This window comes from Leptospira congkakensis (assembly GCF_004770265.1).
In the GTDB taxonomy this organism is placed as follows: Bacteria; Spirochaetota; Leptospiria; order Leptospirales; family Leptospiraceae; genus Leptospira_A; species Leptospira_A congkakensis.
Map to the genome: position 1 here is coordinate 115,344 of NZ_RQGQ01000004.1, position 115,343 is coordinate 230,686.

Genomic DNA, 115,343 nt, shown 5'->3' on the forward strand with positions numbered 1-115,343 from the left:
AAATTCGATTGCCTATAGTATTTTTGATCTAAGCCCGTTGAAAGAAGTGGAAGAGTTGCGTTTGATCAATTCAGAAATCAGGGATAAAAACAAACTCATTGAAAAACAAAAATTAGAATTGGAAATGGCGTTTGAAAATTTAAAACGAACCCAAGAACAATTGATCCAATCTGAAAAACTTGCTGCCTTAGGTCAGTTAATTGCAGGTATTGCGCACGAAATCAATAATCCCATTGGTGCCGTGAAAGCATCCAATCAAAATATGTTGGATTGGCAAAAACGGTATGGGCTTGCCTCCCAACTATTTCGGGAAGCCATTTTATCAGTTCCTGTTTTGGAACAGAAAATTCTAAAAACGATTCTTGGCAACTTAGACCAACCCATAGAGTTTTATACAGGGAAAGAGGAACGTCTTCGTAAAAAAAGAAATAAAGAAGTGTTTCTTGCCAATGGATTTTTACCGGCTTTGGCAGAAGAACTTTCTGATATCTGGGTGGATTTAGGAATCGGAGAGATTGATCCTAGTTATTTACCTTTATTCCATTCTCATTATATAAAAGTATTTTTAGACTATTTGTCTTTGGAGATCCAATTTCAAAGAAACACTCGTTCCATCCAATTGGCTGTGGATCGAATTTCAAAAATCATGTACGCTCTCAAAAACTTTTCACGTTTTGATGCCAATGGTAAAAAAAATAGAGCCTCCATTCCTGAAACCATTGAAACGGTTCTTACCATTTACCAAAGCCAATTGAAACGTGGAATCAGTTTAATCAAAAACTTTGATCCTGTAGAACCTATTGATTGTTATCCGGAAGATTTGTTACATGTTTGGACCAATTTAATTTATAACGCACTGCAAGCTATGTCGTTTGTTGGGGAATTGGAAATTTCAGTAAAAGACAATCAGGAAGAAATTCTTGTTTCCTTTAAAGATTCGGGAGTGGGGATTCCAAAAGAAATAGAATCAAAAATTTTTGAACCATTTTTTACCACAAAACCTCCTGGCGAAGGGAGTGGGCTTGGACTGGATATTGTGAACAAAATTATAAAACGACATGGAGGAAGGATTGAACTATCTTCCGTTCCAGGAGAGACAATCTTTATGATTTACCTTCCCAAAAAAAATTAGGTCCTCATAGCATTGGAGATCATAGCGATGAGTTCTCCTTCATCCCAAGGTTTTTTCAAACAAGTAATGGGTCCAATTTCAGAATCCAAATCTTCAATTGATTTTTGATCAGCGAAACCTGTTACGATTACTTTCTCAATCTCTGGATAGGAATAATGTACTTTTCGTAAAAATTCATCTCCATTCATTCCTGGCATAGACCAATCAGAGATGATGATGGAAACAGAACATCCTTCTTCTTCTAGTTCTTTGAGTAAATCCCAAGCTTCTTTGGCATTGTCAGCCGTAAGGTATTTATATTTTTCTCCGAAATGTTGTCTGACTTGTGACTTCATACTCAGTAGGATGATGGTTTCATCATCTACAAAGAGAATGGCTTTTTTTTTATTTTTAGTCTCAGTCACAGTTGTCACAGGGGATTGTTATACCTGTTCCTTATTGAATTGCAAGTAAATCTTGCCAAATTCTTCCATTTTCTATTCTTGTAGCATATGACATCTTATCCCAATCTTCTCTCCCCTTTATCACTAGGATTCACTACACTTCGGAATCGAACCATTATGGGCTCTATGCACACAGGCTTAGAAGAGGCTCCCAACGGGTATGAACGTATGGCTGCATTTTATGGAGAAAGAGCCAAGGGTGGAGTGGCGCTGATTGTTACAGGAGGGATTGCTCCGAATGAAGCTGGGCGAGTTTCTCGTGGTGGCGGAGTTATGGATACGGAAGAAGAGGCAAAACACCACCGAGTGGTGACTGAGGCTGTCCACAAAGAAGGTGGAAAGATCGCCATGCAAATCCTTCATACGGGAAGGTATGGTTACCATGATAAAATTGTAGGGGCATCCAACCTCAGAGCTCCCATCAATATGTTCAAACCTCATCCTCTCACGGAAGAAGAAATCCATCAAACCATCGAAGACTTTGCCCGTTGTTCGGAACTGGCGAAGTTAGCTGGATATGATGGTGTTGAAATTATGGGGAGTGAGGGTTATCTCATCAACCAATTCATTGCCAAACGTACAAACAACCGAACAGACGATTGGGGTGGAAGTTTTGAAAACCGTATTAAGTTTCCTATTGAGATTATCAAAGCGGTTCGCAAACGAGTGGGAACAGATTTTATCATCATTTACCGTTTGTCTATGTTAGATCTTGTTGAAGATGGTGGTAACATTGACGAAGTTCTGATTCTTGCCAAAGAAATTGAAAAAGCAGGAGCCACTATCATCAATACGGGAATCGGTTGGCATGAAGCTCGGATTCCGACCATTGCGATGATGGTACCAAGAGCTGCTTTTACTTGGGTCACTGCCAGAGTGAAAGGACATGTAAACATTCCTCTTGTAACTTCGAACCGTATCAACACTCCAGAAATTGCAGAGTCAGTTCTCGCTGCCGGAGATGCTGATTTAGTATCTATGGCAAGACCCTTCCTTGCTGATTCTGCATTTGTTAACAAAGCAGCAGCAGGTAAATCACAAGAGATCAATACTTGTATCGCTTGTAACCAAGCATGTCTCGATCATATCTTCCAAGGAAAAATTTGTAGTTGTTTGGTGAATCCAAGAGCTTGTCATGAAACTGATCTTATCATTACCAAAACATCCAAACCAAAAAAAGTAGCGGTTGTGGGTGCAGGTCCCGGTGGAATGGCTTGTTCTACAACTCTTGCTGAACGCGGACATTCTGTAACATTGTTTGATGCCGGACCTGAACTTGGAGGTCAATTAAACATTGCTCGTCGGATTCCAGGGAAAGAAGAATTCAAAGAAACCATTCGTTATTTTGGTGAGATGGTAAAAAAACATGGAGTGGATCTCAAACTCAATACTTTTGTATCAGCTGAAGACCTCATCAAACAAGGATTCGATGAGGTGGTTCTTGCAACTGGAGTCATTCCTCGTATCCCTGAAATTCCTGGAATTAGTGGAGCCAATGTATTAAGTTATGTGGATGTGGTTTTAAAAGGAAAACCGGTTGGGAAACGAGCTGTTGTGATGGGTGCTGGTGGGATAGGGTTTGATGTGAGTCTTTTACTAACCGATGCGGGCCATGATTTTACCAAAGAGAATTATTTAAAGGAGTGGGGAATCAACCAAAACATCACAAAGGATGGGGGACTCAGTGTAAAAGACACTCCTCATTCTGGTCGAGAAGTGACCATGTTAAAACGTTCCAATAGTAAATTTGGAGCCACTCTTGGAAAAACAACGGGTTGGATTCATAAAACCTCACTGGAAGATAGGAAGGTGACTCAAATCTCAGGGGTTACTTATAAATCCATCGAAGCTGATGGAATTGTCATCGAAGTAAAAGGGGAATCTAGAAAAATTCCATGTGATACGGTTGTTGTTTGCGCAGGACAAGATCCCAATCGAACATTACTGGCACCTTTGGAATCAGCAAAAATTCCTGTGCATTTGATTGGTGGGGCAGACCTCGCTTCCGAACTAGATGCCAAACGTGCGATTGACCAAGGGACAAGACTCGCCGTAACCATTTAGAATCTTTATGAGTACAAAACGTCCGCTGAAAATTTCCGTAAAGAATTCTGAATTTCAGATCCTTATGGCACTGCGGACTAACCGTTCCAAACGAAGCCAGGAAAACGAAGTGTTTGTGGAAGGAACGGAGAACATCAAACAATTGATTGCTGCTCGTTGGCAAATCACAAGGATTTTGTTTCGGGACGGGGTGAAGTTATCCAATTGGGGAGAATCCGTTTTACAGGCATATCCTTCTGCGAAACAGGTAGAGGTTTCTCTCGATTTGTACATTGAACTTTCAGAAAAAGAAAACCCTTCTGAGTTAATTGTTACAGCAAAAATTCGGAAGTTTGAATTTTCTGATTTAAAATTGGAAAAAAACAGTAAGCCGTTTTATCTACTTTTTGATCGGCCGAGTGATTTGGGAAACTTTGGGTCGATCCTAAGGTCAGCAGATGCTTTTTCTGTGGATGCTGTTTTTGTTTTGGGGCATGCAATCGATGTTTATGATCCAAAGGTCATCCGCTCAAGTCTCGGAAGTGTATTTCATACAAAGTTATTATTCATTGAATCTCTTTCTGTTTTAGAAACATTTATCCAAAAAGAAAAAGAACGCTCTGGACTTCTAGTGGTAGGAAGTGATTCTACAGGCGAACATTCGTTAGCAGAGAAGGTTTTGAATTCTCCAATCCTTATCATTTTAGGAAATGAAGCCAAAGGGATGAGTGTTCATTTACAATCCCTTTGTGACTCCATCTTTAAAATTCCCATGAATGGAGTTGTGAATTCGCTGAATGTATCGGCAGCCGGTTCCATTTTGCTCTGGGAAGTGGCAAAGAACCGGAATTAGTTTTTAGTTTAAAAATCTAACGGCAAGTTGCAATCGATCCATCTGGGTTGTATTTTACACTCGCTCCTGAAGTGAATTGGATGTACTTAACTCCGTCCACACAAACCTCATCATAACCAAAATACTTTGCGCAACCACGGGAGATGGTTCCGCATCCGACAAAAAAGAAACTAAATAGGAGTAGGATTCGTATCGGTTTAAGTGGTTTCACTTGAGACTCCTTGGTTGGCAAATAGTCCGTTCCAAATCTCTTCTAGATGCGAAATATGCGCAGTGAGTTGGTTTCTATGATACAGGACTGTGTTCAATTTTTTTAAGTTATGAAGTGATTTTGGCAAGTGGTATAGAATTTCTTTTGTTTGGATGGTTTGGTTTTCTAGGTCAATGAGTTTGAATTTTTTTAGTTTAGAAAATATGGATTCCAATTGGTTATGGAAAATTTCCGCTCTCAGTTCGGAGGCAAGAGTGATTTCTGGAAATGAAACTTCAATTTGTTTTTTGAGTTTGATCAACAATTCGACAAACTGATCCTTTTTGATTTTGGTTTCTTTCCCGAATTTTAATAGGATAAAGGAAGTTAGGTTCCCTAAGGTAACAGTATAGTTTTTGCCTAATTTATCAGCCACAAGACGCACCACTTGGTCCGCCGTTAAGTCTGAATCAAATTGAAATGGTTTGCCATATTTAATATATAGTTTTGTTTTTTCATAAGAGAGGTGATCGTAGGTCAGAGTAAAACTATTAAAATTAAGTTTTTCTATTTTAGTTTTTATATAATAGGCTCCTCGTTTCACTTGGTTTAAAAAACCGTCATGGTTGTAGGTTCCTTCTGGAAACATAAATAAATTTCGTCCTTTTTTGATATGGGTGACTAGGTCATTCCATTCGCTATCTACTTTGTCTCTTAACTCTCCCTTTTTGATGAGTTCTCTTGTGTTGTCACGAAACGGACGTTTGATGGGAACTGCACCTATATAACGGAGTAGTATGGGGATTATTTTCGTAGCATCGATGAATCGAAAGATCCATTTGACGATTCCTTTGGCTCGGAATTCTTTTTGTAAAAATCCTGGTTCTAAAATGTCTTCTCTGGCGGGAATGATCATTTTAGTTTTTGGTTTGAGTCTTGGATATACCATGGATAGGGAAACAACATCGGCCTCCGAAACATGGTTGCATAATAAAGCAGAAGGATAAGGTGTTTCTAAGTGTTTGTCTGCGTCTGAAAAATTTTCTTCAATCGAATGGAAAACTAGTCCTTTTGTAAAACTGACTAGTTTGATTAAGATATCATACGGAACCGTTCTTTTTTTAGGTTTCATTCGGATAGATATCCTTGCCTAAGCAATAAAAGTCAATTGGAAACTCGTTTGTTTTTTTAGCCGATTTTCTTGGTTGGTTGACCTAAAAAAACATGACAATGGACTGATCGGTAGTTATTTTTCTTACTTGTTTTTTGTTTTTTTTACTAGAGATTTTTACAGAAAAGAAACTTCCAAATGAAGAACCAAATCTTTATACCTCCATTAAAAGCAATTTTTCTCTCTGTCTTTTTTGGGATTAGTTCTTTTTTTGCCTTCCCGATTTGGATGTCTTTTGATTTCTACATCGCGTTTTGTTTGGTATTGGTTTTATTTTCCACCTCTACCTTCCTTGTCTGTTTTTTTGCAGGTCAGTGGAAAGAGGTGATTGTATTGTCTTCCATTTTAATTTTGATCACTCAGTTTTATTTTCGGGATGAATTTCAAGTTTTAAAGTATATTCAGTTATCAGAAACTAATAGTGATTTGATGCCGAAAAACAAAGTAGTTGCTGGCGTTTCTTGTTTAGAACTAGAGGGGTTTGTTTTTGAGCCAAAATGGATGTTTTCTAAATCATTTTATCACAAATCAAAAGACATAAAAGGTAGAGACAATAGTCATTCTTCCCATTTTGTTTTGATTCCACTCGTAAATAAAAATGAACCTAAGGAAGGAATTCAGTTTTTGTCTATTGATGATAACCTATATCGCTTTCATCTGTGGCAAAAGGAAAATCGAGTGCCTACATTTGCTTTGGTTCTGCCTGAAACCGAAGATTTAAAAAAACTTACCTTGGAATGGATAACAAACTATCCAGAGATTCAAAGAGAAAAGATCACCTGGCTGCGGTTATATGATTCTAAGAAATGGTATTTTCAGAACACAAAGGAATTGGTTCTTTTGATTTCCTTTGTGGTACCAATTCTTTGGTTTTTGGTTGGATTTGTTTGGTTAGTAAAAATGGGAGTTAAGATCTTATTTTCAAAGTAGAAAGAATATCTTAGTTTATTTTTTGAATTACCTGCCAGAGCGATGTTCTCGCCAAAATACTTGCTTCAATACTCGGATGGGAAAATTCATCTCTGTAAAGAAATTTGCCATCTTGGTTGATAAACCGACATTCGTTTTCTGGACAAAATAAATCCATCAAATCGAGGATATAAAAATTAGAATGTTCTTCTTTTAAGCTTAGCAGTTTTTCATGAAGAGGTTTTCTTCTGTTTAAAGTTTCTTCTTTAGAAAAATACAAACACGGTGGATCTTGAAACTGATGCCACCATTGTTTGATTGCTAAATCAGGGTTACAATTGGATTCCCTTATAGCTGGAAGGGAATGTTGGAAAATGACTTTCAAATTTTTTTCTTTGCATTGGATTAGAAATTTGCTAAGTTCTTCACCGAATGGCTGCAACCGAGTCTCTGAGTCTAGAAAATCGTACAAATCATAAATCATGAGGATGACATCATTCGGTTTCAATTCACTCATTAATTCCGGTACAACATCTTTCCAGTAGTAGTCGTTGATTTTGTCCCATTTTCCATTAAAGGAAAGGTTTGGAGCCGGTGATCCTCCCCAGGTAGAAGTAACAGTAACTGTTCCTCCTTTTTCAGCAATCGTTTGAAACATATACACTTGGGCGGCACTATATGAATTTCCCAAAACTAAAAATTTGCGTTTGCCTTTGAATTCTTTTCCAAAAGAACAATTTTCTGTAGAAATCTTTTTTCCCACTTGGTTGTTCTCGGTGAGAACGCAGTCAATGGGGTTCCAAGTATCTGATCGGTGAGACACTGGTGATAATAAATTGTGAACACCTTTGGATTGTAAGGTTGCCGTTGAGCCAAGATAAAACGAACCTTTTTGATAAAAAGGGTAAAGGATAAAGTATACAAAAATAAAAAAACCAATAGCAGTTGAAATGGAAATAGTAATCGGAGATAAAAATCCTTTTTGGTTGAACCATTTCCATTCCGAATTTCGTAATGGAGTTTCAATGTAGCGGTAAGAAATGTAAGCGAAAGAAAAACAAACAATAAGTATAATGGGGATTAGGTTGTTTTTAACTCCAAATGTCCATCGAAAGAAGGTAATCACTGGCCAGTGCCATAAGTACAATGAATATGATAATAAACCTAGAAATGTGATAGGTTTCCATTGCAAAAGATTGATGATTGAACTTTTGGAATTCGAAAAAAATAGAGCACCTGCAGTGAAACATACAACAACAAGGTTATAGTATTTTTCAGGAAGTTTTGGATATTTTGAATCAAACAAAAAGACTAATAAAGCAGATATTAAAATCGGAAGCAGAATGTAAGATAAGTTCGAAATGATTTTTTTTCCGCGTTCAGACAGAGTTTCTGATTGATGTGAAAATAAAAAAATTAAGGAACCAATACTCAATTCCCAAAACCGACTATGGACATAGTAAAAAGACCGAATCGGGTTTTTGTAAAAGTGTTTTAGAAAAAATAATAGCGAAAGGATGGTTAGTAGAACTAGAAGCAAAATAAATATTTTTTTCTTTTTTGTTTTTTCCACCAATATCCAAAACAAAATAGGAAATAAGAGATAAAATTGTTCTTCCACACCGAGAGACCAAGTATGTGTGAATGCATTGAGTTCTGCAGTTGTGCTAAAGTAATCTGTTGCCGTACTCGCTAAGTATAAGTTTCCCACTCCAATAATGGAAAAGAGTCCTGTTTCTATGGTCATGTTCGTATGATGGGATTCATAAGAAGAAAATAGAAACGTAACCAAAACCGTAGTTGCCACTACTACAAACAATGCAGGGAACAAACGTTTGGACCGTCGAATCCAAAAGTTTTTTAAAAAGGGAAAGAACTCCATTTTTTCTTTTTCTAATAAGGATTTTGTAATCACAAACCCAGATAAAACAAAGAACATATCCACACCAAGATAACCATTTGGGAATAACCCTTGTTTTATGTGGTTGAGAATAACAGCGATTATGGCGATGGCTCTTAATCCATCGAGTTCCTTCCTATACATCGTAATGGACGACTCTATTTTTCTGAACCGTCGCGTCCAGAGGATTTTAGTTGAAAACCTAGGAATCATGTTCACTGAATGAACATTTTTACTTGACCTCGTTCAAAACCTGAACACATTTTGTTAAAATATGGGACTCAGGGGGCGAAGCTACGCCTACTCAAAGTCATACCATAACCCATTCGGGAACATTTCCTTCCATGAAAGAAAATTTCCAATACAATGATCACCACTTAAAACTCTTGCAGTTGCTTGAAGAAAACCCTCATTTATCCCAGCGGGATGCTTCGGATGTTTTGGGTCTTAGTTTAGGTAAGGTGAACTATATTTTGAAAGCCTTTTTAGATAAGGGCCTTATCAAAATGAATAACTTTCGGAATAATAAAAATAAACTTTCTTATACATACCTTCTGACTCCTCGGGGGATAGAAGAAAAGGCAAGAATGACTCTACATTTCTATGAAATCAAAAAAAGAGAATATGAAGCTCTGCGAACCGAAGTAGAAAAGTTAGGTGATATAGCGGAGGGATTAAGTTGAAAGGTATTATACTTGCTGGTGGTTCTGGAACAAGGTTGTATCCTCTCACAAGAGGAGTCGTGAAACAACTACTTCCTGTTTATGATAAACCAATGATTTATTATCCGTTATCTGTTTTGATGTTAGCGGGCATTCGAGAGATACTGATTATATCCACTCCGAACGATACCAAAAGATTCGAAGATTTATTCGGGGATGGAAGCGATTTAGGAATTAAAATCCAGTATAAAATTCAACCTTCACCAGATGGTTTGGCTCAAGCTTTTTTATTGGGTGAAGAGTTTATTGGAGATGATGACGTTTGTCTGGTACTTGGTGATAATATTTTTTATGGAGACGGGCTCATCCAGTTATTATCCGAAACAATTACCGAAGTGAAGGATTCTAAAAAAGCCGTCGTTTATGGATATAATGTAAAAGATCCAGAAAGGTATGGGGTCGCTGAATTAGATAAGGAAATGAATGTAATTTCCTTGGAGGAAAAACCTACAAACCCGAAAAGTAATATTGCCGTTGTGGGTTTGTATTTTTATCCCAAGGATGTTGTGAAACATGCAAAACAAGTATTACCTTCGGGAAGAGGGGAACTAGAGATTACGTCACTGAATCTTCTGTATTTATCTGAATCCAGATTAAAATGTAAGATGCTAGGCCGTGGGTTCGCCTGGTTGGATACGGGAACTTACGATAGTCTTTTGGAAGCATCAAACTTCATTGAAGTGATTGAAAAAAGACAAGGCCTTAAGATTGCTTGTTTGGAAGAAATTGCATATAGAAAGAGTTTTATCTCTTTAGAAACTTTGAAAAAACATGCGATTCTCAATCAGAAAAATCAATATGGTTCCTATCTTTGGGATATCGTAAATTCGGCAGAAAATTAAATGGCCAAAAAAACAATTTTAGTTACAGGTTCCGCCGGTTTTATCGGATCCAATTTTGTTCCTTATTTATTAGATACCGATAAGGATGTTCATATTGTTAGTTTAGATAAACTAACTTATGCGGGAAACTTAGAAAATTTATCTGAGGTTTCTGGAAATAGTAGGCATCGTTTTTTTGAAGGCGATATTTGTGATTCGCAAATTTTGGATCAGTTATTTGCAGAGTTTTCCTTTGATGTTGTGATTCATTTTGCTGCAGAAAGTCATGTAGATAATTCGATTCATAATCCAAAGATTTTTTTGGAAACGAATATCATTGGTACGTTTCAATTATTACAAAAGGCATATAAAACTTGGTTTCATGCTCCGTTTCAATTCAAGGAAGAATTTAAAAATTCAAAGTTCATTCATATCTCTACTGATGAAGTATTTGGTTCCTTAGGTGAAGAAGGTTTTTTTACGGAATCCTCTCCTTACCAACCCAATTCTCCTTACAGTGCCAGTAAGGCATCCTCTGATCATTTGGTGCGTAGTTATTTTCATACTTACGGTTTGCCAGTTTTGATTACGAATTGTTCTAATAACTATGGCCCGAAACAACATGACGAAAAGTTGATTCCTACAATCATTCGAAATGCTCTTTCTGAAAAAAATATACCTATTTATGGAAAGGGTATTAATGTTCGGGATTGGCTTTTTGTTTTGGACCATGCAAAAGGAATCGAAAGAGTTTTGTCAAAAGGATTACCTGGCGAAACCTATAATATTGGTGGGAATAATGAGTTAACCAATAACCAAGTGGTTTCTATTATTTGTGAACACTTGGACAAACTAAAACCACGAAAAAATGGAAAAAGTTATTCGGACTTAATCACTTATGTAACGGATCGTCCAGGGCATGACAAACGTTACGCGATAGATGCTACTAAGATGAAGGAAAAATTACATTGGAATCCGGAAGAAACATTTTCGACAGGGATTTTAAAAACCATCGATTGGTACATTTCAAAATATAATTCGAATTAATGATCAAAACAACGAAGAATGGAATCAGTAGAATAAAATTATGAATAAAAATTCTAAAATTTACGTCGCGGGTCATCGAGGTTTGGTGGGTTCTGCCCTTGTCCGAGTTTTGGAACGACAAGGTTATTCGAATGTGATTGGGCGGTCTAGGACAGAGCTCGATTTAACGAACCAATCGGAAGTGAACCGATTTTTCGAATCGGAAAGACCAGAATATGTTTTTTTGGCAGCTGCAAAGGTAGGAGGGATTCATGCAAATGATACCTATCCGGCGGAATTTATTTTCTCTAACTTGCAGATTCAAAACAATATTATCGATGCAACATATCGTTATGAAGGGAAAAAATTGTGTTTTCTTGGATCCTCTTGTATTTATCCAAAATTTGCAAAACAACCCATGGACGAAGGACAGCTATTAGATGGTAAACTTGAGCCAACAAATGAACCTTATGCTGTAGCAAAAATTGCAGGTATCGTGATGTGCCAAAGTTACAACCGGCAATATGGCACAGATTTTTTTTCGGTGATGCCCACAAACCTTTATGGGCCTGGGGATAATTACCATCCACAAAACTCCCATGTTCTTCCTGCTTTGTTAAGAAGATTTCATGAAGCTAAAGTAAATGATCTTCCTGAAGTTGTGATTTGGGGAACAGGCAATCCTTTGCGTGAGTTTTTGTTTTCTGACGATATGGCGAGAGCCTGTGTTTTTTTGATGCAAAACTATAATGAGTTTCGAGAGGCTCGTGGTGGCGAACATGTAAATGTTGGGTCGGGAATCGAAGTAAGCATTCGCGAACTTGCAGAAACTCTCAAAGATGTCGTTGGTTATAAAGGAAAATTAACTTTTGATTTGACCAAACCTGATGGAACTCCAAGGAAATTATTGGATGTTTCTAAGTTACATCGAATGGGTTGGAAACATGAAGTTGAGTTAAGAGAAGGGATCAAATTAGCATATGATGATTTCCTTTTGAATGGTGGAGTAGAAAGGTAAAAAGGGAAAAAATAGCCCCCTTTTTTACCAGTGGCTTAAATATTAAATTAAGGGTATAAAAAAGTTTTGGATTAAAACTTTTTACGATAAAACTGAGAAAACAATGAATAGAAATGCAACATTAATCGATCTTTTTAAGTCAATGTTTAAAAATTGGAATTTAATTATTCAGATGACTAGGAGAGAAATTTTAATCCGCTACAAGGGCTCATTTTTGGGCTTGATATGGGCAATCGTAAATCCAATGATAATGTTGGGTATTTATACACTTATATTTGGTGTGATCTTTCGTGCTGATTGGGGTGGGCGGATGGGTAATAATTCCGACTTTGCCTTTACATTATTTGTTGGCCTAACAGTTTATCAGCTCTTCAGTGAGGCGTTAATAAAATCGCCTATGCTAATTGTTAATAATGCAAATTTCGTGAAAAAAGTTATTTTTCCTCTTGAGATTCTTCCTTTCGTAAGTTTGTTAGCTTCTCTATTTCAAATGTTTATTAATTTATTAATTCTAATTGGATACTTGGTTTTTTTTAAGAAGGTCTTTTTTGTTAGTATGATTTTTTTTCCTATTATCATTATTCCTCATATCCTTTTTACACTAGGAGTTTCCTATTTTTTCTCATCAATTTCTGTTTTTATTAGGGATGCCAATCAAATAGTTACTTATATTGCAACTTTAGTATTATACGTTACACCGATATTTTATCCGCTATCTGCGGTGCCTGAAAAGCTTAGATATTTAACTTTATTGAACCCAATTTCTTATGTAGTAGAAGAAGCTAGAAATTCCGTTGTATTTGGTTTGACTCCACAATTTTTGCCACTAGCGGTTTATGCAGTCATCAGTGTTATCATTTTAGCTTTGGGTTATTATTTTTTTCAAAGGACAAAACCACTTTTTGCTGATGTTCTATAGTATTGTTTAATAAAACAGAAATTCTTACTTTTGATTTTTTCCGTGGGTTAAGTGCCTTTTTGGTCTTTGTAACCCATGGGCTATCAGGTTTTTTGACTTACCTATCGATGGTAGAAATGTTTTCTAAATCTCTTCTTTTCTTGGTGGAGGTTCCGTAATTGTTTTTTTTATATAATAAAGATGCTGAGTTTATGAGATTTGAGCTTACTAAAAAAGCTTTGTTTTGTTTTTTTCATGAATTTGCGTATTTGAATAGGGCGCTTTACCACATTCTCTTTTTTGTCGCTTTGTTTGTCTCATTTTTTCTTAGTAGGTTCGTAGCTAAGTTTGTCGAATCACTTCGTTTTGTTTCTAGAAAAAGCTGAAAAGATTGAAATGGTTAATGTGGATTCAAATAAACATTTTATTGCTTTAATACCTGCAAGAGGTGGCTCGAAAGGCGTTAAACGAAAAAACATTCGCCTTCTCAATGGGAAGCCACTTCTGACCTATACCGCTGAAGCTGCAAAATCTTCAAAATATATATCTCGTATTTTTTTATCATCTGATGACGAAGAGATTTTGCAACTTGGGAAAAATCTAGGTTTGGAACTGGTTATGCGTCCTGAAAATGTGAGTAGTGACAAGTCAACTGCGAATGAAGTAATTGCACATTTTGTAAAGGTATCTTCTGATGAATTTTTAGAGAATACATTTTTAGTTTATCTTCAGCCTACTTCCCCTTTGCGAACTAGCTTTCATATAGATTCAGCGATCGAAGTTTTATTAGGAAATAATGAAGGTTCTGTGGTTAGCGTTACACTTTTAGAAAAAAATCCATTTAAAGCATATTTGATTGATCAGCATGGTCATCTGAATCCTTTAATGGGAGAAAAATATCTAAATATGAATCGGCAGGATTTGCCAGATGTGTACGTTCCTAATGGTGCAATTTATATTTTTAGTTTAAGCGAATTTTTGAAAACAGGTAGGATACCTACAAACAAAAGTCTACCTTTTGTTATGAATTCAGATGTGAGTAGAGATATCGACACTGAAAAGGATCTTATTGAAGCAGAATTATTTTTAAAAGGAAAGAACAATGGCTAAATTTTTAATCGGAAATCGCTGGGTTGGTGATGATTACCCTCCTTTGGTTATCGCAGAGATCGGAATAAATCATGAAGGTTCATTAGATGTAGCTATAGAAATGGTCGATGCAGCTATTGGTGCTGGTGCAGAAGTTATTAAACATCAGACGCATATTGTTGAGGATGAAATGTCCGAGGAGGCAAAGGGAAAAATACCTGGAAATGCGGATGTTTCGATTTATGAAATTATGCAACGATGTTCTTTGAACGAAGAAGAAGAATTTACCCTTATGAATTACGTAAAAGATCGTGGGAAAATTTTTATTAGCACACCATTTTCTCGGGAAGCATTTTTTAGATTGAAAAAATTTAATATTCCAGCTATTAAAATCGGTTCTGGCGAGTGTAATAACTATCCATTAATTAAATTAGTATCATCAATGAAAGTACCAGTAATTTTAAGCACTGGTATGAATTCAATAGAGACGATTGCGCCAAGTGTGGATATTTTTCGTAGAAATAATGTGCCATTTGCGTTATTACATTGCACAAATGTTTATCCTACTGCACCTGAGGATATACGTCTAGATGCAATGGTGGCTCTTAAAGAAAAATTTCCAGATGCAGTAATTGGGTTATCAGATCATAGCCTCACGAATTATCCTTGCTTGGGAGCTGTAGCTTTAGGTGCATCCATATTGGAAAAACATTTCACAGATAGTAAAGATCGCCCAGGTCCTGATATCGTTTGTTCAATGGATCCAACGGATTTACATAATATGATAGAAGGTTCTAATTTAATTTTTAGATCGAAACAAGGTAATCTGAAAACGGCCGTTGACTCGGAAGCACCTACAATTGCTTTTGCTTTTGCGTCTGTAGTTTCAATTCGAGATATCGCTGAAGGTGAAATGCTAACTGAAGAGAATATTTGGGTTAAGAGACCGCACGGTGGAGACTTTGAGGCAAAAGATTTTGAAAGGTTAATCGGTAGTAAGGCAACTCGCTTTATAGCCAAAAACAGACAGCTAAAGAAAGACGATATTAAAGAAAATGAGTAAAAAAATAAAGTTACTTTTTTTAACAGGCACCAGAGCAGATTTTGGCAAATTAAAAACCTTGATGAAAAAGATTGAGGGAAATGAAAGATATGAATTGCTAATCTTCGTTACTGGTATGCATCTATTGTCAAAATATGGATACACTTGCGAAGAAGTTGAAAAGGAAGGTTTTCAACGTATTCATAAATTTATAAATCAAAATTCGAACGATTCCATGGATCATATATTATCAAAAACAATCATGGGATTGTCAGATTATATTCACGAAAATTCTCCAGATATGTTGATAATTCACGGAGATAGAGTTGAAGCACTTGCTGGTGCAGCAGTAGGAGCACTTAACAATATACTTGTTGGACATATTGAGGGAGGTGAGGTATCTGGAACTGTTGATGAATTGATTCGACATAGCGTCACAAAATTATCAAACGTTCATTTTGTATCTAATATAGAAGCCCAAAAGAGATTACTTCAATTGGGTGAGTCGGAGGAGTCTATTTATGTAATAGGTTCACCTGATGTCGATGTAATGAATTCCGATACGCTACCGACTCTAGCAAATGTCAAAGAAAGATATGGATTTGATTTTAGTGAGTATGCTATTTTGTTATTTCACCCTGTTACAACTGAAATAGACTCACTGAAATCAGATATAAGAAAGGTCGTAGATTCTGTAATAAGTAGTAATAAAAATTTCATTGTAATCTATCCGAATAACGATTTGGGAAGTGACATCATAATTGAAGAGTATGAAAGGCTACGGACTTTGAAAAATATCCGTATATATCCATCGATGAGGTTTGAATATTTTTTAACATTATTAAAAAATGCCAGCTTTATGGTTGGGAATTCCAGTGCTGGAGTAAGAGAAGCGCCACATTATGGAGTTCCTTCTGTAAACCTTGGTACAAGACAATTTAATAGAGTTAATTGTGATTCAGTAATCAATTGTTCTATCGATAGTATGGAAATTAGTGATAGTTTTGATAAGGTTTTACATACTTCCAGAGAAAGGACTGAAAATTTTGGAATTGGTAACAGTGCAGAGAAATTTTTGGAAATTTTAGATATGGAAAACTTTTGGAGAAGAAACTCACAGAAATATTTCATAGACAGAGAGTTCGTATGAGAGTAATTGCACGCTTAGATATAAAAAATGATTCTGTAATCAAGGGAATTCATCTTGAGGGCTTAAGGAAAGTCGGAGATCCTAATATATTAGCGAAGCGGTATTATGAGGATGGGATAGATGAAATACTGCTCATAGACAGTGTTGCAAGTCTATATGGTCGAAATAATTTGTTCGATGTGTTAAGAAAGGCATCTCAGGAAGTTTTTGTCCCAATTACGATTGGCGGTGGTTTACGCAACCTTGACGATGTATCTTTTGCTTTAGATTCAGGTGCAGATAAAATTGCAATAAACACTGCTGCAGTAGAAAGGCCAGATTTAATTGAGGAAATCGCAAAAAAATATGGAAGTCAATGTGTAGTAGCTTCAATTCAGGCCAAAAAGAAAAATGAGAATGATTGGGAAGTTTATAAAGAAACCGGAAGAGAAAAAACTGGAATTAGGGTTTCTGAGTGGGTAAAACAATTAGAATCCCTTGGTGCAGGAGAAATTTTGCTTACCTCTGTGGACAAAGAGGGAACGAAATCAGGATTTGATAAAGAACTTTCTAAAATGGTTAATGAATTAGTTAATATTCCGGTGATTGTCAGCGGTGGATTTGGCGAACGCGAACATCTGGTTCAATTGAAAAATGTTGTTCATCCAAGTGGTATAGCTTTTGCAAGTGTTTTGCATTACAATGTTTTTTCTAGTTTAGATTTGAGCGAAATGGTTAACCAGGTTTTTTGTTAAAATGAAATATGTTGCAATTATTAATTACGGACTAGGAAATTTGCGAAGCGTACAAAATGCTTTCTCATATTTAGGGATTGAAACCAAAATTACGAAAGATGTCAATGAAATTGCCAATGCAAGTGGGATTGTTATTCCCGGTGTTGGTGCCTTTCCGAAAGCTATGAAAAATCTGATGAATGAGAATTTAATTCCGATTCTTAAAGAATATAAAAGTAAAGGAAAGCCGATTCTAGGTATTTGCTTAGGTATGCAAATTCTATTTTCGATAGGATTTGAACATCAAGAGACAGAAGGCCTCAATTGGATATCTGGTGAAGTAAAGAAAATTGGCAATGGTATAAGATTACCCCATATATCTTGGGCGAACGTTAAATCTACCAATACGAATTCTTGGGTATTTAATGGTTTGAACCCAGAACACTTACGTTTTTACTTTGTACATAGTTTTTCAGCACAGAATGTAGATCCGAGTAATGTAGTAGCCGTAACAAACTATGACGGACATTCCATTGTTGCAATTGTGCAGAATGAAAACGTAATTGGAATGCAGTTTCATCCGGAAAAAAGTGGTAAAGTCGGATTACAGCTTTTAAAGAATTTTTGTATCAAATGTGGAATAGAAGTTAAGGAATAAAAATGGCAGAAGCATATTTTGGATTACCCAAAGAAGTTTTATTTTGTAAAAAATGCGTTATCTCGAATCAGCGACCAAGTTCAACAGTTGAATTCAAGCACAAAAAAGAAGAGGCGAAGAAAACCATCGGATTTGGAAGTGATCAGATCTGTGCAGCTTGCGAATACCATGCTACTAAAGAATCCGAAATAGATTGGAAAAAAAGGGAAGAAAATCTATTACGAACGTTGGATAAATTTAGAGGGAAGGGTGATGGATATGATGTTATTGTTCCTGGAAGCGGCGGAAAAGACAGCGCCTTTACTTCTCATATTTTAAAATATAAATATGGGATGAATCCTTTAACTGTAACCTGGGCACCACATAAGTATACTAATATCGGTTGGGAAAATTTTGAAAATTGGATGCATGTAGGTGGTTTAGATAATATACTATTTACTCCAAATGGTAAATTACATCGCTATCTAACACAGCAGGCATTTCTTAATTTACTGCATCCTTTTCAGCCATTCATAGTTGGACAACGAATCATTGGTCCGTTGATGGCTGCAAAATTTGGTGTCAAATTAGTAATGTATGGCGAAAATCAAGCGGAATATGGAAACGAAGTATCTGAGAATTATATTCCAGTTATGGACAGAAAGTTTTTTTCCATTTCAGATCCGATGGAAATTATTTTAGGCGGAAAACCTATAAAAGATATTTTATCAGAAACTTCCTTTAAACTAGAAGATTTTACTCCATATATTCCGCCAAGTGCTGACTATTTAGAAAGTAAGGATGTTGAAGTTCATTATTTAGGTTATTATCTGAAGTGGGATCCACAGGAATGTTATTATTATGCAGTAGAGAACACTGGTTTTAAGGCAAACACAGAAAGAACCGAAGGTACATATTCAAAATACAGTAGCATTGATGATCGAATTGATATGTTCCATTATTTCACAACATTAATTAAGTTTGGCATCGGCCGAGCAACATATGATGCGGCTCAGGAAATCAGGAATTCAAAAATCACCAGGGAAGAGGGAGTTAGATTGGTTAAAAAATATGATCAAGAATTTCCTTCAAAATATTTTAAAGATTTCTTGGAATATATTGACGTTACTGAAGAAAAATTTTGGGAAACAGTAGATAAATTTCGCTCTCCACATCTTTGGAAAAAAGAAAATTCAACCTGGAAACTTTTACACCAAGTAGAGTAGAGGCATCTTATGCGAATTTTACATTTAGCAAGTTTTTCTGGTAACATTGGTGATTTGGCAAATCATCAAGGCTTTAGAAAAATGTTCGCTGAAACTATTGATAGTTCGACTGAATGGACTAATGTAGAGATACGACAGTTTTACTGGAAAGAGCGAGCATTCGATATTGAATTTATTAAAGAGATAAACCAATACGATTTGTTCGTAATTGGTGGTGGAAACTATCTTGAACTTTGGGTTGACTCTTCTCCGACTGGCACTTCTTTAGCTTTTCCATTGCATCTATTTGAGCAGATTGAAATTCCAGTTTTATTTAATGCATTAGGCGTTGATAATGGGCAGGGAGTTTCTGAAAGTGCATTAGAAAAATTTTCTGCATTTCTTAAAATCATAAATAACAATCCGAAAATATTTCTCTCCGTTCGTAATGATGGGTCTTACTCAACGTTACAAAAGTATTTTCCAGATGATGCTTTTACGAAAGTATTCAAATGCCCAGACGGTGGATTTAACTCTTTTTTTCAGGTGAGTGATGAAGGCAGTAATGAAAAGCGCAATATTTTAATAGGTGTTAATCTTGCTTGTGATATGCCTGGTATTCGATTTACTTCAGATTTTACAATAGATGATTTTAGTAAATCATTTGCACATTTGCTAGTTAAGTTAGGTGAAAAAAACGTTGATTCTGAGTTTGTTTTTTTTCCGCATATCTATAGTGATTATGATATTTTTTATAGGGTCATCCTGAATTTGCCAGATCGTTTCAGGCGGACAAGGTTAAGGATATCTTCTTATGGTCCTGGAATTAGTGGCGCAGAAAAAACCTTTTCTGATTATAACCTATGTGATCTTGTTCTTGGGATGCGATTTCATTCGAATGTTTATTCAATTGCTCAAGGAATACCAACGATAGGTATAGAAAATTATCCGCAAATTGGTAAATTATATTCTGATTTAGGTTTTAATAGCGGAGTAGTAAAAGTTCAAGCCAGTAAGGACTTTCAATCCTTATTGGATTTATCCGAAAAATATCTAAATGAATCAAAAAAATACAAAGAAATATATTCAGACATTGCAGAAAAAATGAAAGATCAATATTATTCCTACGGCGAAAGCTTGAAGTCTTGGATTGTTAATAATTACTAATAATGAAAATTCTTTTTTTTTCGCCTCATGCACTAATTACTTTACACTCGTTACCTGAACTTCAAATAGCAAAATATTTGAAATCAGTTGGCCATGAGGTTCATTATGTAACATGTGATGGTGTTTTTTCAAACTATTGCGTTAGTATGGCTTCGGAAAATATCGATGTTGGTGCTAATTCGATAGAGAAGGAATCAATTTGTAAAAAGTGCCGATATACCCGAGATATTTTGATCCATGATAATATGTTCATTAATCACAGATTGGATCAGTATATACTTGATTCCGATTATATTGAAGTAGAAAAACATATAGCCGCAGTTACAGCAGAAAATTTTTTGGATTATGAAGTTCTTGGAATTAAAGTTTTTAGGCTAGCATCATATGAACCTCTTTTGAAATTCAAAAAAATCTCATGCGAATTTGATAAAGATGAATGGCAAACGTTTCTAATATATGCAAGAAATTGTTTAATTTCTCTTTATGCATATGCCCGATTATATTCAAAAATCTCTCCTGATGTATTGTTTGCTTACAGTCCACAGTATGGAGTAAATAACGCAGTGTTTCATTTTTCAATGCTTCGCGGAAATTCTTGTTATTTTATTGAAGGTAGTTCGAATAATGCGGAAAGATATGAGGCTGTGAGAGTTTGGAAATGGCAAAATTTTTATCTCTTAAATCCTGCCTTAGATTATTGGAACCGACGTTTTGAGTTAATACGTGAACTTGATTTAGACCGTATCAAAGGTCATTTTGATGAACTCTTGAAAGCAAAATCTTTTGCTGTTTATTCATCTGCAGTTTCCGGTAATTTTAAGTTAGAAAACCATTTTAATATTAAAAAAGGAGCTAAAATTATTTTAGCTTCACTAAGTAGTTCGGATGAAGCTTATTCGGCGTATATAATCGGAGGATTCCCAGGTTCAAAAGTCGAGAGCAAGGTGTTTAAGAATCAATTTGAATGGATTCGCGAGACTATATCCATTGTATCAAATGACCCAAATCTCCACTTGATTATTCGATTACACCCAAGAGATTTACAGAATAAGCGTGAATCTGTTGTTTCAGAACAATTTTCAATTTGGCAAAGTATTTTGAAAGACTTACCTGCAAATGTTTCGGTAAATTATCCTACCGAAAATATTTCGCTTTATGACCTATTAAAGGAAATTGATTTATTAGTAACTGGTTGGTCCGCAACGGGAATTGAAGCTCTTTCATATGGTATTCCTGTTGTGACCTATGATGAAAATCTTCCTTCTTATCCGCGGCTTGTACATTATACAGGCAATAGCTTAAAAACTTATAGGGAAAATATATTTAAAGCTTTAGAAGACGGTTGGAATATCAGAAACGTAGAAAATTCATATCTCTGGATGGCCTTAAGTTTTTCCGCAGGAACAGTCCGGATACCTTCAGAACTTTATTCGAAAATTATTAAACGAAGGAATTTAATTTTTCGGATTCTCAAAAAGTTTTTTAAGCTTTTAGGTTTGAGAGGAATTTTCTTCAAACTTGAGAACTGGTTTACATTTTCTATTTTTAAGAAAGCTGTTGAGCTAAAGTGTGTTGATGGTTTAGTTAAGTTTAATTTAAAAAATTTGTATGAGTATAGGTTGTTGAATAATCAAGTAAGTAAATACGATATTTCTAAAAAAATTATGCAAATGTTTAATTCTAATCTAGAGAATTTATATAAATATTCTAGCGACGATTATAAAAGTAATTCGAAACTTTTTTTAAAGGCAAAAAATGAGCTTAGATCCTATAAATAATTCTGAAGACTATGCTGTGATAGTCTCAAATATCACTAAAAAATATAAACACTATGAACGTCCAAGGCATAGAATTCAAGAGATGCTTCGTCCGATTTTGGGTAAAATTAAACCTGAATTTGATAGGCAATACTTTCGTGATATTAAAGCATTAAATGATGTTTCTTTTTCCTTAAAAAAGGGAGATTCATTGGGAATTATAGGTAGAAATGGTTCCGGTAAATCAACATTGCTACAGATCATTGCTGGAACATTAACTCCTTCTAGTGGTGATGTTTTAGTAAATGGTCGAGTCAATGCTTTATTGGAACTTGGTTCCGGATTCAATCTTGAGTTTACTGGTAAAGAGAATATTTATTTAAACGGTGCAATTTTAGGATTCTCTAACTCTTTTATAAAAAGTAAATATGATGAAATTGTTGAGTTTTCAGAAATAGGAAATTATATTAATCAACCTGTAAAAACTTATTCAAGCGGGATGTTCGTTCGATTGGCATTTTCTGTTCAAGCGCTGATGGATCCTGATATTTTAATAGTAGATGAGGCTCTAAGCGTTGGTGATGTTTTTTTTCAAGCAAAGTGTTTCGATTTAATTGAACGAATGTTGAAAAATGGGAAAACAACATTTCTATTTGTTAGTCATGACATACATACGGTGATAAAATATTGTAAACATGCTTTATTGTTAAATAAGGGAAATCAAGTTTATCTTGGCGATGCCCGAGTTGCTGCTGGGCTTTATTATAAGGTTGAGAAATACAATGAATATGAATTACAACTGGAAGGAAAGAGAATTGATTCAGAAAATTCCAACACAAATAAAAAACAAAATTTAAAACTTAAGGAAGATTTCATTTCTCCGAATGCGATTAGGTTTAGTAGCGGGTCATTTGATCGTCTCGAGTTAATTGGTTATTCAATCAAAAATATAGAACATGACCAAGAAGTTTTGTATGTTGGTGACTATGTAAGGTTTTCATTTCATTTTTTGGTGAATGATAACATTGAAACTATTCTATTTGCACTTGGATTTACAAATACGGCAAATAATTCGATTTATGGGAAATTTAATTTCCAGATAGATACAAATAAAGTTCCAAGAAATTTAAAAAAAGGTGAAGAAGTAACGATTACATATGACTTAAAGCTTAGTTTACTTCCAGATGATTATATCATTGGACTTACTATTAATGAAATGGAAATTGAAAATTTTGACATTATAGAGTCACTTTCTATTCAAAGATATGCTAGTTCTTTAATCAATATATTTACTGCGCAAATAACTTCATTTAAGCTTATTGTTTCTCCCAAAGATCTTTTTTTACCCTTTATGGGTTTAGTTGATCTACCTGTTGAGCTTACTACTGAGGTAAATGGTCATCAATAAATTTATGTTTAAGAAAAAAAAAACTGAAAGCAATTATTACCGTTCTTACTCTCAAGAAGGGGAGGATATGGTTCTTCGAGACCTTTTTGGTGAGAAAAAAGATGGTAGATATGTAGATATTGGTGCCTATGATCCTTTTCGGTTTTCCAACACAAATTACTTTTATGAATTGGGTTGGACAGGGATTAATATTGAGCCTTCGCCAGATGGGTTTAATAAATTTGAAGTTTATAGAAAACGGGATCAAAATTTAAACATAGGCATCGGTTTAGAGGAATCGGAATTAGTTTACTACCGATTTGAAGAAGCTGCGTTGAATACCTTTGATGCAGATAGGGTCAAATTTTTAGAAGAAAATACAAATTATAAATCAAAAGATAACGTGAAAGTAAAAGTTAGACCACTTTCCAATGTTTTGCGGCAATTTTCCTTGGATAAAGAGATTGATTTTATGAATATTGACGTGGAATGGAATGAAATCTCTGTTTTGAAATCTGGGGATTGGACAAAATTTCGACCGAAAGTAATTTTAATTGAAATTCTAAATTTTGATCTTGAGACGATAACAAATAATCCAATCCACTTGTTATTAAAAGAGCTTGGATATTATTTTTACTGTAAAACTCCTCGCACTTGTTTTTACTTAGATAAAAACTTTCAGCCATAGATTTACACATTACTTATTATTTATAGTTCTCCAACCTATGACAAATTCACCAATAGTCATTTTTGTTTACAATCGTCCTGAGCACACCAAACGTGTCATCGATTCATTGTTTACCAATTTAGAATCTTCCGATTCGGATTTAATCATCTACGCTGATTATGCAAAGAACGACTCACATATAACGAAAGTAAATGAAGTGAGGTCTTATATAAAAAGTATTACTGGGTTCAAATCTATTCAGATAATTGAAAGAGAGAGAAATTTTGGTCTTGCTAAATCAATTCTTTCTGGTGTAACAGATGTTTTGAAAAGATTTGAAACTGTTATTGTATTGGAAGATGATATTGTGGTGAGCCCATTTTTTCTGCAATATATGAATCTTGGCTTAAAGAAGTATAAAGATGTTGAAAAAGTTGCGAGCATCCATGGTTACAATTATCCGATCGACACAAAAGGTTTAAAGGAAACTTTTTTTATCAAAGGTGCTGATTGTTGGGGATGGGGAACTTGGAAACGGGTATGGGATCAGTTTGAAACAGATGGTTCTAAGTTGTTAACCGAATTAGAGGATAACAACTTATTAGAAGAATTTAATTATGGGGGACATTTCAAATTCTCTGAAATGTTAAAAAAACAAATTGAAGGGAAAAATGACAGCTGGGCAGTGAGGTGGTATGCCTCGATGTTTTTGCTAAATAAAGTTACTTTATATCCAAAAGAAAGTTTAATTCAAAATATTGGTTTAGATAGCAGTGGGACTCACTGCAATGACGACGATTTTTTGAGCCCTTCCTTCTCCAATCAAAGAGTCGCTTATTTCCCTGATAAAATTGAAAATGACAGGGTTGCTAGAAAAAGATTATCGGAATACTTTGAATCCTTAACTCAACAAAAGAATCGAAATGAATCGAAGGTACGCAAAATCATAAATTTGTTATATAGAAAACTATTTAGGCTATTATTTAACAATCGCAGAGAAAAAGAACAGGATTACTATTTTGGAAATTTTTCATCTTGGGGTGAAGCAGTAAAATTATGTAGCGGGTATGCTTCGGAAGTTATCCTTGAAAAAGTAAAGAATTCGCTTTTGAAAGTTAAAAACGGAGAGGCGGTATACGAGAGGGATTCTGTGTTATTTGATGAAATACATTATTCAATGCCTCTTTTGGTTTCTCTTTTATACTTGGCATCGCAACACGAAGGGAAACTGAATTTACTTGATTTTGGTGGTTCATTAGGTAGTACCTATTTTCAAAACCGTAAATTTCTAAACGGTTTATCTATTTGTAAGTGGTCCATAGTAGAACAACAACATTTTGTTAAATGCGGAATAGAGAACTTTCAAGATGATACACTGAATTTCTTTAATACAATTAAAGAAGCTGTCGACACTAACAAGCCAAACGTTATTCTCTTTTCGAGTACAATTCAGTATTTGGAAGACCCATTCGAAATTTTATCACAAGTTCTGGAACACAACTTTGACTTTATTATTTTTGATCGAACACCTTTAATTTATAGTGATAAGACTGAACATATAATGATCCAGAAGGTTCCTGAGGAAATTTATAAAGCAGAAATTCCAATACGGTTTATGAATCATTTCTCTTTATCTACATTTTTAGCTAAAAACTATGAGGTTTTTTCTGAGTTTGATGCTGATGAGGAAATTTTCCCTGTAGATCTTGAGATAAAAAATAAATGTATTATTTTTAAAAAGGCGTAAAATGCAAATAATTAGTCCTATATCCAAGAATTCAAATGTAACTATTATTAAGAAATTCTCTGCTTCCTATTTAGTTTCGCAGTGGAAACAATTATTCGAAGTCGATGTAACATCTGATTTTAAATCCATAGATGAAGTTTTTCTTTGTGAGTGTAATGAATCAAAAATTCGCTTCTATTTCCCGCTCGAAATTGCAGGTTCAGATAAACTATATAAACAATTATCTGAAAAATACGATTGGTATTACGGCGAAGATAAGTGGGAATTTGATATTGGGACTGAAATTGTTAGAAAATATTCACCTAATAGTCTTCTGGAAATTGGTTCTGGCAAAGGGCATTTTATAAAAAAGGTGATGTCTTTTGTACGTGATGCAATGGGTATTGAATTCAATCAGGACGCATTGAAATATGCGGAAAGGGAAAAACTCCCAATTCAAAATCAAACATTTTCTCAATTAATAGAATCATCCGCTTCTTATGATTTTATTGTGAGTTTTGAAGTTTTCGAACATGTTACTGATCCTTTGGGCTTTATCGAAAGTTCACTCAGACTGCTAAATGAAAAAGGAAGAATGTTGATAGCTGTTCCTAATCGAGATAGTTTTATTAAATATGGAGAGGTTTTACTTGATATGCCTCCTCATCATATGCTTTCTTTAAATCTAGATTTTTTTAAATATTTGACTAAAAGGTTTAATTTAGAGTTAGAAACTTTAAAATATGAACCCTTAGCAACTTATCACATTGACTACTACATTAATCTATTGAGAGAAGGTTTTAGCAGTAAAGTGAAAAGCACAACTCTTGGAAGGGTTTTTAGTCTGTTTTGTAGGATCTATAAAATTGTTTTGTCGTTTAGTTTTTTTCGTTCTTTAGTAAAAGGGCAAACGATTCTCGTTGTAATGAGAAAAAAATGAATAGAGACTTCCTGCCAAATTTTAAATACATTTTTCTGAACCCATTCTTTATCACGAGAAGGTTCCTTTTTTTGAACATTCAAAGATTGAGTGTCCATATAAAAAAGGGAAAGTTGCTTGATATAGGCTGCGGAACTAAACCTTATCAACAATTCTTTCAGGAAGCTGAATATGTTGGTATGGATTATGCGCATGGAATCAATTCTGAAAATCCTGTTGCAGATGTATTTTATGATGGAAAGAATTTTCCGTTTAAGGCCAATACCTTTGATTATTTTTTAGCAACAGAAGTCCTTGAGCATGTTTTTAATCCAGATGAGTTTATTCTAGAGATCAAACGAGTTCTTAAAAAAGGCGGAATCGGCATTGTAACAGTTCCTTTTGTTTGGGATGAGCACGAAATTCCATATGATTTTGCAAGGTATTCATCATTTGGAATTAAAGCATTATTGGAACGAAATGGGTTTCAAATTTTAGAACAGTATAAAACTGGGAATTTTATCTTAACCCTTGGGCAATTATTTTGCACTTACTTATACTATTTATTCTCCCGAAAAAGGTCAGTTTACAAATTAAGTTTACCTCTTGTGTTTGCGCCGATTCAAATCTTAACGATATTACTGTCGAAAGTATTGCCATCAAATGATGGTTTTTACTTAGACAATATTCTTTTGGTTAAGAAAAAATAAGAATTCTTATGGAAGAGATCATTGTAAAAAACTCAGGTTATGTCTTACTAAAGCAGTTTACTGACCAGAGAGAGGGAAGTCTGACAGTTGCAGAATCCGATAGAGATATTCCTTTCGCGATTAAACGAACCTACTATATCATTCAAAAAAATGCTTCCGAAGTCAGCAGGGGAAATCACGCACATAAAGAAACGGTTCAGGTCATCTTTTGTCTAAGCGGTAGTTTTGTTTTGAATCTTGATGATGGAAATAACTCTCAAAAAATTTTGATGAATGAAAGCCATGTTGGAGTTATCCTCGGAAAAGAATTATGGCATTCAATGGAATCAATATCCTCTGGTTGCATTATGTTAGTTTATGCTTCTGACTATTATGATGAAAAAGATTATCTTCGAAACCATGATGAATTTTTAGAGTACATTGCTGATAAAAAGAAATGATTGAATACGAAAACTTAAAACTACTAAATGCACCATTCCAAGAGGAGATTGATGAAGCCGTTTTACGTGTTTCGAAGAGTGGTTGGTTTATTCTAGGGAAAGAATTGGAAACATTCGAAACTGAGTTCGCTGCATTCAATGGTAACAAATATTGTATCGGCGTTGCCTCTGGTCTAGATGCCTTAGCCTTAAGTCTTAAGTGTTATGATTTCCCAGAGGGAATGGAGGTGATCGTTCCTTCTAACACATACATTGCAACTATCTTATCGATTATGCAAAACGGACTAAAGCCTGTTTTGGTTGAGCCTTCCATTGGCACTTATAATATAGATCCAACGAAGGTAAGAGAAAAGATTACTAAGAATACTTGTGCAGTGATGGTAGTTCATCTATATGGCAGGCCGTGCGATATGGATCCTATTGTTGAAATTTGTAATGAAAATAACTTAGTTTTAGTTGAAGATTGTGCACAAGCTCATGGAGCAAAATATAACAATAAGAATGTAGGTACATTTGGCTATGTCAATGCATTCAGTTTTTACCCTACTAAGAATTTAGGAGCCTTCGGTGATGCAGGTGCTGTTGTCACAGATGATCCAGATATTGCAAACAAAATAAGAAAACTAAGGAATTATGGTTCATCGGTTAAATACTATAACGAGTTTGTGGGAATGAATTCGAGACTCGATGAAATGCAAGCCGCAATTCTTTCGGTAAAACTGAAATATCTCAATAAGATAAATCAGCATAAAAAAGAACTGGCTCAGATTTATGATAAAGGATTGTCCAATCACTTAGTTAAACCGCTTCCTGATGACAAATCCATTTACCAAGTACATCATATTTATCCTGTTCGAACGACAAGCCGAGATAAGCTGAAAGCCTATCTTTTGGAAAATGGAATCAAAACGGAAATTCATTATCCAGTCCCGCCGCATAAACAATTAGCTTTAATCAATCACCAATCAAAAGATTGGAATATTACTAGTGGTACTTTTCCGATTGCAGAAGAGATCCATGAAACTGAACTTAGTTTACCTATTTCATTTTTCCATTCGAAGTCTGAAATTGAACGAGTGGTTACAGTATTAAATCGGTGGCAAAACTAATTAATGTCTATTAATTATTATTGTACGCTATTTGATTCGAATTATTTACTTCGTGGAATTTCCATGTTGGAATCCTTAGCTGAAAAAGACCCTTCAGCTAAGGTATATGTGTTCCCCTTTGATAGTGAATGTTATGATTCACTTCAAAAGTTGGATTTCCCTTTTGTTCAATTAGTTTCCTTAAAGGAATTTGAATCACCAGACTTACTCCGCGTAAAGATGGAAAGATCAAAAGGGGAATATTGTTGGACCTGCACTCCTTGGATCATTCGTTTTTGTTTGGATCGGTTTCAATTAGATCACTGTACATATGTCGATGCAGATTTATTATTTTTTTCTAATCCGCAAGTTTTGTTAGATGAGGCACAATATTCTTCTGTGCTCATCACTGAGCATCGTTATTCTCCTGCATATGACCAGTCTGCTACGGCTGGAATCTATTGTGTTCAATTTGTTTTCTTTCGAAGTGATGCAGATGGATTGAAAGTTTTGCACTGGTGGGCGGATCGTTGCCTCGAATGGTGTTATTCGCGTTTTGAAGAAGGGAAATTTGGGGATCAGAAATACTTAGATCATTGGGCAACAGCATTCAACCGAGTCCATGTACTAAAACATCTCGGAGGAGGGGTGGCACCCTGGAACGTACAACAATATGAATTTGTTTCTGCTCATAATAGTTCGATTGTTTTAAAAGAGAAAGGATCGAATCAGGAGTTTAATCTTGTTTTTTATCATTTTCATGATGTAAAAGTTAAAGAAGGTGTTTTTAACTATATTTCTGATTTTTATGATATTTCGAAAAATATTTACCTATCAATCTATTCCCTTTACTCACAAAAATTGAAAACACAGTTTCTCCGCTTAAAAGAAATAGATTCCAAAATGGAACCTTACAATTCTCTTTTGGATAATTCTATTTCAGAATTGTTGTACAAAAGGTCAGTAAATTCCGGATTATTAACTGAATCTTATTTATATCTTTTACCTGAAGATGGGGATTTAGTTGAACTTGGAAAATACAATTTTGGAATTTCTCCTGTTTCCCAAAATGTAAAATTAGAGTTTCCGGTAAACGTAGTTACTCAGGATAAAACAATAAAGATACTTTGTCTTCTGGCAAAAGGAATTTCATTTGAAGTCCAGATCGACCAAATCTTGGTAACGATTAAAAATGGGCTTACCGAAACAAAAATAATTCCAATGAGTTTTAGTTTATTATCTTCTAAAATCAATGGCAATTGGCAAAAACAAAGAGAAAACTGTTTTAGTTTCTTTTCGAATCATGGCTATTTTGAATTTAAACTTGAATTTCCAGCTATCGAAAAGATTGAATTGATTGGTAAATGGAGATCCATTGGAACGATTGAAGCAGCCAATGAAATTTCAAGGTTGGATATTTTCGGTAGGATCTTAAAAAAAATTAGGAATTATATTTTATGATCTTATTCGACTTTCAAATTTTTTTAAATCAAAAGTATGGCGGGATTTCTTTGTTATTTGCAGAAGTTATGGAGCGCCTCCATAATCAAAGGAAAGACTTTGAAGTTCCCATAATTTGTACGAAAAATGAAAATTTAAAGAATAGAGCATATTTCAAACCTTATTCTTTTTTTTCATTTCCGAAAGATGTACCTGAAATAGAAGATTGGCTCTGGGGGAAATCTTTTTCGGGAAAAACAATCATTTACCCAATATACAAATCCATAAAATTATTTTATAATAAAATTGTTTTCAGATTAATTTACCGCCGAAACCGCAATTTAATTTCTAAACGACTCAAAAGTTCAGACGTCCAGATATTTCACCCAACTTACTTCGATACTTATTTTTTTAGCTTAATAAAGAATGATAAAAGGATCAAAAAAGTAATCACTATTTATGATTTAACCCATGAACGATTTCCTGGATTTTATAAATTATCTGATGTTGCCTTAAAAAATCGAAAAAATCTTTGTGATTTCTCCGATAAGATTATTTCGATTTCGGAATCCACAAAAAAAGATCTATTAGAATTTTATCAAATACCTGAGGAAAAAATCGAAGTAATTCATTTAGGCTCGAACATAATCAAAGTTCCTGACAAGGAGTTGAATTTTATCTGGAAGGACTACATTCTCTTTGTTGGCGATAGAGGTGGTTATAAAAATTTTGATAATTTTATAAAAGGCATTGCTCCAGTAATTTATAAGTATAAAGTAAATCTAGTTTTGTTAGGTGGGAAAAAACTATCTGGAGCCGAAAAAGAATCTTTAGGAAAGTTGAATTTGTTGGGTAAAACCATACATATTAATTTTTCTTCGGATTCGGAGCTGAAGTATTATTATCAAAATGCCTCATTGTTTGTGTTCCCATCTTTATATGAGGGTTTTGGTATTCCCTTGGTTGATGCTATGGCTTTGGGTTGTCCAATAATTTGTAGTAATACTAGTTCCTTTCCTGAGGTAGTCGGAGATGCTGCCATTCAGTTTGATCCTTGGTTTTCTGAGTCGATCACGAGTGCTGCTGAACAGATATTTCGATCTAATGCAATAAGGAATAAGATGGTCCAGAAGGGATTGGTTCGAAGTAAGGAATTTACTTGGGAACGATGTGCAGATAAACATATTGATTTTTATAATAGGATATTGTCAGAAGAGTCTCTTTGATAATTAAAGGGGATCCTTTTACATTCGATGAATATGAAGATAATTTTTGATATTTCTGTATTAGGTTGGTCGATTCGAGACGAAAAAGCTAAAACCGGAATATTTAGAGTCATTGAAAATCTATTAATTCAATTTTTAAAAGATAAAAATCTCGAACTATATCTATCTGCAATTCATGGGAATTATTCTGATGTTTCGGAATATATTAAGAAAGCAAACTTAGGAGTTGTCTCGAACCAGTTAATTTTTCCAAAGGGTAAGTCTCCGAAGCGGGATTCGATTTTCCAGCGGCTGAATGCGATAGAATATAACTTAGATAAAATTAATCCTTCTTTTTATGATCGAATTCAATTATTTGTATTTAGATTTTTCCGGTTTTTCGCTGATATTTTATTTGGTTTGAATCGGTATAAAAAATCAATTCCTTCTGAATTTAGAACAAAAGAATTTATCTTTCATAGTCCCTTTTTGCCTGTGCCTTCATATCTTGCTTGTTCAGAACTTCATACAGTTGTAAGTATTTATGACTTAATTCCTGTTTTATATCCTGAATATTTTATGGGTAACAACAACCATTTGATTCAAAAACTAGTAAAATATTTAAATTCCAAAACTAACATCATTACAATTTCTAACCATAGTCGAAATGATATCATTAAAGTGATCCCTGACTCAGCTCGACGTACGCATGTTTCATATTTGGCTGCTAACAATATATTTACAAAAAAACTATTTGATGGTTATATGAATGAAGTTTTGGATAAATATAGATTAGTTCCTGATAGATATATAGTGAGTGTTTCCACTTTTGAGCCGCGAAAAAATTTAGGAATTATAATTGAAGCTTTTTTAAACCTAAATAACTCTGCGGATGATATTCAGTTGGTTTTGATTGGGACAGAGGGTTGGGGTCCTTCATTTGAAGAGACAAAAAGAAGATTCGGAGAAAAATTCAATTCCAAAGTAAGATTTCTTGGTTTTATACCAGACAATGAATTGGCCTTTATCTATTCAGGTGCATTATTTTTTGTCTATATGTCTTTATATGAAGGATTTGGCCTTCCTCCTTTAGAGGCAATGCAATGTGGTCTCCCTGTAATATCTTCAAATTCCTCATCGTTACCCGAAGTAATCGGAGCTGCTGGAATGCTAATTGATCCCATGGATAAAGCAAGTCTGAAGGAAAAGATGGAGTTATTAATTTCTGATTCTGATCTGCGAAAATCTCTAGCTTCATTGTCACTCAAGCAGTCTTCTAAATTTACCTGGGAATCAACTGTGAATTGCGTAAAGGAAATTTATTGTCAAATTAATGAGGCCACCGGATAAACTTTGAAGTTTTAGATATTTTATTATCTATTAGTCTGCTTTTTAAAATCATATGGTATTTAGCACAGTTTTTTTCATTTTTCTATTTTTTCCTATTATATTCATTTTATTTTCGTTAGTTGCTCAAAAATATAAAATGTTAGTTTTACTAACAGGAAGTGTTTTTTTCTATTTTTGGGGGGAACAAACTTATATATTGATAATGTTTTCATCAATATTCATAAACTTTATATTTGGCTTGCTTATTGATTATGTAAAAAGTAAAAAAGTTTTTTTGTTTTTTGGAATTTTTGCAAATTTGCTACTCATTATATATTTTAAATATGCGACTTTTATAGTTTCTGCATTTTCAAATATTACACTTAGAGAATTTACGATTCAAGAAATTCATCTTCCATTAGGGATCTCATTTTTCACATTCCAGGGTATTTCATATTTAATCGATATATATAGACGAGATATATACCCTGATAGAAATTTTTTAAGATTTTCATTTTATATTTCCTTCTTTCCTCAGCTAATTGCTGGACCTATTGTTCGTTATAGTGAGGTGATGCATTCTCTTTCTAGACTAAAATCAGATTATCAAGACAAGATTGATGGTATGTCGATCTTTGTTATTGGACTTGGAAAAAAAGTAGTGATTGCTAACACACTCGGTATTTATGCGGATGAAATTTTAAATTCAGAAAGTTATGAGTTCGGCTCAGGTGTAGCTTGGTTAGCTATCATATCCTATAGTTTTCAAATTTATTTTGATTTTTCCGGATATTCTGATATGGCGATTGGACTTGGTCGTATTTTTGGTTTAACTTTTCCGGTAAATTTTAACTTTCCCTATAGAGCATTAAGTTTTCAGGAATTTTGGCGTAGGTGGCATATATCTCTTTCTTCATGGTTTAGGGATTATTTATATATTCCTTTTGGAGGAAATCGTAAGTCCCCTGTTAGGCAATATTTAAACTTGCTAATTGTTTTTATTTGTTGTGGTTTTTGGCATGGAGCAAGTTGGAACTTTCTTATCTGGGGAATGTATCATGGCTTCTTTTTAGTGTTAGAAAGAACTTACTATAGGAATATTATTAATTATTTACCAAACATCTTGAAATTGGTTTTCACTTTTGCTCTAATCAATATTGGTTGGGTATTTTTCCGTTTGGAATCTACAGTAAGTGCTGTTGATTTTATTGAAATCATGTTTGGTAAGAATGGATTTCGGTTTGATCAAATATATTCAATTTTTGATCTGCGATGGATTATTGGTCTTGGATTTGCCATTTTCTTTTCTTATGATTGGCGATTGTTTAGTAAGGTAAATTCGATTCCAGCCTTAAAAATGGCAATTATGTTTTCTGTTTTTTCGGTCTCTATCGTATGTTTGTTGGCAAATAATTATAATCCATTTATTTACTTTAGGTTCTGATGAATAAATTTGTAATTAAACTATCAATTCTTATATTAGTTTTTCCATTTCTTAATCTATTCTTTACGGTAATCAGTGATATTGATTCGACTGACAAAAATAAAGAAATTACTATTTCTGATATTTTCGAGGCCGGAACCACAGGAAAATTTCAGCTAATCGAAAACTATTTTGAAAGGAAGTTCCCTTTACGTAACTGGCTAATTCAAAAATATAATTATTTCGTTTGGTTTGTGTTAGATTCTTCGCCAAAACGAAGAGTAGTTAAGGGTAACGATAATTGGATTTTTGTTTTTTTGGGGAATAATGGTTTGGGTGGCAGGGATTCCTCTTTTGATGAAAAGGAATTTTGGGAATATAGGCACGGATTGGATCGCATAAATAATTTCTGCGTAAAAAATCATATTCACTTTTATACAGCCGTTGTACCTGAAAAATTTAATATATATTCTGAATACTTAAAACCGCAACACAATGCAACGATCAAAAGAGATAAGTATTTTAGGATTTATGCTGATACAGTCCTGAATCTAAGAAAAACAGTTTTTTTTCATAAGGAATTATTCGAGGCAAAAGCTGAGAATCAAGTATATTATAAAACGGATACGCATTGGAATAACAAAGGTGCATTTCTTGCCTCAAAAAAACTAATTTCAGTGATAAATCGAGATTTTCCTTCGGTACCAAACCTTTCTGAAAGGGATTTTGATGTTTTTTACAGGGAATCTGCGGGGAAAGATCTTGGTGATTTCTTATCTTTATCAAAGTATTTAAAAGATGAAGAATATATATACATTCCGAAAAAAAGAATCAGTGATAGAGTAAACAAACTAAAAATATTAGTAATTCACGATTCTTATTTTTATTCTATGAAACCTTTTTTCGACCTCAGTTTTTCTCAAGTAGATAGCTTCAATTTTGTACAAAATGAGAATGTAGAACCATTGATAGAATTGTTAAAAAATAAACCTGATATAGTTTTGTTTGTTACCTTGGAAAGGCATATCGGAGATTACGATCGACGAATTTACAAGATATTCTAAGCGATATCGAAGAATAAATTTCGAATTAGAAGTTTTTAAAGTAAATTGACTGCTGTATTTAATTTTGAACGTTAAGGTAATTTAAAGAGATGCTCAAAAATGGAAACATATTTGTTTCAACATACCCGTTCGGAAATTACGATAGACTTCCCATTGAATTATTGAATCGATCTGGATTTAGTTATACAATCAATCCATTAAGTCGAAAACTCACGGCAGAAGAAGTTTCGGAGTTTGCAAAAGATTCTGTTGGAATCATCGCAGGGACGGAGAATTTAAGTTTACTAATAAATAATTCAAAAAAGTTGAAATTTATTTCCAGAGTCGGGATTGGATTGGATTCCGTGCCATTGCGGTTATGTCGTGAAAAAGGTATTAAGGTTTCATACACTCCAGATGCCGTCACCTTAGCTGTTGCGGAATTAGTGATTGGTATGATGATTACATTACCAAGGCAAGTTGCTTTGGCAGATCGGCAGATACGGGTCGGTAAGTGGACACGTCCTGTCGGTATCAGTATTAATTCGGCTACCATCGGGATTATTGGATTCGGTCGTGTTGGTTTCAAAATTTCAACTTTACTGAACGGCTTTTCACCTACCAAAGTATACGTTAGCGATATTTTAGATAAACCCGAAGAGATTCAAAGCCTAAGAAGCTTAGGTTTAAACATAGAGCAGGTTTCATTAGAATTTCTATTGGAATTTTCGGATATTGTTAGTGTTCATGTTCCCTTAACACCTCTTACTCGTAATTTAATTGGTGAACGAGAGCTGAAGCTAATGAGAAAAAACTCCTTTTTGATAAACTTTTCCAGAGGTGGAATCGTTAATGAAGAAGATGTGTATCATTGCCTAAAAAATCTTGAAATTGCCGGAATGGCTGTGGATGTATATGAAAAAGAACCTTATAAAGGTAAGTTGTCTGAATTAGAAAATGTGGTTCTTACGCAGCATATGGGCTCTTGCTCGTTTGATTGTCGTTTGGCGATGGAAAGTCAAGCAACGGAAGAGTTAATCCGTTTTTTTCAATCTTTGCCGTTGTTAAGTGAAGTTCCTGAGTTTGAATACGAAAACTCGGAGTTTTAAATAATCTGTTACTGTCGTAACTAAAGATCCAAAAATTGTTTACTTTGAATTTGTAAAAGCGAAATCCCTAAGTTTGAATTCTGAAATTTAAATTAGTTAATTCATCTAACTAGGAATATTTAATGTTAGGAAAAGATATGTTGAAAATTAAAAGCGAATTATCGGTCTTTTTGTTTTGTAGTTTTATTGTTTTTGCTGTGTATATGCTTACTCGTCCTATGGTAACCTTAGATTCTTTTTGGGTGATACCATCCAGTTTGAGTATTCTGAACGATGGTGATATGAATTTAGATGAATTCATGTCTTATAATCCAGTGGAATCATATTCTGCTGTTAAAATAAACGATCACTATTTTAATTATTTCCCTTATGGAATTAGTATTCTCATCCTTCCTTTGGTATTTTTTTTAAAGTTTTTTTTCTCGGATGCTTTTCTAATAGAACATCATGCTCAAATGGAAAAGTTAATTGCATCATTACTTATTGTTGCTTCCTTATACTTCCTTTACAAATTGTTTCTTTTCTATCTCTCGAAATGGAAATCGGGCTTCCTAATCATGGCTGTAGCCTTGTGCACGCCTCTTTTTACTTCTGGAAGTAGGGCCCTTTGGCAACATCCAGGAAGTGTTCTTATGTTATCAATTTCTCTTTATATATTGGTTTATTCTCTTAAACGAAACTCAGATTTTTTACCACTCTTGGGAATTGCTCTAACAAGTGCTTATATTATTCGACCTACTAATTCAATTCCACTTCTTGTCATTTCTTTGTTTGTATTGTTTCAGTTCCGGAACAATAGAGTGAAATATTGTATAGCTATTCTGGCTTCAGGTTTAATTTTCCTTGGCTTTAATTATTTGAATTTTGGTGAACTTTTGCCACCGTATTATAGTTCAAGTCGATTGGCCTTCGAATGGGAATCTTTTAAAGTAGCAATTCTTGCAAATCTTTTTAGTCCCAATCGCGGGCTTTTAATTTGGTCTCCGTTTTTAATCTTTGCTTTTTTTTCTTTTGGAAATTTGAAATCACATAATCTTTTAGCTTATATTTCTATGCTGATCATTGTTTTGCACATTTTTGCAGTATCTCTTTTTCCCCATTGGTGGGCAGGACATTCTGTTGGTCCAAGATTTATGACTGATATTATTCCTTTTTTTGCATTACTTCTCTGCTTAAGTATGAACCGATACTATCAGTATAATTTGTTTAAATTCAGCTTTTTGGTTTTCGTTTTGATTTCTTTTTCTATACAATTATCTGCAGCCATATCCAAAAAAACTCAACTCTGGAATATAAGAGATTCAGATATTAATCTTGCCCCTGAGAGAATTTGGGATTGGTATAAACCACAATTTTATCCTTTTGATTAAGATTAGTATTATATGAAACAAATAGAAACCTTTGAAATCATCTCTATCGTCACACCTTCCTATAACCAGGGTGAGTTTCTAGATCGGACATTAAATTCGATCCTAACGCAATCAGGTCCATTTTATATTGATATGGTTGTGATGGATGGCGGTTCCAAGGATAACTCCGTTTCCATCATTACGGATTATGCAAATTTGATTCACTCAGGAGAATTGAGTGGTGAATACAATGGACTTTCATTTCGAACCTTGAAAAACCAAGGGAATAAAAATACCAACTGTCTTGGTATCAGTTATCGTTGGGTATCTGAAAAGGACAATGGCCAAACACATGCTATCAACAAAGGGTGGAAGTTAGCTGTAGGATCAATCATTGCGTGGTTAAATTCTGATGATGTTTATCATTCGAATGCTTTAGAGAAAGCTTATAAAACCTTGAAGGACAAAAAAGAAATTGGTCTTTATGGAATCGGTTTGCATATTGATAAAGAAGATCGGCTCATGGAATTTTATCCGATAGAGCCTTATTCTTTTGAACGTTTGGTAGATTATTGTATCATTTGCCAACCGACTGTGTTTTTGAAAAGTGATGTCTTGGAGTCAGTTGGATTTTTAAACGAAAAACTCGGTTATTGTATGGATTATGAATATTGGCTACGAATTGGAAAGAGGAATGATTTCCATTTTTTACCTGAAGTATTAGCTTGTACCCGAATTCATGAAAATACAAAAACGAGTCAAAATCTAAAAGTTCATAGTGAAATCATTCAAATGCAAAAGAAAGTAGTTGGTAAAACATCAAAACATTGGTTGTTTCATTTTGCAAATTACAGTCTTGCAGATAAATTTCCGCGTTGGAAAGGAAAATTCCCTTTAAAAGTAATGACTCGAATTTATAGCCTAATTCTAGGATTTTTATATCGTTAGTTATGGGAGCTCATTTGAACTATATTAAAAAATATGTTTGGTTACCATATGGTGAAAAGATGATCCAGATCTTTTTACTTAATGAGGGTTTGATTCAGAAAACAATTTGTTTTAATGAACATTCACGAAAGAGTTTTATTTTCAATGACCTTTTAGGAATGGAATACCTTGTAAGTGACCTAGATATTCCTTCCAATGAAAAAGAGTTTTTAGATCTTGAAACTTATCTTTGATGTTTCTGTTCTTGCTTGGTCTGTGCGTAGTAACAAGGCCAAAACTGGAATTTTTCGAGTCATTGAGAATTTGTTGTTTCAGCTTCTAAGAGACAAGGAGATAGAACTTTATCTTTCTTCTATTCATGGAAATATCTTGGATCTTAAAACTTACTTAAAGAATTCAAATATACAAATTTCTGATGACCGCCTTCTTGTTTCAAAATCCGCAAATCGTTTTAAGGATAAACTATTTCAAATTTACTTTTGGCTATATCAGCAACTAGATCTAAAAAATTATCCTAGAGTATCAGCAGTTTTACTTTTTCTATATTCTTTCAGCCGATTTTTTCTATCGTTGATTGGATTGTATGGGTATTTTTATCCTATTCCGAAAAGGTTCTTAACTGATAGCTTCGTTTTTCATAGCACATTTTTACCGATTCCCAAATACATTCAAACTTCTAAAATCAATAAAGTTGTTACTATCTATGATTTGATTTCTATTAAATACCCCGAATTTTTTGTTGGAAACAAAGACGATGTGGTTTGGAAGTTGATTCGCGACATCAACCCCGAAACAAAAATTATCACAATCTCTGATTATAGTAAAAAAGATCTGCTCTCAGCCGAATTGGGTTTGCTGGATCATCAAATCACTGTGACTCCTCTTGCGGCTTCCAAATTCTTTTATCAAGTTGAATCTAAAGACCAATTGTCAAAAGATTTGAATCAATTTCATCTTAGTTTCGGTGAATACATTCTTAGCGTTGCAACCTTAGAACCTAGAAAAAATTTAAAATCAACCATTCGCGCATTTCTGCAATTGCCTAGTTTAAAGTCGAACTCTAACTTGAAATTAGTTTTGTTAGGTGGAAAGGGCTGGGGTGAAAATTTTGAAGATATCGCCGGTGAATTTCCTGCACTGTTTCAGGAGCGAATTTTATTCCTTGGTTTTGTTCCAGATGAACAGTTGTCTTCTATATATTCTGGTGCAAAATTTTTCGTTTACCTTTCTTTTTACGAGGGTTTTGGATTGCCACCTTTAGAAGCAATGCAATGCGGACTACCAGTGCTCGTTTCCAATGTATCTTCATTACCAGAGGTAGTGGGGGAAGCAGGATTATATGCGAATCCTTATGATCTAAACTCAATCATCGCCGGTATGGAAAATTTACTCAATGACAATGATTTGAGATCCTCTTTTTCGCGTCGTGCGTTAGAACGTGCTAAGTTATTTACTTGGGAGCGGACGGCAAAGTTAACAAAAGAAACATATTTTAATTTCAGTGCAAATGAAAATATTATTTGATCATCAAATTTTTTTCCAAAACAAATACGGTGGGATTTCGAAAATATTTTTGGAAGTCATTCGTCGTTTGAAGGAACGCCAGATTGAGTTTGATACTTCTGTTCTTATAGAAGAATATTCGAATGGAATTCTAAGAGATACTGAATCAAAAGAGAGGGTAAATTTACCGAACAACCTTTCCCTTTTTACTCTGTATCATTTAATTCAAATGATTTTTCGAACGTTTCGTCTTCCACTTCCTGGATTTTTAATCAAAAGAGAAAGTGGGATTTTAAAACGTAGTCTAAGACAAAATATAGAAAACTTAAATGCAAAAGTAAACGATGCATTGATTCAAAATCGTTATTCAGTATTTCATCCTACATACTTTCAGAATTATTTTTTAGCAAACAAACAGCAAAGTAAAACAAAGTCAGTTTTGACTGTTTATGACTGTGTTCACGAATTATTTCCTGAATATTATGGGCAGTCTAATTTTATATTGAAGAATAGAAAAGGTTTATGTGAGTCTGCGGATCATATCATTTGTATTTCAAATACAACAAAAAAAGATTTGTTAAAACTCTATGGTAATATTTCAGAAAATAAAATTTCAGTAGTCCATTTAGCAGGGGATCTCTCAACGGAACCGCGTCTAAAACCATTGTTTCCTTATCCTGATTACATATTGTTTGTTGGAAATCGTTCAGATTATAAAAACTTCAAAGTATTACTTGATGCCTTTTTTCATTTGGCAAAAACCAAAAAATTTCATTTAGTTTGTGTTGGTGGTGGGGAATTTTCCTCATCAGAGAAAAGGTGGATTAAAGAATATCAGTTAGAGGATTTGGTTCATCAAGTTTTGTTTTCTTCGGAATCAGTATTAGCTAATTATTACCAAAATGCAAAAGTTTTTGTTTATCCTTCTTTATATGAAGGTTTTGGAATCCCTCTGTTGGAAGCCATGTCAGTAGGCTGTCCTGTTCTTTGTAGCGATATAGAAGTTTTTCACGAGGTTGCAAATGATGCAGCCTATTTCTTTGATCCAAAGGATCCTTTCGATTTACAATCTAAGTTATCTTCTTTATTGGATTCTGAAACAACTCGAAAGGATTTGGCCAAAAAAGGTTATACACAGGTAAATAAGTATTCGTGGAATCAATGTGCCGATGAACATATTCGTATTTACCAAAAACTTAGTGAAAATTTATGAATCATAAACAACCACTTGTATCCATCATTACTGTCGTACGCAATGCAGAAGATACAATCTTAAGAACCGTTCGCTCAGCCTTATCTCAGAAAAATGTTAACTTTGAAATTCTTGTTTGGGATGGTTTGAGTACCGATAAAACTGTAGAAAAATTAGAGCCCATAAAAAAACAAATTAGTTTCTATTCCGGAAAAGATTCTGGCGTTTATGATGCGATGAATCGAAGCCTAAAATTGGCGAAGGGTAAATGGATTCTTTTTCTGAATGCAGATGATTATTTTTTGCATGATTATGCTTTAGAAAAATTAGTAAGTCGAGTTTTAGACGGAAAGCCTGATTATGTTTGCGGCTCTGCCAGTATGTTGTTTGGTTTAAAGGTTTGGAGACCAAAAACCTTAACAGATTTTGATTTTTTTGTTGGAAATCCTTCAAATCACCAAGCTTATCTCTGTAAAAAGACCATTTATGAAAAGTTAGGTGGTTTTGACCTTCGTTATAAATACGCTGCCGATGTTGATTTTATGTTTCGAGTTATAAAAGAGGGATACCGGGGGGAAGTGGTTCCTGAATCTATTGTGCATTATTCTCTCGGTGGTCTCTCTACTAAGAATGTTAATAGGGGCGTCGCAGAGCTTGAACAAATTATGGCAAAATTTTTGAATTCAGATATTGATTTTGCCAGAGAATGTCGTTTTGTTTTTCATGAGGGAAAAATTCATTCGAAGTCTTTTGTCGAAAAGTTAGTATCTGTCCGTTGGACAGAGTCGCAGTGGAAACAAATCGTTTTGAATTTAGGAATAAAATATAGTGTGGAATCCACTCCCGTTTTTTTGAAGTTTGTTTCCTTTTTAAATACTAAACTTCGTATCTTATTAAAAGTTTTCATTTTTCAATTATTAAGAATATTACCAAATCGAGTTTTATGAAAAAAATACTGATCGTTGGTGCTGGATTTTCTGGCGCTGTTATTGCTAATTCACTTGCGAAAACCGGAAATTATTTAGTCGAAGTAATCGATGAGAGAAACCATATCGGTGGAAATTGTCATACAGAACGTGATTCCGAAACCAATGTAATGGTTCATCGATATGGGCCTCATATCTTTCATACTAGCAATGAAAAAGTTTGGAACTATGTTAATTCTTTTGGTGCCTTTCATCCTTTTGTGAATCGAGTGAAGTCGGTCTACCAAGGGAAAGTATATTCAATGCCGATCAATTTGCATACGATCAATCAGTTTTTTGGAAAGGCAATGAATCCTTCAGAAGCAAAAGAATGGATTGAATCACAAGGTGATTCTGCTATTGAAGATCCAAAAACTTTTGAAGACCAAGCAAAGAAGTTTGTCGGTGAGCCTTTGTATAAGGCATTTTTTTATGGATACACAAAAAAGCAGTGGGGGACGGAACCTCACAATTTACCCGCTTCTATTTTAAAAAGACTTCCTGTTCGATTCAATTATGATGATAATTATTATAACGATAGTTACCAAGGAATCCCCGTTGATGGATATTCAGTAGTGATCCAAAAGATGTTGGATCATCCCAATATCAAAATCACATTGGAGAAACGTTTTCAAGGTGAGTCTGAACCGACTTCGGGTTTTGATCATATATTTTATACGGGCCCAATCGATGCTTATTTTTCTTTCCGACATGGAAGGTTGGGTTATCGCACAGTTTATTTTAAGGAAAACCGGGCAGAGGGGGACTACCAAGGGAATCCGGTCATTAATTATGCTGACGTAGAGGTTCCTTACACTCGTGTTCATGAACACAAACATTTTACTCCTTGGGAAACCCATTCTAAAACCATATATTTTGAAGAGTTTAGCAAGGAAACAGAAGAGAATGACATTCCCTACTACCCGAAACGCTTAGATCTTGACATGAAAATATTAAAAGAATATGAGTTAGAAGTTTCTCGTTTATCGAAAGTTACATTTCTCGGTCGATTGGCAACCTATCGGTATTTAGATATGCACCATATTATAGAAGAGGCTCTTGACTGTGCCGAAAAATTTATTAACAAACAATCTTCTGTTTAATTCTGACTTTTCTTTTTTCCTAGTTTTATAAGTCTGGATTTTAAAGTCTTAAATATGCCTAAAGTTTCCGTCATCATGCCTGCCTATAATGCAGTTTCTTATTTGGAAGATTCTGTAAAATCTTTGTTAGATCAAAGTTTTAAAGATTGGGAGTTACTCCTTGTTGACGATTGTTCAAAAGATGAGACTGCCAATCTTGCGAAAAAACTAGCAAAAGCAGATCCTCGGATTCGTTTCATTCAAAAGGAAAAAAATTCAGGCTCAGCTGATACTCGTAATACGGGGATTAATTTAGCGTCTGGTGAATATATCGCCTTCTTAGATGCTGATGATCTTTGGGAATCTGACTTTTTGGAAAAGATGATCCCATTTATGGAAAAAAACAAATCACCTTTTTCGTTCGCGTCATATAGAATTATTGATGAAAATGGATTTGAATTTTGCGAACCGTTTTTGGTTAAATTAAAATCTTACACATATTCGGATTTATTACATTACAATCGGGTGGGTTTACTCACTGCAATTTATCATGTTCCTAGCGTTGGAAAAAAATACTTTGATCCTTCCTTAAAAAGCCTTCGAGATGACTATGCACTCTGGCTTGATATTTTAAGGGAGGGGAAGGTTGCTTTTGCCAATTCTGAAATTTTGGCCCGTTATCGGGTTCGTAGGGGTGCAGCTACATCTAACAAGAAAAAAGTGATGTTGGCACACTTCCGCATGTTAAAAAACCGAGAGAAACTTTCGTTTTTTTATGCACTGATTCTAACAATGATTCACGGAATTATGGGATTACGTAAATATCGAAATAAATAATTAAAGAAACCCTTCCTCCTATCTCTGCTTTTTTGCCGCTTGACTTCCACTTACTCCTGGTATTCCTAGATATAAACTATGGTCACTAAACGTAACCTCGGAAGTTCTGGGAAGGCAAACAAAACCTCCCTCATCATCCCTATCTATAACGAATCAGCCCATTTGGCTGAGTTTTTAGAAAAAGTCGATGCCCTCCAATTGCCCACTCAAAAAGAGCTCGTTTTCATTGACGATGCCTCGCGGGACAAATCACTCGAAATTCTCCAAAATTACCGTTTTCGTTCTGAGCATAAAATCCTAGCTCAGGAGAAAAATCAGGGCAAAGGTGCTGCTTTACATCGTGGTTTCCTTGAGGCCAGCGGCGATATCATCATCGTTCAAGATGCTGATTTCGAATACGATATGGATGAAATTTTTATGCTGATCGAACCTATTGCCAAAGGAAAAGCGGATGTGGTATTTGGGTCTAGGTTTAAAAAAGACGGTCGTCAAGTGCACCGGACGTTCCATTATTTGATCAATCGAATTCTGACTATCCTTTCTAATTTTTTTAGCGGTTTGTATCTAACGGATATGGAAACTTGTTATAAGGTCTTTCGTGCGGATATTCTTAAAAATATTTTATTAGAATCAAAACGATTTGGTTTTGAACCTGAGATCACAGCAAAGGTGGCTCGTTTAAAAGTACGTGTTCAAGAATTTCCAATTTCTTATTATCCAAGAAATTATTTAGAAGGGAAGAAGATTACCTGGAAAGATGGAGTTGCTGCGCTTCGACATATCATCTATTTCAATTTAATCGCAAACAAACGGAATTTTTTTAGCAAATCTCTCCCTGAAAAGTACATTCCTAAAACTGCTAATTGGCTATAAACCGATGTTAAGGTTTTTACCTTTTCTCATAGATCTGTTTCTTGTATTAGGGTTGAGTTTTTTATTACAATCCCATACAAATCAGAAGAACTTTCGACTCGATCTTATCGGATTAGGTTTATTTGTTTTTATTATATATTCTGCCTTTCATTGGCGTGATTTTCTAAAGGAAAAACGTCAATACTGGTCTTTATTTCTAACCACTCTTTTAACATGTTTTGTATTTATTAAAATTGCAGAATATGATCCCATCCAAGTCCTACCTCAGAAACTAGGAATCAAACTTGTTTCCCTTGTTTGGATTCTATTTATCATTGTATCTTTTCGTAAACTATCAGAGAATAACTTCTCCATTGTTGGTCCCTTCCTTGCCATAGTCCCAACAATTTCATTTATCAATTTTATGGCATATCCATCTGTTCCGATTGCTTTTGCACTCGCTATGGGTGCCAGAAATCTTTCTTTCCGATCGCCTCCCAAAATTTTAACTTTTTATATACCTTTGATTGCCATTCTACTTTTGATTGGTCGGGATTGGTGGGATGATTTTGCGTTACAGAGAGGCATTCTTGTTTTGGAGGCCTTTCTCTTTTTTCATTTAATCAGTGTTTGGGATAGGCAAAAATTAATTTTCTTTCTAAAGTCTTGTATCCTATTTTTTATTTTGAATGCAGCTTTAATTCTTTGGAAAATTGGAGGTGATTCAAGTTTTCAAATTACTTCCTATCATGAAGATGTTTTTTTAATTCCGGTAAGTTTACTTGCTTCAAACGCTCTTTTGATTGCTGGTCTGGCAGTTGTATTTTGGTTTGAGCCAAAACAATCTCACTGGCAGAAAGCTTTGATTGTTGTTGCAATTATTTGTTCTTTGATGTTTCTCGGGATCACTATTTCTCGAAATTCGATACTTTCTTTTTTGATATTTGTCGTTTTGCTTTTTTTCTTCATCCAATCACCAAAAAACAAATATTATACCTTGGGTATCCTGACATTATTACTTTTGGTCGGGGTTTATTTTTTAATCAAATCAGAGAAGTCCATCTTTAGTTTAGGCTCTAGTACAGTTAGAGTTTCTATCTGGAGTTTTTATATTCTTTCTACGATAAAAGCTTACCCTCTTTTTGGGTTTGGAATGTTTCCTGAGAATAAAATTCCCTTTAGTTTTACTGAAATTCCTGATTCGAGTAGTGCATTTTATATTCGTGATTACATCGCAAATTTTGAAAGTTTTCCACTCGCACACAATTTGTATGTTCAGGCCTTCGGTTCTTTTGGATTCCTTGGTTCTCTTCTCATTCTCCTATGGTTAGGAAATATTCTTTTAAAAAACAAAAATTTAATTTTCCCAATGTTAAAAGCAAGTATGGCACTTAGCTGTTTGTTATTTGTATGGGCAATTCATGAATTATATGATTTTAACAGTTTAGAAATTTCTAACGTATTTCTTCTCGTAGGGATGGTTGGCCTTATTCGATGGCCTTCTCATAAAAGTGTAGGACCAGTTTCTGTTTTGGGTAAAGAGTTTCTTTTTCTTTTTTTATTTCTATTTTTGGCAATTGTTTGTTTTCGATTTTCCTTTGTTGACCATATTACTTTAAAATATAATAAATACGTAACCCCACATAATTTTGAATTTTATCTTCCTCGGGAAGGATATATTAAAAATCCTGAGGAGCCGTTACCGGTTCGCTCTTATTTGGAATACCGTTTTTTAGGCAGTAAATATTTCTTTTTGAATTTAGCTTCTGATAGGTCCTTTGATGGTCAGGCAAAATTAATAGAAGATTGTTTTCACGTAGAAACTTTTCCAGCCATTTGTTACTCGAAATTGATTCAATTTCAAACTAACCAGAACATTCCATTTAATTCTAAGGACCAACTTTTATATTTTATGTCCTTATATGATCCATTTGAAATTTATAAGCGAGAGTCTTTATGAAGAAACCATCTGTTAGTTTTGTTATTCCTTGTTTAAATGAAGAAAAAACCCTTCCATATGTTTTAGAGAAACTTGTGAAGGTTAAAAAAGACCACACAAAGGAAATGGACATTGAAATTTTAGTTTCTGATAATGGAAGCACGGATCGTTCTATAGCGATTGCGAAAAAATTTGGAGTCCGAGTGGCGCCAGCAAAAGATAGAGGATATGGTGCTGCTCTTGATTCTGGAATTAGGAATGCAAAGGGAGACATTATAGTTTTTGCTGATGCAGATGATACTTATGATTTTTTAGAGGCTCCTTCCCTCATTCGAAAATTGGTTGAAGGAAATTTTGATATGGTAATTGGTTCTAGGTTGGATGGAGAAATCCATAAGGGAGCTATGCCTTTCTTGCATAGGTATCTAGGGACACCGGTTATTAATTGGATTATTAATTTATTATATTCTAAAAAATTTAAAATTCGTGATAGTAACTCCGGTTTTCGATGTTTTCGAAAGGATAAATATTTGTCTTGGGAGATTAAAAGTAAGGGAATGGAATTTGCATCCGAACTTTTAATTAAAGCACTCATTCATGATTCAAAAATGGAACATGTTCCTGTTTCATTATATCCTGACAAAGAGGGTAGAATTCCTCACTTGAAAACTTGGCGAGATGGCATGCGCCATCTATTACGTATTCTTTTTTATGGCCCGCATTTATTTGAAAGAGTAGGTCTTGGTTTATTTGGTTTCTTTTGGATTCAGTTATTGGTTGGTTTTTTTGCAGGGAAAGTGATTTCGATTGCAGGAATGAATCTGTTTGGAATTCATTCTATGGTTTTATTTTCTTTTTTATCCATTCTTGGTTTGAGCCTCTGGGGAACTGGTTTACTCATTGCCACTAAACAACCAAGGATTAGTAAAATTTATCAATTTATTTTAGATATGGAAGAAGACCGTCTCTTTTTTGTTCTTTTGAGCGGCTTGGGTATCATAAGTTTAGCAATTGTTTGGATTTTTCTGCAATGGAAAAAATCTGGTTTTATTTTTATTAACTTGGAAAGAGAATTTATTGTTACAACCAATTTGAGTTTAACTTTGTTAGTATTTGGTTTACAAGCAGTCACAGCGCATATTATCAAACGGGATTAAGTATGAGTTTCCCATTCAGGATTTCTATTTATTTACTGATTCTTATTGTCCCACTTTTTTATCGTTGGAAGTGGAATGATAATTCAGTATTTGTATCTAGTGATCCGCAGATAAAATACTATCAGGTAATTCATAATCTTGAAGGTGGGAAAGCCGAAGAATGTTTTTTTCCTGCCAGTAAATTGGGTTTCGATATTTCTATGATCCCTTTTGGGTATCCATGGGCATTCTTTCTAAAAAACGGAGAATGTGTATTTCAATATCCGGTATTATTTACATGGATTCAGAAACTTTTCATTAGCTTTAGTTCCGTTCGTTGGATCACATATCTCCCGATTTTATTTTTCTTTTTTAACTTTTTGTTGTTAGATCGGATTTTAAAACTTTATGAGAGTAGGGGTGGTGTTCTACTAATTTCAGTTCTACTCATTCAATGTATGACACCTATCTTTTTGTCTTCATTGGATTATTCTGAACTGACTTTAACCAATTTCTTTTTTCTTTCTGCAATCCTTTCTTTTTTAGAGTTTCAAAGGGAAAAACAGTTCCGTTATGGAATTCTTCTCGCAGTTTCGATTGTATTTAATTTTCAACTGAGACCAGAATCGACGATTGCCTTATTTTTTTTCCTAGGTTTGGCCTTTGGGTTTGGAAAGAATCACTGGCAGTTGACCAAGAACCTAATTCCTTATGTTTTTCTTTGTGTCGTATTGCAGTTGTTATTCTTCGTTTGGAATCAGAATGTATATGGCCATATTCTTGGGATGCGAGGATTGAATACGGTAACAGATATGGAATCGGGACTCAAAAGGGATCTAACAAACGAATGGTTGGCTGATCTTTGGGGAAATGATTTTAAAATAGGAATTTTTAAAGGATATCCAATCCTGTTTTTGTCTATTGTTGCTACTTGGTGGGATAAAAAATCAGAAATTCGTCCTTTTTTATTTTCAGGACTATTGTTTGTGATTTTGTTACCGATTTTATCACCTTATCGTGCAGGTGTTGATATTTTTGGAATGCGCTATTTTGAAAGTGGAATCTATCTTCTCATGATTGGTTCCTTTCTTTCATTAGCCAAAAAATCTAAAAACTATTTATTCATTCTAATTTTGTTACCATTTTTATATTTCTCTTATAAGTCAGATACCAGAGCAATCAAACAATGGACCTCCTCATCTAAGTTATACCATCAAATGATAGATGAAATAAATAAAATTCAACCGGATCTAATTGTACAACGCGGTTTGTCTTTGTCTTACTTAGTAGGAAACAGTTATATTGAATACCCTCAAATTGCCGTTTATTCCAATGAGGATTGGTATAAAGTAGAAACAGTTTTGGGAACTAAGAAACTACGGGTTTTATACTTACAATGGGAAGGTAATCATTTGGTGAGTAATGAATTTCCTGCTCATATTTGGAAAGAGAAGTTTGATGTTAATTTTACGCTAAATCCAAAACTATATAAAATTGAATCAGAGCATAAATTAGCGCATTTTAAAGGTTATCTTTTGGAACAAAGAAAATGAATACAAATCGATTCTTTTTCATTTTGGTCGCCGCTGTTTTAGATACACTTTCTAACAAAGATAATACTGAATTTAGGTTAACCTTCTGGGGGAAAATGTGAATCAGCTGCGAAATAAAATATTAGAATTTAAATTTGAAATTGGAATTTTATTATCTTTTATTGTTGGGGTCGTTCTGCGTTTTCATAAACTAAATCGACAAAGTTTATGGGGAGATGAACTTTACTCTGTTTATGCTTCTTCACTTATGAATTGGTCGGATTTTTGGGCATATCTTGCGGAAGATCCTCATCCACCTCTGTTTCAAATTTTACTTTCTTTTTGGATTCGACTTTTACCCGATTTTACTGAATTCTCCGTAAAATTGTTTCCTGTTGCCATATCCGTTGTTAATCTAATTTTTCTTTGGATCCTAACTAAATCTTGGGCCAAACCAAAACGATTTTTGTTTTTGTTTTTGATTTCGTTTTCCCCAGGTGCCATCTATTATTCGCAAGAGTTGAGATCATATTCATTGTTGTTATGTTTGTCTTCTATGATTGTGGTTCTTTTTGCAAATCTTGATTTAGAAGCGCATAAACGAATTCGTTTATTTTCTTTAATGCTTCTATCCGTTCTTATTTCCTACGTTCATTTGTTTGGATTTATTTTTGTTGGTAGTTTGTATTTTATCTTTTGGCTTAGGTTTGTTTTAAAACGTTTTGTTGAAGCAAAATTGGTTTTTTTACTTGGAGCCTTTAGTTTTTTAGCATTCCTCCCTTTTTTATATACACTTGGCAGTGGAACCAAAATTGCGACTGCTAGCTGGATTGATCCACCCGGTTCGATATTGTATATAGCTTATTATTCTTTGTTTTTTTATACTTCAAAGAAATTTCTATATTTAACCGTCCTGGTGCCTATATTTGCACTTGTCTATTGGGTGGTTAAGGGAAATCAAATCACTTCAGAGGATGGTTCTGAAACTAAATACTCCTCTGGTAGAATTTTTTTATTGGTAGCTCTCTTTATTATCATTTCTACAAGTTTGTTTTCTCTATTCAAACCTATTGTTACAAATCGTAATTGGATTATCACCCTCCCTTTAATCTATTATTTTATCGCTGAAAATCTTGAGAAGGTTTTAGAGAAGTGGTACGTTCTTCCCGCTCTTATTTTACTCACAATATTTTCGTTAATTGATTTTAAGAAGAATTTCTATTTTGTATTTAAGGAAGATTGGCGAGGAGCTGCTCATTATGTTGCCAACCATTGTTCCGGTCCAATTGTTCTCATTGATTCATATCCTGAATTTCTCAGTTTGTATTTAAAATGGGAAGGGCATTCTGAGTTTTTACCAATCTTAACTGGTACAAATACAAAAATGGAACAATCTAAAGTTTGTGTTTTGAGACGTTTTATAGAAGGAAATGGTATTGGATTTCCTATAGACGCAAAAAATGAAAAAATGGGACAATCTGCATTCTATGGATTTACAGTAGAGGAGTACAAACTCACAAAGTAGAACCAGTTTTGTTTGTGAGCAATTGAATTTAAATTTTATGAAATATTATTTAGAAAAAAGAAAAAATCCAAATTTATTATCAATCATTATCCCTTGTTATAATGAGGAGTCCGCACTTCCCTTTCTGAAAGAAAGATTGGATCAACTGTTGAAACTTCTTCCAGTCAAAACAGAAATTATTTTTGTGAATGATGGTAGTACGGACGATTCTATTTTTCAGTTAGTTTCCTGGTCGGAAACGGATCCCCGTGTCCAAGTGGTTAGCCTTTCTCGAAATTTTGGTCACCAAATCGCTGTTACAGCCGGAATGGATTATGCCAAAGGTGAAGCTGTTGTCATCATGGATGCAGATTTACAGGATCCACCTGAAGTCATTTTAGAAATGCTCTCTAAATATAGAGACGGGTACGATGTTGTTTACGGACAAAGATTGGCACGTTCCGGTGAGTCGCTCTTTAAGAAAACAACCGCATGGGCTTTCTATCGAATTATGAAAATTTTGGTTCATAAAGACCTACCACTAGATTCGGGTGATTTCCGACTAATTTCTAGAAGGTGTTTGGATGCATTGAATGGACTGCGTGAAAATCACAGATTCCTTCGGGGGATGAATGCTTGGATAGGATTCCCTCAGGCTCCCGTGTTTTATAATCGGGATCCACGAGTGGCTGGGGAAACGAAGTATCCATTACGAAAGATGTTAAAACTTGCGATGAATGCTGCCGTTTCTTTTTCCCCCTTACCGTTGCGGTTTAGTTTAGGTCTTGGGATCATTGTGGCTATCATTGGATTTGCTGTGGGAGTTTATGCTTTGTTTCGGGCTTTCCAACATTTTATTTTGCAAATGCCTATTGTTTACAATCCGGGATGGGCTACTATTGTGACTTTGATCTGTTTGATTGGTGGGTCTATACTGATTTCGATTGGAATTCTGGGTGAATACATTGCTCGGATCTTTGAGGAATCAAAGGGAAGACCTCTGTATGTCGTTGAATTTGTGAAAAACGGCGCTATTAAAAAGAAAAAATAGTTTTTATTAACTATACTTAATTTTTACAAAATCTGTATCCGATCCAACTTTTTTCTTCATAAGTATTACATTCGAATCCCTCTTCCTGTAATACTCTGGTGAAGAGATCGGAGTTTAACTCCACCGAACGTTTTGTATGCATAAAAGCGTTTGGAGTCGTTTTCGAAAAATCGAATATATAAATATTTTTTAAATTTTCTTTTTTAATTCTCGAAAAAAGTGATCTTCTGCTATTTTCATTTTCAAACTCTGAGAAGGAAATACTAGGCTGAGTTAATAACGATAATCCAGCCGTTCCACTTAAATTAGTATCATAAAAAATCCATAAATCAGATTGTAAAGATTCGTAATTCAGGTTTGTCTTTCGTATCATTTTAAAACTTTCTTTGGATACTTTAAGAAAAAATAAGTTGATGATAATAGAAAATAATATTAAAGACAAAAAAACTTTTTTTGTTTTTAAATTTTTCCATTGATTGGTGATCAAAAAAATCCCTGGAATTATTGTCAATAATACATACCTACTTGTGATTGTGACACCATCATTAGGAGCACTGAGTCCAACGATGATAGGATAAAGAATTAAAATTGTGAGATGGTAGTTTGTTGTATCTAAAACATTGAAATTTCGAAATTGATTTCTGTAAAAATATAAAACATATAAAAAGTAGGGTGAATATAGAAAAAAACCAACCTTTAGTCCAGGTTCTGAAAATGAAGTGAATAGTATTTTTTGTAATTGATAGAGATGAGAACCGCTCGGATTGTTTTGTAAGATTGAATAATTGTAAAAGTATCTGATTCCTAAAAAATGCCCGTATTCAAAATGATTCCAAAGAAAAAAACTTAGAACTGGAATTACGAATCCAAAAGTAATGTAAATCAATCCAGAATATTTTTTTTGGAAATAAAGCAAGGGAATCGAAATCGCATAAACTAAACCCGAAAGTATCAATATTTCTGATCGTAAAAAACTTCCTAAAACCATTAAAAAGATAGCGATTGCGATGCTTACTGAATTTTTTTCTTTGAGACCTCGTGACCAAAGTGAATAAGAAAAGGAAATCCAAAAAATGGTTAGAGGGACTTCTGAGATGTCTAGGACTTGTGAAAATACTACGGATGATATAAAAATTAATAGAGAAATTTCAACTGGAACCTTTCCAATTTTGTAGAGGCAATAAGCAGAAAGTAGCAGAAATATAACATTTGTGAACATGATCCATTGGATTGGGAGGAAGAAAAAAAGTTTCGCATACGTTTCGGCAAATGCTTCCGAAAATACAGATTTCAATTTGCCTTGGTTCGGGATTACAAAAAGAACCGGATGCATACTTTTTTCTGGGTCGATTGATTCAGCTGGATATAGGATAGAGTCTTGGAATTTTTTTGCAGATTCGATTTGTATTGATTTGGCTAGGGAGTCAGAAATAAAACTAGTTTTTGCTGAGATAAAAACCTGAACGCCTATAAAAAAAACTCCAAAAATTAGGAGATAGACCAATGGTTTTGTATTTTGTATTTTGTTTTTCACTGAAAACAATCTCCCACTAATCTCAAATTTCTTTAAAATATAAAATGAAAGTTAGATTCCGTCATGTCAAGTTTTTTAGCCTTTCCCCTGGCGCTATTGGGATTAGTCGTTTCTTCCTTTTGATTAGAGGCTAATGTTTGTTTTATGATTCTATTTTGCATAGAAAGTCCCAATCCAAACGCGATAGTTTTGTCGATCCAGAATTTGAAAATGTTCGGTTGTCGATTGCATCTGATTTTCTAATCGATTGGTGTCCCAATCCGAAATGCGATAACCTGATTTGCGTTTGTCTTCATTGACGGCATCTTTTATTTCTTTTGAAAATAAATCTGGATTCCAGGCGACGAAAGCGATTTTCTGATTTGGATATAGGTTTTTCGTTTTTTCTAGTAGATTGGTATTCGAATCAGATGTATACGAAACGATTACAGTATGTTTGAAATAGTAGATACCACTAGTGTAAAAATTTAGGTAATCTTGAAATACGAGTATGTCTGGTTTTGTTTCGTTTAGGATAGATACAAACTTTTTGACTAGATTGGTTTTGGTCTTTTGGATCTTGGCACCGACTATACCCATCGAAAACGAAAACAAACCAAAAGTTATCAATAAAAGGAAAAGAATCTTTTTCTTTTTTTTGTAAAAATAAACCAGGAGTGGTTTGAGCAAATAAAAGTAGGGGAATATTAAAATTGTATAAAATCTTGGCCCCCAATTATTGAAACCATCGTTGGGTGCAATCCAGGGGATGATGAGTAAAGTTCCTGTTGTTGCTACAAGGATTGATTTTTTAGCATCGGATATTTTGCAAATTCTGATCCAATAAAAAATCAAAACAAAAAATGCTAACGGGATATACCCAAAAAAGCCAATTTTAAAATCGGAAAAAAATAAAAGACTGCGAAACCATAATAACCTATCAGTAAAAGAGGCGGCGAACCCCGCGGTATTTGCTATGTAACGTGTTCCTAGAAAATGTCCATATAACCATTGATTGATGCTTAGATGGACTAGCAAAAACGTCAAAATGGATAAATAAAAAATAAGATATTCTTTGAAATAGTTACCAAATTTTTGGATTTTGTTTCTTTTCAAATAGAAGAAAAAATGGGCAGAAAAGAATAAACCCAGAAATGGCAAAGTATCCAAACGAACAACGATAACCCAAGCTAGAGCCATCCCCGATAATATATTAGTTTGATTCGAACTGTTCTTTCTAAGTATGGGAATGAGTCCATAAATGGAAAAGGCAAATATGGCAGGAAGTTCGGAATATTCCCAACTCAATGGCCAAAGAAAAGTTGTGAAATAAATTAAAAAGAGAAAAGGCAAAGGAAAATTAAATTTTTTATATAAGATCAAAAAACCAATGCCTAAAAATACAAAGGAAGTATAGGGCAAAAAGTCGATCGGCAAAAAGGAAAGAAAGGGGGCTAAAACATAAGCGAACTGTATTGGGAAAGCACTCACTAATTTTTCTTTAAATTGGATGTGTAAATTGTTTGTTAGATGAAAGAACTCCAGATTGGAATCAAAAGACTTCGCTGGATAATACAAATCATCTGATAAAAAATGATTTTTCCAAACTGAAAATGTTTGCACTGCTTTGTCATGACTATCTTGGAAAAGAGAGAATCTTGGTTGAGTATATTCAATCGAATAAAAAACTGATAAAATAAAAAAAATCCAAAGGATCCAGTTTTTAATTTTGGCTTTTTTCATTTAAGTGAAATTTCCTCTTACCAATTAACAATTCAAAACGTTCTAGATGAATTATAGATTGCATTCTTATGATTTATCAAGACATATTGCCAATATCGTACCAATATGAAAGAATATTTTATAGAAATCTTTAAGAAAAATAAAAAGGAAATAAATGAACTGTATGGAATCCGTGCACTCAGTTGTTATTTCGTAATTCTATTTCATTGTTTTGCATTTTCTTTGGAGTCTTTCCCTAGTCATTATGCTCCTTATTTATCCAATGCACAAAATGTTGAGTTTTTGATGAGTTTGTTTTTTGTGATTAGTTCCTTTTTGGTATCCACATCATTTTCAAGGGAATTGGAGCGTGCTAGTTTTTTAGAGAGTTGGAAAAACTTTGTGATCAAACGTAGTTTGCGAATCTTTCCAGCATTCTATGTGATTCTTTCTGTTACCATTATCATTATGGCTGGTTTATTAAAGAAAAGCCAAGGAATGGATGGTGTTTCTTCATTTGCCGACGGACTCATCGGTTTAAAATTCAAACTTTCCTTTTGGTGGACAGATTTTGCTTATATTTCTAATTATTTTCCAAATCGGATTTTGGTTCATGGCTGGTCACTATCCATGGAAGAGCAGTTCTATCTAGCAATGCCGATTGTGTTTTTATTTTACACCAAAGTTTTAAAAACAAGAAACCAAAAGTATCTTTTCCTAATTTTTCTTTTGCTAGTCCCAAATTTCATTCGTTACCATTACTTTTTAAATGTTTCCATGGATTCGTTTGAAACTTATGTACAAACATTGTTTCATCCAATCCATACACATTTTGAACCTTTTGTTTATGGTATTTTGCTTATGGAACTTTGGAGGGCGGGAAAAGTCTCAATAGAATTGCCTGGTGCAAAAATTAGCTTTTATATAGTTTTTCTGCTTCTGTTTTCTGTTTTTTGTTTCCTATGCACATTAGAGTTTGCGGAAGCAAAACAGTATTTTGTTATCTATCGAATTAGTTTTTATTCATTTTTTGCCTTTGTGATTGTTTTTGGTGCAGTAGGTGGGTTCTTTTCAAAGATTTCTTGGTTTTTGGCAAATCCCTTACTCGTGTTTGTTGGAAAATTGAGTTATGGAATTTATTTGGTACATATGTTAGTGAATACTACAGTGATGCTAGTTGTTTTGGATCATAAAATCCCTACGAACAATGACCTAGGAAGATTATTAAAAGCATCCTTGATTAGTTTGGTCATCTCAACTTTTATTGCACTTCTCAGTTACTTAATCATAGAAAAACCATTTTTAAAAATTCGAGAGTGGACTCAGGCGAGATTCGATATTTCGACAAATAGTTTTTATTATGTGAAAGGAAATTCGAAAGAAAGGATTTTGGTTTCTTTGTTTTTAACCCTGCTTTCCTTTTTCCCATACATAGTAGTGAAACAATTGATCGCCGTTGATTTTATTCCAGGAGGACTGGCATCGTCTTTTTTACTTTCACTTTGTCTAATCATTCCTATTGTTATGAATGTGATCAGTTTGATTGTGAAAAAGAAGTTATTTTTCTATTTTTATCTAAGTCGTTTCCAAGATTAATTGGTTTTCTATTTTTTAGACCAATCGCCTGGACTGGTCTAAAAATGTTTTTATGATTGGAAGGCTGAGATAAGGCCTTCCTTTACTTTTTGTTTTGTCCCTTCTGCTGATTTAGGTATTGTTAATTCTTCTAATAGTTTTAATAAAAATCCCTCATCCACTAGTTTCCCTTCTAAAATCTTCCCAATCATTCCCGCCACTATCGTTAGAATCTGTTCGATATTCAAATATCCTTCTGATTCCAAAATCAACGCCATTCCCATTGCTCCCTCAGTCCCGTAGAATGCTTTTTCCTTTGCAAAAACTGAGTCATACATTCCCGCTGGCAACGCATCCTTAACTTTTTCACGCATATCGACTTCACTCGGGCCGTGACCCGTTCGGTTGATTAAACTCAAAGAAACGGGGTTTATGGTTCCATGAATTCGATGAATTTCTTCCGCAAGGAGGCGAATTTTTTTGGCCGCATCTCTTGTGATCGCATCACGACCAAGAAAATTGAGTTTGTATAAATATTCTTCTAATTCATCACCAGAAAGTTTTCCCATACAGATGATTTGGTAGAGAGTGAAGATCATATAATCGGATTCGGTATTGTCTCCGAGTAAAATTTCTTTTGCTTCGGTAGGAAGGTAAATGCGGTCATAAAGGAGGATCGAAAGTTTATAGGACATTTGATCGAAGAGACTTTGATAAGATGCTCCTAAGAATTTTTTTGTCCTAGACCAGGCAGGCCTAAATCCATTCTGCAAAAATTCGATAGGGTTAAAGATCGTTCCAAGAACTTTATCAAAAACACCTTTGATGGTGCCTTCTAAATATTTTAAATGTAAGGATTCTGTTTGGATTCCATCTTTGGCAATCGTGGCAAGCATGGTTCTACGAAAGAAGTGTGGGCTAGCGGAAATAAAAGCCAAAGGTGCATTGGATAGGGAAGTGCGAAGTTCTCGGTAAAGTTCCGGCATTCCTGGTAGCGCCTGTTTCTGGTTAGGTGTTTCGAAGACAGCAGTAAACTTTCCTTTTCCGGAGTGGATGTCTGTCGCCAAATACGTTTGGTCAATATCGGAGGTAACCACCATCCCTTTGTAATCTTCCGAAAGAATTCGCAGTTTCCCTTTTCCAACGATCGTAGTTTTTCCTAAAATAGAATCTTCTGTTGAATTGAGATGTGCTAAATCTTTAGAGTATTGGCGAAAACTATCCAATCCTTCCAATACCACTTGGAAGTCGTGAAATCCTACCGGAAGTTTGTCTCTGATTTCACAGGAAAAAAAACCATCTTCATCAGCTTTGATTTTTCCCGATGTGTAAATTTTATTTCCACCTACATCATACACTTCTAATTTTAATACTGGTTTTCGAACCGGAGCCAAAGAGAAATCTAGAAATGGAGTGATTTTAGTTTCTTCTCCAATAAAAAGTCCGGTCATCAAATCCCATAGGCCTTCTGCCTTCATGAGATCCGTAATCCCTACATCCACCACTTGCCCGCGCACATAAGAACGCCTCTCTCTTCCTAAAGATCCTCCGCAGACTGCAATTCTTTTGATATCGGTAATGATTGGTTGTGTGGTATTTGGTTCTTGGGACATAGAATTTATGCCCTTAAGAGTCTAAGAAAACAAGGAGCCGTCCATTCCTTTTTATGGTATCACTACGATCTACGAATGATTTTGTCCAACTTTTGCAAAAAGAAGGAGAACTCCAGGTATTTTCCGAACCAGTTGATCCCTATCTGGAACTGGCAGAGATCCAAAGGCAAGTGGTGGCCAAAAAAGGTCCAGCCCTCCTTTTTACCAATGTCAAAGGGACAAAGTTTCCCGTTGCCACCAATCTTTATGGTTCTGAGAAAAGAATCCATCTCGCCTTTGGTCCAAAACCTGTTGCGACCATCCAGCGTCTCGCCAAACTAGCAAAAGAGATTTTCCCTCCTCGGTTCTCTAAACTTTGGAAGGAACGTTCCCTTGGATTGTTACCCTTCCAAGTGGGTTTAAAACAGGTGAGAAAGGCTCCTGTTCTCTCTGGCGGCCTGATCACAACCTCAGAGTTACCCCAAGTGGTTTCTTGGCCCAAAGATGGAGGTGCCTTTGTTACCCTCCCTCTTGTTTACACACAACATCCAGAATCAGGGAATGGAAACCTGGGAATGTATCGGGTTCAACTTTTCCCGGACAAAACAGTGGGAATGCACATCCAAATCCATAGAGGAGGAGGTTTTCATTATTATGAAGCGGAAAAAAAGGGCGAGTCCCTTCCTGCTCATGTTTATATTGGTGGGCCGCCGGCACTGACCATTGCAGCGGTAGCTCCGCTTCCCGAAGAAATTCCTGAGCTTGTTTTTGCATCCTTTCTGATGGGAGAAAAACTCCGAATGAAAAAGGACAAATTGGTTTCCCCATATCCCATTGTTGCCGATGCAGACTTTGCTATCATTGGTTCTATCCCACCTAACTTAAGAAAACCGGAAGGTCCCTTTGGCGATCATTACGGATACTATTCCTTGTTACACGATTATCCTTATTTGGAACTATCTCATGTTCTACACAGAAAGGATGCCATTTGGGCGGCAACCGTTGTGGGAAGACCTCCCCAAGAAGATCATTACATTGCTGAATTTTTACAGGATTTACTTTCTCCAATGTTTCCACTTGTTATGCCACAGGTACTCGGTGTTTGGGCCTATGAAGAATCAGGTGTCCACTCTCTTGCTGCCGCAATTGTGAAGGAACGATATTTCCGAGAAGCCTTTATGGGTGCTTTAAGGATTTTAGGAGAGGGGCAGTTATCACTCACTAAATGTTTGCTCGTAACCAATGAACGAGTGAATCTAAAAAACTTTTCGGAAACATTTAAAGTCATCACAGAAAGGTGTGATCCGAGAACTGACTTTTTTATTTTTAGCCATATCAGTCAAGACACACTGGATTATACCAGTGGAACAGTAAACAAAGGTAGTAAACTTTTATGGATGGGGATCACGGAAGCAAATGCACCTATAAAGTTTCCAAACTTACCCAAAGAGTTTACGGGAACTTTCAAAGACAAAAGGTTTCAAAATCCAAAAGTGTTTTTACCAGGAGTTCTTGTCGTCAAAGGTTCTGCCTATACACAAAATGATCGTTTGGCGGAAAATTTACTTAGTGAAGATCTTGGTCGGTTCCATTATATTTTTCTTGTAGATGATTCCGAGGATGCAATCAAAACCGATTCCGATTTTATTTGGACTATGTTTACACGAATGGAACCAGCATCAGATGTTTATGCAAGAACAGAAACCAAACAGAATCATATTGCATATCAAGTTCCAATTGTTTTTGATTGTCGAATGAAACCTTGGATTCCTGAAGTTCTCGTTCCCCTTCCTGAAACAGTCAAACAGGTGAATGAAAAATTTGGAAAGATCATAGATGCGATTGGATAGGGAAATATTTGTTTTTCTTACCCGATAACAAAAAAGTTTATAGAAAGAAACCTTGGATATAAAAAACTAAAACGAAACAAATGGCAAAAAAACTCACTCTCGTCACTGGAGGCGCAGGCCTCATTGGTTCTCAAATCATCGAAGACTTAAATCACAATGGTAATACCGATATTTTGGTAGTGGATCATTTGGGGACAACGGAGAAATGGAAAAACCTCCAAAGGAATTTTTTTAAGGACTATTATGAGAAAGATCAATTTGAATCTTTTCTCGATTCTGGAAGTTCCCTCTTAAATGAAATTTCTGAAATTTACCATTTGGGTGCTTGTTCTGCTACAACAGAAAAAGACGCCAGTTATCTAATGCACAATAACTTCCATTATACGAAGAAGTTGGCTGAGTTTGCCGTCGCAAAAAACATTCCTTTTCTTTATGCTTCCAGTGCCGCAACCTATGGGGAAGGTGAATTTGGGTACAATGACAATGCCCCAATCGAAAATCTCAAACCCCTAAATATGTATGGGTATTCCAAACAACTGTTCGATCTATATGCCAAAAAGGTAGGGATCGCCGACAAACTCGTTGGACTCAAATACTTCAATGTTTTTGGGTATGGGGAAGCTCATAAGGGAGAAATGCGGAGCCTAGTTTTAAAAGGTTACGAACAAATCAGAGAAACAGGAAAATTAAAATTATTCAAGTCTTACAAACCGGAATACAAAGACGGCGAACAGAAAAGAGATTTCCTCTATGTAAAAGACGCGAGCAAAATCAGTATCTATCTACTTTCTGAACGAAAGTACGGATTGTACAATGTAGGGCGAGGGGTTGCTGAAACCTGGAACGATTTAGCGAACGCTCTGTTCGCATCTATGGACAAACCAGTCAATATTGAATACGTGGAAATGCCCGAATCTTTAAAGGGAAAATACCAATACTATACCTGTGCGGAAATGGAAAAGATCCAAAAAACAGGATATCCCTTTGGTTACACGAACCTCAGGGATGCAGTGGCAGAATACATTCGTTTTCTATTAGCAGAAACGAAGTAATGTTTATTTTTTATACACTTTTACGATAGTTTGGATCAGATCCTTGAATTTAGGATCTTTCAAACTATAGAAAACTTGGTTAGATGATTTACGAGACTCTAATATCCCGTTGTTTTTCATCTTACTTAGGTGTTGGGATGCAGCCGATTGGCTAGTTCCTAACAATTCAACAAGCTGACCTACCGTTTTTTCTTCTTTAGCCAGGGTATAAAGAATCAATAAACGGATAGGGTGGGCGATCCCTTGGATCCCTTTAATCGCTTGTTCCAATTGTTGTTTTGTGAGTTCTGTTTTTATTTTCATCAGTAAGAATTCCGTTATATCCTTATGACGAATCTATCCTCTATTTACCTACGAAATTTTTTTCGTTTGTAAAAAAAATGACAAAATTAGGAAAGAGAAGGTCTGCCCTCGTGAGGTTTTCCCGAGAGCAGGGAAGAGATTAATCGAAGTTAGATTCGAACTCCACCGGAAATTTCTAGCACGACTCCTGTCACCAAATCATTAGAAATAATAAACTCAGCGGTAGATGCAATTTCATCTGGTTCTCCAAGCCTTCCCACGGGGATGATGGATTTCCATTTTTCTAATGCTTCCGGATTCATGTCTTTTAGAACCATTTCCGTTCCAATAAACCCAGGTGCAATCCCTGCTACCCGGATTCCAAACTTAGCAAGTTCCTTTGACCAAGTCACAGTCATTGCCGCAACACCGGCTTTTGCAGCGCTATAATTCGTTTGGCCTGAATTCCCATGCATAGCGATGGAGGCAATGGGGATGATCACTCCCTTCTTTTGTTCCACCATCTTTGCTGCTGCTTCGCGTGCGGTAAGAAACACACCCGTTAAGTTTACGTCAATGACCGATTGCCACTGGTCGATTCCCATTTTGCCTTTTACTTTGCCCGTTTCTTTGTCCACACGAATGAGGAGACCATCACGTAGGATTCCTGCGTTCAAAATGGCCACGTCCAAACTCCCTTGGAAAGCTGCTGCTTCTTCGATGAGACGGATGCTGTCTTCTTCTTTGGCAACATTAGCAACAATGCCAGTTGTTTTGATTCCTTCTTTTTGAAAGAGAGCTACGGTTTCGTCCAATTTGTCTTTTTGGATGTCTGAGAGAATGATATTGGCACCTGTCTTACCCAAACGGTAAGCCATTGCTTTTCCGAGGCCACCGGCAGATCCGGTGACGAGAATGTTTGCACCTTTTAATTCCATGTCCACCAGTTTCGAAAATGGCAAACGGACGGTCGATACAAATCTAAGAGAGTAGGGTCGGGGGAATCAAGAATTAAATTTCTGCTAGTTCTGCACTACGAAACGAAACATAATTGTCGTTAAATGGAATTTCCACCCGAGCTACGGTGCGGTCTCCATGAGTGATGATGCGAAATAGGTTAGGGTCGACCCCTTCGTTTTTGAGTAGGATCATAATGAGAGCGATTCCAAGTCCTGCACCTTCAGTATTGTCCATATTGTCCATATAGAATTCAGCAATGTCATTGTATCCCATGGACTTCTTCATTTTTTCTCGCATCCGAGCTTCTTCGGTTTTGATGACAGGCGTGTTGTTTGTCACTTCTACCAAAAGTCCGTCTAGGCAGTAATGGAATTTGATTTGCACGTAAACCCCACGAGCAAGGCAACGTTTTCCATATTCATCAGCCATTTTTTCTGAAAACTTTTTAGAATACTCTTTGATCCCTTGGAGGTAGTCACTTTCGTCGGTGATGTCCAAACCTTCGTCTTCAAAAAACACACGTTTTTGATTGGCTTTGATCCCGTTGATGGTAAGTTCTTTGGAGATTGTATAAAGCATCTCCACAAATTGAGATTGTCCCACTTCAGAAAGGATATTTGTGATGAGTCCTAAAACATATTGTTCCAGTTGGCGATTCATCCTTGAGGATCTTACGACAATTTTGGATTTTGCCTTTACCAAATCGGGGATTTTTGTTTCTAATTCTATAAAGGGTTTCGCCACGAATCATTCCTTAAAGTGGGGGACTTATCCCACATGGTTCTATTATCGAACCGAGAAATCCACAACTAAAATCTCAAGGGAAATTCACTGTTTTTCTTGTTTTTTTGCCATTTCTATGAAATAAACTCATTTTCCATTGACCAAAGAGCCTCATTTAAAATAGTGTAAAAAACCTAGCCTCGCTTGGAAACCCGCGCTTGGGTGGGAACGTTTTGCCCTCTTAGCTCAGTGGTAGAGCACTTCCATGGTAAGGAAGGGGTCACCAGTTCAAGCCTGGTAGAGGGCTTGTTTTAGGGCTGTAGTTTAATGGTAGAACTAGGATCTCCAAAGTCCTTGGTGGGAGTTCGATTCTCTCCAGCCCTGCCAGACTGCAGAATTTATAGAATTAGAGAACAGGACAAGGATCAATGAAAGCTACGAGTTTCATTCAGGAATGTAAAGCAGAACTTGAAAAAGTACATTGGCCTACGCGCCAAGAAGTTGTGAGTTCTACCGTTGTAGTCCTAGTTACAGTATTTATCTTTTCCCTATTTTTATCAGCTTCGGATTTTGTATTCCTTAAGTTGTTAAAATGGTTCTGGGCATTAGGAACATAGGTAGGGAAGTGGGCGATTCTTTAGATAAAAAATGGTATGTGCTTCAAACTTATTCCGGTCACGAGAATAAGGTGAAGACAAACATTGAAAAGATGGTCCAACAACAAAAGCTGGAAGACCAAATCTTCGCGGTAAAAATTCCTTCAATGGAAGTTGCCGAAATGAAAAACGGCAAAAAGAAGGTCACAAAGAAAAAACTCATGCCGGGTTATGTTCTCGTTGAGATGAACATGACCGATGACCTTCGATTTAAAATCCAGAACTTACCTTCTGTGTCTACGTTTGTAGGCGGAAAAGGAAAAGGTCCGGAGCCACTTTCACTGGATGAGATCAAAAATCTCTTCAGCGATGTGGGAAGTGTGGAATCGGAAGAAGTTTCGAGACCTCGTTTCCTATTCAAAGTGGGCGAAACATTGAAAATTATAGATGGTCCGTTTGCTAATTTCACAGGTCTTGTGGATGAAATTTTCCCTGATAAGGGAAGACTCCGCGTTCGTGTAGAAATTTTCGGAAGATCCACTCCTGTGGAGTTGGATTACCTCCAAGTAAAATCGGAACAATAGAACTGATAGATTGACTTTTAGTAAGGAACTTGAAACGAGATGGCTGCAAAGAAAGTAGTAAAACAAATTAAACTCCAAGTGGAAGCAGGGAAAGCAAACCCAGCTCCTCCAGTAGGTCCCGCTCTTGGTCAAGCCGGACTCAATATCATGGAATTCTGTAAACAGTTCAATGAGAGATCCAAAACTCAAATGGGACTCAAACTCCCAGTAGTAATCACTGTTTATTCTGACAGAAGTTTTACATTCGTAACTAAATCTCCTCCAGCAGCTCTTCTTGTCATGAAGGCGCTTGGCTTACAAGGTGGATCTGCCACTCCACACACTGTAAAAGTGGGAACTATCAAACGAGCTCAACTAGAAGAAATTGCAAAAACTAAGATGGAAGACCTAAACGCGAACGATATGGATGCAGCAGTGAACATCATTGCTGGAACTTGTCGTTCCATGGGTGTAAACGTCGAGTAATCATAGGAAACGGGAACTGAAGTCATGAAACGCGGCAAAAAGTATATCCAACTCAAAGAGAAAGTCGATCGCACTAAGGCTTATACCCTTGGCGATGCAGTCGGTTTGGCAAAAGCAACTAGTTTTTCCAAATTTGATGGAACATTAGAGATTTCGACTAAAATCAATTATAAATCTCTCCAAAACGTAAGAGGGACTATCTCTCTTCCACACGGAACTGGAAAAACAATCAAAGTTTTGGTTTTCTGCAAAGGAGACAAACAAAACGAAGCAAAGGAAGCAGGCGCTGACTTTGTAGGTGATATGGATCTCATTGAAAAAGTTGCTGGTGGTTGGACTGATTTCGACGCTTGCGTTGCTACTCCTGACATGATGAAGGAAGTAGGTAAACTTGGTCCGGTTTTAGGTCGTAAAGGCCTTATGCCAAAGCCAAAAGCAGGAACAGTCACTACTGATGTATCAAAAGCAGTAAAAGAACTAAAAGCCGGCCGAATTGAATACCGTCCTGACAAAGGGGGAGTGGTTCACTTAGGTGTTGGTAAATGTTCCTTCTCTGATGACAAACTTTCTGACAACATCAATGCAGTTGTTGCAGCTCTTATGAAAGACAAACCTTCTGATGCGAAGGGTGATTACCTAAAGTCTTTCTCTGTTGCGGCAACTATGGGAATCGGCGTCAAAGTCGATGTGAAAGAACTAGTAAACGCGAACATATAACGAGTAAGAACAATGGCAAATTCATCAAAAATTGAAGCAGTAGCGGAACTTAAAAGTCGTTTGGAAAAACGACCTAATTTCATTTTGGCGTGTTACAGCGGTTTGACTGTTGAAGATATGTCCAACCTTCGTGCGAAACTTCGCAAAGAAGGATCGGAAATGAAGGTGATCAAAAACAACCTTTTTCTCCGTGCTTTAAAAGAGTCTTCTGAACATAAAAACAACTCCATTGATTTTGGGGATGTTTACAAAGGTCCACTTGCGGCTATTTTCTCTCTGGATGCACTTCCAGCAGTAGCAAAAGTTTGTAAGGACTTTGCAAAAGATAAGAAGGAACTCGAAATCAGAACCGGCTATATGGACGGGGAAGTTTTGGGTAAATCCGGAGTAGAGGCGATTGCAGGACTTCCGTCCAAACAAGAACTTCTTTCGCAAGTGGCTCGTGGGCTCAATGCTCCTGCGACGCAAATTGCTTCTGGAATCAATCAAATCATGGCATCATTGGCTCGCGCCATCAATGCTGTAGCCGAGAAAAACGGCAATTAGTAATCATAGTGATTAGTAGGATAAGGAGAATATAGGATGTCTGTTGACGCGCTATTAGAACAAATTGGAAGTCTTACACTAGTTCAGGCAGCTGATCTAGTGAAAAAGATGGAGGACAAATTCGGGATTTCTGCTGCTGCACCAGTTGCGGTAGCGGCGGTTGCGGGTGCAGGTGGTCCAGCTGCTGCTGAAGAGCCTGCTACTTTCAATATCATCTTGAAAGCACACGGTGACAAAAAGATCGACGTTATTAAACTCGTTCGCGAAATCACTGGTCTTGGATTGGCAGATGCGAAAACGCTTGTAGAAGCTGGTGGAAAATCAGTGAAAGAAGGCGTTTCTAAAGACGAAGCTGCTGATATTAAGAAAAAACTCGAAGGTGTTGGGGCTCAAGTAGAAGTTGCTGCTGCCGGTTAATCGGTTGCCAATTTTTAAACCCAGTCTTCAAAAACTTAGAGGCAGGGAGGCCGTAGGCGTCCCCACCTCTATTTTTTCGTTTATCATACCATCTACTATTTTGATGTCTCTAGGGAGAGTATTCCATGCATACCCGAATGCAAATTAGAAACCGGGTAAATTTCGGTAAAATTACCGACCTCAATTTACTTCCTAATCTTATCTACGTACAAAAAAAATCCTTTGATTGGTTTCTCCAGTCGGAAGTGAAAGATCCGACGAAACGTTTGAACCAAGGATTGGAAGCTGTATTCCGTGAATCCTTCCCAATCGAATCACCAAACAACGATATGGTTATGGAATATGGCCATTATATCTTGGGAGAGCCAAAACGCGATCCACAAGAGTGCAAAGACACTGACTCTTCCTTTGCTGTTCCACTAAAAGCAGTCATTCGACTCATCATCAAAGATACCGGAGAAATCCGGGAACAAGTTGTCTACATGGGAGACCTTCCTGTGATGACAGACCACGGAACTTTCATCATCAACGGTGCGGAAAGGGTAGTGGTAAGCCAGTTGCATAGATCACCTGGTATTTTCTTTTCTTACGACCAAGTAAGAGATACTTTCTCTGCTCGTGTGATTCCTTACCGAGGCTCTTGGTTGGAATTCGAGATGGACAACAAAGGGATCCTTGTTGCCAAAATCGACCGTAAGAAAAAATTCCCTGCAACCTTACTTGTAAAAGCAATGGGTATGGGAACAAACGAAGAAGTATTACGTTTGTTCTATGGATCTTCTAAAATGAAGATTGCTGGTGCCAATCCAAAAGACCTCAAACGTCTGATTGGTCGCCGAACCATCGCCGATATCATCAACATGGAAACGGGCGAGGTTATGCTCGATGCTGGTTCCAAAATCAATGAAGACAATATCTCCATCCTTCGAGAAATGAAGGTAAAAGATGTAGATGTCATTGAATTTCCGAAAGGAAAAGACAACCCAGTTCTTATCAACTGTTTAGAAAAAGACGGTGTGAATGACTACGAAGACGCAGTCAAAAAATTCCACACCATCATGAGACCAGGGGAACCTTCTACGATTGAAAACGCAGAAGCGGAACTCAAACGCCTCTTTTTCTCACCAAAAACTTTTGATTTGGGTGTTGTGGGTCGTTACAAAATCAACAGTAAATTTGAATTCAATAATCCAAAAGAATTTGCAAAAGCGGAAGACCGAGTTTTAAGAAAACAAGACATCATTGAAACAGTTCGTTATCTCGTGATGCTTATGTCTGAAGCAGAAAACTACTATCCGGATGATATTGACCACTTAGGAAACAGAAGGATCCGTTCTGTTGGAGAGCTCATCGCAAACCAATTGAAACTTGGATTCTCTCGTGTGGAACGAGTGATCAAAGAAAGGATGACGGTTCAAGAGCCGGAGCAACAAACTCCGCAACTTCTCATTTCCATCAAACCAATCACTGCTGTGATCAATGAGTTTTTTGGATCATCGCAACTTTCTCAGTTTATGGACCAAACCAATCCATTGGCAGAGCTTACGCACAAACGTAGGTTAAACGCTCTTGGACCTGGTGGTCTTTCTCGTGACCGAGCCGGTTTCGAAGTTCGTGACGTTCATTATTCTCACTATGGTCGTATGTGCCCAATTGAAACACCGGAAGGTCCAAACATTGGTCTCATTCTTTCCATGTCTAGTTTTGCGCGAGTGAACGATTATGGGTTTATTGAAACTCCATACCGTCTCGTAAAAAACGGAAAAGTTCAAAAACAAGTCGAGTATCTCACTGCAGACAAAGAAGAATACCACTATATGGCTCAGTCGAATTCGACTGTGGATGATAAGGGAGAATTCACTTCTAAACTTATTTCCACTCGCCATAGAGGGGATTTCCCTTTCCGTAGCCCATCTGAGATCCAATATATGGATCTTGCTCCATTACAAGTTGTGTCTGTATCCACAGCACTCATTCCATTCCTTGAGCATGATGACGCGAACCGCGCACTTATGGGTTCGAACATGCAACGCCAAGCAGTTCCTCTTCTCACAGAAGAAGCACCGTTTGTAGGAACTGGTATGGAATCTCGTGCGGCTTATGACGCAGGGGTTTGTATCGTTGCGAAAAAAGATGGTGTGGTTTCCAAAGTAGATGCTACTGGTGTTTGGATCAAAGAAGACCAATCCAAAGAGATTGTTCACTACCCACTCATTAAATTTAAAAAAACCAACCAAGGTACTTGTTTTAACCAAAAACCAAACGTTTCCATGTTACATACCACAACTGGTGGTAAGGTAAGTAAGGTTTCCAAAGAACGTGTGGAACTCACTTCTCCTAATGGGGAAAAAGAAACACATGAGCTTTTCCACTCGGAAGAAGTTCAATATATCTCCGTTGTGAAAGAAGGCCAAGACCTAGGAATTGGTGCACCGGTTGCCGGACAAATCATCAAAGGTGAAAAATACGGTGACTTTGGTCAAATCCTCCAAAAGGGAACTGTCCTTGCTAACGGACCATCCACTGACGCTGGTTACTTGGCGCTTGGTAGAAACGTCCTTGTTGCTTTTATGCCTTGGGAAGGTTACAACTTTGAGGATGCGATTCTCATTTCAGAACGAATCATCAAAGACGATGTTTTCTCTTCTATCCACATTGAAGAATTCGAAATCCAAGCTCGGGAAACGAAACTAGGACAAGAACAAATCACTCGCGACATTCCAAACCTTTCGGACAAAGCGTTCCGTGATTTGGATGAGTCTGGTGTGATTCGTGTGGGTGCTGAAGTGAAACCAGGGGACATCCTGGTTGGTATGGTGACTCCAAAAGGAGAAACCGACCTCACTCCTGAATACAAACTTTTACACTCCATTTTTGGAGAGAAGGCAAAAGAAGTAAGAGATTCCTCTCTTCGTATGCCAAACGGTTTTGAAGGAACTGTGATCGATATCAAACGTTATTCCCGGGAAACAGGCGACGAACTCGCTGCTGGAGTGGAAGAAATGGTAAAAGTCTATGTGGCTCGTAAACGTAAACTCCTCGTGGGTGATAAGATGGCGGGTCGTCACGGAAACAAAGGGGTCGTAGCTCGTGTGATGGCACAAGAAGATATGCCATACATGGAAGACGGATCTCCTGTTGATATCGTGCTAAACCCACTCGGGGTTCCTTCAAGGATGAACCTTGGTCAGATCTTTGAAACACAACTTGGTTTCGCTGCGAAAAAACTCGGTATCAATTTTGAAACACCGGTGTTCGACGGAGCATCTGAAGGTGACGTTCACGATTTCTGCAAAAAAGCAGGATTACCGGAAAACAGCAAATTTCAGTTATACGACGGAAGAACAGGAGAAAAATTCATCAACCAAGTATTCTGCGGATACATTTACATGTTGAAACTGGCTCACTTGGTGGATGACAAAATCCACGCAAGATCTACTGGACCTTACTCACTCGTAACGCAACAACCACTCGGTGGTAAAGCGCAGTTCGGGGGACAAAGGTTAGGGGAGATGGAAGTTTGGGCTCTTGAGGCTTATGGTGCATCACACACCTTACAAGAGTTACTCACCATTAAGTCAGATGACATGCTTGGACGTGCCAGAATTTACGAAGCAATTGTGAAAGGGATTCACTCGATCAAACCGGGAATTCCAGAATCATTCAACGTTCTTGTTCAGGAACTCCGAGGTCTCGCACTTGATATCATTATCAAAGACTCCGAAGGATTGGAAGTGGATATCTCTGATTACGAAGATGAATTCTCGAAAAACAAAAAGAAAATCAAATTCGAGACCATTGAAAACGTTTAGGGAAGGGAAAAAGTATGAGAAATTACAATAGTTTTGAATCGATTACGATCCGTTTGGCATCACCCGAGCGGATCAAAGAGTGGTCTTTCGGGGAAGTCAAAAAACCGGAAACGATCAACTACCGTACCCTAAAACCGGAACGAGATGGTCTTTTCTGTGAAAAAATCTTTGGAACCACAAAGGATTGGGAATGTTACTGCGGTAAATTCAAATCCATCCGTTACAAGGGAGTGGTTTGTGACAAATGCGGGGTTGAGGTAACTCACTCCAAAGTTCGTCGTGAGAGAATGGGTCATATTGAACTTGCGGCTCCAGTGTCGCACATTTGGTATTATCGTTCTGTTCCGTCTCGTATGGGACTCCTTCTGGATATGACCATCAACCAACTCAAAAGTGTTCTTTACTTTGAGAAGTATGTGATTATAGATCCTGCTGATTCCGGAAGAAGTCGCGGGGAACTTATCGATGAAGATGAATATCATAATTATTTAGATGAATACGGTGATAAATTTATCGCAGGTATCGGTGGGGACGCCATCAAAGAACTTCTCGCACGTATCGACGTGGATGCAGAAGCTCGTGTGATCCGCCAAAAGATCCAAGATAAAAACAAAATCTCCGACAAACGTATTTTCAAACGCCTAGAAGTTTTGGAAGCTTTCCGTGATTCTGGAAACCGTCCTGAATGGATGGTTTTAGATGTGGTTCCGGTCATCCCACCAGAACTTCGTCCGATGGTGCAACTAGAGGGGGGACGTTTTGCAACTTCCGACCTAAACGATTTATACCGTCGTGTGATCAATAGAAACAACCGACTCAAACGTCTTCTAGCTTTAAAAGCTCCTGAGATCATCGTAAGAAACGAAAAACGTATGTTACAAGAAGCAGTAGATGCTCTTTTTGATAACAGCCGTCGCAAACGCACCGTAAAAGGAAAAGGAAATAGACCTTTAAAATCTATCTCCGACATGCTCAAAGGAAAACAAGGCCGGTTCCGCCAAAACCTACTCGGGAAACGTGTGGATTACTCTGGTCGTTCCGTAATCGTAGTGGGTCCTGAACTCAAATACCACCAAATGGGTCTTCCTAAAAAAATGGCTTTGGAACTTTTCAAGCCATTCATTATGAAACGCCTAGTGGATTTGGAACTAGCACCAAACATCAAATCTGCGAAGAAAAAAATCGAAGCAGAAGATAAAGAAGTTTTTGATGTATTGGAAACTGTTGTAAAAGAACACCCAGTTCTACTCAACCGTGCTCCAACTCTTCATAGACTTGGAATCCAAGCATTTTTACCTGTTCTTGTAGAAGGAAAGGCAATCAAACTCCATCCACTCGTTTGTCACGCGTTCAACGCCGACTTTGACGGGGACCAAATGGCAATCCACGTACCGCTTGCTCCAAAAGCGCAGCTCGAAACTTGGATGCTTATGTTATCACCGCATAACATTTTGAATCCTGCCAATGGACAACCGATTTGTGGACCAACACAAGATATCGTTCTTGGAATTTACTACTTAACTTCTGAAGTAAAAGACGCTAAGGGTGAAGGAAAATTTTTCACCGGTCTTGAAGAAGTGATGTATGCGATTGAAACGAAAACCGTTGAAATTCGTTCCAAAATCTCTGTTCTACACGAAGGGAAAATCATCGAAACCACACCGGGAAGACTTATCTTCAACCAAGTGATGCCAAAAGGGTATGTTTATATCAACAGAACTCTCGGTGATAAAGAAACAAACAAAATCATTGCAGACGTATACGAGAAGTTTGGGCCAGGGATCACTGTTGTGATGCTTGATGAAATCAAACGACTTGGTTACCGTTACGCAACTGTATTTGCTCCTACTATCTCCATTGATGACATCCGAGTTTCTCCTCAAAAAGAGGGACTTGTAACAGATGCCAACAAAGAAGTTGAAAAAGCGGATATGGAGTATCGTAAAGGTATCATCACCAACGAAGAACGTCGTAAAAAAGTAATCGAAATTTGGACCAAAACCAATGATCGAATTACAGATGGGATGTTTAAGGAACTAGAAAAAGACCAAGGTGGATTCAATCCGGTTTACGTCATGGCAGCGTCGGGTGCTCGTGGTTCCAAACAACAGATTCGTCAGCTCGCAGGGATGCGGGGCCTTATGGCGAAACCGTCTGGAGAAATCATCGAACTTGCGATTCGTTCTAACTTCCGTGAAGGTCTCGGGGTATTAGAATTTTTTATCTCAACTCATGGTGCGAGAAAGGGTCTTGCGGATACGGCGTTAAAAACTGCCGATGCGGGTTACCTCACTCGTCGTCTCGTGGATATCTCTCAGGACGTAATTGTTTCTGAAGATGATTGCGGAACTAAGTTAAACATTACTCTTGGAATCGTAAAAGAAGGGGAGAACGTAATTGTATCTCTCGCGGACAGAGTGTTCGGTCGTTATACGGCTGAAGATTTAGTAGATCCAGTTTCTGAGAAAGTTGTATTTCCGAAAGACACACTCATTACAAGAGCTCTTGGGCAACAGATCGAAAACCTTGGTTATGATAAAATTAAAGTAAGATCTCCACTCACTTGTAGATCTCGTCATGGAATTTGTACAAAATGTTACGGTATGGACATGGCTCGCCTTGTTCCTGCTGAGATTGGGGAAGCGGTGGGAACCATTGCGGCTCAGTCGATCGGCCAACCGGGAACACAGCTAACGATGAGAACCTTCCACGTGGGTGGTGCGGCATCTGCTACCATTTCAGAAAAAGAACATAAAGTTCCTTATCGCTCTATCGTAAAATCAATCAACGGTCGTCTTGTGACTAACGCAAATTCTGCAAAAGTTTTTGCTCGTCGCGGAACCATCATTGTGAATCGACTCATCCAAGAATTCAACACTGATTCACTTTCAAGTGTTCGTGCCGTTGATGGACAAAGATTGGAAAAAGGGGAAGTATTTGCGACCCAAGTTGCTGAAGCAACAGAGCAACGAATCACTTCTGACCAAGCGGGAACCGTTACTCTTGTTGGGACTACTCTACGCATCTTAGGTGATGACTTTGTGATTCCAGTAAAAATCGGAACCATTCTTCGTGCGGAAGAAGGCCAAATCGTAGAAGAGAACAAAGCACTTGCTGAGTTCGACCCTTTTAACGAGGTGGCAGTTGCGGAAGCAGCAGGAACCATCCAATGGGAAGATTTGGAAATTGGAAAAAACGTTCGTCGTGATGTGGATCCAAAAACTTCCAATATCATTCTAAAAGTTGTAGAACAAAAGAAAGATCGATTGGTTCCAAAAGTTCTGATCGGATCCGATGAATACTCAGTTCCAGTGGATGCTCTTCTCCAATTCCAAAATGGAGACAAAGTACGGGAAGGGGATATCATCTTCAAAATTCCATCAGTTGCGGAAAAAACGCGAGATATCACGGGTGGTCTTCCACGGGTAGATGAACTTTTCGAAGCTCGTCGTCCGAAAGATGCCTGCACACTGGCAGAAATTGACGGAAAGATCGAAGACAAAGGGGAAATCGTAAAAGAAAAACGAATTCTCTATATCATCCCAGAAACTGCAGAACAAGAAAAAGTAAAAGTAGCCATCCCTGTCGGAAAACAAATCCGTGTTCGCCAAGGTGACTTTGTGAAACGAGGAGACCAGTTGGACGAAGGAAACTTTGACCCGCATGATATCCTTGCCATCAAAGGACCAAATGCCCTTCATGAATATTTGGTTTCTGAGGTTCAGGAAGTTTACCGCCTGCAAGGGGTTCATATCAACGATAAACACATCGAAGTTGTGGTTCGCTCCATGCTTCGTAAGGTGATCATCACTGATAGTGGGGACACATCTTTTGTGAACCAACAACAAGTGGATAAATTCCTCTTTGATGAAGAAAATGATCGAGTGGAAAAAGAAGGGGGATCTCCAGCACAAGGAACTCCTGTCCTTTTGGGATTAACAAAAGCATCCCTTAACACTGAGTCTTATTTCTCTGCAGCATCATTCCAAGAAACCACTAAGGTTCTAACGGATGCGGCCATCAAAGGAAAAACAGACAACCTCATGGGTCTGAAAGAAAACGTTATCATCGGTCACATGATTCCTGCGGGAACTGGTATGAAAAAATACCGTGACATCGAAGTTTTCAAAGACCTTCCAGGAGATTTGGATTGGGATCTTGAAACCGAAGAAGAGGAAGAAGAAGTTTCCGAACTTTCGGAAGCAGCTCCGGTTTCTACTGCCACACTCTCTAGACTTGTTGCCGAAGAGGACGAGGATGAAGATGAGTTGGAAGAAGAATCCGATGATTCGGATGATGAGGACGACGACGATTAGACCAAAACCTTGTCCTTAGAGACTTTTCTAGAGTTTCTGGGGACAAAATCATGTTTTCGTTTACAAAATGTCCCTATCTGGAATTTTGGACGAAAACGTCATTATTTTTTTAAAGACAGAGAAGTAGAAGAAGGAATCGAATGCCTACAATTAACCAGCTCATCCGTATTGGAAGAGAAGACCAAAAGAAAAGAACTAAATCTCCTGCCCTTAAGGCATGCCCACAAAGACGTGGAGTTTGCACTAGGGTAATGACCTTTACTCCTAAAAAACCGAACTCAGCTCTTCGTAAAGTAGCAAGGGTTCGCCTCACTACTGGAATTGAAGTAACTGCTTACATTCCTGGTGAAGGTCACAACCTCCAAGAACACAACGTGGTTCTAATCCGTGGGGGAAGAGTAAAAGACTTACCAGGGGTTCGTTATCATATCATTCGTGGAACACTGGATACACTCGGTGTAGACAAACGTCGTAAAGGACGTTCAAAATACGGCGCTAAGCGTCCTAAAGCGTAATCGGAGAAAGGTATATGTCTAGAAGAAGAGGAAAAGTTGAACCACGCCACATCGAAGGCGATCCTAAATACAATGACAAGGTGATTTCTAAGTTTATCAACTGCCTAATGGTAGATGGTAAAAAAAGTGTCGCTGAATCCGTGTTCTACGATGCTTTAGAAGTAATTGCTAAAAAAACAGGACAGGATCCGTTTGCTGTTTTCCAAGAAGCTTTGGAAAACGCGAAACCACAAGTGGAAGTAAAATCTCGCCGAGTGGGTGGGGTTACTTACCAAGTTCCGATTGAAGTTCGCCCAGAAAGAAGACTTGCCCTCGGAATCCGATGGCTTATCAAATACAGCCGTGGCAGAAACGAAAAATCAATGAAAAACAAATTGGCTGCAGAATTCATGGAAGCACAAAAAGGCACCGGATCTGCGATCAAGAAAAAAGAAGACATCAGAAAGATGGCAGACGCCAACAAGGCTTTCTCTCACTACCGCTGGTAGTCTTTACCATTCGATTCCAAACATTGATAAGCCAGGTGAACCACCTGGCTTTTTTATTTTAGCGCACAAAAATCATGAAATACCGAACTGTTGGAATTTTTGCACATATCGATTCGGGGAAAACCACTCTCACCGAAAGAATTTTGTTTGAAGCAGGAAAGATTTCGGCAGTTGGCTCCATTGAAGATGGAAATACAGAATCCGACAGTTTGCAGGAAGAAATTGAGCGGGGAATTTCCATTCGCACCACTTTTCATACCATTCCCTGGAAAACAACCTTTGGTGAATTTGCGATCCAGATAGTAGACACACCAGGTCATATCGACTTTCGAAACCAAGTAACTGATCTTTTGCCCGCCATGGAAACGGCGATTGTTGTTTTGGAAGCGGGATCGGTGGTTCAGTCCCAAGCGAGACTTGTGATTGAAGAACTTCGGAAAGCAAATGTTCCCATGGTTTTTTTCATCAATAAACTCGATCGATTTGATGAAGACTATTTGGACACGTTGGTCTCCCTGGAAGAAATTCTGGATGGGGCTCCAGTCTCTCTTTTCCAAAAGAACCTCGAGGGAAAAATCGAATACTATCTGCGAGCTCCCTCAAATTTTCCTAAATCAGTAAAGGAAGAACTAATGGCCTGGAATGATGAACTTCTTTTGTCATCATGGAATGATCCCTCGGGTCAAACAGATTATCCGGCGATTGGACTTCGCAGTGGTCCAGCTTCCGGGAAACTCTATCCAGTCTACGGTGGATCCGCGAAAACCGGTGAAGGTGTTCGGGAACTTTTGGATTTGGTTTTATGGACAGAACCGAAAGATTCACCCAAAACTCCCAACCTTCCGCTTCTGGTTCTTTCCAGGCGTAGTGATGAATCATTCGGTCGTTATTCCGTGGTGTACCCATCTTTGGATATTTCCCAGAAAGAACTGGCTACAATGCAAAAAACAAAAAGCAAAAATCTCGCCTCTTCGACGGAACGGACAAACGAGGAGGAGTTTCGCTTTGTAGATCCAGAAACCATGGAGCCCGTTTTCCATTTGGAGAAGGGGAAACTAGTTCTTTTGAAAGACCATCCGGATTTCATTTCCCATCCAGGTGAATGGCTTCAATTTTTACAGAAATCCGAATCCGAAAAAGACGTAGTAACCGCGGATCGAATTCCAAGCCCCTTTTCCATTGTCCTCGAACCCGAGCATTCTGACGAAAAAGAGTTTTGGTTATGTCGCTTGGAGGAGCTGGCTTGGGAAGATCCTGGCTATCGTTTAGAAAAGAAGGATGATACCGGACAGTTGGTACTCTTTGGGCGAGGGGAACTCCATTTGGAGATTGGAATCCGCAGAATCCAGGAAAGAACTGAAAAAAAACTGAACTTTAGTTCGATAAACATTGCCAAAATAGAGCTTCTCAAAAAAATGTCTCATAAGGTTGCCCTAGAGCATCGTGCCTTTGAAGACCAAAAGTCAAGCGGCGCGCTCATCGCAGTCCTGGAAGATACTGCCGATTTTTCGAAGCAAATTGCCTTCGAGGTAAGTCTTCCGGAAGAAGTAAAAAATTCGATAGAAACGTCCTTTTCGGAAGCCTGCTTACACGGGTTTTACGGTCAGGAAGTTGCCGGTCTCAGATTCCGTGTCCTCTCTTATGAGATACCGGATGGAGATTTGCAAGTCACTTTAACGCTTTTGAAAGTTGCGATACTGGCAGGCGTAAAGGAATTGTTTCCTTCAAACACATACTTGGTCGGACCCCTCACGGAAGTAGAAGTGATGGTGGACGCAGACCACTTAGGTGTAGTTCTTTCTGATCTAAGTCGCAGAAGTGCTAAGGTGGTATCCATCGAGGAAGCTGTGGCAGGGAAGAGTCACTTAAAAGCCAATGCACCGGCCCAAAACCTGCTTGGCTTTTCAGGGGCTCTTAGAAACATGACCAAAGGGATTGGCATTTCTTGGGAAAGGACTGCTTTTACCTATGAATTTCATGCAGTTTTAAAGGAGTAAAGAACCGAGGATCGGGTCTTGCACCACGATTGAGGAGTAGATTCTAACAATGGCTAAAGAAAAATTTGACCGTTCAAAACCACACTTAAACATCGGAACAATTGGTCACGTTGACCACGGTAAAACAACCCTAACAGCAGCGATCACAACAACGCTTGCGAAGTTAGTGGGTGGAAAAAACAAAGCGATTGCTTACGACCAAATCGACAACGCGCCCGAAGAAAAGGCTCGTGGGATTACTATTGCAACGTCTCACCAGGAGTATGAAACTCCTAACCGTCACTACGCACACGTAGATTGCCCGGGACACGCGGACTATGTTAAAAACATGATTACTGGTGCTGCTCAGATGGACGCTGCGATTCTCGTAGTATCTGCAACTGACGGTGCTATGCCACAAACTAAAGAACATATCCTTCTTGCTCGCCAAGTAGGGGTTCCTTACATCGTGGTTTACCTAAACAAAGCTGACATGTTAGCTGCTGATGAAAGAGATGATATGGTTGAGATGGTTAAAGAGGAAATCAAAGACCTTCTTAACAAATACAACTTTCCTGGTGATAAAACACCTTTCATCTCTGGTTCTGCATTAAAAGCTCTTGAAGGTGAAGATTCTGACCTAGGAATGAAATCCATTTTGAAACTTATGGAAGCTGTTGATACTTACGTTCCAAACCCTACACGTATCGTTGATAAACCTTTCCTTATGCCAGTTGAGGACGTATTCTCAATCACTGGTCGTGGAACTGTTGCAACTGGTCGTGTGGAGCAAGGTGTTCTTAAGATCAACGACGAGATCGAAATTGTTGGTATTCGTGATACTACAAAATCAGTTGTTACTGGTATTGAAATGTTCCGTAAACTACTCGATCAAGCAGAAGCGGGAGACAACATTGGTGCTCTTCTTCGCGGAACTAAAAAAGAAGACATCGAAAGAGGTCAAGTTCTTGCGAAACCGGGTACTATCACTCCACACAGAAAATTTAAAGCGGAAGTTTACGTTCTTACTAAAGACGAAGGTGGACGTCATACTCCATTCTTTAACAACTACCGTCCTCAATTCTATTTTAGAACTACAGACATCACTGGTGTTTGTAACCTTCCTGGTGGAATGGAGATGGTTATGCCGGGAGATAACGTTACGATGTCAATCGAACTTATCCACCCAATTGCTATGGACCAAGGTTTGAAGTTCGCTATCCGTGAGGGTGGAAGAACAATTGGTTCTGGTGTTGTTGCGGAGATCGTTGAGTAATCCCAATGGCTGGACAAAGAATTCGCGTTAAGTTAAAAGCTTTCGATCATCGGTTGATTGACCAATCAACCTTTGAAATCGTTGCGACTGCGAAGAGGACCGGAGCTACTGTCTCCGGTCCAATCCCACTTCCAACGAAAAAAGAAATCTACACGGTATTACGTTCTCCGCACGTGAATAAAAAAGCTAGAGAACAATTTGAAATGAGAACTCATAAGAGACTCATCGATATTTTAAATACGAATGAAGATACGGTAGAAGCCCTGATGAAGCTTCAACTCCCTGCTGGAGTTTCCGTAGATATTAAATCCTAAGGATAGGATCCATGGCTAAAGGTTTAATCGGCGAAAAATTGGGCATGGCCCACATATTCAATAACGAAGGTAAAATGGTTACTGTAACTGTTTTACGCGTGGGTCCTTGTTTTGTGTCCCAGGTAAAAACATCTGCAAACGATGGCTACGAAGCTGTTCAGTTAGCATATGGTGATGCCAAGGAAAAACACATGACGAAGGCCGAAGTTGGACACATTAAAAAAGCAAACATTGCCGCTCCTAAAAAAACTCTGATTGAATTCAAAGGTTTTGAAGATGTAGCAGTAGGTGCTGAGGTAAAACTCGCAGATGTGTTTGCTTTGAATGACACGGTGAAGGTAACCGGAACTTCTAAGGGTAAGGGAACTCAAGGTGTTGTGAAACGCCATGGTTTTGCTGGCGGTCCTGCTGGACACGGTTCCAGATTCCAAAGACACCCTGGTTCTATTGGTTCCAACACAACTCCTGGACGTGTGTTCAAGGGTTTGAAAATGGGCGGAAGGATGGGTTCTGAACAGAGCACTGTTCGAAACCTGAAAGTAGTAAAAATTGATGCAGACGCCAACTTGGTATTTGTATCCGGTCCGGTTCCAGGAAGAGAACGCGGTATCGTTACGATAGAAAAAATCGGATAGATAGGTAGAACATGAAAGCGCGTAAATACAATAAAGAAGGCGTATTCGTAAGCGAAGTTGAACTTCCGGCAGAATTATTTGCTACCGGCATTTCGCTTGGAGCCATCTATGATGCGGTTAAAGCTGAAAATGCGAACAATAGACAAGGAACACATTCTACTAAAGATCGTTCCGAAGTTCGCGGTGGGGGAATCAAACCATGGGCTCAAAAAGGAACTGGTCGTGCAAGACAAGGATCCATCAGAGCACCTCATTTCGTTGGTGGTGGTATCATTCATGGACCAAAACCAAGAGATTATTCCTCTAACTTGTCACGCAGCGTTAAGAAAAAGGCTGTTCTCTCCATCCTTAACAAAAAGGCAGAAGAAAACAGAATCGCGATCATAGAAGACGTAGAACCTTCTTCTTACTCCACAAAGTCCATCTACAACATTTTGAAGAACATGGACATTGCAGAGAAGGGTAACGTGGGTTTTGTGGTAGCTGGTGAAAACCAATTCCTCAAAAAATCCACTCGCAATATAGAGAACCTCAAATATGTGAACAGCAAACGAGTCGTTTGCCGAGACATCCTCTATAATAACAATTTAGTAATCTCTGAAAGCGCTTTAAAAGAGCTTCAGGCTCAGTATTCTAAGAAAGGATAAGACAGTGAACCTAGAGAATGTAATCTTATCACCAGTTGTTACAGAAAAGTCGCAAGACCTTCAGTCAATTGGAGAACGTATGGGAAAAAGAACTGTCAAGTATACGTTCAAAGTCCACCCGGATGCGAACAAAACTTTGATCAAACAAGCCCTGAAACAAATGTATAACGTAGTTCCAACTGCTGTAAACGTAGCCGTTTACCGTGGGAAAATGAAACGTTTTAGAAACATGCCGTCCCCAAGACCTCACTACAAAAAAGCTGTAGTGACTTTTGCTGACGGAGCAAATTTGGATTTTGCTAAGGTTTAATTATGGGAATTAGAAAACTTAAACCCACAACGCAGTCTAGCCGGTATTATTCCGTTTTAGATTTCAAAGAAATCACTGAAGTGGTTCCTTACAAACCGCTCACTGCCAACATTTCTTATAAAGCTGGTCGTGACAACAAGGGACGTATCGCTGTTAGACGCAAAGGTGGACGTAACAAAAGAAAGTTCCGGATCATCGACTTCAAACGTAATAAATTTGGAATCCCTGCGACTGTAAAAACAATCGAATACGATCCAAACCGTTCTGCTTTTATTGCTCTTATCTGTTACGCAGATGGAGAATACCGTTACATTTTAGCTCCTAACGGACTAAAAGTCGGTGATAAAATTGAATCTGGTGCCAATGCAGAGATCAAACTAGGGAACACACTTCCTTTAGATAAAATCCCTGCTGGAACTAACGTTCACAACATTGAACTACATATCGGAAAAGGCGGCCAAATCGCTCGCACAGCAGGATCTTTTGCTGTGATCTCCGCTAAAGATGGTGACTATGTATCTCTCAAACTTCCTTCTTCGGAAATCCGTAAGGTTCGTAAAGAGTGCTTAGCAACGATCGGAGAACTTTCCAATAAAGACCACAACTTGGTCATCATTGGAAAAGCGGGACGTAACCGTTGGTTAGGAAAAAGACCGAAAGTAAGAGGGGTCGTTATGAACCCTGTGGACCACCCACTCGGTGGTGGTGAAGGTAGAACTTCCGGAGGTCGTCACCCAGTGACTCCTTGGGGTAAACCTACGAAAGGATTTAAAACACGTAAGACTAGACCGTCTGACCGTTTTATTGTCCAAAGACGTAAGAAAAACAGGAATAGGTAGGGTCTAGATAATCATGGCTAGAAGCTTAAAAAAAGGTCCGTTCATTGACGACCACCTCATGAAAAAAATTACGAGCCTAAACTCTGAAGGGAAAAAAACTCCCTTCAAGTCTTGGTCCAGAAGAAGTACCATTTATCCAGACATGATCGGTCACACCGTAATGATTCATAATGGCAAAGCGTTTGTTCCTGTTTATGTTAACGAAAACATGATCGGTCACAAACTCGGTGAATTTGCTCCCACTAGAACCTTCAAAGGTCACGGTGGAGACAAAAAAGTAGCGAAGAAATAGGTAGAGAGATGGAAGCAAAAGCAGTAGGAAAACACCTCAGAATTTCTGCCAGAAAAGCTCGCCTGGTTGCTGATGAAGTTCGTGGATACGATTATAAGGAAGCCATTGATATCTTGCGTTTTACTAATAAAGCAGCAAGTTCAATGATCATCAACCTTTTGAACTCGGCAGTGGCGAACGCAGTCCAAATGAACGAAAGTTTGGATCCAAGTTCACTTTATGTTAAAAAAATCTATGTGGATGACGGCCCTATCATGAAACGTTTCCGCCCAAGAGCACGAGGACGTGCTTCTAGGATCCGAAAACGCCTAAGCCACATCACTGTTGTCGTATCTGAAATCGAAAAGAAGGTTAGCTAAACTATGGGTCAGAAAGTAAATCCAATCGGACTACGAATCGGAATCACACGTAATTGGGATTCAGTTTGGTTTTCCAAACAAGATTACATTAAAAATCTTCACGAAGATATCAAGATCCGTAGATTCCTTCAGAAGAAATTCAAAAACGCTTCCGTTGTTAAAATCGTAATCGAAAGATTCCCTGAAAAAATCAACGTGAACCTCCATACTTCTAAACCAGGTATGGTGATTGGTCAAAAAGGCCAAAACATTGAAGCGGTAAAACAAGAACTTAAAAAATACGCTGATAAACCGATTGGGATGAACATCATCGAAGTGAAAAAACCGGAAGTGATTGCACAAGCAATTGCAGAAACGGTTGCCCTTCAAATCGAACAAAGGATGCCATTTCGTCGAGTGATGAAAGCTGAACTTCGTCGTGCGATGCGCGGTGGGGTGGAAGGCGTAAAAATCCAAATCTCTGGACGACTAAACGGAGCCGATATGGCAAGAACAGAGAAGTATATGGAAGGACGAGTTCCTCTTCATACTCTTCGTGCTAAAATCGACTTTGGATTCAAAGAAGCTCTCACGACTTTCGGACAAATTGGTGTGAAAGTATGGACTTATACAGGTGACTACTTCCCAACTAAGGAAGAGTCCGACGAAGATAAATACGCTGTAAAACGTAGAACTAGTTAAGAAGTACTAAAGAGAAACGATCATGTTAGCACCTAAACGAGTAAAATTTAGAAAACGCCAAAGAGGGCGCTTGAAAGGTAAGGACGAAAGAGGTTCTTACGTTGCGTTCGGTGAGTATGGTTTAAAAGCCATCTCTTCCGGTCGTATCACAGCGCGACAAATCGAAGCTGCAAGGATTACTATTAACCGCCAAGTAAAACGAGGTGGGAAATTGTGGATCAGGATCTTCCCTCATCTTCCTATCACTAAAAAACCTGCCGAAACTCGTATGGGTAAAGGTAAAGGTAACCCAGAATTCTGGATTGCTGAGATCCGTCCTGGCCGTGTTCTTTTTGAAATGGCTGGAATTGATGAAGAAACAGCAAGAAAAGCCCTTCATTTGGCGGCTTTCAAACTGCCAGTAGAAACTTCATTTGTTAAGAGGAACGTTCTATGAAAGACGATTTCAAATCACTATCTCCAGAAGATTTGAAGAAAGAAATTCTTTCCTCTTCCGAAGAAGTAAGAAAAGCAAGATTCCAGTTTGGTGTCACAAGATCTCTTGAGAACCCAAAACTAATCCGCAATCATAAGAAGAGAATTGCTCAAGCGTTAACCGTCCTTCGCGAGAAGGAATTAACCGCACAGGGCAAACTCAAACAAATCGCACCAAAGGCTGGTTCAGCTCCTAAAGCTGCCAAAACTAGCAAAGGTAAGAAGAAGTAGGTTATGGAAGATAAAAACTCTAAAAAGTCTTTAACCATTCAGGGTGTAGTTGTGAGCGATGCTATGGATAAAACTGTAGTGATCGAAATCATCACTAGAAAAGTGCACCCACGGTTTAAGAAGATTATGACCAGAACTTCCCGCGTGAAAATTCACGATGAGAAGAACGAGTGTCAAGTTGGTGATCGAGTCATCGCTGTGGAAACAAGACCACTTTCTAAACAGAAACACCATAAACTTGTAAAGGTAATTGAGAAGGCGAAATTAGTATGATCCAACAAGAAACTATTTTACAAGTAGCCGATAACTCGGGTGTGAAAAAAGTCATGTGCGTTAAAGTGCTTGGCGGTTCCAAAAAACGCTACGCTACGCTTGGTGACGAAATCATCGTCGCTGTTAAGGAAGCACAACCTGCCTACGGTCTTCGTGACGGGCAAGGTAAAAAAGTGCATAACAAAGCAGTTCAAAGAGCCGTTGTTGTGAGAACGAAAAAAGAAGTTCGTCGTCCTGATGGAACTTACATTCGTTTCGATGACAATGCCGTTGCCATCATTGATGACAAAGGGAATCCAAAAGGAACCAGGATCTTCGGACCTGTTGCTCGTGAACTTCGCGATAAAAAATACATGAAAATTATATCTCTCGCTCCGGAGGTTCTCTAGAATGGCAGCTAAATTAGCATATAGAGGCTCCGAGCCCACTAAATTCAAAAAAACGAAAATCAAAAAGGACGATGAAGTTCTTGTGATTTCCGGAAAAGAAAAAGGAAAAAAAGGGAAAGTTCTAGCAATCGACAAACGCAAAGATCGCGTTTATATCGAAGGTGTGAATAAGAGAAAAAGATTTGTGCGCCCAACCCAAGAGAACCCTCAAGGTGGAGCGATCGAAATCGAATTCCCAATCCATATTTCCAATGTGATGTTTCACGACGCAAAAGCAGAGAACAAAGCGAAGCCAAAGAAGAAAATTAAGGCTGTACGCTTGGGCTTTGCCAAGAAGGATGGTAAATCCGTACGAGTGACTCGACCTGAAGGGAAAGAAGTATAGTTATGGTACCTAGGCTTAAATCAAAATACGAGAAGGAAATTCGTCCTACACTCCAAAAGTCACTCGGCTTTCAAAGTGTGATGCGAGTTCCCAAACTAGAAAAAATCGTGATCAACGTTGGTATGGGCGAAGCTCACACGAACCCAAAAGCGATGGAAGCTTGTTTGGTAGAAATTGGCCAAATCACAGGCCAAAGACCGGTGAAAACATTCGCTAAGAAGTCCATTGCGGGTTTCAAAGTGAGAGAGGGAATGGTGCTTGGTTGCAAAGTTACCCTTCGTGGTCATCATATGTATGAGTTCCTTGACAGATTCATTAACGTGGCTCTTCCACGGGTTCGTGACTTTCGCGGAGTTAATCCAAAAGGTTTCGACGGTCGAGGAAATTATAACCTGTCCGTAAAAGAACAGATCATCTTCCCAGAGATTCATTTTGATAAAATCAATACTATCTACGGGATCAATATCACTTTCGTAACGAACACGGAAGTGGACAAAGAAGCGTTCGAATTATTCCAAGCCTTCGGTATGCCTTACCGAGCGGCAGGTAAGTAGGAGATTATTCATGGCGAAAAAATCAATGATGGAACGCCACGCCAAAGAGCAAAAATTCAAAGTGAGAGAGTACAATCGTTGCCCTCTTTGTGGTCGATCACGCGCTTATTTGCGCCGCTTTGATATGTGTCGTCTTTGCTTCCGGGACCTTGCTAGCAAGGCTCAGATCCCCGGTGTGAAAAAGTCCTCCTGGTAATTAGGTTAAGGTAAGTATGAGTCTTTCAGATCCAATAGCAGATATGCTAACAAGAATCAGAAACGCACAACAAGCGAAACATGAGCTTTGTGTGATTCCTGGTAGCAAAATCAAAAAGTCCATCCTAGATCTTCTTAAAGAAGAAGGTTTTGTAGATGATGTTCAAACAGTAAAAAACGGAAGTTTTGATGACTTCCAAGTGAAATTAAAATACGACACGGAAAAGAAACCGGTAATTCGTATGATCGAGAGAGTATCCACTCCAGGTCGTCGCGTTTATATCCAATCTGGTGAAATCCGACCGTTCCGAAATAACATCGGAACACTCATCCTTTCTACTTCGAAAGGTGTGATGACTGGTAAACGTGCTCGTAAACTCAGAGTAGGAGGGGAAGTTCTCTGTAAGGTATTCTAGAGAACGATATCACCATGTCTCGAGTTGGAAAAAGTATTATCAAATTGCCTGCAAAGGTAGAAGTGAAAGCAGAAGCTGAAGCCCTTACAATCAAAGGGCCTTTAGGGGAATTAAAAACTCCGCTTTACGAAGGTGTCAGCGCAAATGTTGAAAACGGCGAATTGGTTTTTACTCGTAAAAGTGAAGACCAAAAGACTGTGGCTCTCCACGGTCTCGTTCGTTCCCTTGCGATGAACTGCGTAAAAGGTGTGACAACTGGTTGGGAAAAAAACCTAGAAATTACTGGGGTTGGTTATCGTGCACAAAAACGCGGTAAAGATCTAGTAATGGCTCTCGGATATTCTCACGAAGTGGTTTTCCCTGAACCTACTGGTATCAAAATCGATGTTGCAGATCAGCTAAAAATCAAAGTATCGGGAATTGACCGACAACTGGTTGGACAAGTTGCGGCTGACATTCGTTCAAAAAGACCACCTGAGCCTTACAAAGGGAAAGGGATCAAATATCAGAACGAATACATCCGTAGAAAGGCCGGAAAAACCGGTAAGAAGTAGAACGTCATGATCAATAAGACAGCTAAAAATACGAAAAGATTGAGACGAGCGGAACGAGTTAGATACAAACTCCGCTCTACATCGGAAAGACCTCGGTTGGTTTTCAACAAAACAAACCGTTACCTCACTGCACAAATCATTGATGATGCAAAAGGTGTAACGCTTGTTTATGCAACCACTCTAGAGAAAAATTTTCCGAAACATGAAAATTCTAAGAAGAGTAAATCGGCTGCAACCGAACTCGGTAAAGTAGTCGCTGAGAAAGCGAAAAAAGCAGGAGTTTCCCAAGTGGTTCTCGACAGATCTGGAATGGTTTACCATGGAAAGATCGCTGCTTTTGCTGATTCTGCCCGTGAAGGTGGATTGGAGTTCTAAATGATGTTAGAAGAAGAAACAAAAGAATTTACTGAGAAGGTCGTAAAAATCGACCGAGTTGCCAAAGTAGTGAAGGGGGGACGTCGTTTCTCCTTCAACGCTCTATCCGTTGTAGGTGACTCTAAAGGAAAAGTAGGGATTGGATTTGGAAAAGCAAATGAAGTTCCAGACGCCATCCGAAAGTCCATTGAATCGGCAAAAAAGAATTTAAAATCCATTCACTATATCGGTCATACCGTTCCTCATGATGTTGTGGGACAGTTTAAATCCGCTCGAGTGATTTTGAAGCCGGCTTCCCCGGGAACGGGAATCATCGCAGGAGCTTCTGTTCGTTCCGTTTTGGAAAGAGCAGGAATTCAAGATGTTTTAACAAAGTCATGGGGATCTTCAAACCCGATGAACATTGTGAAGGCGACTATGGATGCATTACAACAGTTGGAAACTCCGTCTATGGCGGTAAAACGACGTGGTGTTAGCCTCAAACACTTGTTTGGGCAAGATCTATAAAAGGTAACTGACTATGGAAGAAGTGATCGTAACGCAAGAAAAAAGTTCTATTGGTATCATTCCGGTACACAAAAAAACCCTAATTGCACTCGGCCTTAAAAAGAAAGGTCAATCCAAAAAACACAAAATGACTCCCCAATTGAAAGGGATGTTACGACAAGTAGGTTACTTGTTGAAAGTGGAAAAGGTATAATTGTATGGCACAAGATAGAATTGAACAAGGTCGTGGATTTGGGGCAAAACGCCCGAAAAAGTCCACATCCCTCGGCAACAAAAACTTGGTTCCAGTTCCGGAAGGTGCAAAAACTTCTCCGAAACGTGTGGGTCAAGGTCCAGGATCGGGAATGGGAAAAACTTCCACTCGTGGTTCCAAAGGACAAAGAGCTCGTGCAGCTTCGATGAGACGTGGATTCGAAGGTGGACAGTTGCCTCTCCACAGACGTTTGCCAAAACGTGGATTTACAAATATTTTCTCTGTTGAGTTCCAACCAGTAAACTTGATCTCTTTATCAAAAGCAGGTCTTTCTGGGGAAGTAACTCCTGCCATTCTCAAAGCCAAGTCATTGATTAAGTCAGTAGAAGGACCAATCAAATTACTCGGAACTGGAGAAGTGACTGCTGCCATCACCATTACGGTAGATGCTTTTTCTGCCTCTGCAAAAGAGAAAATTGAAAAAGCGGGTGGAAAAGTCATCATTAGAGAAAAGAAAAAAGAAGAGAAAAAAAACTAGATAACCTATGTTTCAAACCATCGCTAACATCTTTCGAATCCCGGAATTAAGATCTAAAATCCTATTTACGATAGGTATGTTGTTACTTTTCAGAATGGGAACTCACGTGACCATTCCGGGTATCAATAGTTTGATTGTAACGGGCATTACTGCCGATCCGAGTGAAGGTTTCCTCGGAATGGTGGATTTGTTTGCTGGCGGTGCTCTTTTAAAATTTTCTATTTTTGCACTAGGGATTATGCCTTATATCTCTTCTTCCATCATCATGCAGCTAGTGATGGTTCTCATACCTAGTTTGCAAAAGATGCAAAAAGAAGGGGAAGAGGGTAGAAAGAAGATCCAACAGTACACTAAGTACGGAACTCTTATCCTTTGTGCGATCCAATCACTTGCTGTGATCCAACTTGCAAATTCTTGGTCTACCGGATCGGGAACAGCGCAGGCGAAATACCCAGGGCTAATCAATCCATCTGTAGAAGGTTACTTTCTACCGATTGCGATGCTCTCTATCACTACGGGAACAGTGCTTCTCATTTGGCTCGGGGAACAGATCACAGAAAGGGGAATTGGTAACGGGATTTCTCTCATTATCTTTGCAGGGATTATTGGTCGTATGCCTGAAGCACTCATTGCTATGTTTACTTCTGATACTTCTGATGCTCTTAGCATCCTTATCCTTATCATCATCTTTATTGTTTTGATCTCCCTTACTGTGATTTTAACCCAAGGGGTTCGTCGGGTTCCGTTAAATTACGGAAAACAAATGGTGGGAAGAAAGATGGTTCAGGCTCGTAGCCAATCCATTCCTTTCAAAGTGAATAGTGCCAACGTAATGCCAATTATCTTTGCATCCTCACTGATTCTTTTCCCGCAAACAATTGTTCAGTGGTTGTCCTCTAAGGGTGGTCAGTGGGCAGGTTGGGCAGTGATTATGGACTATTTCAATCCATTTTCACAAATTTGGTACCATGCCCTTTTTTACTATGTGATTTATACATCTCTAATCATTTTCTTTGCTTATTTTTATACGGCAATTCAGTTCAACCCACAAGAGTTAGCTGATAACCTAAAAAAATACGGTGGGTTTATTCCGGGAGTTCGTCCAGGAAGCCAAACCAAAGATATGATAGAGAAAATCTTGAATCGAATCACCCTGCCGGGTGCTCTTTTCCTTGCTGGTCTTGCTCTTGCTCCGTATCTCATCATAAAGTTTTTAAACCTCGGTTCTAACACCGGCGGGGGAACTTTAGTGTATACGTTCGGAGGAACTTCACTTCTCATTATGGTGGGTGTGGCGCTAGAAACATTGAAACAAATCGAAGCCCAACTCCTGATGAGAAATTATGAAGGATTCATGAAGAAGACTAAAATCAAGGGAAGAGTGTAACGAATGAAGAGACTCATATTTATGGGACCCCCAGGTGCTGGAAAAGGGACCCAAGCTGACATCATCAAAGAGAAATACCAAATTCCACAGATCTCTACCGGAGACATACTCCGTGCTGCCGTAAAAAACGGAACCCCTATGGGGATAGAAGCAAAAAAATATATGGACGCTGGAGACCTTGTTCCAGATGCTGTCGTTATAGGCATAATTCGCGACCGATTGGTCGAAGCTGATTGTGCAAATGGATTCATACTGGATGGATTTCCTAGGACGGTGGAGCAAGCAAAGGCTCTCTCGGAAATCCTCAAAGAGCTCCGCATGGAGCTCGACTCCGTTGTCAACCTAGACGTTCCTGACGAAGAACTCGTCAAACGGTTGCTAGGTAGAGCGATCAAAGAAGGACGCTCGGATGACAACGAAGAGACCATCAAAAACCGTCTGCATACTTACAACACCAAGACGTTGCCCCTGATAGACTTTTATAAAGGCTCTGGGATCCTTCGGCAAATCAATGGTTTGGGAAGTATGGAAGAAATCACTAACACTATTTTAAAATCGATCCAGTAGGAGATAGACCCTGGCTAAGGAAGAAGCAATAACTATTGACGGAACCGTTTTAGAACCGTTACCGAACGCTATGTTCCGCGTGGAACTAGAGAATGGTCACAAAGTTCTAGCACATATTTCGGGAAAAATGCGTATGCATTATATCCGTATTTTACCCGGCGATAAAGTTACTGTAGAACTTTCTCCTTATGACCTAACCAAGGGCCGTATCACTTACAGAAAGAAATAGGGAACTATAATGAAAGTTAGAGCATCAGTCAAAAAAATCTGTCCAGAGTGCAAAGTCATTCGCAGAAAAGGTGTAATCCGAGTGATTTGCACGAACCCAAAACACAAACAAAGGCAAAGATAGAAAGATATGGCACGTATCGCGGGTGTTGATTTACCATCAAACAAAAGAATATTGATCGGTCTTACATACGTATTTGGTATTGGTAAGACGTCCTCTCAAAATATCCTGAAAAAAGCAGGAATTGACGAATCTATCCGGGTGAAGGACCTTTCGGACGAACAAGAAGCCGCGATCCGACGAGTCATTGAAGAATCATACCAGGTAGAAGGGGATCTTCGTTCCGAAGTCAACCTAAACATCAAACGATTGATGGACGTAGGTTGTTACAGAGGTTTTCGTCACAGACGCGGACTTCCTGTTAACGGACAAAGAACAAGAACCAATGCAAGAACTCGCAAGGGTGTCAAGAAAACTGTAGCCAACAAGAAAAAGGCTCCAAAATAGAGGACTGATCCATGGCTGAAAAAGACGCAAAGAATAAAAAAGATACCAAAAAGGTTAAGAAAAAAGAAAAGAAGAACGTTCCACGAGGAAAGGTTTATATCCAAGCTTCGTTTAACAATACAATCGTATCGATTACAGATATGGCTGGAAATGTTCTTTCTTGGTCTTCTTCTGGAATGATGGGATTTCGTGGATCCAAAAAATCCACTCCGTATGCAGCTCAAGTAGCTGCTACGAATGCAGCTGAAAAAGCAATCGAAGCTGCTGGTCTTTCTGAAGTAGATGTAATGGTTTCTGGTCCTGGAATTGGACGTGAATCTGCCATTCGTTCTTTAACTACGAAAGGTATTGCAATCAAACTCATTAAAGACGTAACTCCGCTCCCTCACAATGGGTGCCGACCACGAAAAAGAAGAAGGGTGTAGGAATTAGATATGGCACGTTACAGAGGTCCAGTTGTTAAATTGATGAGAAGAGAGGGGCTTAACCTCTTTCTCAAAAATAGTCATACTTTACATAAAGAAAAATCTTCCCTAGAAAAGAGAAAGTACCCACCAGGTCTTCCTCCTAAGAAAAAAGGAAAGATTACTGAATACGGAGCTCAGCTTCGTGAAAAACAAAAAGTAAAACGCGCATACGGAGTTTTAGAAAAACAATTCCGTAGATACTTTGAAGAAGCAACTCACACTCCAGGGATTCCTGGTGAGAATTTACTCCAATTCCTCGAAAGAAGATTGGATAACGTTCTCTATCGTATGGGTTTTGCTGTGACTCGAAGACAAGCTCGTAACTTCGTAGCACATAGACACATTCTTGTGAATGGCCACCGAGTGGACATTTGTTCTTATCGTGTGAATGTTGGTGATAAAATCGAAATCCGTGAGAAATTCCAAAAATCTGCGTTTATCGAAGAAAATATCAAACTAGCTCAAGCAATCAATCGTACTGCTTCTTGGGTGAGTGTGGATTATACCAAGTTCTCAGGAGAAGTGTTATCACTTCCAACAAGAGAGCATATTGATATCCCTGTGAAAGAACAGGTAATCGTAGAGTTGTACTCGAAGTAAGAATTTAGAGAAGAAGGATACGACATTGTCTCCAAAGAATTTATTAAAAGGTTTTAAAAGACCCAAAAAAATCGAATTCACAACTGATGTGAATACACCAAACTACGGTAAGTTTGTTGCAGAACCTTTCGAAAGAGGAATTGGTACTACGATTGGTAACTCCCTTCGTCGTACGCTCATGTCTTCTATTGAAGGCGCGGCAATTTCCGCAATTCGGATTGAAGGAGTCTCTCACGAGTTCTCTTATATTGAAGGTGTAGCAGAAGACGTAACTCGTATCATTCTTAACTTAAAACAAGTTCGAATTAAATACGAGCCTGAAGACAAAGAAGCAAGCAAAGTAATCCATCTAGAATTAAAAGGTGCTGGTTACTTTCGTGCAGCTGATTTAGCTGTTGATTCTTCTATTGAAATCATGAACCCAGACCTTCATATTGCAACCCTCAATGAGGATGCAAATTTGATTATGGATTTGGAAATTCAAAGGGGACGTGGTTACGTTCCTGCTGAAGACAAAAAGAAAGACATCGAAGTACTGGGAACTATCCCTATCGATTCTATTTTTTCTCCTATCCAAAAAGTATTGTTTGAAGTATCAGAAACTCGTGTTGCACAACGTTCTGATTATGAAAAACTTACTATGGAAGTTTGGACTGACGGTTCTGTTTCTCCTGAAGATGCAGTAGCACAAGCAGCAAAAATCCTAAAAGACCACCTAACTGTTTTCATTAACTTTGAAGAAGAAATTGAAGAAGAAGAAGAAGAGTTGGATGAAGCTGACGAAAAACTAAAAGCAGCTTTATCTAAACATGTAGAAGAATTAGAACTATCTGTTCGTTCTACAAACGTTCTTCGCAGTTTGGAAATCGACTTCATTGGTGAACTCGTTAAGAGATCAGAAGACGAAATGACTAAATCAAAACATTTCAGCGAACAAAGTTTACAAGAGTTGAAAGCAAAACTTTCCTCTATGGGACTTTCGTTCGGTATGAGAGATTTTTAAGATGAATAAACGTAATAAAGTTAAACAACTCAACAGATCCGCAGATCATAGAAAAGCTATGATCCAAAATATGGTAATCTCTTTACTTCGTCACGAAAGAATTGAATCTTCTGTTGCGAAGTTGAAAGTGGCACGTTCTTATGCAGAACGAATCATCACTAGAGCAAAACGCAACTTAGATGCTAACTTGGCGAATTTGGACGAACAAAAGAAAAATGCTGCAATCTTGCACAATACACGATATCTTTACAGCCATCTAGGTGACCAAGAAATCGTAACAAAACTTTTGAAAGACCTTGCTAACCGTTATGCGGAAAGAGTGGGTGGATACACAAGAATCATTCGTTTGGTGAACCGTCCTTCTGACAACACTGCAATGGGAATTTTGGAACTTGTGGATCGCAAAACTCAAGATGAGTTAAAAGCTGAAGTAAGAGCAAAACGCGAAGAAAAGAAACCGGCTAAAAAGGAAGAAAAGCCTAAAAAAGCCAAAAAAGAAAAAGCTGCGGCGAAATAAGTTAAACCTTTCTCTAAAGCTTGAAAACCAAAAAGCCTACTCAAACCCTGAGTAGGCTTTTTTTTTATTGCAATCGTTCTGGTATCTGATCTTATTCTACATTCCAAACGAATGACTCCCTCTCTGTCCATATCCGATTCTATCTGGCATACAGCCTTTAGTTCTAGTCCTATTGGGATGGCGATTACCGATATGCAAACGGGTTTGTATGTTGATGTCAATGATGTATACTGTTCTTGGCTCGGTCGAACCAGGGAAGAGGTGATTGGCAAATCAACTCTCGATTTAGGGATTTATTCCAATTCCGATGATAGAGAATACATTCTGGCTAGTTTGAAAAAAGATGGGTATGTTCTCAATTTAGAAGTTCCGCTAGTTACGAAAACAGGAACCACAGTTACAATTCTCTTCAGTGGTCGCATCGTAGAAAACGGGAAGTATCTTTTATCGGCGGGACAGAATGTTTCTGCATTTAAAGAAAAAGAATACCTGGCACGCGTTTTACAAAGCGAACTTGTAATCAGCAAAGAACTTTTTGAAAGTGTATTTCGCCTGAACCCTGCTGCCGTAAGTCTCTCGAATGCAGAAACAGGGAAATACGATGATATCAACGAAGCCTATTGCCGTTTGATCGGATACAGTCGAGACGAAATTATTGGAAAAACCTCTCTCGAGTTAAATATCTGGATCACCAAATTGGATCGTGCCCGACTTTTGGAGGAAGTGCAGAAAAAAGGTTGGAGTACTGGTATGGAAGCAAGTGTCCGCACCAAAACCGGTGAAATTCGCCATGTAGTATCAGGAAATACGATCATCAATAATCATGGAAGGCCTACCTTACTTGCGATTCTCATCGATATTACAGAATCAAAACAAAATAAAGAAGCATTAGAATTTGCTGTTACTGAAAGAACAAAAGAACTCAATCGAATTCTAGAGGACCTACAAAAAACCCAGGATCAGTTGATCCTTGCTGAAAAAATGGCAACATTAGGTCAGTTAGTTGCCAGTGTAGCTCATGAAATTAATAATCCACTAGCAGCTATCTCTGCTTTTAGTGAACAAATTCACAATCGAATGGGGAACTTTGGAAACCGATTGTTTCAAATCAAAGAGTGTTTTTCCAAATACTCAGAAAAGGAAGTAAATGAGGTTATCTCTTGGGTGATTGAATTGTTTACAATCAAACCAAAATCCTATGCATTTGCGGAAGCAAGAAAAGCTAAAAAGACATTGGAAGGTATTTTTGATCGTCTAGAGATAGAATCTGCCTATGATTTAGCGGATCGAATTGTTGATCTTGGTGTTCCTGATTTTTTTCTAGAAAATGAAAAGATCTTACCTCTTTTTAAATCTTCCCCCTTACTTGAGTTAGTTCTTTCTGAACTGAACACTCTAAGAAGTATCGAGTCTATTCGTTTGGCAGTGGAAAGAACGTCCAAAATTGTTTATAGTTTGAAAAATTATGGGCGATTTGACCGAAACGAAGCAAAATCTCCAATCAATGTAGTCGATACGATCGAAACTGTTCTAACATTATACCAAAACAAAATGAAATCTGGTGTAGACTGCATTCGGCTCTATCATGCAAAACCGACGATTGCCGGTTATCCTGATGAACTGATCCAAATTTGGACCAATCTAATTTACAACGCTTTACAGGCGATGGCTTTTAAAGGAACTCTCACTATCCAGGTGGATGAATTAGAAAAGGATGTTGTGGTTCGTATTAAGGACGATGGACCCGGAATTCCAGTGGCCATACAAAAAAGAATTTTTGAACCATTTTATACAACCAAAGAGAAGGGAGAAGGTTCGGGGCTTGGTCTTGGGATTGTCAAACAATCAGTTGAGGGAAGGCACCATGGCCGGATCCAATTTCACTCAGAACCCGGCCATACAGAATTTGAAGTCAGTTTACCTAAAATCTAGCTAGCTGCATTTGTAACTTTTCTGCTATGGAATCAAACTCTTCGTTTTGGATCACAGTTCTGTAAGCAGCAGTCACAATCGGATGCCTTTTTTCATCCAGTTGGATGAGATTTGGCAAAACCTTTAAACCATAAAAGCCGTTGGTAATCTTTTCTGGCCTTGTCCCATTGGCAAGATCATACCCATACTTTCTGTCTCTTGTATCTGATCCGAAGCAAGCCAACATAAAATCAGTCATTCCTGATAGACCATTGAAGGTGGTTGGATCTCCCCCGAGTAAAACGCCGATGGATACCATTTCATTGAAGAAACGATTACTCAAATGGAATAGTGTGTTGTCTACGTTTCCACCTAACTCTCGTTTAAAATAACCTTCCACAAGTCCCATGGCAAGGGCGTAGATTGTTTTTAAAGCCCCACCAAGTTGTACGCCTTTTGTGTCTCTGGAATTGATTGCGGTTCTTGTGAAAACGTAGTTGTTGGAGAGCAGGTCTTGGAGTTTGGGAATGAGAGAATCTTCGAAAGCAGAAATTTCAAATCCAGAAATTTTCCTTTCCATGATTTGGTCGGGATAACAAGCCCCAGAAACGACAGCTAATCTTTCTCTTTCAATCAGTAACAGTTCATTCAAGTCTTCTAAAATAAGTCCTTTTTTGGATCCCGTAAATCCTTTGATTACGTTCACCATTGGGGATTTATTTTTTTGAAGGTAGGTTCTAATTTTTGAATAGATACTATCGAATTCCCAAGGATTGGTACCTTGGATGAAAAGTGTTGCCGACTCCATAACCTCCGGTTTGTCCGAGAATTCAATGTTTGGTGGGAGTTTATAAATCGGATAGTGGACTACATCTCGTCTTTCTTCATTACTTTGTTTTACAATTTCAGAATCGGGGGTGTAGATGGTGACTTTGACATTTTTATTTGCCATCACACAAGCAAAAGCCACAGACATATTGGACGATCCAATGATGACCACATGTTCATCTGGTTTTTTAGGAAGCGGAATAAGTTGGTTCGTTTCGCGAACGTCCCCTTTGTAAAGGTTTCGATAGGTTCCGTGTTTGTGTTTGTTTAAATTGCTGCCAACAAGAAGTGCTAGATTATCAATGATAAACTGTTTTTTGTCACCAGTCCCTGGAAACGAAATCTGTTCAATATGTTTAGGGAATGTTTCCATTTCCTTTTTCGTAAGTTCCCCAACAAGCACTGGTTTGCCGATCACAAGTTTTCCAACTGCTTGGTTGAAAAGTAATCCTTCAATAGGAAGAATTTTTTCTGTTCCTTCTAGAGAAATGGGAAGGATCACTTTGTTAGCAACATAGTGGTACACTGTGTCCACAAAAGGCATAAGCCTTCCATCCCGGGACCTAGTTCCTTCTGGAAAAATAGAGATTACCTTTCCATCTGATTGTAATTTCTGTGAATTACGAAAGGCTCGCATATTGATTTTGGTCATTACATCCGAAAGAGAGGGATTGTCTGCCATATCCTTTTTGGAACAAACAAGAAGTGTCCCAAACATATAAAGTCCAAGGCGGGTGAAGTCCGGTTCGAAGGCAAGTCGTCCTGCGATAAATACTAGGGATTCCGCAATCTTTCTCCCTTCTGGTCCTGCATTGTACAAAAGAGTGAAAATGGCAGGTGCATCCAAATGGCTGAGGTGATTGGAAATTAAAGTGACTGGGTATTTGCCGATGACACCATCTAAAAGTTTGAGATTTTCTGTTCCCTCTACTTTGAATTTTTTCATGATGGGATCGAGAAATTTTAACATAAAATCCCGAGGTTCTGGACGGATGTCTGTATACACTCCAATCTCTTCCAACCGTTCCGGTTCTTGAAAGATATCCATGACCTTTGGTTTCGGTGTACTTTGTGAGAGAACTAAAAACTCTTCTAAAATGGACTTTGCTTCTAATTCGGTGAGACCGGATTTTACAAATAGGTGAATGTTCTCAAAAAATTCTTTATGCCAGCGACCCAAAGTGGCTTCTTTTTCTGTCATGTATGCCTCTAAACCGACATTAAATTACTGAAAACTTTCGATTTGTCTATTCGATTTTTACAATTGATTGCGTAAATCCAGGATTTCTCTAAACTGACTTCTTGGGTGATCGAGATCCCGGTATGAATCAAAAACACAAATCAATTTCCTCGGAACAAAAATGGATTCCGGATGGATTTCATTTTTTAGGCCCCGAAGAAAGCAAAAACCGGCGGATTTTACTACAAACTTTTTCGGAACTCTTTGAAAGAGAAGGGTATTCTGAAATCAATTTACCTTCCTTTGATTATTCTAATTCCTTTCGCATTCATTTGGATCATGGTCTGGAAAGTTTGCTCGTTTCTAAAGATTGGGACGGGAATGAAATTTCCCCTGGTGTTGACCTAACACTACAAGTGGTGAAGGGAATGGCTGCTCGTTCCCATTGGGAAGAGAATCAAAATGTATTTTACTTTGCACGTAAGATTCGTGACCACAAAAAACGCAATGCGTCGAGGCGTGAAATCTTACAAATTGGTGTGGAGTCGCTTGGGAAAAGTGATACAAACCAAATCATATCTCAAATTCAAATTTTAAATAAACTTTGGCAAAGTGCTGCACCCAAGGTTTCCTTTACGATTGTTTTTGGACATTCTGCTTTTTTTCGTTCTGTTTTGAAAATCCTTGGTTGGAATGAGGAACAAACAAAGGTTCTGCGTCAACTTCTATATACTAAAAACTTACCGGAACTTGTTTCTCTTGCAGCACGGGAAAACACTTCTGAGTCACATATGGAAATGATCCAACTGTTGCTTAAAGCCATCCCTGTCAGTGAAATGCCAAAGTTTCAAGAATCTTTACGAAAGATTTTAGATCCTAAGGAGTGGGAGATTCTGAAAGAGGATTTGGAATCGATCACTTTGTTTTTTAAAGAATGGTCGAAGGTTCAGGGAGGAATTCCAAGCATTTGGGATCCATCGCTTGTTCGTGACTTATCCTATTATACGGGATTTATGTTTCAAGGATATGTGGAACATGATCCTGAGCCGGTTTTCGCCGGTGGTGTTTATAATGAATTGTATGAAAGTTTTACTGGAATTAAGAAAGATGCCTGTGGTTTTGCCCTGCATCTCGATTCCATAGAAGAAATCGTAAATAAGGTGAAATGAGGGAATTATGCCTGCAAATTTAGTTGTCGGAGCACAATGGGGTGATGAAGGAAAGGCAAAGGTAATCGATTATCTTTCCAAAGATACAGATATCATTGTTCGGTACCAAGGTGGAGCAAACGCCGGTCATACAGTCGTGGTGGGTGGAAAAAAATATATTTTTCATTTGGTTCCTTCTGGAATTATTTATGATAATACCACTTGTGTGATTGGAAACGGTGTGGTTTTGGATCCAGAGTATTTTTTAAAGGAATGCGCTGATTTAGAATCTCATGGATTCAAAGTGAAGGAAAAAGTCCTTATCAGTGACTCTTGTCATATCCTCCTTCCTTACCATCGTTTGATTGATGAAGCAAGAGAAGCTGGATCCTCTCCCGAAAGAAAGATTGGAACTACCAAAAAAGGGATTGGGATGTGTTATGCAGACAAAATGCTTCGTAACGGAGTCCGCGCTGGTGACCTTTTAGACAAAGAACTTCTCAAACGAAAACTCACTCACATTTTAGAAGTCAAAAACCAAGAACTAGTCAAATACTATGATTTAGAACCAGTGAACATTACGGAAATGTATGATTTTCTTTTGGACTTCGCGGACAAAATGGGAAAAAACATTGTGAACACAGTGTACTACCTAAACTCCGAATTACAAAAAGGAAAACGTGTTCTTTTGGAAGGAGCACAAGGGACTGGACTCGATATCGATTTTGGTACCTATCCATATGTAACCAGTTCGAATCCTACAACAGGTGGGGCACTTGCCGGATCGGGAGTCAGTTTTCGATACTTACAAGACGTGATTGGGATTACCAAGGCCTATGCAACCCGAGTGGGGGAAGGGCCATTTCCTTCGGAAATTTTGGGGGAAGCTGGAGACGTTTTGCGTAAGTTAGGCGGTGAGTATGGTTCGACCACAGGAAGGCCAAGACGTTGTGGTTGGTTTGATGTCCAAATGATCAAACATGCGGTAACAGTCAACGGGATCAATTCCCTTGTTTTGACTAAAATTGATGTACTCAGTCATTATGATTCTATCCCTGTAGTAGTCGGATATGAACTCAAAGGTAAGAAGTTAGATTTTTTTCCATCCCAAGGACTAGAAGACGTCAAACCGTTGTTTGCTGAGTTTAAAGGATGGAAGGATGATATTTCTGGAATCAATTCTTTCTCTAAGTTACCAGCACTTTGCCAGTCGTACATTAAGTCCTTACAGGAACTAGTGAATACTAAGATTGGAATTGTTTCGACAGGACCTGATCGTGAACACACGATCATCATGGACTAAAAAAATAAGGAACTCTGGATCTTTTTTTTAAGTAGTTGTTGACCGAGAAAGGTGGTTCGATATTCTTGGCTACAGAACGAGTCGTTAGCTCAGCTGGTAGAGCAATTCCCTTTTAAGGAATGGGTCCGGGGTTCGAATCCCCGACGACTCACATAAGAGTTCCAATCACTCTTAAGCGTTCTTCTCAAACGGTGCCATCGTCTAATGGTTAGGACACAAGGTTTTCATCCTTGCAATCGGGGTTCAATTCCCCGTGGCACTACCAAACAAACCTCTCTCAAATAACAAACTTCACAAACTCCCTTATTGTACTCTGCGTTACATTTCTCAATGATCCCTACTCGTGTCAGATAGAAGTCGTATAACAAAGGATCGGCGGGATTGATCTGAGTAAAAAATTCTTTAATCAGATACGCATCCTTCACTCCAAAACTTTTACGATTTGTAATTCCTAAAATTTGAATTAATTTTTGGATATGAACGTCCAAGGGAAAGGGAATTTGGTTTGGTTTGATTCTTTGATAAATTCCAAAGTCGGGATAGATGGATCTCACCATCCAACGTAAAAAAAGGGATAAACGTTTTTTGGGAGACTTGGATGTTGATTTTCCAATTAGAAATTGTAATCCGTAAGAGAGAGTTTTTTTCCCACTTGTTTTTTTCAGTTCCTCTTCCCAAAAACTTTGAAACCTTTGGATGGACTTTGTTTCTTCAAATGCTTCGTTTTTATCTAGAAAAATTGATTCTAAGAGAGGGGATGTTCTTTCCTTCTCAGCAATCACCCTTGCTAATGTTTGAAAGAAGATTTGGTTGTCTTTTTTCGTTTGGAATCTATAAACATTTAAGCCAGAGAGAAAGGTCTGAAACTTTGCATCCTGATCTAATAAGGTTTGGTAGGGGGATGATCCAAGATTAAAAAAGATTGGTTTTAGAAAACCTTGGATGCTTTTTACATTTCCATAAGCATACAAACAAGAAATAAAGGAAACCACTTCAATATCGAGTGGATCTTCGTACTGTTTAGGAAAACATATGGGATCTGTTTCTAAATAACTTAGATTTTGATACTTCTTTCTTAGGTCTTCTAACTTAGTATGCAGAAGGTCTAAATCAATCGGCATTCTTCATGGCAACGTAAGTTCTTGAGGTTAGTTTTCTTCCGATTTTCTCTTCCATAAATCGGCTGGCTGAAACTAGAGAATCCAATTGGATTCCTGTATCATATCCCTCCCTATGCAAAAAATAAACTAAGTCCTCGGTTGCAACATTACCCGCCGCTCCTTTGGCATAAGGGCAGCCGCCAAGACCTCCAGCAGAACTATCAAAACTACGGATTCCCATACCAAGCGCTTGTTTGGTGTTGGCAATGGCCATCCCATAGGTATCGTGAAAGTGACCTGCAAGTAAAGTTTTGGGAATTTTTTTGAATAGGACTTCCAAAAGAGATTCTACTTCCGAAGGAACTGCAACACCAATGGTTTCTCCGAGTGAAATTTCGTATACACCGGCATCTAATAAACGTTCAGCGATATTTAATGTTTTTTCCGGTTTGATTTTCCCTTCGTAAGGACAAGCGATGACTGTTGAAATATACCCTCGCACTTTGATTCCATCAGTTTTTGCTTGGGTAAAGATGGGTTTGAAAAAATCCAAACTTTCTTCGATAGTCATATTGATATTTTTTTTGGTAAAGGTTTCTGAAGTAGCGGTGAAAACGGCAACTTCTGGAAAACCTGCTTCTTTTGCTCCTTCATAACCTTTGGCATTTGGTGTGAGTGAGGAAAACCTGACCTTGTTTTGGAACTTAGGAAGGACAAGGGCTGCAAGTTCTTTGGCATCTCCCATTTGTGGAATTCGATCTTTCCTAACAAAGGAAGTGAGTTCCATATGTTTTACGCCGGTTTCTACTAGACGAGATATGAATTCAAATTTATCCTGAGTGGAGAGAATGGTTTTTTCGTTTTGCAGTCCATCTCTTGGTCCTACTTCTGTGATTTTAACTAGTTCCAATTCCCAAATCTCCTTACTCTTTAGTCTCCCTTGGAAAAAAAGAAACGCAATGATTTTATGGAGTGAATCTTATGTTTGCTCTTAAAAATATTACTGTCAAAGTGAATGGACGAATCCTTTTCAATCAAATCAATCTAACGGCAGATACAAATAAAATTACGGGTCTTATTGGAAAGTCGGGTTCAGGAAAATCGACATTGTTTCGGTTGGCACTGGGCCTTTTGAGTCCCACAGAGGGATATGAATGGAGTGGTTCTATCGATTGGAAAGGTACTCCCTTATCAAAAAAACAAAACCCAAATCTCCAACCTGTGTTTCAGGATCCACATGGTAGTTTTTCTCCTTTTGGTTCCATGAAAGATTTACTTCTCGAACCAATTCGCATTAAACATGGATATTTCCTAAATGATGAAATCAAAAAGAAAGAAACTTTAAGGATCGAATCTTTTTGTGAAAGGTTTGGTTTAGGGTTAGATTTGTTAAAAAAGACCAAACAAGAGTTAAGTGGCGGACAATTGCAACGTTTTGCCATCCTTAGATCTTTGCTAACAAACCCAGAGTATCTCCTTCTGGATGAACCAGTCACTGCACTCGATGTACTGGTTCAAAAAAAAATTGCCGAAGAACTCAAACAAATCAACCAAACGGATCGTTTGGGAATGTTTTTTGTTTCTCATGATTTAGGATTTTTATCTTATATGTGTGATGAGATTTATGTTTTGGATGGTGGTGAAATTGTGGAAGCAGGGAAACCAAAAGAAATTCTTTCCCATCCTAAATCAGGTCTGTTGCAAAGTTTGGTAGCAGCCAGAAATCACTCGTTTGGTGGAGTTGTTTCTTCTTCTGAATCATCCAACTGAGTTCGTTTGGCCTCAGCAAATTTTTTCGCGATGTCACGCCTTCTTGCGATGACTTTAGATGAAACCGTGGCAAAAAAAGGATCGTTGGTAAAACTTAACATCTTTGTATATTCTTCTTCGGCCGTTTCATAGTCAGTGACTTTGGATGCAGTTTCTGCAAAATAATAATGGAATTTTTTATCGTAAGGTTTTGGTTTCCCTTCGGCTGTGGTGAGAGTGGTGCGATTGAAAATTTTATAAGCTATATGGAAATTTCCTTTTTCCATTTCAAGCCTTGCAAATCCTAATTTAACATTTGGACTTTCTTCTTCTATCTTCAGAGCTTTATTCAAATAGAGAAGGGCACGGTTTTTGAGTCCTGTCGCGAGATAATGATCCGCAAGACGGATAAGAGCTTCTGTATCATATGGATTTTTTTCCACTGCCAATTTGTAATTCATGATGGCATAATATACTTGCCTTGTGATCTCGGATAGAATTGCGATATGTAAGTAGGTTTTAAAATACTCGGGCATCTCTGCTTTGGCGTATTCAAATTCAACCAGAGCTTTTTCGTATTTCATATCCAAAGAATATAGTCGTCCTAAGTTGTATCGGAAGGGAAAAAATTGCGGATCAAACCTAACACCGGCTTCCAAACGTTTGATGACTTCATTCCTGGTATTTGGTTTTCCGTTCAAAAGAATTTCAATGGTATCGTTATTCCATTTTCCGGAATTGGTGATGGTTTCTGTTCCGTATGTAAAACTTCCGTTGGATTTGGGTGGTTCCCCTTGGAAGAGTTTTCCTCGTGCCAAGATAAAATCATCTTTTTGGTAGATAAAGGATCCGTTTGGAAAATCGGAGGTATCAAACTCCTGATCTTTGCCCCAGAGGATTTCTGGGTATTCCTTGTTCCCAATCAATTTTTGTCCCCAAATCAGACTGGGGATAAAAAACATAAGTGCGAGACTGAAGCTACGAAAGAACATGGTGTAGAATGAACCAAACCCTTTTGGAAACAAAAGCGCTTACTATAAGTGTCGGCGAAAAGGTCTTACTTAGAGAGATCAATCTTTCATTTTTTGAGACAGGGCTTGTGGCAGTGCTCGGAGAAAATGGAGCAGGGAAGTCGACTCTGTTAAAAGAGATTTACCACCATTCCCTCTCTTCTCCCAAATGGAATTGGAACCAAGGCAAAAAAAAACTGAGTTACCTAGGCCATGAGTTAGGATTTTACTCCTCACTTAGTTTAGAAGAAAATTTAGATTATTTTGCGAAGTTAGATGGGACGAAACCAGATCTTCAAAAAAGAAAAACTCTATTAGAAGCCTTTCGTTTGCAAAAAAGAATTTGGGATCCCATTCATACATTCTCACGTGGAATGAAACAAAAGGTGGCCATCCTTCGTGTTTTACTTTCTTCCGCTGAAATGATATTATTTGATGAACCCTATACGGGCCTTGATGCCGAATCATCAAAAATTTTGAGTGAACTTTTGAATTTGGAATCGAAGTCAAGACTCATTCTAATCGTTCTCCATTCTGTGCCAAAAGAACTACAATGTACATCCCAATTACAAATTGAGAAAGGAGGAGTCTTTGTTACTCACCTTACTTAAAAAAGAATTTTATCTGATTGGTCGGTCGCTCGGTGGGATCGTTTCTCTTTTCACTCTCAGTGTCTCTGTTGTTTTTATTTTTTATACTTCCATTGAAGTAAACGAAATGTTGTCGGAAAGAAGCATTCGTGGGATCAAATGGGCGATTATCTTTTTACTGAACTTTGTGATCGTCAGCCAAAGTCTTTGGGAAGAACGAGAGTCCATGGGTTGGGAAGCCAGTCTTTCTTTTGTAAGTCCAATTTCTCTGTATCTGGCCAAGTCTCTTGCCATTTGGTTCTGTACGATTTTAGTGAATGCATCCCTTGTCCTTATCCTTTCTGTATTCTTTCAAAACATGAGTGTCGATCGCTACTTCGGAGAATGGCTTTTTGCCAATTTGGGGAGTGGGTGTTTGGTATTTCTCGGAGTTTCTCTTGGTCTCATTGCCTTTGAAAGCCGGCTGAAAGAAATCATCATTCCGCTTTTGCAACTTCCCTTTTCCATCCCTCTTTTTCTTTTTGGATTGGAGGCTGAAAATCGGTATTGGCTGGAACCAGGGTTTTACCTACCTTCGGTGGGTTTGCTTCTCTTTTTTATGTTATTTTACGCAACTCTTGGTTCGGTGATGATTGAGATTCTAAGGAATGAGCATTAGGGCCTTGTTTTCTCCTCGAATTTCTTTCTATCTTTGAAAATCTGGAAAAAAATGGAACGTAAGATTCGGATATTCCACCCTGTTTTCGATATCGGTTTTTATCTCGTTGTTTCTATCTCACTAGTATTTGCCGTTATCTTCTCGTTAGTGTATCCGAATGTCATTTTGGAACAGGGTTTAAGCCACAGAATCTTTTATTTACACGTTCCCGTCGCCTGGGTGGCGTTATATGGCCCAATCCTGTCCTTTTTATTCTCCTTGATTTTTCTTTTTTCAAGAAATATGCTTTGGGACAGGCTTGCCTTCACGGCGAACCAACTATCTTTTTTATTTGCCGTTGGTGTTTTGTTTTCCGGTCCCATTTGGGCCTATAGTGCTTGGGGTGTTCCTTGGGACAAAACGGATGCTAGGTTGCAGTCCTTTTTTATCCTTTGTATTTCGCTTGTTAGTTATTTTATTTTTCGTTATTTAGTTCCTTCTAAATCCAAAAAAGCCATTCTTTCGGCTTACCTTTCTGTACTTTGTGCTGTGAGCGCCATCCTCACTTGGGGTGCCATCCGTTGGATTGAAAATCCAGGTAACCATCCGGGGAGTGTTCTTGGAAAGGGAGGAATGGATTCAGATATGAAACAAAGTATGTGGCTCGGGGTGATTGCCTTCCACTTTCTATTTCTTTTCCTTTTTCTTGTTTCCAACCGCAGCGAAAAAATCCAAGATATCAGATCCAAATTGAAATCGGAACTGGATTAAACCATGGCAAAAGAAGAATCCATTCATACCATCCTGATCGTGGATGACGTTCCCGAAAATGTGGAACTTTTGAAATACCTTTTGCAACAAGAGGGATTCAAAACCTATACCGCATACTCTGCGGAGGAAGCAAGGCTCGTATTATTAAATACTGCCATCGATACACTTTTGTTAGATGTGAATATGCCAGTCCAAGATGGATTTTCGTTTTGTCGGGAACTGCGAACTATGGACCAGTTCAAACTCCTTCCCATTCTTTTCATTACATCGATTGAGAGAGAAGTAGGATTTCAGGAAGCCATGAAAAATGGTGGAGATGATTTTATCAACAAACCCTTTAACAAAAGGGAACTTGTAGCTAAAATCCATTCTGTGATTCGTTTAAAAGACTTACAGGACGAATTGTACACTCAAAAAAGTAAATACGAAAAAGAATTACAAACTGCAAGAAGGGTTCAAGACCAACTCATCCCTGAAAAAAGTTTTATTTGGAATGGAATCAAAGCCCAAACCTTATTCCATCCTTATTTACAAATTGGTGGGGACTTTGTCGATTCTTGGATCGAAGAAAAGAAACTTCATATCGTGATTGCGGATTGTTCTGGGCATGGACCGAGTGCAGCCCTCATTGGCGCGATGTTCAAAATGCAATTATTCAATTTAGTTCCTTCTATGGGTCTCCATGCACGAGTAGAACATTTACGTAAAAACATGGAGCTCGTTCTTCCGGAAGATTATGCCATTACTTTTTGTTATGCGATCCTTGATTCCGATTTAAAACTTTCTTATATCAATGGGGGTCACCCTGCTCCTATTGTTTATATCGATGGAGAAACAAAATTCCTGAAAGGAATGAGTCCTATGATTATGGGGATTAACTTCACTGCTAACGATGAAGTGCAGACGGTTCAACTCAAAAATGGATCTATGTTTTTTATGTACACGGATGGTGCCAGTGAAGCTATGAATTCCAAATCCGAATACATTACCGAAGAAGGTATGAAGGAAATTTTCCACGAGTCGGTAAAGTCGGGAACAGATATCTTAAAGGCAGTTCAAAATAGAATTTTAGAATTTTGTGGATCTTCCACTCCAAATGATGATATGGCCATGGTGTGTATACAGTTATGATTCCTAGTCCTAATTATAAAGGCAAAGTCAGAGATGTTTATGATTTGGGAGATTCACTTCTCCTCGTCGCTACCGATAGAATTTCTGCTTTTGATGTCGTGTTTGAAGAACCAGTTTTGGATAAGGGTAAAATCCTGACTCGAATCTCCACCGCTTGGTTTCGTTTTTTTCCTGAAATCCAAAACCATTTGATCACGGACGATGTTTCTCAATTTCCAAGTCCATTTCAAAATGAAGAATCACTTCGAGGGCGTTCGGTTCTAGTCAAAAAAGCCAAACGAATTGATTTTGAATGTGTCGTTCGGGGATACCTAACCGGATCTGCTTGGAAGGAATACAAAACGGTTGGAACCATCGCTCATGTAAAATATCCCCCAGGAATCCTTGAGTCTTACAAGTTTGAAACTCCCATCTTCACACCAGCCAGGAAAAACGATTCCGGTCATGATGAAAATGTGAGTGAAGCCACAATGGAAGCGGAAGTCGGAAAGGAACTGTATTCTAAGCTAAAGAATCTTTCCCTTCAATTGTACAACAAAGCCCACGACCTTATGGCAAAACAGGGAATCCTCCTTTGTGATACAAAATTTGAATTTGGACTGATTGACGGAAAACCCATCTTAATTGATGAAATTTTGACCCCGGATTCCTCTCGGTATTGGGATGGCTCTACCTATGAACTTGGCAAAACGCCTGCCAGTTTTGATAAACAAATCCTTAGGAATTGGCTGGAATCCACGGATTGGGACAAAAATCCTCCCGCTCCCGCTTTGCCCGAATCCTTGATCCTAGAACTACGTAAAAAATACTTGGAATTGGAAGATAAAATCACGCTATGTTTGTCGCAAAAATAAACGTTACCCTCAAAGAATCGGTTCTTGACCCACAAGGCCAGACCGTTCTCCGCACCCTTCATGACCAAGGGAAAACTTCTATCTCTGATCTAAGAGTGGGAAAATACATCGAAATGAAAATTAGTGCCAGTTCACAATCGGATGCTGAATCTTCTGCAAAAGAAATTTGTGAATCTTTGCTTGTGAACCAAGTAATTGAAACTTACCGGTTGGTTGTGGAGAAAGTATGAAGGTTCGAGTGATTACCTTTCCTGGATCCAACTGTGATAAGGATGTGGGATCTGTTCTCGAATCTGAATTTGGAGCCAAGGTAGATTACACTTGGTACAAAGAATCCTTTTCCGATAGTCCTGATCTTGTGGTTTTGCCAGGCGGATTTTCCTTTGGAGATTATTTACGATGTGGGGCTATGGCAAAGTTTTCCAATGCTATGGAATCGGTTGTGAGTTATGCAAACAAAGGTGGAAAGGTATTAGGAGTTTGTAATGGATTTCAAATCTTGACAGAGTCGGGACTCCTCCCTGGTGCTTTACTTCATAACAGAACTTTAAAGTATATTTGTAAAGATGTGGATCTCCTTCCTGTTTCCGAAAACCAAATCGCAAAGGGAATCAAAGGAACACTTTCCATTCCGATTGCTCATGGAGAAGGTGCTTACTTTGCTGATGCTACTACTTTAGAACGATTAGAAAAAAACGGACAAGTGGTCTTTCGTTACAAACAAAATCCCAATGGATCTTTGAATGATATCGCAGGAATTTGTAATGAAGCTGGAAACGTTCTAGGAATGATGCCCCATCCGGAACGCGCAGTAAATCCTTATACAGGAAAAATGGATGGGAAACAAATCTTAGAGGCTCTATTAAAAAAATAAAAATCTTTTTAACCTTTTCTTGCTTTTTCGTCTAATTGAATTACAAGGGAAGGTATGCGATTTCAAGAAGACTCTATTGATTGTGTAGACTTCATTCTCAAAAAAGATGAAGTTTTGACCATCATCTTAGGTGGAGGGAAAGGAACTCGTTTATTACCTCTTACAGAAAAAAGATCCAAACCAGCTGTTAGTTTCGGGGGTAAGTACCGCCTCATCGACATTCCCATTTCCAATTCACTTAACAGTGGTTTTGAAAAGATTTTTATCCTCACTCAGTTTAATTCATACTCTCTCAACCGACATATCAACAGGACTTATGCTACCAATAATATCCACCAAAAGAGTTTTGTGGAAATCATTGCTGCTGAACAAACTGTGTCCAGTGCCAATTGGTTTGAAGGCACAGCTGACGCCGTGAGAAAGGTTCTCCCTTATATCCGAGAACAAAAACCAAAATATGTTCTCATTCTATCCGGTGATCAACTTTACAATATGGATCTTTCTGATTTTATGCAGAGCCATCTAATGGATCCTGAAACAGAAATTTCTGTGGCCACCAATGCCATTCCAGAAGATCAAATTTATGGATTAGGAATTGTAAAAGCGGGAGTGGGTGGGTTCATCCAGGAATTCATTGAAAAACCCCAAGACATAACCCAAGTTGAATCTTGTCGTACAAAAAATGGGAACTTCCTTGCGAATATGGGGATTTATATTTTTAACACATCCACTCTCATCGATGTATTGGAAGATCGGAATATGGCAGACTTTGGAAAAGAAATTTTACCAAAGGCGATTCGCGAAAGAAAGGTTAAGGCCTATACTTACGATGGTTATTGGGAAGATATTGGAACCATCAAAGCTTTTTACGAAGCCAACTTAATGTTAACCGATCATATCCCTAAGTTCAATTTATACCTTGAAAAAACTCCGATCTATACTAGGGCTAGGGCTCTTCCTCCCTCTAAGATCATCCAAGCAGTGGTCAACCAAGCTCTGATTTCGGAAGGAACCATCCTAAACCAGTGTGAGGTGCATCGTTCCATCATTGGGGTGCGCCAACTCATTGCCTCGGGAACGAAAATTTATGACTCCATCATTATGGGCCTCGACCATTACGGGTATTTTGACCGGAAGTCAGGAAAGATCCCGATCGGGATTGGGCCTAACTGTGAAATACGACGGACAATTGTCGACAAAGACTGCGCTATCGGAGCTAATGTGCGTTTGTTAAACGAACAAAACCTCCAAGAGTATGAGGATGAATATGTGCGAATCCGAGAAGGGATCATTGTAGTTCCGCGCCATACTGCCGTTCCAGATGGGTATACCATTTGAGATAATTTGACATATTTATGTAAAATATGAGTCAAAATTCCTTCGGATTGTCTTAAATTTGGGGATTTTGACTTGTCAGTTTCCTGCAAGGTTCTAACGTGGACGAAAGGGAACCATGTTCACAACGGAATCAACGGAAGGAAACCAGTTTTGGAACGAGACATACTTTGTCCCTCACTTCCAACCCATCGTCAATGCCATCAATCGGTCCATTTCAGCTTACGAAGTTCTAGGTAGGCAATTCAATCCTAAGGAAAACACCTATGAGTCTCTCGGTGGTCTTTTCCACAATAGAGATCAGGATCCAGTTCCCGTTTATAATATTGACCGCATCCTTAGGGAAAAGGCAGTCCAGACTTTAAAAGAGAGCAACCTTCGGACCAAACTCTTTTTCAATATGATGCCGAACTTCCTATCAAGGGTTCACCATACCGATCTCTTTGCTGAAAATTTCCATATCATCCAACTCATTGAAAAATACGGGATCGATCGCAACCAAGTTGTTATCGAAATCACAGAGGACGAATTTGATGGATCGATTGATCGCCTCATCCAAATTGTTCAAATCTTCCGAGACTATGGGCTGAAAATTGCTATCGATGATTTGGGAACTGGATTTTCCAATTTGGAAAGAATTGGTTATCTCCATCCCGACATTATGAAAGTCGATATCCGTATCATGCGAGAGAGTTTGAACAAAAATTCTTTTCGGCAGGTGCTGGGTGCCATTTCCGAAATGTCGCAAAAACTCGGAAGCCAACTTCTATTTGAAGGGATTGAAACAGAAGAAGAGGTGAATCTTGCCCTTTCTATGGGAGCTAATCTTTTGCAAGGTTTCTACTTTTCGACTCCGAACCCTCATTTTCTCAACCGCAATACTTTCTCTGATAAAATGAAGTCTGTCCTCGAAAACTTTTCTAGCGTTCGTTCGAAAGAACTACGAGAGAAGGGAGTCAGGGAGCAGCGGATCATTGACCAACTCCAAGATCTGTTTTATGAGCTTTCTGATGTCAAAGAAGAGGATTTCTCCTTCCGGTTTGGACAAATCTTAAGTTCTTTGCCAAGAGAAATCCTAAAAGTCTTTGTTTGCGACGGAGAAGGTTACCAAATCACTCCTACTTACGATTTAGATCGGGTCAATGGTGGGTATTTGGAAAGATCCCGCCAAATTGGGAACAACTACGCTTGGAAACCCTATTTTTTGAAACACAAAGAAGAGTCGGAACGGTTTCGCAAAAAATGGGGTGTTACCTATCCCTTATATGATATTTCCAACCAAAACCAATATGTGATTTTTACCTTTTCACTTATGAATGGAAAGATCCTGATTGCCCAGGTAGGTTGGTCGGAATAGAATCTTGTTTTTTTTGAGTGGTGCTTTTTCCTGGTAGAAGGGATTCGTCTAAATTATAGAATCATTCTAAATACATACAATACAGGATACCACCTTGTCCGCTATTCTCGAAATTAAATCTCTACATGCCAATGTAGGGGACAAAACGATCCTCCGGGGAGTCAATCTCACAATCGGGCCCGGAGAAGTTCATGCCATTATGGGACCCAATGGGTCAGGAAAGAGTACCCTTTCCAATGTCATTCTTGGTCACCCGAAATATACGATCACTTCTGGAGATATCCTCTTCAAGGGAGAATCCATTTTAAATAAAACTACGGATGAAAGGGCAAGGCTTGGACTCTTTTTATCTTTCCAATACCCAACTTCGCTTCCTGGGGTTACCATTGGAAATTTTCTAAAATCAATTCTCAAAGCACATCGTGGAAAAGATATTCCTGTCAAAGAATTCAAACAGGAACTAAAACAATCCATGGATCTTTTAGAAGTCCCACAATCATTTATCGGTCGTTATGTGAATGATGGATTTTCTGGTGGTGAAAAAAAACGTGCTGAAATTTTACAGATGAGTTTATTAAAACCAATTTTGTCCATTTTGGATGAAACCGATTCTGGTTTGGATATTGATGCCCTGCGAATTGTTTCGGAAGGAATCAACTCCAATAGAAACCCAGAACGTTCGATTTTACTCATCACTCACTACCAAAGGATGCTTAATTATATTGTTCCTGATTTTGTACACGTGTTTGCCGATGGAAGGATTTTGGAAACTGGTGGTAAAGACCTTTCTTTAAAATTAGAGGAAGTTGGTTATGATTGGATTTTGGAGAGAGAAGGGGTCAAATGAATTCCTCACTCACAAAAAATCGATTGGTTCTGACAAAAGAACGAAACACAAGTTTTCGTAATTCCCTATTTGAAGTTTGGAACCAGTTAGAAATTCCAAAAGATTCAGACGAGGCATGGAGAAAATTCCCAATTGGTTCTGTTGATTGGAAAGAATTACAATTTGATCCAAAGGAAATCAACACAGGTTCCTCTGAATCAGAAGAAGATACCGCTGAACAATCATTATCTGAAGAAACTATAAACTCTATCCTAGATGATATTCTAAAATATACACCGAAAGATTATTTTGCTTACCTTAGTTTGATTGCTGCCCCTAAATATGAAATTTTCCTTTTGGAAGAAGGTGAGTCGGAATTTCATTTCGAAGAAGATGGTGATCGACCAAAACATTCTGTTCGAATTTTTTATCTCACAAAAGGGAAAACAACCAAAACACAAATCCAATTACAAAATCATCATGATGGTGAAGACTTACATATGACTTCTGCCCTTGATTTTTATATTGCAGAAGATTCTTCCTTTTTAGAAATTTTGGATCGTGAATCCAGCGATCTAGATTTGTATAGGTTTCGAAATGTTTGTATTCTTGGCCGCAGCGATTCTCAAGTAAAATACCATTATTATCCTCTGGGTGGATTTCGTTCTAAATTATTTTTACATGCACATTTACTAGGGAAAGGTGCCGAAGTTTCTGTGGATGGAGTTTCTGCTCTTGGTGGTAGAAATTTAAAAGATTTGGATATGGAAATGTACCATCATGCAGACCATACCACAAGTAAAATTAGTTATAAAGCCATTGTGACCGATAAATCCCATCATATATTTACTGGAAATTTGAATATCCCACCAAACTTAAAAAAGGTGACCGCCCACCAAGAATCGTTTAACTTATCCCTGAATAAAAAAGCGAGAGCCGAAGCCAATCCTAAACTAGAAGTTTTGGCGGAAGACGTATCTTGTACTCACGGTGCCACTGTGGGGGATATTGATGAAGAGCAGTATTTTTATCTTTTATCACGGGGTCTCACTCCAGAAGAATCTAAGTCCTTACTCGTCACTGCATTCTACGGTGAAACCATTCATTCTATTGGATTCTCTGAAGAAGTGAAGTTGTCTTTGGAATCGGGGATCAGAGAGATTCTCGTGGGAGGCAAATGATGGCCTTTAAAAAATTAATCTCTGTTTCGGAAGTGGGAGAAGGCAGTTTGGTCGTTGTGAAAACTCGCCATTTCAATGTGGTTGTGACAAAGGTCGAAGGTGAATACTTTGCCTTTGAAGATTCCTGTACTCACGATGGGGAAGAGATATCTTGTGGAAAATTAGAAGGTTGTGTGATCACTTGCCCGAGACATTTTGCAAAATTTGATGTTCGTACGGGGGATGTTTTAGCCCTTCCTGCCACGGAACCACTCGTGATTTTTCCCGTCCGTGTGAATGGTGCTGATTTGGAAGTGGATTTGGAGGCGGTATGAGTTTAGATCCTTACCAAATCAGAAAGGATTTTCCTATTTTGTCGCGCACTTTGCCAAACGGCAAACCTCTTGTGTATTTAGACAATGGAGCTTCCTCACAAAAACCAAAATCTGTGATTGATGCCACTAACGAGTATTATTCGAATGATAATGCCAATATCCATAGAGGGGTTTATTATTTATCCCAACATGCAACCGAACTATTTGAACGCACAAGGATCAAAACCTCTCATTTTTTCCAGGCACAATGTGCTAAGGCAATTATATTCACTCGGGGGACGACCGATGCCATCAACCTAGTGGCACAAACTTGGGGTCGAACCAATATCAGTGAGGGGGATGAGATTGTTTTATCAGTTCAGGAACATCATTCCAATTTAGTGCCTTGGCAAATGTTGGCTTTAGAGAAAAAAGCATTTTTAAAATTCATTCCCATTCAGAAAGACACTACTTACGATTTATCCAACCTAAACGAAATCATCACCAAAAGGACAAAACTTGTAGCCATAAGTCAAATGTCCAATGTCACGGGAACAATTCATGACCTAACAAGGATTATCAATCGCGTAAGGCAAGTGGGTGCAAAGATTTTAGTTGATGGAGCACAGGCTGCTTGCCATATGCCTATCCATTTGGTGGATATGGACGTGGACTTTTATGCGTTTTCAGGCCATAAAATGCTTGGGCCAACGGGAGTGGGCGTTCTATTTGGCAAAGAAGAAATTTTGGAAGCTATGCCACCTTGGCTTGGTGGTGGGGATATGATTGAATCCGTTGAACTAGAAGCTTCTACTTATGCTGCCCTCCCTGCTAAATTAGAAGCTGGAACTCCCAATATTGCCGGAGTCATTGGTTTTAGTCATGCATTGGATTATCTTCAAAAAGTAGGAATGAAGAACATCAAAGAACACGAACGGATGTTAACCGAGTATGCTTTGGAACGACTCAATCGAATTGGTGGTCTTCATATTTATGGAACGGAAGATTTAGACAAAAGAGGGGGGGTTGTATCCTTCACGATGGAGGGAATCCATCCTCATGATGTTGGATCCATTTTAGATGAAGAGGGTGTTGCCATTCGTGTGGGCCACCACTGTTGCCAACCACTCATGAAACAATTGTCCATCCCTGGAACTTGCCGTGCTTCTTTTTATTTATACAATACAAAAGAAGATATCGATGCTCTGGTGCATTCGATCGACAAAGTAAAATCAATATTCGGTCGTGTCGCAAGAAAGTAACTTTGAAGATTTCCTAAAATGGAAATCTTACGGATTATGGGAAAAACCGTCCGAGAAACATCGGACAGCGAAAGGATTAAATCCACTTTGCGGTGATGAAATTTTAATTTATTATCGTTTGGATGAAAACCATTCCATTCAGCTTTTGGGGCTTGGTGGTGAGTCCTGCTCCATTTGTTCTGCTGCAGCGGGATTTCTTTTTAAAAATAAAACCAATCTAGATCGAACCAAATTTCAGTCTTACTTAACAGATAGAAAAAATATTCTGGAAGAGCAGGATTCTTGTTTGATTCAGGACGAAGAAGAGTTATCCTTTTTTAGAATCC

119 protein-coding genes, 4 tRNA genes and 1 pseudogene (2 of these 124 cut by a window edge) are annotated in these 115,343 nt (G+C 37.8%); 110 read left to right on the forward strand and 14 right to left on the reverse strand.

Annotation, left to right across the window (positions count from 1 at the left end; all coding sequences use genetic code 11):
- Positions 1 to 1,132, forward strand: partial view of a PAS domain S-box protein gene (locus EHQ70_RS01490; protein ID WP_425270015.1) — the final stretch only. Its footprint begins 1,448 nt before the window's first position; only the last 1,132 of its 2,580 coding nucleotides appear in the window; its start codon lies off the left edge, out of view; its stop codon occupies positions 1,130 to 1,132.
- On the opposite strand, the gene EHQ70_RS01495 is transcribed toward EHQ70_RS01490, so the two are convergent.
- Positions 1,129 to 1,536, reverse strand: coding sequence for a response regulator (locus EHQ70_RS01495; RefSeq protein ID WP_425270003.1), 408 nt, complete (start codon positions 1,534 to 1,536; stop codon positions 1,129 to 1,131). The two genes, EHQ70_RS01490 and EHQ70_RS01495, sit on opposite strands and share 4 nt — an antisense overlap.
- An 87-nt stretch (positions 1,537 to 1,623) precedes the next feature.
- Between EHQ70_RS01495 and EHQ70_RS01500 the strand changes: the two genes are divergently transcribed.
- Together EHQ70_RS01500 and EHQ70_RS01505 are read left to right on the forward strand one after the other, a co-directional pair.
- A complete protein-coding gene (locus EHQ70_RS01500) occupies positions 1,624 to 3,639 on the forward strand; it encodes an oxidoreductase (protein WP_135583218.1) in 2,016 nt (671 codons plus the stop codon).
- 7 nt (positions 3,640 to 3,646) lie between these two features.
- Positions 3,647 to 4,471 carry a TrmH family RNA methyltransferase gene (locus EHQ70_RS01505; RefSeq protein ID WP_135583219.1) on the forward strand — a complete coding sequence of 275 codons (825 nt, stop codon included), beginning with the start codon at positions 3,647 to 3,649 and terminating at the stop codon, positions 4,469 to 4,471.
- A 16-nt stretch (positions 4,472 to 4,487) separates the two neighbouring features.
- Here the strand turns inward: EHQ70_RS01505 and EHQ70_RS01510 are convergent, their stop codons facing one another.
- Positions 4,488 to 4,682, reverse strand: a complete 195-nt coding sequence (locus EHQ70_RS01510) for a hypothetical protein (RefSeq protein ID WP_135583220.1) — start codon at positions 4,680 to 4,682, stop codon at positions 4,488 to 4,490.
- Positions 4,669 to 5,793, reverse strand: coding sequence for a 1-acyl-sn-glycerol-3-phosphate acyltransferase (locus tag EHQ70_RS01515; RefSeq protein ID WP_135583221.1), 1,125 nt, complete (start codon positions 5,791 to 5,793; stop codon positions 4,669 to 4,671). Before EHQ70_RS01515 ends, EHQ70_RS01510 begins: the two co-directional genes overlap by 14 nt.
- Positions 5,794 to 5,970: 177 nt before the next feature.
- Here EHQ70_RS01515 and EHQ70_RS01520 point away from each other — a divergent pair, with 177 nt between their 5' ends.
- Positions 5,971 to 6,762, forward strand: a complete 792-nt coding sequence (locus tag EHQ70_RS01520; protein ID WP_135583222.1) for a hypothetical protein — start codon at positions 5,971 to 5,973, stop codon at positions 6,760 to 6,762.
- 10 nt (positions 6,763 to 6,772) lie between these two features.
- On the opposite strand, the gene EHQ70_RS01525 is transcribed toward EHQ70_RS01520, so the two are convergent.
- Complete coding sequence (locus EHQ70_RS01525; protein ID WP_135583223.1) at positions 6,773 to 8,785, reverse strand: acyltransferase family protein; 2,013 nt, start codon at positions 8,783 to 8,785, stop codon at positions 6,773 to 6,775.
- A gap of 200 nt (positions 8,786 to 8,985) precedes the next feature.
- Here EHQ70_RS01525 and EHQ70_RS01530 point away from each other — a divergent pair, with 200 nt between their 5' ends.
- From EHQ70_RS01530 to EHQ70_RS01720, 39 genes are all read left to right on the forward strand, one after another.
- Positions 8,986 to 9,324: a MarR family EPS-associated transcriptional regulator gene (locus EHQ70_RS01530; RefSeq protein WP_135583224.1), complete on the forward strand. Its 339-nt coding sequence runs from the start codon at positions 8,986 to 8,988 to the stop codon at positions 9,322 to 9,324.
- Positions 9,321 to 10,205, forward strand: coding sequence for a glucose-1-phosphate thymidylyltransferase RfbA (rfbA, locus tag EHQ70_RS01535; RefSeq protein WP_135583225.1), 885 nt, complete (start codon positions 9,321 to 9,323; stop codon positions 10,203 to 10,205). The genes EHQ70_RS01530 and rfbA overlap by 4 nt, the downstream gene beginning before the upstream one ends.
- A complete protein-coding gene (rfbB, locus tag EHQ70_RS01540; protein WP_135583226.1) occupies positions 10,206 to 11,231 on the forward strand; it encodes a dTDP-glucose 4,6-dehydratase in 1,026 nt (341 codons plus the stop codon).
- Positions 11,232 to 11,271: 40 nt separating this feature from the next.
- Positions 11,272 to 12,228 carry a GDP-L-fucose synthase gene (gene fcl, locus EHQ70_RS01545; protein ID WP_135583227.1) on the forward strand — a complete coding sequence of 319 codons (957 nt, stop codon included), beginning with the start codon at positions 11,272 to 11,274 and terminating at the stop codon, positions 12,226 to 12,228.
- Between the two features lie 103 nt (positions 12,229 to 12,331).
- A complete protein-coding gene (locus EHQ70_RS01550; RefSeq protein WP_135583228.1) occupies positions 12,332 to 13,147 on the forward strand; it encodes an ABC transporter permease in 816 nt (271 codons plus the stop codon).
- 345 nt (positions 13,148 to 13,492) lie between these two features.
- The gene (locus tag EHQ70_RS01555) at positions 13,493 to 14,236 is read left to right on the forward strand and encodes an acylneuraminate cytidylyltransferase family protein (protein ID WP_135583229.1); all 744 of its coding nucleotides are present in this window, start codon (positions 13,493 to 13,495) and stop codon (positions 14,234 to 14,236) included.
- Positions 14,229 to 15,278, forward strand: a complete 1,050-nt coding sequence (locus EHQ70_RS01560; RefSeq protein ID WP_135583230.1) for an N-acetylneuraminate synthase family protein — start codon at positions 14,229 to 14,231, stop codon at positions 15,276 to 15,278. Before EHQ70_RS01555 ends, EHQ70_RS01560 begins: the two co-directional genes overlap by 8 nt.
- Positions 15,271 to 16,407: a UDP-N-acetylglucosamine 2-epimerase gene (gene neuC, locus EHQ70_RS01565; RefSeq protein ID WP_135583231.1), complete on the forward strand. Its 1,137-nt coding sequence runs from the start codon at positions 15,271 to 15,273 to the stop codon at positions 16,405 to 16,407. Before EHQ70_RS01560 ends, neuC begins: the two co-directional genes overlap by 8 nt.
- Positions 16,404 to 17,141 carry an imidazole glycerol phosphate synthase subunit HisF gene (gene hisF, locus EHQ70_RS01570; RefSeq protein WP_135583232.1) on the forward strand — a complete coding sequence of 246 codons (738 nt, stop codon included), beginning with the start codon at positions 16,404 to 16,406 and terminating at the stop codon, positions 17,139 to 17,141. The genes neuC and hisF overlap by 4 nt, the downstream gene beginning before the upstream one ends.
- A gap of 1 nt (position 17,142) precedes the next feature.
- A complete protein-coding gene (gene hisH / locus EHQ70_RS01575; protein ID WP_135583233.1) occupies positions 17,143 to 17,778 on the forward strand; it encodes an imidazole glycerol phosphate synthase subunit HisH in 636 nt (211 codons plus the stop codon).
- A gap of 2 nt (positions 17,779 to 17,780) precedes the next feature.
- Complete coding sequence (locus tag EHQ70_RS01580) at positions 17,781 to 18,983, forward strand: N-acetyl sugar amidotransferase (RefSeq protein ID WP_135583234.1); 1,203 nt, start codon at positions 17,781 to 17,783, stop codon at positions 18,981 to 18,983.
- Positions 18,984 to 18,992: 9 nt separating this feature from the next.
- Positions 18,993 to 20,129, forward strand: coding sequence for a polysaccharide pyruvyl transferase family protein (locus EHQ70_RS01585; protein ID WP_135583235.1), 1,137 nt, complete (start codon positions 18,993 to 18,995; stop codon positions 20,127 to 20,129).
- Positions 20,130 to 20,131: 2 nt separating this feature from the next.
- Positions 20,132 to 21,907, forward strand: a complete 1,776-nt coding sequence (locus EHQ70_RS01590) for a glycosyltransferase family protein (protein WP_135583236.1) — start codon at positions 20,132 to 20,134, stop codon at positions 21,905 to 21,907.
- Positions 21,885 to 23,294 carry an ABC transporter ATP-binding protein gene (locus EHQ70_RS01595; RefSeq protein ID WP_135583237.1) on the forward strand — a complete coding sequence of 470 codons (1,410 nt, stop codon included), beginning with the start codon at positions 21,885 to 21,887 and terminating at the stop codon, positions 23,292 to 23,294. The genes EHQ70_RS01590 and EHQ70_RS01595 overlap by 23 nt, the downstream gene beginning before the upstream one ends.
- 67 nt (positions 23,295 to 23,361) lie before the next feature.
- Positions 23,362 to 23,961: an FkbM family methyltransferase gene (locus EHQ70_RS01600; protein ID WP_244288189.1), complete on the forward strand. Its 600-nt coding sequence runs from the start codon at positions 23,362 to 23,364 to the stop codon at positions 23,959 to 23,961.
- A gap of 37 nt (positions 23,962 to 23,998) precedes the next feature.
- Entirely contained in the window at positions 23,999 to 25,687 is a 1,689-nt protein-coding gene (locus EHQ70_RS01605; RefSeq protein ID WP_135583239.1) for a methyltransferase, TIGR04325 family, read from the forward strand.
- Between the two features lies 1 nt (position 25,688).
- The gene (locus tag EHQ70_RS01610) at positions 25,689 to 26,606 is read left to right on the forward strand and encodes a class I SAM-dependent methyltransferase (RefSeq protein WP_135583240.1); all 918 of its coding nucleotides are present in this window, start codon (positions 25,689 to 25,691) and stop codon (positions 26,604 to 26,606) included.
- Complete coding sequence (locus EHQ70_RS01615) at positions 26,603 to 27,295, forward strand: class I SAM-dependent methyltransferase (protein ID WP_135583241.1); 693 nt, start codon at positions 26,603 to 26,605, stop codon at positions 27,293 to 27,295. Before EHQ70_RS01610 ends, EHQ70_RS01615 begins: the two co-directional genes overlap by 4 nt.
- 8 nt (positions 27,296 to 27,303) lie before the next feature.
- A complete protein-coding gene (locus tag EHQ70_RS01620; RefSeq protein ID WP_135583242.1) occupies positions 27,304 to 27,735 on the forward strand; it encodes a sugar 3,4-ketoisomerase in 432 nt (143 codons plus the stop codon).
- On the forward strand, positions 27,732 to 28,844 hold the full coding sequence (locus EHQ70_RS01625) for a DegT/DnrJ/EryC1/StrS family aminotransferase (protein WP_135583243.1): 1,113 nt from the start codon (positions 27,732 to 27,734) through the stop codon (positions 28,842 to 28,844). Before EHQ70_RS01620 ends, EHQ70_RS01625 begins: the two co-directional genes overlap by 4 nt.
- Positions 28,845 to 28,847: 3 nt before the next feature.
- On the forward strand, positions 28,848 to 30,284 hold the full coding sequence (locus EHQ70_RS01630; RefSeq protein ID WP_244288191.1) for a hypothetical protein: 1,437 nt from the start codon (positions 28,848 to 28,850) through the stop codon (positions 30,282 to 30,284).
- Positions 30,281 to 31,489 (forward strand): glycosyltransferase family 4 protein, encoded by a 1,209-nt coding sequence (locus tag EHQ70_RS01635; RefSeq protein ID WP_135583245.1) that lies wholly within the window; start codon positions 30,281 to 30,283, stop codon positions 31,487 to 31,489. The genes EHQ70_RS01630 and EHQ70_RS01635 overlap by 4 nt, the downstream gene beginning before the upstream one ends.
- A gap of 27 nt (positions 31,490 to 31,516) precedes the next feature.
- Positions 31,517 to 32,818: a glycosyltransferase family 4 protein gene (locus tag EHQ70_RS01640; RefSeq protein WP_135583246.1), complete on the forward strand. Its 1,302-nt coding sequence runs from the start codon at positions 31,517 to 31,519 to the stop codon at positions 32,816 to 32,818.
- A 136-nt stretch (positions 32,819 to 32,954) separates the two neighbouring features.
- Positions 32,955 to 34,241: an MBOAT family O-acyltransferase gene (locus tag EHQ70_RS01645; protein ID WP_167481683.1), complete on the forward strand. Its 1,287-nt coding sequence runs from the start codon at positions 32,955 to 32,957 to the stop codon at positions 34,239 to 34,241.
- Positions 34,241 to 35,284, forward strand: a complete 1,044-nt coding sequence (locus EHQ70_RS01650) for an alginate O-acetyltransferase AlgX-related protein (RefSeq protein ID WP_135583248.1) — start codon at positions 34,241 to 34,243, stop codon at positions 35,282 to 35,284. The genes EHQ70_RS01645 and EHQ70_RS01650 overlap by 1 nt, the downstream gene beginning before the upstream one ends.
- An 89-nt stretch (positions 35,285 to 35,373) precedes the next feature.
- A complete protein-coding gene (locus tag EHQ70_RS01655; RefSeq protein ID WP_135583249.1) occupies positions 35,374 to 36,372 on the forward strand; it encodes a phosphoglycerate dehydrogenase in 999 nt (332 codons plus the stop codon).
- Between the two features lie 137 nt (positions 36,373 to 36,509).
- A complete protein-coding gene (locus tag EHQ70_RS01660) occupies positions 36,510 to 37,742 on the forward strand; it encodes a hypothetical protein (RefSeq protein WP_135583250.1) in 1,233 nt (410 codons plus the stop codon).
- A gap of 12 nt (positions 37,743 to 37,754) precedes the next feature.
- Entirely contained in the window at positions 37,755 to 38,669 is a 915-nt protein-coding gene (locus tag EHQ70_RS01665; protein WP_135583251.1) for a glycosyltransferase family 2 protein, read from the forward strand.
- Positions 38,670 to 38,885: 216 nt separating this feature from the next.
- Entirely contained in the window at positions 38,886 to 40,193 is a 1,308-nt protein-coding gene (locus EHQ70_RS01670; protein WP_135583252.1) for a glycosyltransferase family 4 protein, read from the forward strand.
- Complete coding sequence (locus tag EHQ70_RS01675; protein WP_135583253.1) at positions 40,177 to 41,385, forward strand: glycosyltransferase family 4 protein; 1,209 nt, start codon at positions 40,177 to 40,179, stop codon at positions 41,383 to 41,385. Before EHQ70_RS01670 ends, EHQ70_RS01675 begins: the two co-directional genes overlap by 17 nt.
- Positions 41,382 to 42,311: a glycosyltransferase family 2 protein gene (locus EHQ70_RS01680; protein ID WP_135583254.1), complete on the forward strand. Its 930-nt coding sequence runs from the start codon at positions 41,382 to 41,384 to the stop codon at positions 42,309 to 42,311. Before EHQ70_RS01675 ends, EHQ70_RS01680 begins: the two co-directional genes overlap by 4 nt.
- Complete coding sequence (gene glf / locus EHQ70_RS01685; RefSeq protein WP_135583255.1) at positions 42,308 to 43,432, forward strand: UDP-galactopyranose mutase; 1,125 nt, start codon at positions 42,308 to 42,310, stop codon at positions 43,430 to 43,432. Before EHQ70_RS01680 ends, glf begins: the two co-directional genes overlap by 4 nt.
- A 54-nt stretch (positions 43,433 to 43,486) precedes the next feature.
- Entirely contained in the window at positions 43,487 to 44,248 is a 762-nt protein-coding gene (locus EHQ70_RS01690; protein WP_135583256.1) for a glycosyltransferase family 2 protein, read from the forward strand.
- A 78-nt stretch (positions 44,249 to 44,326) separates the two neighbouring features.
- Entirely contained in the window at positions 44,327 to 45,121 is a 795-nt protein-coding gene (locus tag EHQ70_RS01695; protein ID WP_135583257.1) for a glycosyltransferase family 2 protein, read from the forward strand.
- A 4-nt stretch (positions 45,122 to 45,125) separates the two neighbouring features.
- Complete coding sequence (locus EHQ70_RS01700; RefSeq protein ID WP_135583258.1) at positions 45,126 to 47,060, forward strand: O-antigen ligase family protein; 1,935 nt, start codon at positions 45,126 to 45,128, stop codon at positions 47,058 to 47,060.
- Positions 47,057 to 48,196 carry a glycosyltransferase family 2 protein gene (locus EHQ70_RS01705; RefSeq protein ID WP_135583259.1) on the forward strand — a complete coding sequence of 380 codons (1,140 nt, stop codon included), beginning with the start codon at positions 47,057 to 47,059 and terminating at the stop codon, positions 48,194 to 48,196. The genes EHQ70_RS01700 and EHQ70_RS01705 overlap by 4 nt, the downstream gene beginning before the upstream one ends.
- A 2-nt stretch (positions 48,197 to 48,198) precedes the next feature.
- Positions 48,199 to 49,728 (forward strand): LA_3751/LA_3752 family putative glycosyltransferase, encoded by a 1,530-nt coding sequence (locus EHQ70_RS01710; protein WP_135583260.1) that lies wholly within the window; start codon positions 48,199 to 48,201, stop codon positions 49,726 to 49,728.
- A 97-nt stretch (positions 49,729 to 49,825) separates the two neighbouring features.
- The gene (locus EHQ70_RS01715) at positions 49,826 to 51,232 is read left to right on the forward strand and encodes a dolichyl-phosphate-mannose--protein mannosyltransferase (RefSeq protein WP_135583261.1); all 1,407 of its coding nucleotides are present in this window, start codon (positions 49,826 to 49,828) and stop codon (positions 51,230 to 51,232) included.
- Between the two features lie 37 nt (positions 51,233 to 51,269).
- Positions 51,270 to 52,262 carry a glycosyltransferase family 2 protein gene (locus EHQ70_RS01720; RefSeq protein ID WP_135583262.1) on the forward strand — a complete coding sequence of 331 codons (993 nt, stop codon included), beginning with the start codon at positions 51,270 to 51,272 and terminating at the stop codon, positions 52,260 to 52,262.
- 16 nt (positions 52,263 to 52,278) lie between these two features.
- Here the strand turns inward: EHQ70_RS01720 and EHQ70_RS01725 are convergent, their stop codons facing one another.
- Both EHQ70_RS01725 and EHQ70_RS01730 read right to left on the reverse strand, forming a co-directional pair.
- Complete coding sequence (locus tag EHQ70_RS01725) at positions 52,279 to 53,796, reverse strand: LA_3751/LA_3752 family putative glycosyltransferase (protein ID WP_135583263.1); 1,518 nt, start codon at positions 53,794 to 53,796, stop codon at positions 52,279 to 52,281.
- A gap of 150 nt (positions 53,797 to 53,946) precedes the next feature.
- Complete coding sequence (locus tag EHQ70_RS01730) at positions 53,947 to 55,518, reverse strand: LA_3751/LA_3752 family putative glycosyltransferase (RefSeq protein WP_135583264.1); 1,572 nt, start codon at positions 55,516 to 55,518, stop codon at positions 53,947 to 53,949.
- 105 nt (positions 55,519 to 55,623) lie between these two features.
- On the opposite strand from EHQ70_RS01730, the gene EHQ70_RS01735 reads away from it, so the two are divergent.
- A complete protein-coding gene (locus EHQ70_RS01735; RefSeq protein ID WP_135583265.1) occupies positions 55,624 to 57,093 on the forward strand; it encodes an acyltransferase family protein in 1,470 nt (489 codons plus the stop codon).
- Positions 57,094 to 57,143: 50 nt separating this feature from the next.
- Here the strand turns inward: EHQ70_RS01735 and EHQ70_RS01740 are convergent, their stop codons facing one another.
- Positions 57,144 to 58,685 carry a phosphatase domain-containing protein gene (locus EHQ70_RS01740; protein WP_135583266.1) on the reverse strand — a complete coding sequence of 514 codons (1,542 nt, stop codon included), beginning with the start codon at positions 58,683 to 58,685 and terminating at the stop codon, positions 57,144 to 57,146.
- Positions 58,686 to 58,738: 53 nt separating this feature from the next.
- Between EHQ70_RS01740 and EHQ70_RS01745 the strand changes: the two genes are divergently transcribed.
- Both EHQ70_RS01745 and rfaD read left to right on the forward strand, forming a co-directional pair.
- A complete protein-coding gene (locus EHQ70_RS01745; protein WP_135583267.1) occupies positions 58,739 to 60,514 on the forward strand; it encodes a UbiD family decarboxylase in 1,776 nt (591 codons plus the stop codon).
- An 80-nt stretch (positions 60,515 to 60,594) separates the two neighbouring features.
- Positions 60,595 to 61,566, forward strand: a complete 972-nt coding sequence (rfaD, locus tag EHQ70_RS01750) for an ADP-glyceromanno-heptose 6-epimerase (protein WP_135583268.1) — start codon at positions 60,595 to 60,597, stop codon at positions 61,564 to 61,566.
- A gap of 3 nt (positions 61,567 to 61,569) precedes the next feature.
- Here the strand turns inward: rfaD and EHQ70_RS01755 are convergent, their stop codons facing one another.
- The 3 genes from EHQ70_RS01755 to EHQ70_RS01765 form a co-directional block, all read right to left on the reverse strand.
- Positions 61,570 to 61,869 carry an ArsR/SmtB family transcription factor gene (locus tag EHQ70_RS01755; RefSeq protein WP_100790775.1) on the reverse strand — a complete coding sequence of 100 codons (300 nt, stop codon included), beginning with the start codon at positions 61,867 to 61,869 and terminating at the stop codon, positions 61,570 to 61,572.
- A gap of 149 nt (positions 61,870 to 62,018) precedes the next feature.
- A complete protein-coding gene (locus tag EHQ70_RS01760; RefSeq protein WP_135583269.1) occupies positions 62,019 to 62,786 on the reverse strand; it encodes an SDR family NAD(P)-dependent oxidoreductase in 768 nt (255 codons plus the stop codon).
- A gap of 73 nt (positions 62,787 to 62,859) precedes the next feature.
- Positions 62,860 to 63,552, reverse strand: a complete 693-nt coding sequence (locus EHQ70_RS01765) for a histidine kinase (RefSeq protein WP_135583270.1) — start codon at positions 63,550 to 63,552, stop codon at positions 62,860 to 62,862.
- 214 nt (positions 63,553 to 63,766) lie between these two features.
- Here EHQ70_RS01765 and EHQ70_RS01770 point away from each other — a divergent pair.
- The 45 genes from EHQ70_RS01770 (at position 63,767) to EHQ70_RS01990 (ending at position 95,609) form a co-directional block, all read left to right on the forward strand.
- A tRNA-Thr gene (locus tag EHQ70_RS01770) sits at positions 63,767 to 63,838 on the forward strand.
- Between the two features lie 6 nt (positions 63,839 to 63,844).
- Positions 63,845 to 63,918 (forward strand) — tRNA-Trp (locus EHQ70_RS01775).
- 41 nt (positions 63,919 to 63,959) lie between these two features.
- The gene (gene secE / locus EHQ70_RS01780; RefSeq protein ID WP_002973751.1) at positions 63,960 to 64,148 is read left to right on the forward strand and encodes a preprotein translocase subunit SecE; all 189 of its coding nucleotides are present in this window, start codon (positions 63,960 to 63,962) and stop codon (positions 64,146 to 64,148) included.
- Positions 64,124 to 64,711, forward strand: coding sequence for a transcription termination/antitermination protein NusG (gene nusG, locus EHQ70_RS01785; protein ID WP_051122343.1), 588 nt, complete (start codon positions 64,124 to 64,126; stop codon positions 64,709 to 64,711). The genes secE and nusG overlap by 25 nt, the downstream gene beginning before the upstream one ends.
- A gap of 39 nt (positions 64,712 to 64,750) precedes the next feature.
- Positions 64,751 to 65,176, forward strand: coding sequence for a 50S ribosomal protein L11 (rplK, locus tag EHQ70_RS01790; protein ID WP_135580120.1), 426 nt, complete (start codon positions 64,751 to 64,753; stop codon positions 65,174 to 65,176).
- Between the two features lie 24 nt (positions 65,177 to 65,200).
- Positions 65,201 to 65,893 (forward strand): 50S ribosomal protein L1, encoded by a 693-nt coding sequence (gene rplA, locus EHQ70_RS01795; RefSeq protein WP_002974044.1) that lies wholly within the window; start codon positions 65,201 to 65,203, stop codon positions 65,891 to 65,893.
- A 12-nt stretch (positions 65,894 to 65,905) separates the two neighbouring features.
- Positions 65,906 to 66,439, forward strand: coding sequence for a 50S ribosomal protein L10 (gene rplJ / locus EHQ70_RS01800; protein WP_135583271.1), 534 nt, complete (start codon positions 65,906 to 65,908; stop codon positions 66,437 to 66,439).
- A gap of 36 nt (positions 66,440 to 66,475) precedes the next feature.
- The gene (gene rplL, locus EHQ70_RS01805) at positions 66,476 to 66,856 is read left to right on the forward strand and encodes a 50S ribosomal protein L7/L12 (protein ID WP_135580122.1); all 381 of its coding nucleotides are present in this window, start codon (positions 66,476 to 66,478) and stop codon (positions 66,854 to 66,856) included.
- Between the two features lie 125 nt (positions 66,857 to 66,981).
- Positions 66,982 to 70,668: a DNA-directed RNA polymerase subunit beta gene (gene rpoB / locus EHQ70_RS01810; RefSeq protein WP_135583272.1), complete on the forward strand. Its 3,687-nt coding sequence runs from the start codon at positions 66,982 to 66,984 to the stop codon at positions 70,666 to 70,668.
- A 14-nt stretch (positions 70,669 to 70,682) separates the two neighbouring features.
- Positions 70,683 to 74,984 carry a DNA-directed RNA polymerase subunit beta' gene (gene rpoC / locus EHQ70_RS01815; protein ID WP_135583273.1) on the forward strand — a complete coding sequence of 1,434 codons (4,302 nt, stop codon included), beginning with the start codon at positions 70,683 to 70,685 and terminating at the stop codon, positions 74,982 to 74,984.
- Positions 74,985 to 75,124: 140 nt separating this feature from the next.
- Positions 75,125 to 75,499, forward strand: a complete 375-nt coding sequence (gene rpsL / locus EHQ70_RS01820) for a 30S ribosomal protein S12 (RefSeq protein ID WP_004783543.1) — start codon at positions 75,125 to 75,127, stop codon at positions 75,497 to 75,499.
- A 14-nt stretch (positions 75,500 to 75,513) separates the two neighbouring features.
- Positions 75,514 to 75,987, forward strand: a complete 474-nt coding sequence (gene rpsG / locus EHQ70_RS01825) for a 30S ribosomal protein S7 (protein ID WP_012388943.1) — start codon at positions 75,514 to 75,516, stop codon at positions 75,985 to 75,987.
- A gap of 74 nt (positions 75,988 to 76,061) precedes the next feature.
- Entirely contained in the window at positions 76,062 to 77,984 is a 1,923-nt protein-coding gene (locus EHQ70_RS01830; RefSeq protein ID WP_135583274.1) for an elongation factor G-like protein, read from the forward strand.
- Between the two features lie 49 nt (positions 77,985 to 78,033).
- A complete protein-coding gene (tuf, locus tag EHQ70_RS01835) occupies positions 78,034 to 79,239 on the forward strand; it encodes an elongation factor Tu (RefSeq protein WP_012388941.1) in 1,206 nt (401 codons plus the stop codon).
- A 5-nt stretch (positions 79,240 to 79,244) separates the two neighbouring features.
- Complete coding sequence (gene rpsJ / locus EHQ70_RS01840; protein WP_002974412.1) at positions 79,245 to 79,553, forward strand: 30S ribosomal protein S10; 309 nt, start codon at positions 79,245 to 79,247, stop codon at positions 79,551 to 79,553.
- Positions 79,554 to 79,564: 11 nt separating this feature from the next.
- Positions 79,565 to 80,188 carry a 50S ribosomal protein L3 gene (gene rplC, locus EHQ70_RS01845; protein WP_135583275.1) on the forward strand — a complete coding sequence of 208 codons (624 nt, stop codon included), beginning with the start codon at positions 79,565 to 79,567 and terminating at the stop codon, positions 80,186 to 80,188.
- Positions 80,189 to 80,199: 11 nt separating this feature from the next.
- Entirely contained in the window at positions 80,200 to 80,835 is a 636-nt protein-coding gene (gene rplD, locus EHQ70_RS01850; protein WP_012388939.1) for a 50S ribosomal protein L4, read from the forward strand.
- A gap of 4 nt (positions 80,836 to 80,839) precedes the next feature.
- Positions 80,840 to 81,145, forward strand: coding sequence for a 50S ribosomal protein L23 (locus EHQ70_RS01855; protein ID WP_004783612.1), 306 nt, complete (start codon positions 80,840 to 80,842; stop codon positions 81,143 to 81,145).
- Positions 81,146 to 81,147: 2 nt separating this feature from the next.
- A complete protein-coding gene (gene rplB, locus EHQ70_RS01860; protein WP_100721553.1) occupies positions 81,148 to 81,984 on the forward strand; it encodes a 50S ribosomal protein L2 in 837 nt (278 codons plus the stop codon).
- Positions 81,985 to 81,997: 13 nt separating this feature from the next.
- Positions 81,998 to 82,276 (forward strand): 30S ribosomal protein S19, encoded by a 279-nt coding sequence (gene rpsS, locus EHQ70_RS01865; RefSeq protein WP_100743125.1) that lies wholly within the window; start codon positions 81,998 to 82,000, stop codon positions 82,274 to 82,276.
- Between the two features lie 8 nt (positions 82,277 to 82,284).
- Positions 82,285 to 82,635, forward strand: a complete 351-nt coding sequence (gene rplV, locus EHQ70_RS01870) for a 50S ribosomal protein L22 (RefSeq protein ID WP_004783773.1) — start codon at positions 82,285 to 82,287, stop codon at positions 82,633 to 82,635.
- A gap of 3 nt (positions 82,636 to 82,638) precedes the next feature.
- Positions 82,639 to 83,316 (forward strand): 30S ribosomal protein S3, encoded by a 678-nt coding sequence (rpsC, locus tag EHQ70_RS01875; protein WP_100790762.1) that lies wholly within the window; start codon positions 82,639 to 82,641, stop codon positions 83,314 to 83,316.
- A gap of 22 nt (positions 83,317 to 83,338) precedes the next feature.
- Positions 83,339 to 83,752 (forward strand): 50S ribosomal protein L16, encoded by a 414-nt coding sequence (rplP, locus tag EHQ70_RS01880; protein WP_002974545.1) that lies wholly within the window; start codon positions 83,339 to 83,341, stop codon positions 83,750 to 83,752.
- Positions 83,749 to 84,021: a 50S ribosomal protein L29 gene (gene rpmC, locus EHQ70_RS01885; RefSeq protein ID WP_004783533.1), complete on the forward strand. Its 273-nt coding sequence runs from the start codon at positions 83,749 to 83,751 to the stop codon at positions 84,019 to 84,021. The genes rplP and rpmC overlap by 4 nt, the downstream gene beginning before the upstream one ends.
- Positions 84,022 to 84,024: 3 nt before the next feature.
- Entirely contained in the window at positions 84,025 to 84,294 is a 270-nt protein-coding gene (rpsQ, locus tag EHQ70_RS01890) for a 30S ribosomal protein S17 (RefSeq protein ID WP_012388932.1), read from the forward strand.
- Entirely contained in the window at positions 84,291 to 84,683 is a 393-nt protein-coding gene (gene rplN, locus EHQ70_RS01895) for a 50S ribosomal protein L14 (protein ID WP_002974152.1), read from the forward strand. Before rpsQ ends, rplN begins: the two co-directional genes overlap by 4 nt.
- Position 84,684: 1 nt before the next feature.
- Positions 84,685 to 85,068 carry a 50S ribosomal protein L24 gene (rplX, locus tag EHQ70_RS01900; RefSeq protein WP_004783817.1) on the forward strand — a complete coding sequence of 128 codons (384 nt, stop codon included), beginning with the start codon at positions 84,685 to 84,687 and terminating at the stop codon, positions 85,066 to 85,068.
- 2 nt (positions 85,069 to 85,070) lie between these two features.
- Entirely contained in the window at positions 85,071 to 85,622 is a 552-nt protein-coding gene (rplE, locus tag EHQ70_RS01905) for a 50S ribosomal protein L5 (protein WP_004783730.1), read from the forward strand.
- Positions 85,623 to 85,632: 10 nt separating this feature from the next.
- Positions 85,633 to 85,818, forward strand: coding sequence for a type Z 30S ribosomal protein S14 (locus EHQ70_RS01910; protein ID WP_012476296.1), 186 nt, complete (start codon positions 85,633 to 85,635; stop codon positions 85,816 to 85,818).
- A gap of 16 nt (positions 85,819 to 85,834) precedes the next feature.
- Positions 85,835 to 86,233 carry a 30S ribosomal protein S8 gene (rpsH, locus tag EHQ70_RS01915; protein ID WP_002973604.1) on the forward strand — a complete coding sequence of 133 codons (399 nt, stop codon included), beginning with the start codon at positions 85,835 to 85,837 and terminating at the stop codon, positions 86,231 to 86,233.
- A gap of 14 nt (positions 86,234 to 86,247) precedes the next feature.
- Complete coding sequence (rplF, locus tag EHQ70_RS01920) at positions 86,248 to 86,787, forward strand: 50S ribosomal protein L6 (protein WP_002973724.1); 540 nt, start codon at positions 86,248 to 86,250, stop codon at positions 86,785 to 86,787.
- Between the two features lie 6 nt (positions 86,788 to 86,793).
- Positions 86,794 to 87,162, forward strand: a complete 369-nt coding sequence (rplR, locus tag EHQ70_RS01925; RefSeq protein WP_035983657.1) for a 50S ribosomal protein L18 — start codon at positions 86,794 to 86,796, stop codon at positions 87,160 to 87,162.
- Positions 87,163 to 87,165: 3 nt separating this feature from the next.
- The gene (gene rpsE, locus EHQ70_RS01930) at positions 87,166 to 87,669 is read left to right on the forward strand and encodes a 30S ribosomal protein S5 (protein ID WP_002973816.1); all 504 of its coding nucleotides are present in this window, start codon (positions 87,166 to 87,168) and stop codon (positions 87,667 to 87,669) included.
- A 13-nt stretch (positions 87,670 to 87,682) separates the two neighbouring features.
- Positions 87,683 to 87,862: a 50S ribosomal protein L30 gene (rpmD, locus tag EHQ70_RS01935; RefSeq protein WP_100721649.1), complete on the forward strand. Its 180-nt coding sequence runs from the start codon at positions 87,683 to 87,685 to the stop codon at positions 87,860 to 87,862.
- Positions 87,863 to 87,866: 4 nt separating this feature from the next.
- On the forward strand, positions 87,867 to 88,400 hold the full coding sequence (gene rplO / locus EHQ70_RS01940) for a 50S ribosomal protein L15 (RefSeq protein ID WP_135583276.1): 534 nt from the start codon (positions 87,867 to 87,869) through the stop codon (positions 88,398 to 88,400).
- Positions 88,401 to 88,407: 7 nt separating this feature from the next.
- Entirely contained in the window at positions 88,408 to 89,787 is a 1,380-nt protein-coding gene (gene secY / locus EHQ70_RS01945; RefSeq protein ID WP_002974039.1) for a preprotein translocase subunit SecY, read from the forward strand.
- Positions 89,788 to 89,790: 3 nt separating this feature from the next.
- Positions 89,791 to 90,354 (forward strand): adenylate kinase, encoded by a 564-nt coding sequence (locus EHQ70_RS01950; protein WP_004783833.1) that lies wholly within the window; start codon positions 89,791 to 89,793, stop codon positions 90,352 to 90,354.
- Between the two features lie 10 nt (positions 90,355 to 90,364).
- A complete protein-coding gene (infA, locus tag EHQ70_RS01955; protein WP_012476295.1) occupies positions 90,365 to 90,583 on the forward strand; it encodes a translation initiation factor IF-1 in 219 nt (72 codons plus the stop codon).
- Between the two features lie 9 nt (positions 90,584 to 90,592).
- On the forward strand, positions 90,593 to 90,706 hold the full coding sequence (rpmJ, locus tag EHQ70_RS01960; protein ID WP_002974084.1) for a 50S ribosomal protein L36: 114 nt from the start codon (positions 90,593 to 90,595) through the stop codon (positions 90,704 to 90,706).
- A 6-nt stretch (positions 90,707 to 90,712) separates the two neighbouring features.
- Positions 90,713 to 91,090 carry a 30S ribosomal protein S13 gene (gene rpsM / locus EHQ70_RS01965; protein ID WP_135583277.1) on the forward strand — a complete coding sequence of 126 codons (378 nt, stop codon included), beginning with the start codon at positions 90,713 to 90,715 and terminating at the stop codon, positions 91,088 to 91,090.
- Positions 91,091 to 91,101: 11 nt separating this feature from the next.
- A complete protein-coding gene (gene rpsK / locus EHQ70_RS01970; protein ID WP_004783964.1) occupies positions 91,102 to 91,515 on the forward strand; it encodes a 30S ribosomal protein S11 in 414 nt (137 codons plus the stop codon).
- 9 nt (positions 91,516 to 91,524) lie between these two features.
- Entirely contained in the window at positions 91,525 to 92,157 is a 633-nt protein-coding gene (rpsD, locus tag EHQ70_RS01975; RefSeq protein ID WP_135583278.1) for a 30S ribosomal protein S4, read from the forward strand.
- 25 nt (positions 92,158 to 92,182) lie between these two features.
- The gene (locus EHQ70_RS01980; protein ID WP_002974165.1) at positions 92,183 to 93,160 is read left to right on the forward strand and encodes a DNA-directed RNA polymerase subunit alpha; all 978 of its coding nucleotides are present in this window, start codon (positions 92,183 to 92,185) and stop codon (positions 93,158 to 93,160) included.
- 1 nt (position 93,161) lies between these two features.
- Positions 93,162 to 93,677, forward strand: a complete 516-nt coding sequence (gene rplQ, locus EHQ70_RS01985) for a 50S ribosomal protein L17 (RefSeq protein ID WP_135580131.1) — start codon at positions 93,162 to 93,164, stop codon at positions 93,675 to 93,677.
- Positions 93,678 to 93,788: 111 nt separating this feature from the next.
- On the forward strand, positions 93,789 to 95,609 hold the full coding sequence (locus EHQ70_RS01990; RefSeq protein WP_135583279.1) for a PAS domain-containing sensor histidine kinase: 1,821 nt from the start codon (positions 93,789 to 93,791) through the stop codon (positions 95,607 to 95,609).
- Here EHQ70_RS01990 and EHQ70_RS01995 read toward each other — a convergent pair.
- Positions 95,599 to 97,617, reverse strand: a complete 2,019-nt coding sequence (locus tag EHQ70_RS01995) for a 1-acyl-sn-glycerol-3-phosphate acyltransferase (protein WP_135583280.1) — start codon at positions 97,615 to 97,617, stop codon at positions 95,599 to 95,601. The genes EHQ70_RS01990 and EHQ70_RS01995 overlap by 11 nt on opposite strands.
- A 122-nt stretch (positions 97,618 to 97,739) precedes the next feature.
- Between EHQ70_RS01995 and EHQ70_RS02000 the strand changes: the two genes are divergently transcribed.
- From EHQ70_RS02000 to EHQ70_RS02015, 4 genes are all read left to right on the forward strand, one after another.
- Positions 97,740 to 98,765: an ATP phosphoribosyltransferase regulatory subunit gene (locus EHQ70_RS02000; RefSeq protein ID WP_135583281.1), complete on the forward strand. Its 1,026-nt coding sequence runs from the start codon at positions 97,740 to 97,742 to the stop codon at positions 98,763 to 98,765.
- Between the two features lie 7 nt (positions 98,766 to 98,772).
- Complete coding sequence (locus tag EHQ70_RS02005) at positions 98,773 to 100,047, forward strand: adenylosuccinate synthase (RefSeq protein WP_135583282.1); 1,275 nt, start codon at positions 98,773 to 98,775, stop codon at positions 100,045 to 100,047.
- A 78-nt stretch (positions 100,048 to 100,125) separates the two neighbouring features.
- Positions 100,126 to 100,198: transfer RNA gene (locus EHQ70_RS02010), tRNA-Lys, on the forward strand.
- Between the two features lie 39 nt (positions 100,199 to 100,237).
- A tRNA-Glu gene (locus EHQ70_RS02015) sits at positions 100,238 to 100,312 on the forward strand.
- On the opposite strand, the gene EHQ70_RS02020 is transcribed toward EHQ70_RS02015, so the two are convergent.
- Together EHQ70_RS02020 and EHQ70_RS02025 are read right to left on the reverse strand one after the other, a co-directional pair.
- A complete protein-coding gene (locus EHQ70_RS02020) occupies positions 100,272 to 101,168 on the reverse strand; it encodes a TIGR02757 family protein (RefSeq protein ID WP_135584293.1) in 897 nt (298 codons plus the stop codon). The genes EHQ70_RS02015 and EHQ70_RS02020 overlap by 41 nt on opposite strands.
- Positions 101,158 to 102,057 (reverse strand): hydroxymethylglutaryl-CoA lyase, encoded by a 900-nt coding sequence (locus EHQ70_RS02025; protein WP_135583283.1) that lies wholly within the window; start codon positions 102,055 to 102,057, stop codon positions 101,158 to 101,160. The genes EHQ70_RS02020 and EHQ70_RS02025 overlap by 11 nt, the downstream gene beginning before the upstream one ends.
- Positions 102,058 to 102,128: 71 nt before the next feature.
- Here EHQ70_RS02025 and EHQ70_RS02030 point away from each other — a divergent pair, with 71 nt between their 5' ends.
- On the forward strand, positions 102,129 to 102,917 hold the full coding sequence (locus tag EHQ70_RS02030) for an ABC transporter ATP-binding protein (protein WP_135583284.1): 789 nt from the start codon (positions 102,129 to 102,131) through the stop codon (positions 102,915 to 102,917).
- On the opposite strand, the gene EHQ70_RS02035 is transcribed toward EHQ70_RS02030, so the two are convergent.
- Positions 102,872 to 103,888 carry a tetratricopeptide repeat protein gene (locus EHQ70_RS02035; protein ID WP_135583285.1) on the reverse strand — a complete coding sequence of 339 codons (1,017 nt, stop codon included), beginning with the start codon at positions 103,886 to 103,888 and terminating at the stop codon, positions 102,872 to 102,874. The two genes, EHQ70_RS02030 and EHQ70_RS02035, sit on opposite strands and share 46 nt — an antisense overlap.
- Before the next feature lie 23 nt (positions 103,889 to 103,911).
- Here EHQ70_RS02035 and EHQ70_RS02040 point away from each other — a divergent pair.
- From EHQ70_RS02040 to EHQ70_RS02105, 14 genes and pseudogenes are all read left to right on the forward strand, one after another.
- Positions 103,912 to 104,517: pseudogene (locus EHQ70_RS02040) on the forward strand (ABC transporter ATP-binding protein); the annotation flags it as partial.
- The gene (locus EHQ70_RS02045; RefSeq protein WP_135583287.1) at positions 104,498 to 105,154 is read left to right on the forward strand and encodes a heme exporter protein CcmB; all 657 of its coding nucleotides are present in this window, start codon (positions 104,498 to 104,500) and stop codon (positions 105,152 to 105,154) included. The pseudogene EHQ70_RS02040 and the gene EHQ70_RS02045, both read left to right, overlap by 20 nt.
- A 51-nt stretch (positions 105,155 to 105,205) precedes the next feature.
- Positions 105,206 to 105,904, forward strand: a complete 699-nt coding sequence (gene ccsA / locus EHQ70_RS02050; protein WP_135583288.1) for a cytochrome c biogenesis protein CcsA — start codon at positions 105,206 to 105,208, stop codon at positions 105,902 to 105,904.
- A 3-nt stretch (positions 105,905 to 105,907) separates the two neighbouring features.
- Positions 105,908 to 107,035, forward strand: a complete 1,128-nt coding sequence (locus tag EHQ70_RS02055) for a PP2C family protein-serine/threonine phosphatase (protein ID WP_135583289.1) — start codon at positions 105,908 to 105,910, stop codon at positions 107,033 to 107,035.
- Positions 107,032 to 107,889, forward strand: coding sequence for a phosphoribosylaminoimidazolesuccinocarboxamide synthase (locus EHQ70_RS02060; protein WP_135583290.1), 858 nt, complete (start codon positions 107,032 to 107,034; stop codon positions 107,887 to 107,889). Before EHQ70_RS02055 ends, EHQ70_RS02060 begins: the two co-directional genes overlap by 4 nt.
- Positions 107,871 to 108,119, forward strand: coding sequence for a phosphoribosylformylglycinamidine synthase subunit PurS (gene purS, locus EHQ70_RS02065; protein ID WP_135583291.1), 249 nt, complete (start codon positions 107,871 to 107,873; stop codon positions 108,117 to 108,119). Before EHQ70_RS02060 ends, purS begins: the two co-directional genes overlap by 19 nt.
- Positions 108,116 to 108,763, forward strand: a complete 648-nt coding sequence (gene purQ, locus EHQ70_RS02070; protein ID WP_135583292.1) for a phosphoribosylformylglycinamidine synthase subunit PurQ — start codon at positions 108,116 to 108,118, stop codon at positions 108,761 to 108,763. Before purS ends, purQ begins: the two co-directional genes overlap by 4 nt.
- A 54-nt stretch (positions 108,764 to 108,817) precedes the next feature.
- A complete protein-coding gene (locus EHQ70_RS02075) occupies positions 108,818 to 110,101 on the forward strand; it encodes a sugar phosphate nucleotidyltransferase (RefSeq protein ID WP_135583293.1) in 1,284 nt (427 codons plus the stop codon).
- A gap of 115 nt (positions 110,102 to 110,216) precedes the next feature.
- Positions 110,217 to 111,455 carry an EAL domain-containing protein gene (locus EHQ70_RS02080; RefSeq protein WP_135583294.1) on the forward strand — a complete coding sequence of 413 codons (1,239 nt, stop codon included), beginning with the start codon at positions 110,217 to 110,219 and terminating at the stop codon, positions 111,453 to 111,455.
- A 94-nt stretch (positions 111,456 to 111,549) separates the two neighbouring features.
- Entirely contained in the window at positions 111,550 to 112,302 is a 753-nt protein-coding gene (gene sufC, locus EHQ70_RS02085) for a Fe-S cluster assembly ATPase SufC (RefSeq protein WP_135583295.1), read from the forward strand.
- Entirely contained in the window at positions 112,299 to 113,462 is a 1,164-nt protein-coding gene (locus EHQ70_RS02090; protein ID WP_135583296.1) for a SufD family Fe-S cluster assembly protein, read from the forward strand. Before sufC ends, EHQ70_RS02090 begins: the two co-directional genes overlap by 4 nt.
- The gene (locus tag EHQ70_RS02095) at positions 113,462 to 113,776 is read left to right on the forward strand and encodes a Rieske (2Fe-2S) protein (RefSeq protein WP_135583297.1); all 315 of its coding nucleotides are present in this window, start codon (positions 113,462 to 113,464) and stop codon (positions 113,774 to 113,776) included. The genes EHQ70_RS02090 and EHQ70_RS02095 overlap by 1 nt, the downstream gene beginning before the upstream one ends.
- On the forward strand, positions 113,773 to 115,017 hold the full coding sequence (locus tag EHQ70_RS02100) for a cysteine desulfurase (protein WP_135583298.1): 1,245 nt from the start codon (positions 113,773 to 113,775) through the stop codon (positions 115,015 to 115,017). Before EHQ70_RS02095 ends, EHQ70_RS02100 begins: the two co-directional genes overlap by 4 nt.
- Positions 115,001 to 115,343: the 5' portion of an iron-sulfur cluster assembly scaffold protein gene (locus tag EHQ70_RS02105; RefSeq protein ID WP_135583299.1), read on the forward strand. It continues 80 nt past the right edge of the window; the window shows 343 of its 423 coding nt (coding positions 1-343); the start codon lies at positions 115,001 to 115,003; the stop codon falls past the right edge of the window. Before EHQ70_RS02100 ends, EHQ70_RS02105 begins: the two co-directional genes overlap by 17 nt.

Coding starts and splice junctions, on each gene's coding strand:
- EHQ70_RS01500 (WP_135583218.1), top strand. CDS start 1,624: ATGACATCTTATCCCAATCTTCTCTCCCCTTTATCACTAGGATTCACT.
- EHQ70_RS01505 (WP_135583219.1), top strand. CDS start 3,647: ATGAGTACAAAACGTCCGCTGAAAATTTCCGTAAAGAATTCTGAATTT.
- EHQ70_RS01515 (WP_135583221.1), bottom strand. CDS start 5,793: ATGAAACCTAAAAAAAGAACGGTTCCGTATGATATCTTAATCAAACTA.
- EHQ70_RS01520 (WP_135583222.1), top strand. CDS start 5,971: ATGAAGAACCAAATCTTTATACCTCCATTAAAAGCAATTTTTCTCTCT.
- EHQ70_RS01525 (WP_135583223.1), bottom strand. CDS start 8,785: ATGTATAGGAAGGAACTCGATGGATTAAGAGCCATCGCCATAATCGCT.
- EHQ70_RS01530 (WP_135583224.1), top strand. CDS start 8,986: ATGAAAGAAAATTTCCAATACAATGATCACCACTTAAAACTCTTGCAG.
- rfbB (WP_135583226.1), top strand. CDS start 10,206: ATGGCCAAAAAAACAATTTTAGTTACAGGTTCCGCCGGTTTTATCGGA.
- fcl (WP_135583227.1), top strand. CDS start 11,272: ATGAATAAAAATTCTAAAATTTACGTCGCGGGTCATCGAGGTTTGGTG.
- EHQ70_RS01550 (WP_135583228.1), top strand. CDS start 12,332: ATGAATAGAAATGCAACATTAATCGATCTTTTTAAGTCAATGTTTAAA.
- EHQ70_RS01560 (WP_135583230.1), top strand. CDS start 14,229: ATGGCTAAATTTTTAATCGGAAATCGCTGGGTTGGTGATGATTACCCT.
- neuC (WP_135583231.1), top strand. CDS start 15,271: ATGAGTAAAAAAATAAAGTTACTTTTTTTAACAGGCACCAGAGCAGAT.
- hisF (WP_135583232.1), top strand. CDS start 16,404: ATGAGAGTAATTGCACGCTTAGATATAAAAAATGATTCTGTAATCAAG.
- hisH (WP_135583233.1), top strand. CDS start 17,143: ATGAAATATGTTGCAATTATTAATTACGGACTAGGAAATTTGCGAAGC.
- EHQ70_RS01580 (WP_135583234.1), top strand. CDS start 17,781: ATGGCAGAAGCATATTTTGGATTACCCAAAGAAGTTTTATTTTGTAAA.
- EHQ70_RS01585 (WP_135583235.1), top strand. CDS start 18,993: ATGCGAATTTTACATTTAGCAAGTTTTTCTGGTAACATTGGTGATTTG.
- EHQ70_RS01590 (WP_135583236.1), top strand. CDS start 20,132: ATGAAAATTCTTTTTTTTTCGCCTCATGCACTAATTACTTTACACTCG.
- EHQ70_RS01595 (WP_135583237.1), top strand. CDS start 21,885: ATGAGCTTAGATCCTATAAATAATTCTGAAGACTATGCTGTGATAGTC.
- EHQ70_RS01600 (WP_244288189.1), top strand. CDS start 23,362: ATGGTTCTTCGAGACCTTTTTGGTGAGAAAAAAGATGGTAGATATGTA.
- EHQ70_RS01605 (WP_135583239.1), top strand. CDS start 23,999: ATGACAAATTCACCAATAGTCATTTTTGTTTACAATCGTCCTGAGCAC.
- EHQ70_RS01610 (WP_135583240.1), top strand. CDS start 25,689: ATGCAAATAATTAGTCCTATATCCAAGAATTCAAATGTAACTATTATT.
- EHQ70_RS01615 (WP_135583241.1), top strand. CDS start 26,603: ATGAATAGAGACTTCCTGCCAAATTTTAAATACATTTTTCTGAACCCA.
- EHQ70_RS01620 (WP_135583242.1), top strand. CDS start 27,304: ATGGAAGAGATCATTGTAAAAAACTCAGGTTATGTCTTACTAAAGCAG.
- EHQ70_RS01625 (WP_135583243.1), top strand. CDS start 27,732: ATGATTGAATACGAAAACTTAAAACTACTAAATGCACCATTCCAAGAG.
- EHQ70_RS01630 (WP_244288191.1), top strand. CDS start 28,848: ATGTCTATTAATTATTATTGTACGCTATTTGATTCGAATTATTTACTT.
- EHQ70_RS01635 (WP_135583245.1), top strand. CDS start 30,281: ATGATCTTATTCGACTTTCAAATTTTTTTAAATCAAAAGTATGGCGGG.
- EHQ70_RS01640 (WP_135583246.1), top strand. CDS start 31,517: ATGAATATGAAGATAATTTTTGATATTTCTGTATTAGGTTGGTCGATT.
- EHQ70_RS01645 (WP_167481683.1), top strand. CDS start 32,955: ATGTTAGTTTTACTAACAGGAAGTGTTTTTTTCTATTTTTGGGGGGAA.
- EHQ70_RS01650 (WP_135583248.1), top strand. CDS start 34,241: ATGAATAAATTTGTAATTAAACTATCAATTCTTATATTAGTTTTTCCA.
- EHQ70_RS01655 (WP_135583249.1), top strand. CDS start 35,374: ATGCTCAAAAATGGAAACATATTTGTTTCAACATACCCGTTCGGAAAT.
- EHQ70_RS01660 (WP_135583250.1), top strand. CDS start 36,510: ATGTTGAAAATTAAAAGCGAATTATCGGTCTTTTTGTTTTGTAGTTTT.
- EHQ70_RS01665 (WP_135583251.1), top strand. CDS start 37,755: ATGAAACAAATAGAAACCTTTGAAATCATCTCTATCGTCACACCTTCC.
- EHQ70_RS01675 (WP_135583253.1), top strand. CDS start 40,177: ATGAAAATATTATTTGATCATCAAATTTTTTTCCAAAACAAATACGGT.
- EHQ70_RS01680 (WP_135583254.1), top strand. CDS start 41,382: ATGAATCATAAACAACCACTTGTATCCATCATTACTGTCGTACGCAAT.
- glf (WP_135583255.1), top strand. CDS start 42,308: ATGAAAAAAATACTGATCGTTGGTGCTGGATTTTCTGGCGCTGTTATT.
- EHQ70_RS01690 (WP_135583256.1), top strand. CDS start 43,487: ATGCCTAAAGTTTCCGTCATCATGCCTGCCTATAATGCAGTTTCTTAT.
- EHQ70_RS01695 (WP_135583257.1), top strand. CDS start 44,327: ATGGTCACTAAACGTAACCTCGGAAGTTCTGGGAAGGCAAACAAAACC.
- EHQ70_RS01700 (WP_135583258.1), top strand. CDS start 45,126: ATGTTAAGGTTTTTACCTTTTCTCATAGATCTGTTTCTTGTATTAGGG.
- EHQ70_RS01705 (WP_135583259.1), top strand. CDS start 47,057: ATGAAGAAACCATCTGTTAGTTTTGTTATTCCTTGTTTAAATGAAGAA.
- EHQ70_RS01710 (WP_135583260.1), top strand. CDS start 48,199: ATGAGTTTCCCATTCAGGATTTCTATTTATTTACTGATTCTTATTGTC.
- EHQ70_RS01720 (WP_135583262.1), top strand. CDS start 51,270: ATGAAATATTATTTAGAAAAAAGAAAAAATCCAAATTTATTATCAATC.
- EHQ70_RS01730 (WP_135583264.1), bottom strand. CDS start 55,518: ATGAAAAAAGCCAAAATTAAAAACTGGATCCTTTGGATTTTTTTTATT.
- EHQ70_RS01735 (WP_135583265.1), top strand. CDS start 55,624: ATGAAAGAATATTTTATAGAAATCTTTAAGAAAAATAAAAAGGAAATA.
- EHQ70_RS01740 (WP_135583266.1), bottom strand. CDS start 58,685: ATGTCCCAAGAACCAAATACCACACAACCAATCATTACCGATATCAAA.
- EHQ70_RS01745 (WP_135583267.1), top strand. CDS start 58,739: ATGGTATCACTACGATCTACGAATGATTTTGTCCAACTTTTGCAAAAA.
- rfaD (WP_135583268.1), top strand. CDS start 60,595: ATGGCAAAAAAACTCACTCTCGTCACTGGAGGCGCAGGCCTCATTGGT.
- EHQ70_RS01755 (WP_100790775.1), bottom strand. CDS start 61,869: ATGAAAATAAAAACAGAACTCACAAAACAACAATTGGAACAAGCGATT.
- EHQ70_RS01760 (WP_135583269.1), bottom strand. CDS start 62,786: ATGGAATTAAAAGGTGCAAACATTCTCGTCACCGGATCTGCCGGTGGC.
- secE (WP_002973751.1), top strand. CDS start 63,960: ATGAAAGCTACGAGTTTCATTCAGGAATGTAAAGCAGAACTTGAAAAA.
- nusG (WP_051122343.1), top strand. CDS start 64,124: ATGGTTCTGGGCATTAGGAACATAGGTAGGGAAGTGGGCGATTCTTTA.
- rplK (WP_135580120.1), top strand. CDS start 64,751: ATGGCTGCAAAGAAAGTAGTAAAACAAATTAAACTCCAAGTGGAAGCA.
- rplA (WP_002974044.1), top strand. CDS start 65,201: ATGAAACGCGGCAAAAAGTATATCCAACTCAAAGAGAAAGTCGATCGC.
- rplJ (WP_135583271.1), top strand. CDS start 65,906: ATGGCAAATTCATCAAAAATTGAAGCAGTAGCGGAACTTAAAAGTCGT.
- rplL (WP_135580122.1), top strand. CDS start 66,476: ATGTCTGTTGACGCGCTATTAGAACAAATTGGAAGTCTTACACTAGTT.
- rpoB (WP_135583272.1), top strand. CDS start 66,982: ATGCATACCCGAATGCAAATTAGAAACCGGGTAAATTTCGGTAAAATT.
- rpoC (WP_135583273.1), top strand. CDS start 70,683: ATGAGAAATTACAATAGTTTTGAATCGATTACGATCCGTTTGGCATCA.
- rpsL (WP_004783543.1), top strand. CDS start 75,125: ATGCCTACAATTAACCAGCTCATCCGTATTGGAAGAGAAGACCAAAAG.
- rpsG (WP_012388943.1), top strand. CDS start 75,514: ATGTCTAGAAGAAGAGGAAAAGTTGAACCACGCCACATCGAAGGCGAT.
- EHQ70_RS01830 (WP_135583274.1), top strand. CDS start 76,062: ATGAAATACCGAACTGTTGGAATTTTTGCACATATCGATTCGGGGAAA.
- tuf (WP_012388941.1), top strand. CDS start 78,034: ATGGCTAAAGAAAAATTTGACCGTTCAAAACCACACTTAAACATCGGA.
- rpsJ (WP_002974412.1), top strand. CDS start 79,245: ATGGCTGGACAAAGAATTCGCGTTAAGTTAAAAGCTTTCGATCATCGG.
- rplC (WP_135583275.1), top strand. CDS start 79,565: ATGGCTAAAGGTTTAATCGGCGAAAAATTGGGCATGGCCCACATATTC.
- rplD (WP_012388939.1), top strand. CDS start 80,200: ATGAAAGCGCGTAAATACAATAAAGAAGGCGTATTCGTAAGCGAAGTT.
- rplB (WP_100721553.1), top strand. CDS start 81,148: ATGGGAATTAGAAAACTTAAACCCACAACGCAGTCTAGCCGGTATTAT.
- rpsS (WP_100743125.1), top strand. CDS start 81,998: ATGGCTAGAAGCTTAAAAAAAGGTCCGTTCATTGACGACCACCTCATG.
- rplV (WP_004783773.1), top strand. CDS start 82,285: ATGGAAGCAAAAGCAGTAGGAAAACACCTCAGAATTTCTGCCAGAAAA.
- rpsC (WP_100790762.1), top strand. CDS start 82,639: ATGGGTCAGAAAGTAAATCCAATCGGACTACGAATCGGAATCACACGT.
- rplP (WP_002974545.1), top strand. CDS start 83,339: ATGTTAGCACCTAAACGAGTAAAATTTAGAAAACGCCAAAGAGGGCGC.
- rpmC (WP_004783533.1), top strand. CDS start 83,749: ATGAAAGACGATTTCAAATCACTATCTCCAGAAGATTTGAAGAAAGAA.
- rpsQ (WP_012388932.1), top strand. CDS start 84,025: ATGGAAGATAAAAACTCTAAAAAGTCTTTAACCATTCAGGGTGTAGTT.
- rplN (WP_002974152.1), top strand. CDS start 84,291: ATGATCCAACAAGAAACTATTTTACAAGTAGCCGATAACTCGGGTGTG.
- rplX (WP_004783817.1), top strand. CDS start 84,685: ATGGCAGCTAAATTAGCATATAGAGGCTCCGAGCCCACTAAATTCAAA.
- rplE (WP_004783730.1), top strand. CDS start 85,071: ATGGTACCTAGGCTTAAATCAAAATACGAGAAGGAAATTCGTCCTACA.
- EHQ70_RS01910 (WP_012476296.1), top strand. CDS start 85,633: ATGGCGAAAAAATCAATGATGGAACGCCACGCCAAAGAGCAAAAATTC.
- rpsH (WP_002973604.1), top strand. CDS start 85,835: ATGAGTCTTTCAGATCCAATAGCAGATATGCTAACAAGAATCAGAAAC.
- rplF (WP_002973724.1), top strand. CDS start 86,248: ATGTCTCGAGTTGGAAAAAGTATTATCAAATTGCCTGCAAAGGTAGAA.
- rplR (WP_035983657.1), top strand. CDS start 86,794: ATGATCAATAAGACAGCTAAAAATACGAAAAGATTGAGACGAGCGGAA.
- rpsE (WP_002973816.1), top strand. CDS start 87,166: ATGTTAGAAGAAGAAACAAAAGAATTTACTGAGAAGGTCGTAAAAATC.
- rpmD (WP_100721649.1), top strand. CDS start 87,683: ATGGAAGAAGTGATCGTAACGCAAGAAAAAAGTTCTATTGGTATCATT.
- rplO (WP_135583276.1), top strand. CDS start 87,867: ATGGCACAAGATAGAATTGAACAAGGTCGTGGATTTGGGGCAAAACGC.
- secY (WP_002974039.1), top strand. CDS start 88,408: ATGTTTCAAACCATCGCTAACATCTTTCGAATCCCGGAATTAAGATCT.
- EHQ70_RS01950 (WP_004783833.1), top strand. CDS start 89,791: ATGAAGAGACTCATATTTATGGGACCCCCAGGTGCTGGAAAAGGGACC.
- rpmJ (WP_002974084.1), top strand. CDS start 90,593: ATGAAAGTTAGAGCATCAGTCAAAAAAATCTGTCCAGAGTGCAAAGTC.
- rpsM (WP_135583277.1), top strand. CDS start 90,713: ATGGCACGTATCGCGGGTGTTGATTTACCATCAAACAAAAGAATATTG.
- rpsK (WP_004783964.1), top strand. CDS start 91,102: ATGGCTGAAAAAGACGCAAAGAATAAAAAAGATACCAAAAAGGTTAAG.
- rpsD (WP_135583278.1), top strand. CDS start 91,525: ATGGCACGTTACAGAGGTCCAGTTGTTAAATTGATGAGAAGAGAGGGG.
- rplQ (WP_135580131.1), top strand. CDS start 93,162: ATGAATAAACGTAATAAAGTTAAACAACTCAACAGATCCGCAGATCAT.
- EHQ70_RS01990 (WP_135583279.1), top strand. CDS start 93,789: ATGACTCCCTCTCTGTCCATATCCGATTCTATCTGGCATACAGCCTTT.
- EHQ70_RS01995 (WP_135583280.1), bottom strand. CDS start 97,617: ATGACAGAAAAAGAAGCCACTTTGGGTCGCTGGCATAAAGAATTTTTT.
- EHQ70_RS02000 (WP_135583281.1), top strand. CDS start 97,740: ATGAATCAAAAACACAAATCAATTTCCTCGGAACAAAAATGGATTCCG.
- EHQ70_RS02005 (WP_135583282.1), top strand. CDS start 98,773: ATGCCTGCAAATTTAGTTGTCGGAGCACAATGGGGTGATGAAGGAAAG.
- EHQ70_RS02020 (WP_135584293.1), bottom strand. CDS start 101,168: ATGCCGATTGATTTAGACCTTCTGCATACTAAGTTAGAAGACCTAAGA.
- EHQ70_RS02030 (WP_135583284.1), top strand. CDS start 102,129: ATGTTTGCTCTTAAAAATATTACTGTCAAAGTGAATGGACGAATCCTT.
- EHQ70_RS02035 (WP_135583285.1), bottom strand. CDS start 103,888: ATGTTCTTTCGTAGCTTCAGTCTCGCACTTATGTTTTTTATCCCCAGT.
- ccsA (WP_135583288.1), top strand. CDS start 105,206: ATGGAACGTAAGATTCGGATATTCCACCCTGTTTTCGATATCGGTTTT.
- EHQ70_RS02055 (WP_135583289.1), top strand. CDS start 105,908: ATGGCAAAAGAAGAATCCATTCATACCATCCTGATCGTGGATGACGTT.
- EHQ70_RS02060 (WP_135583290.1), top strand. CDS start 107,032: ATGATTCCTAGTCCTAATTATAAAGGCAAAGTCAGAGATGTTTATGAT.
- purS (WP_135583291.1), top strand. CDS start 107,871: ATGTTTGTCGCAAAAATAAACGTTACCCTCAAAGAATCGGTTCTTGAC.
- purQ (WP_135583292.1), top strand. CDS start 108,116: ATGAAGGTTCGAGTGATTACCTTTCCTGGATCCAACTGTGATAAGGAT.
- EHQ70_RS02075 (WP_135583293.1), top strand. CDS start 108,818: ATGCGATTTCAAGAAGACTCTATTGATTGTGTAGACTTCATTCTCAAA.
- EHQ70_RS02080 (WP_135583294.1), top strand. CDS start 110,217: ATGTTCACAACGGAATCAACGGAAGGAAACCAGTTTTGGAACGAGACA.
- EHQ70_RS02090 (WP_135583296.1), top strand. CDS start 112,299: ATGAATTCCTCACTCACAAAAAATCGATTGGTTCTGACAAAAGAACGA.
- EHQ70_RS02095 (WP_135583297.1), top strand. CDS start 113,462: ATGGCCTTTAAAAAATTAATCTCTGTTTCGGAAGTGGGAGAAGGCAGT.
- EHQ70_RS02100 (WP_135583298.1), top strand. CDS start 113,773: ATGAGTTTAGATCCTTACCAAATCAGAAAGGATTTTCCTATTTTGTCG.